This is a genomic window from Streptomyces sp. NPDC088097 (assembly GCF_044741845.1).
GTDB lineage: Bacteria > Actinomycetota > Actinomycetes > Streptomycetales > Streptomycetaceae > Streptomyces.
The window spans coordinates 393,650-506,176 of the sequence record NZ_JBIUTJ010000003.1 but is presented as its reverse complement, the minus strand read 5'-3'; the positions used below and the strand labels follow the sequence as shown (position 1 = coordinate 506,176).

Sequence of the window (112,527 nt, the reverse complement as noted above, 5' to 3'; positions counted from 1 at the left end):
GGCGACGTACGCCGCCCGCTGGCCGCCGTGTGCCTGCCCTTCCTCCTGGTCATGGGCGTCATCGCGGCCCTCCACACCTGGCGGGCCCCCGGGGCGGGCTGGCTGATGGCCTGGTACGCGGCCCTGGCGACGATCACCGTGGCCCTGCTGCTGCGGTCCCGTCACGGGATCGGCGGACCGGCCGCCGCGGCGGCCTGCGCGTTCGCCGTGACGGGCGCGCTCGCGAGCTTCCTCGTCCTGCCCCTGGCCGGCCTCGCCGACTACACCTCGTGGCCGATCGGCGCCGTCACGCCGCTGCTGACCCTGTTGGTGATCGTGCGCCCCTCGTGGGAGGCGCTGACGGCCATGGCACTGGAACAGGCGGGCGTCGTCGTCCTCGTGGCGACCGGCCCGCCGATCGCGCCCACCCTCGGCGAGACGGTCGGCATGACCCTCCCCGCCCTGTCGGCCCCCGCCCTCGGCGTGGTCATGGGCCTGGCGATCGGGCGCACCGTCGCCCGCCTCGGCGGGGTGACCATGCGCGCCAACGCGGTCCGCTCGGCCGCCCTCGCCGCCGAGGCCGTCCGCGAGGCCCGGGAGGCCCTGCGCCGCAGGCGGCTCGCCGACCTCGGCGAGGAGGTCCTCCCCTTCCTCGGCGCCACCGCCACCGGGCGGCGCTCGCCCGAGGACCCCGAGGTGCGCGACACCGCCCGGCTGCTCGGGTACGCCGTCCGCGACGAGATCCACATCCCCGGCGTCCTCGACCGTCCGGCCCGCGACCTGTTGAGCGCGGCGCGCACGGCGGGCTGCGTCGTCACGATCCAGTCGGACTCGGACGACCCGCACCCGCCCGCCCTGCTGCGCCTGTTGCTGACCACGGCCCTGGGCACCGGCCCCACCCCCCGCGAGATGGTCCTCAGCGTGACGGCCTCGGCGGACACCGTGGACGCGGCCCTGGTCGTGCTGCCGGGCGACCGGAGCCGGGCCGGGGCGCTGCGCGAGGCCGTCGCCGGGATCAGCGCGGTGGTGGAGGACGCCGCCGAGTCCACCTGGGTCGAGGCGCGCGTCCGGACGGTCTGAACCGTCCGCTCGCCCCGAACCGGACCCGGTGGGGGCGGGGTTGTCACCACGGATGGGGACAGCCAGGCAGGGGGTCGCGCCGCGAGCATGAAGGGGTGCCGCGAAGGCCGGGGAGGACCCCGGTACTCGCCCTCGGCATGCCCTCACCGGGGAGCCTCCGTGAAGAAGCTCGTCCAGACCTTCCGCAAGGAACTGAAAGCGACGATGGGCCGCAGTGAAGCCCTCAGCCCGGCCGAACAGGAGGCGGTCATGCGGGAGTACGACGCCGCCCTGCACGGCGAGCGGCCTCCCCGCCTGGTCCTCATCGGCGAATGCGGCGTCGGCAAGTCGACGACCGTCAACGCGCTCTTCAACGCCGGCCAGCCGGTCGGCCACACCCGGGCCACCACCGACCACGCCTACGCGATCCCGGTCGAACTGATCGGCAGCCGGGGTCTGTTGGAGGTGGTCGACATGCCGGGCATCGGCGACGACGAGGTCAACTACCACCGCTACCTCGACCTCTACCACCGGGTCCTGCCGACGGCCGACGCGATCGTCTGGGTCCACGCGGCCGAGGACCGCAGTGTCCAACTGGTCCAGCAGGCGCTCCGGGACGTCTTCGGCCAGGCCGAACCGGAACTGGCGGGGCGGCTCGTCCTGGCCCTGAACAAGGCCGACGAGATCGACCCCCACGACTGGAATCCGAGCGCCAACCTGCCGTCCGCGCGCCAGCTGGAGGCCCTGCGCGCGCGGGCCGCGGACTTCACGGAGAAGATCTCCCGGACCCTGCCGCTCTGGCAGGGTGAGGCGATCACCTACTCGGCGCGCCAGCACTACAACCTGACGGCGCTCTTCAAGGAGATGATGCACGCGGTCCCGCAGCAGCGCCGGTGGGTGCTGGAGAAGCGGATGGACCTGGCGGACTTCACCGCCAAGGTGGACCGGAAGCTGTTGCGGGCGGCGTCGGCCCGGATGCTCGCCGAAGTCCGGCCCCTCGCGGCCGTCGAGGCCGCCGCCGCGGTCGTGCAGAGCGCCCCGGTGGTGCAGTGCACGCCGGCCGTGGAGAGGACCCCGGCCGTGGAGAAGCCCCCGGTGGTGGAGGGCGCCCCGGTCGCCCCGCCCGCGCACGTCGCCGGACCCCGCCACGCCGCCGCCGGATCCGGCACGGGCACCCGTCTGTCCGAGGTGTTCGCCGCGCTGCCGCCGGCGACGTTGCGCGAGCTGTGCCAGGACCGCGAGCGGTTCCTGGAGTTCACCCGGCGCGTGGAGCAGGAGAGCGGCCGATGAACACGGAACCCGCGGGCGCGGAGGCGGGCGTCGAGGAAATGCTGGAACGCGTGTGGGCGGCCATGCGCGAGAACGAGGACAACGTGAACGAGATCGTCCGCCTCTCGGAGGTCTCCTTCCGTCTGTGGGTCGACCACCTGGCCCAGCGGGTGTCCGCGGCCCTCGGGATCTCCTTGGCGCACGTTCAGGCGTTCTTCGCCGACGTCGGCTCGATCGCGCGGAGGGCGGGCCGGACCTTCTCCACCTCGTTCCACGACACCTACGAGAGGGCGCGCAAGGTGCCGCCCCCCGACCACCGGCCGCGAGGGGCACGCCGATGACGTGGGTGGAGTTCCCCTTCCCGGCCTGCCCCGCCTGCGCCCGCTCCTGGTCCGCGAGCCGCCACCGGGACTGCCCGGCCGGCCGCCGCGACGGCGGGAGGGGATCGGCGCTGGACGTCGATCCGGACGCGGCGCGGGTGCGGTGCACCGGCTGTCACGGGACCTGGAGCGTGTGGGAGACGCGGTTCTTCTGCGGCTGCGGTCGCCGCTTCGAGGCGGTGGAGGTGGAGGCCGCGCTGAAGGAGATCATCCGGGTGGCGTCCCTGCTGGTCGACATCCTGGTGCAGCAGGGACGGGACCTCGCCGAGATCCGCCGGGCGGGCGAGGCCTCGTTCCGCTCGTGGCTGGGGCACCTCACCGACGCGCTGGCGGGCGCGCTCGGCTCGGCGGCGGGGCACGTCGTCGGGAGCCTGTTGCGCACCCTGTTCTGAGGCTGCGCGCTACGGGGGCGGCGCCGTCCGGAGGGACGGCGCCGCTTCCCATGGGGCCGGTGGGTCAGTAGCCCCACACGCCGAGTTCGGTGATCGAGGCGAACACGTGCCCCCAGAGTTCCTCGGTGGGCCCGTCGGGGCCGAGCGCGGCCGGTTCCAAGGCCTCGACCTCGTCGTGGAAGTGCCCGACGCCGTCCTCGGCCGGGTAGGGGTCCCAGCAGGACCCCATGTGCCGCCGGACCGCTTCCAGCAGCCGTACGAAGGTCTCGGTGTCGCGGGCCAGCGGGAAGGGCTCGCCCCCGTTGCGGACCATGAGCAGTGCGCCGGTGTCCGGGCGGAGCAGGACCAGGCCCGTGTCCGCGTACCCGAGGTCGAAGGTGCCCAGGTGCAGGGAACCCGCGACGCCGGCCGCGCCCCCGCCGGAGTGGACCGGCGGACCGGACCCGTCACCGGCGGCCTCGAAGGAGGTGACCCCGGCCGCCCAGAGGCGCGGCAGGCCCACCGCGCTCAGCAACTCCCGCGTGGGGCGGTGGGTCAGGGTGGCGGGCAGCAGCTCCGGCGGGACCCGCAGTACGCGTGCCGCGCCGAAGACCGCGTCCAGCCGGGCGGCGCTCAGGGGCCGTTCGGCCGGAGCCGGGTCCACGAACCAGGGATCGCCCCCGCCCTCCTCCCAGGAGTCGTACCGGGCGCCGCCGCCGGACCGGGGGCCGTGCGCCACCGCGGGGTTCCGCTCGGCCACCAGTACCCCGCGGGCCTCGGCGATCAGGAAGCGGTCCCCGCCGAGGGCGACGGGCTCCTCCCAGGTGCCGGGGCAGTGCAGCGCCCAGTCCCGCTCCTCGGTCCCGAAGAGGACCGGCCCCTCCGGCCCGTCCTCCTCGTGCCACTCCTCGTACGTTCCGGCGTCGGGCTCCGCGCAGGGCGCGCCGGTGTCCAGGCGGAACCAGCGCTCGCCCTCCCAGAGCGACGACACCTTGAGGAGGGAGCTCCGCTCCGGATCGCCGAGCGGGGCGAAGACCTCGACGTTCCGGTCCCCGCTGAGGTTCGGCTCGCCGCGGTGGGCGCCGACCGGCCGCCACCAGGCCCACACCGTCCGCCACGGCAGGGCGGGTTCGGCGGCCTCGACCCGCTCGGCGTAGGCGTCCCGACCCAGCACCCGTGCGGCGAAGTGCAGCCACGAGGCGAACTCCGCCCGGGACACCTCCTCTTGGCCGAACACGGCCTCGGCCTGTGTGAAGACCTCCCGGCCCACCCCGCCGGCCGCGCCGTGGGCCGTCCGGAGCTCGATCCGGGCGGAGTCCAGCAGGGCGGCGGGGGAGGAGAAGGGAAAGTCGGGAGCCCGCGCCGACTCGTCGACGGAGGCGATTTCAAGATCGTCGTAGGGCATGGGGACATGCTGCCACCGGCCTGCGACGGCCGGGCCGGCGCCCGTTGGGAGGCCATTCGAGGGCTCCCGGCAGGGGTCAACGGCGTGGCGGCTCGACACTCGATCGACTGAACGGCCAATCCGCCGGCCGTCCGGCGCCGAAGACCGGTTGTGAGGATCAACCGAAGCACCTTCGCCCGCTCCGCCCAGGCGGCGCTCGGCGGCCTGCTCGCCGGCTACGCGGCCCTGGCGGTCGCCGAGCTGGTCTCGGCCGCCGTACGCCCCGAGTCGGGGCCCGTGACGGCGGTCGGCGGAGCGGCCATCGACCGTACGCCCCCGGCGCTCAAGGACTGGGCGATCCGCAACTTCGGCACCAACGACAAGCTGGTCCTCCAGCTCGGGATCGTGGTCGTCCTCGGCCTCCTCGCCGTCGTCCTCGGCCTCTTCGCCCTGCGCCACCGGCGCACCGGCGCGGCCGGGGTGCTGCTCTTCGGCGTGGTCGGAGGGGCGGCGGCCGTGACCCGGCCCGACTCCACCGGCCTCACCGACGCTCTGCCCTCGCTGGTGGGGGCCCTGGCCGGGGCCGGGCTGCTCTACCTGCTGATCGGCCGGCTGACCGCCGTACGCGATCCCGAGGCTCCGGCCGCGTCCGGCTGGAGCCGCCGAGGGTTCCTCGTGGCGGCCGGCGCGGCTGCCGTGGCCTCCACCGCGGCGGGCGCCCTCGGGCGGCAGCTCAACTCCACGCGCGGCAGGGGCGCGGCCGCCACCCGGGACGCCGTACGGCTGCCCGCCGCCGCATCACCGGCCGCCTCCGTACCCCGGGGGGCCTCCCTGCGCGTCGCCGGGATCAGCCCCTTCACCACCCCGAACGCGGACTTCTACCGTGTCGACACCGCCTTGGTGGTGCCGAAGGTGTCGGCCGACACCTGGCGGCTGAGGATCCACGGCAAGGGAGTCGACCGGCCCCGCACCTACACCTACGCCGACCTGCTCGGCCGGGACCTGATCGAGCGCGACGTCACCTTGACCTGCGTGTCCAATGAGGTCGGGGGCCCGTACGTGGGCAACGCGCGCTGGCTCGGCGTACGGCTGGCCGACCTGCTCCGCGAGGCCGGCGTGCGCCCGCCGTCCAAGGGCGGTCCGGCCGACCAGCTGGTGGCCCGGTCCGTGGACGGCATGACGCTGGGCAGCCCCGTCGAGGACGTCATGGACGGCCGTGACGCCATGCTCGCCGTCGGCATGAACGGCCAACCGTTGCCGTTCGAGCACGGCTTCCCCGTACGGATGCTCGTACCGGGCCTGTACGGCTACGTCTCCGCCTGCAAGTGGATCCAGGACATCGAGCTGACCACCTTCGCCTCCTACGACCCCTACTGGGTCAAGCGGAAGTGGGCCCGTCGAGCCCCGATCAAGACCCAGGCCAGGATCGACACCCCCAAGCCCTTCGCCCGTCTGGGCGTCGGCGCGACCACGGTCGCCGGAGTGGCCTGGGCCCAGCACCGCGGCATCGACCGGGTCGAGGTGCGGGTCGACGACGGGCCCTGGCGGGACGCCGACCTGGCCGTGGAGGACACCGCCGACACCTGGCGGCAGTGGTCCTTCCCGTGGCAGGCGGCGGCCGGTGGCCACACCCTCACCGTCCGCGCCACGGACCGCACCGGAGCCGTCCAGACCGAGGAACGCACCCGGACCATCCCCGACGGCGCGAGCGGCCGTCACTCGGTGGTGGTCAGCGTCGACTGACGGCCCCGCCCCGGATCCCCGCGGACATCCCGCGGACCTCCGGACCCCAAACCCTTCTCTGATCTTCCCTCGAACACAGCGATCCCAAGGAGAACCCCCGTCATGAACAGCAGCACCTTCCGCCGTACCGCCGTCGCCGTCGCCGCCGCCGCGCTCCTGCCCTTCGCGCTGGCCGCCTGCTCGTCCTCCGACGCCGACAAGGACTCCACCTCGGGGTCCGCCGCCTCCTCCGCGGCCGCCACCCCGAGCAGCGCGAGCTCCTCGGCCGCCCTGGCCGACGGCCCCTTCGGTCCGGCCTGTGCGGGCGTTCCGGCCGAGGGCGCGGGGTCCTTCGACGGCATGGCCAAGGACCCGGTGGCCACGGCCGCCTCGAACAACCCGGCACTGTCCACCCTGGTCACCGCCGTCAAGCAGGCCGGTCTCGTGGACACCCTGAACAACGCCAAGGACATCACCGTCTTCGCGCCCACCAACGAGGCGTTCGCGAAGATCCCGAAGGCCGACCTCGACAAGGTCCTCGCCGACAAGGCCATGCTCACCAAGATCCTCACCTACCACGTCGTCGGTGAGAAGCTCACCCCGAAGCAGCTGGAGAGCGGCTCCTTCGACACCCTGGAGAAGGGCAAGATCACCACGGCCGGATCGGGCGAGGCCTACAAGGTCAACGGCACGTCCAACGTGGTCTGCGGCAACGTCCCGACCGCGAACGCCACCGTCTACATCGTCGACACCGTCCTGATGCCCAAGTAGTCCGAACGCCGCGGGAGCAGGAGCGGTCGAAGCGGCTCCGCGCCGCCGCAGGCCCCACAGCGAACGCCGCGTGGCCCCGGGGAATGGGCCGCGCGGCGTTCTTCGCGGGGGTCCGCCGTCACGCGGTCCGGTCGGCGGACGGCAGGGCGGCGGGCTTCCGTGCCGTCGCGGCGGCGGCGTGCAGGGAGCGCAGGGCGAGCAGCAGGACCCCGATGTCGTCGAGGTAGACCGGGTCCGGGATCAGGTCCACCGGGGAGATCGTGTAGACGACCGCCACCCAGAACAGCGCCTTGTCGCGCAGCGGGATCCCGGCGTCCATCAGCAGCCGCCGTGCGGCGAAGACGCGTACCAGGAGTACGGCCGCGGTCACCGCCGCCGCGAGGGCCAGGACTCCGAGAAGGATCAGCCAGACTTTTCCGTCCATGGGCGCTCTTCTACCCCGTCGGGCGGATCAGGCACCCTGTGCGCGCAGTCGGCGGCTGACCTCGCCCAGTCCGTCGGCGATCGCGTCGAGCTGCTCGGGGGTCAGGACGTCGACGAGGGCCTCGCGGACGGTGGCCACGTGCCCGGGGGCGGCCTCCCGGAGCCGGTCGTGGCCCGCCTCGGTCAGGACGGCGAAGACCCCGCGCACGTCGGAGGGGCAACTGCGGCGCCGGACCAGGCCCGCCTTCTCCATCTGGGTGACCTGGTAGGTCAGTCCGCTCTTGGAGTTGATGAGGCCGTTGGCCAGCTCGGTCATCCGCAGTTCGTGATCGGGTGCGGCGGCGAGGCGCACGAGGATCTCGTACTGGGGGTGGGAGAGTCCCGAATCGTCCTTGAGCTGCTGGTCGAGGCGGCGGTTCACCAGCGCGGAGGCGGCCAGGAAGCCGTCCCAGGCCCGCATCTCACGGTCGTCCAGCCATCGGGTTTCAGCCATGGCGACAGCCTACACGAGTTGTTCCAATTTGAATCAGTGGTTAGGGTCGGGAGCCAGGTTCGAATTTGAACAACTCCTGCCCCTCCCTTCGGACCGTCCCCACCGAAAGGCCCCCCATGCCCAGCACCCCCGCCGACACCTCCGCCACGAAGGGCGCGCCCGCGCGCCCCGCCGACCGCGCGCCCGCCGCGGGCGCCCCGACCGCCCCCACCGCTTACCACGACGCCGGACTCCTGCTCCTGCGCCTCGTCCTCGGCCTCACCGTCGCCGCCCACGGCACCCAGAAGCTCTTCGGCTGGTTCGGCGGTGGCGGCATCAGCGGCACCGGCCGGTTCTTCGACTCCGTCGGCTACCCGGCGGGCGACACCATGGCCGCCATCGCGGGCCTGACCGAAACCCTGGGCGGCCTCGGCCTCGCCCTCGGGCTGCTCACCCCGCTCGCCGGGGCCGCGGTCACCGGCACCATGATCAACGCCATCGTGGTCCACGGCACCGGTTCCTTCTTCGCCCCCGAGGGCTTCGAGTACGAACTGCTGCTCACCGCGGCCGCCGCCGCACTGACCCTCACCGGCCCGGGCCGTCTCGCCCTCGACCGGCTGCTCCCCGTCCCCGCGCGGCTCGCCCACCGACCCGCCCTCGGGGCCCAGGCGCTCGCCCTCGGGGTGGTCTTGGCGGCCGTGACGCTGCTCATTCGGAAGTAGCGACTCCGAACGGGCCGATTGACCCCGGCCGATGGCGGGAACAGCGGATGAATGACACACCCCACACAGGCGATCGAAGACTACGCAATCATCGGCGACCTCATGACGAGCGCACTGGTCGGCCGCGACGGGTCCATCGACTGGCTGTGCTTTCCCCGCTTCGACTCGGCGGCCTGCTTCGCCGCCCTCCTCGGCGACGAGGAGAACGGTCACTGGCGCATCGCCCCGGCGGGCGCCACCGACGGTGAACAGTGCACCCGCCGGGCCTACTCCGACGGCACGCTCGTCCTGGAGTCCTTCTGGGACACGGCGGACGGCACCGTGAAGGTCACCGACTTCATGCCGCAGCGCGACACCGCGCCCGACGTGATGCGCATCGTCGAGGGAGTCTCCGGACGGGTCACCGTCCGCAGCACCCTGCGGCTGCGCTTCGACTACGGCCACGTCGTCCCGTGGGTCCGGCGCAGCGACGCGGACCGCGTCGCCGTCGCCGGACCCGACGCGGCGTGGTTCCGCAGCGAGCCCGCCGTACGGACCTGGGGCGCGGACAACAGCACCCTCTCGGAGTTCACCGTCGGCCCGGGGGAGAAGGTGGCCTTCGTGCTCACCTGGCACCCCTCGCACGAACCGCGCCCCGAGCCCGTCGACCCGTACGAGGCCCTGGAGCAGAGCCTCGTCGACTGGCGGACGTGGAGCGCCCGCTGCCGGTACGAGGGCCCCTACCGGGAGGCCGTCCTGCGCTCCCTGATCACCCTCAAGGCCCTCACCTACGCCCCGACCGGCGGGATCGTCGCCGCCGCCACCACCTCCCTGCCGGAGGAGCTGGGCGGCGTCCGCAACTGGGACTACCGCTACTGCTGGCTGCGCGACTCCACCCTGACCCTCGGGGCCCTGGTGGCCACCGGCTACCTCGACGAGGCCCGCGCCTGGCGCCACTGGCTGCTCCGCGCGGTGGCCGGCGACCCCGCCGACCTCCAGATCATGTACGGGATCGGGGGCGAACGCCGGATCCCGGAGATCGACCTGCCGTGGCTGCGCGGGTACGCCGACTCCGCGCCCGTCCGCGTGGGCAACGCGGCCGTGGACCAACTCCAGCTGGACGTCTACGGCGAGGTGCTGGACTCCCTGTTCCTGGCGCGCTCCTCCGGACTCGCCTCCGAGCGGCACGCCTGGAAGATCCAGCTGGCCCTCCTCGACTTCCTGGAGCACAACTGGCAGCGGCCCGACGAGGGGTTGTGGGAGGTGCGCGGACCGCGTCGGCACTTCGTGCACTCCAAGGTGATGGCCTGGGTGGCCGCCGACCGGGCCGTGCGCACGCTGGAGGCCAGCCCGGAGATGCCCGGGGACGTCGAGCGCTGGCGGACCATAAGGGACGAGGTCCACCGCGACGTCTGCGAGAACGGCTTCGACGCCGAGCGGGGCACCTTCACCCAGTACTACGGCTCGCGCGAACTGGACGCGGCCACCCTCCTCATCCCCCGCGTGGGCTTCCTGCCGCCCGACGACCCCCGCGTCATCGGTACCGTCGACGCCGTCCGCGCCGAACTGGGCCGCAGCGGACTCGTCCGCCGCTACAGCACCGAGGGCCCCTCCGTGGACGGCCTGCCCGGCGACGAAGGGGCCTTCCTGGCCTGCTCGTTCTGGCTCGTGGACGCGCTGCACCTGACCGGCCGGGAGAAGGACGCGCGCGAGCTCTTCGAACGCCTCCTGGACGTCTGCAACGACGTGGGTCTGCTCGCCGAGGAGTACGACCCCATCGCGGACCGCCAGCTCGGCAACTTCCCCCAGGCCTTCAGCCACATCGGGCTGGTGAACACCGCCCTGATCCTGAGTCGCGCCCCCGGACACTCCTGACCGTCCGGTCGGGCGGGTCGCCACCCCGCCCGACCACGCCCTAACGGGTCAGTTCCGTCAGGCGGGTACGGAGGTGGGTGAAGCGGGGGGAGGCGCGGAGGGTCGGGAGGTCCGCGGAGGGGGCCCGGTCCAGGTCGATCGGGAGGTCCGCCACCACCCGACCCGGGCCCGCCGCCATGACCACGACGCGGGAGCCCAGCAGCACCGCCTCCTCGGCGGAGTGCGTCACGAACAGCACCGTGGTGCCGAGCCGACCCGCCAGGCTCCGGACCTCCTCCTGGAGCCGCTCGCGGGTCAGGGCGTCGAGCGCGGCGAACGGCTCGTCCATCAGCAGCAGTTCGGGTTCCGCCGCCAACGCCCGGGCGATGGCCACCCGCTGCTGCTGGCCACCCGACAGCTCCCAGGTGCGCCGCCCGGCCGTCCCGGCCAGGCCGACCCGCTCCAGCAGCTCCGCGACCCGCGCGGGCCGCTCGGCGCGCGGCACCCCGTGCCGGGCCAGCGCGAAGGCGATGTTCCCGCCGACGGTGCGCCACGGGAACAGGCGCGGCTGTTGGAACACCACTCCCGCGCCACGTCCCGGCAGCGGCGCGGAGCCGCGTACCAGGGCGCGCCCGGTCGCCGCCCGCTCGAAGCCCGCCACCACCCGCAGCAGGGTGGTCTTGCCGCAGCCGGAAGGGCCGACCAGCACGACGAACTCGCCGGCCTCGATCCGCAGGTCGACCCCCTCGACCGCGGTGACCTGCCGCTTCGGCGGACCGTAGCGGACGGCCACGCCCGCGAGGTCCACGACGGCGGTGGCGACCTCAGTGCGCGGCACGGGCCAGCTCCTCCACCGCAAGGGCCCGACCGAAGGTCGCCTCGTCCGGCGCGCTCTCCACCGCCTTCTGCCCCTTCAGGAACACCGCCGCGTCGTGCAGGTTCGCCGCCAGCCTGCCGGGGGCGCCCGGTGTGCCGAGGTACTCCGCCCCGGTCTGCTCCTTCGCGTTCAGCAGCACCAGCTCCGACAGCTGCCGCTTCGCCTCCTCGACGGGCAGCCCCAGCTCGGCCGAGAGGGACTTCGCGGCCTGGTCGGGGGCGGTACGGGTCTGGCCGACGGCCTGGTCCTGCGCCTTCAGCCAGGCGGTGACCACGTCCGGGTGCTTGGCCGCGAAGGCGTTCGTGACCACGCCCAGGTCGGCCGTGGGCTTGCCCTGCCGCGCCAGTTCCCGGCTGGTGACCAGCACCTTCCCGTCCTTGGTCAGCTCCCCGAGGGTGGGCGTCCACACGTACGCGGCGTCGATGTCCCCGCGCTTCCACGCCGCGAGGGTGTCCTGCGGCTGGAGGTCGACGATCTGCACGGCGGACGGCTCGATCCCGGCCGCCGTCAGCGCGGCCAGCAGCGAGTAGTGGGAGGTGGAACCGAAGGGCGTGGCCACCTTCTTGCCGACCAGGTCCTTCACCGAACCGATGCCGGACTTCGCGACGAGCGCCTCGTTGTCACCGATCAGGTCGTGGATCCACAGGACCTTGTACGGGATGTTCAGCGGCGCCGACAGGCCCTTGGTGACGGGGCTGGATCCGGCCAGGCCCAGGTCCACCGCGCCGGCGATGACGGCGGTGTTCACATCGCCGCCGGACTCGAACTTCACCCACTTCACGTCGACTTCGGGCAGCGCCTTCTCCAGCAGTCGCTGGTTCTTCACGACCAGGTCGGCGTTGGGTATCGCCTGGTAGGCGATGCGTACGGTGGTCTTCCCCGAACCACCGCCGTCGCCGCCGGCTCCGCACGCCACCGTGGCGGTGGCGGTGAGGAGGGTGGCGGCGGCCAGCAGCAGGGTGCGGCGCGTGAGGTGTCTGGGCATGGCGGAACTCCGGTGGTGGTTCTGGAAGGGTGAAGTGGAACGCGTGAGGTGGGGAGTCGGGGCCGCGGCGGTCAGGCCTTCCCGCGCCAGGGCGCGGCGACCCGCTCGAAGCCCCGCAGCAGGGCGTCCAGGACGATCCCGGACAGTCCGATGGCGAGGATGCCGGCGATGACCAGGGCGGTCTGGTTGTAGCGCTGGGCGTCGCGGATCATCCCGCCGATGCCCGGAACGCCGTTGATGGTCTCCGCCGCGACCACGGAGGTGTACGCGACCCCGACCGCGATCCGGACGCCGGTCAGGATCTCCGGGAGGGCGGCGGGCAACCGCACCGAGAGCAGCAGGGCCACCGGTCCCGAACCCAAGGCCCGCGCGGCCTCGACGAGTTGCTCCGGCACGGTCCGTACGGCTGCCGCGGTGGCCGCGGCGATCGGAGGCAGCGCGGCGATCACCAGCAGCCAGATCTTCGGGGCCTCGTCGATGCCGAACCAGATGACGAGCAGGGACAGGTAGGCGAGCGGCGGCAGGGTGCGCAGGAAGGTGACGGCCGGCTCCAGGACCACGGCCAGCGGCCGGACGGTCCCGATCAGCAGCCCCAGCGGAACCCCGACGAGCACGGCGTACGCGGAACCGGTGCCGATCCGGCCCAGGCTCACGCCCAGGTGCTCGACGAGCAGGTGTCCGCCGTAGCCGCGGACCCCGTCGTGGGTGCCCGAGGTGAGGACGAACTGGTGCCACACGTCCCCGGGGGAGGGGACGAGGATCCGGGGCCACACTTCGAGCGAGACCACGGCCTGCCAGCCGGCCAGCAGCACGACCAGGGCCACCAGTCGCAGCGCCCCCCGGCGCAGGGCCTCCCGCAGTCGTTCCGGGGCGGCGGGTTCCCGCTCGGGGGCCGGAGCCCCGGGGGCGGTCCGCTCGGGTCCCGCCGACAGGACGGCGCTCACGCCGGACCCGCCCCCGTCAGGGCGCGCAGTCGCGGGGCGACCTCTTCGCCGACCCGGTACGCCTCTTCGAGGTGCGGGTACCCGGACAGGACGAACTCGTCGACGCCCAGGGCCCGGTACTCGGCGAGACGGGCGGCCACCTCGTCGTGCGAGCCGACCAGCGCGGTTCCGGCGCCCTCGCGGACCAGGCCGATGCCGGCCCACAGGTTGGGGGACACGGTCAGCCGGGCGGCGTCCGCGACGCCCCCGTGCAGGGCGGCCATGCGGGCCTGTCCGGTGGAATCCATGGCGGCGAACCGCTCCTGGGTCGTGCGCACCGCCTCCGGGTCCAGTCCGGCGAGCATCCGGTCGGCCTCCGCCCAGGCCTCGGCGGCGGTGTCCCGGCTGATGACGTGCAGGCGCAGCCCGAACCGGGGGCTGCGGCCCACCGCCCGGGCCCGTTCGCGCAGTCGGGTGATCCGTTCCGCCACGGCCGCGGGCGGCTCCCCCCACAACAGCTGTACGTCGGCCCGCCGGGCGGCGACCTCCTCGGCCGCGGGGGAGGCGCCACCGAAGTAGAGCGGGACGGGGTGACGGGTGTCGGGGTCGGTGAGTCGGGCGCCCTCGATCCTGAGGTGGGCGCCGTGGTGGTCGACGGACTTCCCGTCGAGCAGGTCGCGCAGCACCGCCATCACCTCGTCGGTGCGTCCGTAGCGGGCGTCGTGCTCCACGTGGTCGCCGTAGGCGCGCTGTTCGGCGGGATCGCCGCCGGTGACGACGTTCAGCGCGAGTCGCCCGCCGGCGAAGCGGCGGAAGGCGTCGGCCTGTTGGGCGATCAGGGTCGCACTGGCGAATCCCGCGCGGAAGGCGACGAGGAATCCGATGCGGGTGGTGTGCTGGGCCAGGGCCGAGGTCAGGATCCACGGGTCCACGCAACCCAAGCCGACCGGGGTCAACAGCGAATGGAATCCCACCTGTTCGGCGGCGCGTGCCACCTGGGTCAGGTAGCCGACATCGGCGGGGCGGCGGGTGGCGCCGCCGCCGCGGCCCTGGACGGCGGTGACCCCGCCGGGGTCACGACCGTCACCGCCCGTGGGCAGGAACCAGTGCAGCAGGAGGGGGTTTTCTGGCATGGCGGACCTCATGACGGACCTTGTCGGGGCAGCGCGGCACGACCACGCCTCGGCGGAGGTGGCACGTGTACACGGGGAGAGGAAGGCGAAGAGGGGAAATGCGCGGGGAAATGCGGCGGCGGCACGCCCGTGAGGGCGCGCGCGGTCATCCGTACGGAGTCAGGAGCGGCGGATCAACAGCCGTGCGTACGGGAGGATTCGGCCCGACAGAGCATGGTCGAGACACGCAGCAGATCTACGTGTCGACGCGAGACGAGTACGGGGGCCATGGACGCATCCTGTCGGTGACGGGCGGTCGGGGACAAGCGGGGTCCGGATGTTGGACGAATCCGTACCGCATGGCGGGACACCGCCGGGCGGCCGGCGGCGGACCCGGGGGCCGGGGACGGGGGGACCGGCGGGGCGCTCCGAGGCCCCTCAGGCGCGGCGGTTGTGCGGCAGCCGGGCCAGCGCGGCGGCCATCCCGCAGGTGTCCGTGAGCGCGGAGAACACCAGACCGGCCGCGATCGCGGCGCTCAGCAACGCGAAGGCGGGGTGCGCCAACAGGCCCAGCAGCAGCCCGAGCAGCACGAGCGAGCCCGCCGCGAGCCGGACCTGCCGCTCCATGGCCCACACGGCCCGGGGGCGGGCGCCGGGCCCCTCGACGCGTTCGAGGGCGTGTCCGTCGGCCGCCCAGGCGGCGGTGCCGCCGACCAGGCTCAGGGCCTCGATCCCGTGCCCGGCCAGGGTACGCACGGCGTGCCCGGAGCGGGTGCCGGAGGCGCACACGAGGAGCAGCCCCTCGCGCTCGGCGGCGCCCGTGCGCAACGCGGCGAGGGACCCGGGGATCCGGTCGAGCGGGATGTTCGCCGCGCCGGGCAGGTGGCCGGAGGCGAACTCACCGGGCGTGCGCACGTCGACGACGGTGAGATCGCCCCGGCGGGCGTGCGCCTGGTCGGCGGTGAGGGTGGCGGGAGTGCTCATGGGGCGGGCTCCTTGTGCTGCGGCGGGTCCCGGGACCACGGCGCGGCCCGCGTCCGATCAAGGGCGGGGCGGGGCGGTGGTCGTGCCGGGGGAGGGGGCGCCGCCCGCCCGGCCCCGTACGGGACGGTGGCGCGGGCGCGGCGTGCGGGCAGGCGTCGGTGGTCGCGCGTCAGCGACGACAACAGGAGCGCGGAAGTATCCGCGACAGGACGGCCATGCCGCGGATCATAGACACCCGAGGCCCGCCGTACCACCACCTGTCCACCATCCGCTCACGGCGCCCGCCCGGCTCGCCCCCCGGCCACGCCTCGGCCCATGCGCGCGTCCCCCGGCCGCGCGCTCAGCCCTCCGTTTCGGTCCGCCGTGCGTGTCGGGCGCGGGCGGCCTCGTGGGCCTCGCGCAGCAGCCGCAGCAGGGTGTCCGTCGTACGCCCGCCCGGATTCACGACGCAGACCCAGCTCAGGGCCCCGTAGACGGGGTGCGGCATCAGGAGGTCGGTGGCCCCGTGGTCGCGCGGCAGGGCGAGCTCGCGCGGATCCTCCCCGGTGAGCCGGCGGAAGGCCGTCCGGTCGACCTGGACGTTGACCCGCGACCGGCCCGGCGGGTCGAGGTCGGAGGCCGTGTCGCCCGGCTGGTCCTTGACGACGACCGTCCCGTACGGCCGGCCGTTGCGGGGCATCCTGCCGTCGGGCGCGTAGTAGAAGAACGCGTCCCCCCACGCGATCTCGGGAGACCCGTCGCCCGGCTCCGGGGTGAGCACGAGGGCCCCGTCGAAGCCGCGCACCGTCGCGATGATCTGTTCCATACTCATGGTTCGAGTGTCGGGTTCACGTGCTGGTGTGGGGTTCGCTCATGATCGATCCGTCGGAGGACGCGCCCGGGGCGGCGCTGCGGACCGTCGACGTCGCCCGGGAGACGGGCTACTCGGTGCAGCAGGTCCGCGACCTGGAACGCCTGGGCGTCCTCCCGCCGGCGGCCAGGGCCACCAACGGCTACCGCTCCTACACGCGCCTCCACGTGCATGCCCTGCGCGCCTACCGGGGGCTCGCGGGGGCCGTCGGACCCGTCGAGGCCCGGCGGCTGCTGACGGAGCTGCGCACCGGGACGATCGAGGAGGCGGCCTGCGCGGTGAGCGCGGTCCACGTCCGCCTCGCGCGGGAACGGGAGGAGGTCCTCCACGCCCAGCGGGCCCTGCGGGCGGTCCGGGCCGAGGCGGACGCGCCCGGGTTCGCACCGCAGGACGACGCGATGACGATCACGGAGCTCGCGGGAGCGCTCCGCGTCCGCCCCTCCACCCTGCGGTTCTGGGAGCAGGAGGGACTGGTCACTCCCGACCGGGTGACGTCCCTGCGGGCCCGGCGCTACGGCCTCGCGGCCATCGGGGCGGCCCGGATCGTCGCGGCCCTGCGCGGCGCCGGCTACGGGGTCCCCGCCGTCCGCGAGGTCATGGACACCCTGCACCGGCCGGAGGGGCTGGAGGAGACCGCCCGCGTGCTGAGCCGGCGCCTGGACGCCATCGCGGCCCGTGGCGTGGCGCTCCTGCGCGCGGGCGCGGACCTGGCGTCGATCGTGACGTCCGCCGGGGAAAGGGTGACGTCCGCCGAGGACGCGGCCGACCGCGCCTGACCCCCGTGGCGCGGGGGCGGGGCCGGTGGGGCGGTTCGATGCGGTGCGCGCGACGCGGCCGGGCAACTCGGCCGTCCCCGGCGGGCGGTGGGGCCGACCACGGCGAACCCCTCGTTGCGGCATTCGAACGTGGCACCCCTTCGAGTGATCGTTTTCTCGCCGGGTCGGCGCGCTTTCGATCATCGGCGCAGGCGGGGGCGTACGCCAGGCGCACAAGAGGGCGCGCAGCGGGGTCGGCAGAGTTGATCAAGGCGTTGCGCAGGCCGTAGAACACCCCGTGCAGAAACGCATCTGCGAGGCGCGCTCGCGACCTCGCCCACCCCCGGCGCCGTACCGAGCGGCGAACAGCCCGGAGGCTTTGCCATGCCCTCTTCTTGGGGCCCCGTCGGCGAAATCCCCCTGATGAACAGCGTGACGGCCTGGGAGGACCGCGTCCGCCACTGGGGGCGGGACCTGTTCCGCGACCGGCCCGCCCCCCGCCCGGGTGACGTGATCCTCTTCAGCAACGACTACCTGGCCCTCTCCCGCCACCCCCGTGTGGTGGGCGCCCAGCAGCAGGCCCTCGCGGAGCACGGCACCGGCATGATGATGTCCGGGGTCTTCGTCCTCGACGGCGACCCGCAGCGCCGCTTCGAGGCGGACATGGCCGACTTCCTCCAGGCACCCGCCGTCATGGCCTGCCAGTCCGGCTGGGACGCGAACGTCAGCCTGCTCCAGGCCCTGCTCGGTCCGCAGCCCGAAGGGCACCCCGTCTACGTCGACCTGCCGGCCCACGCCTCGCTCTGGGCCGGGACCAACGGCACCGGCTCCGTCCTGCGCCCCTTCGTCCACAACGACACGGACCACCTGGAACGGCTGATGGCCCCGGACGGCCCCGGCACCGTCTGCGTCGACACGCTCTACAGCACCACCGGCGACGTCGCCCCCCTCGCCGAGATCGTCGCGCTCTGCCGCCGCCACGGCTGCACCCTGGTGGCCGACGAGTCCCACGTCCTCGGCGTGCACGGCCCCCTCGGCATGGCCTCGCCGTCGAACTCGGACTGCAGGAGCACATCCCCTTCCGCACCGCCAGCCTCGCCAAGGTGTTCGCGGGGCGCGCCGGGATCGTCGCCTGTGACCGGCGGGTGGTCGACTGGCTGCCGTTCCACTCGCTCAACGCCATCTACAGCTCCACCCTGCTGCCCCAGGACATCGCCGGTCTGTACGCCGCCCTGCACGTCATCCGCACCGACGACGTGCGCCGCAAGCGCCTGTGGTCCGTCACCGACCGGCTGCACGCCGCCCTGCGGGAGGTGGGCTGCGACACCCGGCCCGGCGAGAGCCCGATCCTGCCGCTGCACGCGGGCCCGGACGACAACCTCGCCGAGATCCAGCACCACCTGGACGAACGGGGGATCCTGGGCGCGGCCTTCCTGCCGCCCACCACCCCCCCCGCAACCGGGCGATCCACCGGCTCACGGCCCACAGCGAACTCACCGACGAGCAGATCGACCGGGTGGTCGGGGCGTGTGCGGGCATCGCCCACCTGATCCGCCCCCGCCCCCAGGCCCGCCGCACCCACAAGCCCGCCTGACGGCGGCGCGCGGCGCCCGCGCACCGATCACCCGGGCTCCCCGCCGGCCGGGGTCACCCGTTCGGGGCGGCCCGCATGGGCGGGGCTCGTCCGGGGAAGGCGGGGCACATCTGAACGGCGATGTGATGGGTGAAGGCATGCGAAGTGTGGGCGTGGAAGAGGAGCTGCTCCTGGTGGACGCCGCCAGCGGCGTTCCGCTGGCCCTGTCGGGGCACGTCCTGGAGGCGGCGGACCGGTCCGACGGGCGGGGGCCGCGCGACGGCTGGGAGCAAGGCCACAACTTCGAGCGGGAACTCGCCAAGGAGCAGGTCGAGTTCGCCACCAAGCCGGTCACCGACATGGGCGAGCTGGCGCGCGAGATCGGTCGCTGGCGCAGCGAGGCCGCACGGCACGCGGAGAGCGTCGGCGCCGTCGTGGCCGCCCTCGGCACCTCGCCGCTGCCGGTCGAGCCCTCCTTGAACACCGGCCGCCGCTACCAGTGGGTCGCCGAACAGTTCGGTCTGACCGCGCAGGAGCAGCTGACCTGCGGCTGCCACATCCACGTGTCGGTGGAGTCGGACGAGGAAGGGGTCGCGGTCCTCGACCGGATCCGGCCCTGGCTGGCGGTCCTGACCGCCCTCAGCGCGAACTCGCCGTTCTGGCAGGGACAGGACACCGGCTACGGGAGCTACCGGAGCAGGGTGTGGAACAGGCTGCCGTCCGCCGGCCCCGTGGACCTCTTCGGGTCCGCCGAGGGCTACCACCGGCAGGTCCGGGCCATGGTCGACAGCGGCGTACTCCGGGACGAGGGGATGATCTGGTCCGACGCCCGGCTGTCGGCCGCCTACCCCACGGTGGAGGTCAGGGTCGCGGACGTGTGCCTCGACGCCTCGACCCCGGTCCTGCTCGCCGCCCTCGTACGGGGTCTCGTCGAGACGGCCGCGCGCGACTGGCGCGAGGGGCGACCGCCGGCCCCGGTCAGCACGAGCCTGCTGCGGCTGGCGTCCTGGCAGGCCGGCCGCTCGGGACTGGAGGGCTCCCTGCTGCATCCCGCGACCATGCGGGAGGCCTCGCCCGAGGAGGCCGTGGACGCCCTCCACCACCACGTGCGCGACGCGCTCCGCGACCACGGTGACGACACCCTGGTCCGGGAGGGCCTCGACGCCCTCCTCCGGGACGGGAACGGAGCCCGCGTCCAACGGGAGCTGCTGCGTACCGGAGGCGACCTCGCGGGGGTCGTCACCCGCTGCGCGGAGATCACCGTCAGGTCCGCCGCCACCGCCTGAGCAAGCCAAACCAAGATCGAGATCGCCAAGAAGAGGGAGACACCGTGTCGAACCGCCCGGAGAACGACCACCTGGGGGCCCTGCACGAGGAACTCCGCGCGACGGGCCCCCGGCTCTCCCCGGGGGAGCGCGAGCACCTGGAGTCCCTGCTGGGCAAGCTGGAGGCCGACCGCGACGCGGCCGATCGCCATGCGGCCGACTCCCACACGGCCGACCGCCACACGGCCGCCCACCACCCGGCCGACCCCGGCGTGGTGGACTCCCTGAACGAGGCCGCCGAGCGGTTCGAGGTACGCCACCCCTCGCTCTCGGCGGCCCTGCGCACCATCGGTGTCAGCCTGGCCAACGTCGGGATCTGAGGCCCGACCCGGCGCCGCGCTACGCGGCGTCGGGCTCCTCGTCCGTCTCCGGGATGCTCACCAGCCAGCGGGTGTCCTTGCGGGGCCGCAGGTACAGCGCCCAGTACAGGGTGGCCACGGCGGTGATGCCGCCGGTCCACAGCAGGTACTGGGTCTCCTGCTGGGTCAGGATGTAGGCGAAGACGAGGATCAGCGCGATCGGGACCGCCGGCCACAGCGGCATCCGCCAGGCCGAGGCCTCGCGGTGGGCGCCGCGCCGGCTGAACAGGGCGGCCACCGCGACGAGCAGGTACATGCCCGTCACCGAGACGCCGGTGACCCCGTACAGGGTGTCGAGGTTGACGAAGCACATCGCCGCGCCCGGCACGCCGACCAACAGGGTCGCCACCCACGGGGAGCCGAAGCGGCCGAGGCGGGAGAGGGCCTGGTTGACCGGCTCCGGCCAGGCCTTGTCACGGGCCGAGGCGAACAGGACCCGGGAGTTCTGGATGACCATGACGATGCCGGCGTTGACGATGGCCAGGGCCACGCAGAGGCTGACGAAGGTGCCGACGGCCGAGTTCGACCAGCCGGTGACCATCGCGCCGAGGTCGCCGGAGGTCAGCGCCGCCAGGTCGGGGGCGCCCACGGTGATCGCGACGACCGGGACCAGGATGACCGCGGTCGAGATGGCCAGGGTCCACAGCACCGTCCGCGGGACGTTGCGGCGGGGCTTCTCCAGCTCCTCCGAGAGGTAGACGGCGGTGGAGAAGCCCTGGGTGATGAACAGGGCGATGGCCAGACCGGAGACCACCATCATCGCGGTCACCGGGGAGGTGCCGCCGCCGCTCTCGGCGGCCACCGTGCCGTGCACCAGCGCGTCGGCGCCGCGCTCGCTGTGGGCGAAGCCCAGTACGGCCACCAACGCCGCCGCGACCACCTCCAGCACGAGGAAGACGCCGGTGATCCAGGCGTTGGCCCGGAGGTCGAGCAGACCGGCGAGGGTGGCGAGCAGCATCACGGCGCCACCGGCGACCGGGGCGGGTATGTCGATCACCGGGGAGAGGTAGTCGGCGGTGCCCATCGCGATCACGGGCGGCACGATCATCACGACGAGCAGGGAGAGCACGAAGACGAGCCAGCCCGCGAGACGGCCGGCCATCGTGGACACCATGGCGTACTCGCCGCCGGCGCTGGGGATCAGCGTGCCCAGCTCCGAGTAGCAGAACGCCACACCGACGCAGAGGAGGGAGCCGATGGCGATGGTGAGGGCGGCCCAGGTGCCGAGTCCCGCGAACAGGTCGGGGACGACCACGAACAGGGTGGAGGCGGGCGTCACGCACGAGAGCGTGAGGAGCGTCCCGCCGACGACACCGATGGAACGCTTGAGCTTCTGCGGGGTGGGCCCGGTCGCCGGGGCGAGGGCCTGGGGGGCGCTGAGCGTGTCAGTCATCGTGCGGGAATTCCGATCGCGAGATGCGGCGTGGAGAGCGGGAGCGGTATCGCCTCCGAGGCGGTGGTGGGCAAAGACGTCTGCGGTGCTCCCGGGCCGCTATGCAATCTCCGCGAGATCCGCAGGTCAAGAGCTGTTCATGTGCGGATTCCATCGTCGGGGGGCCGGGCGCGACCCCGAATCGAGTGTTAAGGCCGCGTAAATATTGGTCCGTCGGGGGGTGCGGGAACCGCAGCGCGCCCCGGATGAATTTCCTTGCGCTTTGCCCGATGTCGGAAGATTCCCGGGGTGGAGGCGCGTCTCGCCTCCGCGCCGGCCCCGCACACCGAGATCGTCCGGGGGTCCGGACGGGCAACACCGGTCCGGGGAGGATGGAAGGCGACGCGGGCATGACAGGCAGGACCGCCACGGTGGCCCGGGCGCGGGGCGGAACGGCGGGGGCGGAGCACCGGGGGTGCGTGGCCGGGCCGTCGCCCTTCGGATGCCGTTGGGGCAACATCGAGGCGGGGCCACCGGTAGGTCGGTGGCCCCGCCGAGGGCGCGGGAGCGGGGGAGGCCCTCCTCCTGGAGGGCGTCCGGCGGGTTGTCCGTGGTCAGCGCTTGCGGTACTCCCGGGCGTCCTCGGCCGCGGCCAGCACCTCGTCGACCCCGCAGCCCAGGGCGGAGGTCAACGTGATGGCGACGGCGCCCTCCAGGAAGGGCGCGTCCACGATGCGGGTGCCCCCCGGCAGACCCGAGCCGGCGTCGGAGAGCAGGGACTTCAGGGTGAGCACGGCGCTGCCCATGTCGCAGAGCACGGCCACCCCGGCGCCCTCGTCCACCCGGCGGGCGGCGGCGAGGACGAGTTCCGCACTGGTGCCGACGCCGCCGTCGGCGGTGCCGCCCGCGACGGCGAGCGGGCCGGGCTCCTGCGAGCCGAGCAGCGCGGTGCACAGGGACGCCACCGACGAGGCGACCGCCGCGCTGTGCGAGACCAGGACGACGCCGACCCGGCCGGTCCGCACCGCCGGCGCGGCCGGGGTCGGCGCGGTGGAGGCGGGCGCGGCGGGCTCCCGTACGGGGTCGGCCGCATCCCTTTCGCCCCTGCCCGGCTCCGCGACCGGCTCCGGAGCGTCGACCGCCGAGCGCAGGGCCTCCATCAGCAGCGCCACCGAGTTCGCCCCGGCGTCCTGATGGCCCACGCTGCGCTCCCCGAGGTAGCTGGCCCTGCCCTTGCGGGCCTGGAGGGCGGCGGTGGCATCGGCGCCCGCCCGCGCGGCCCGCGCCGCCCCGTCCAGGGTCTCCCGCAGCGGGAGACCCGCATCGGCCGCCTCCGCGAGGGCCGCCACCGCCGGAGCGAGCGCGTCCACCAGGGTGGCGTCGCCGACCTCGGCGCCGCCCAGCTTCTGCACGGAACGCAGACCGGCGCCGAGCGCCGCGCCCAGTTCGGCCGGGGTGGGGACCTCGCTCACCCCCAACACCTTGCCGGTGCGGCGCAGCGCGGTCCCGAAGAGCGGTCCGGAGGCCCCGCCGACGTTGTTGGTCAGGGTGGACCCGGCCAGGGTCAGCAGTTCGCCCGGGGTGGCGGGCGGGGAGGCCGCCGCGGCCGCGCCGACGGCGCCGAAGCCCCGTACGAGGTTGGCGCCGTGGTCCCCGTCGCCGATCACCGCGTCCAACTCGGTCAGGCGCGCGCTGTCGCGGCGTACGAGACGGTCGGTCTCCGCGAGCCAGCGTCGGAAGAGGGCGAGGTCGAGCACCGGGGTCGGTTCGATCTGAATGGTCGTCATGAGACGGCTTCCTAGGGGGAGTCGAGCGGTCGGTTCAGCAGCCCCAGCGCAGGGACGGGGTGTCGACGGGTGCGTCCCACAGGCGCAGCAGCTCGTCGTCGGCGCGGCACAAGGTGAAGGTGCAGCCGGCCATGTCCAGGCTGGTGACGTAGTTGCCGACCAGGGAGCGGGCCACGGGGATCCCGCGGTCGGTCAGCACCCGCTCGGCCTCGGCGCGCATGACGTACAGCTCGATCGGAGGGGTCCCCCCGAGCCCGTTCACCAGCAGGATCACGGGCGAACCGGCGGCTTCCGGCAGGTCGGCGAGGATCGCGTCGAGCATCGCCGCGGCCGTCGTGGCGGCGTCCGTCAGGGGGCGCCGTTCCCGTCCGGGCTCGCCGTGGATGCCGATGCCCAGCTCCATCTCCCCTTCCCCGAGAGTGAAGTTGGGGCTGCCCTTGGCGGGTGTGGTGCAGGAACTCAGGGCGACCCCGTAGCTGCGGGAGTTCGCGTTGACCTTGCGGGCCACCGCCGCCACCTCGGCCAGCGTCGCACCCTCCTCGGCGAGCGCGCCGGCGATCTTCTCGACGAAGAGGGTGGCGCCGGTGCCCCGACGGCCCGGTCCGCCCTCGACCGGGGTCACGGCGACGTCGTCGTCCACGACGACCTGCTCGACCGCGATCCCCTCGTCCTCGCAGTCCTCGGCGGCCATCGTGAAGTTGAGGATGTCCCCGGTGTAGTTCTTCACGACGTGCAGCACGCCCGCCCCCGTGTCCACGGCGGCGGTGGCCCGCGCGATGGCGTCCGGTACGGGAGAGGTGAACACCGGCCCGGCCACCGCCGCCGCGAGCATGCCGCGCCCCACGAACCCGGCGTGCAGCGGCTCGTGCCCGCTGCCGCCGCCCGACAGCAGGGCGACCTTCCCGGCTTCCGGGCCCGCCGCCCGGGTGACGACGCCCGCCTCCGGATCGACGGACAGCGCCGGGTGCGCGGCGGCCATTCCGTACAGGGCGTCGACGACGACGCTTTCCGGGGAATTGATGAGCTTCTTCACGGGGCCTCTTTTCGGATGCGATAACGGCGGCCTGTGAAGGAAACCTACGCCTGGATCAGGTCGGCCCGCGGGGGGCCTTTGGTCCCTGATCCACCGGCGAAAAGGCCTGATCGAAAGGGGACCCCGCATTTCCTCCACACGGTTCGACGGCGTGATAGTCATGAATGCGAGCCGACGGCGGTCGAATTCCCGAACTGCCGCGGAACGCAGGAGGTTTCACCGTGAAGACCATCGGTACGCGCATGCTGATCAGTCCGGCGAAGTACGTGCAGGGCGCCGGGGCGATGCACGAGTTGGGCGAGCACGTCGCCCGCCTCGGCGAGAACGTGGTGGTCCTCGCGGACAAGGGCGTCTGGGAATTCGTCGACGCGTCCGTTTCCGAATCGCTCGCCGCGGCGGGCGTGCGGCTGACCAAGGAGGTCTTCGGCGGTCTGTGCACACAAAGGGAGATCGACCGGGTGGCGGCGGCGGCCGAGGACACAGGCGCGGACGTGATCGTCGGGATCGGCGGCGGCACCGCCATCGACACGGCCAAGGCCGTCGGACACGCCCTCGGGGACATCGCCGTCGTCAGCGCCCCCACGGTGGCCTCCACCGACGCCCCCACCAGCGCCCTCGCGGTGATCTACACCGACGAGGGGGCCTTCGAGCGCTACTCCTTCTTCGGGCGCAATCCGAACCTGGTCCTCGTCGACACCGCGCTCGTGGCCCGGGCGCCCAGCCGCTTCATCGTCTCCGGCATGGGCGACGCGCTCGCCACCTGGTACGAGGCCCGCGTGTGCGTGGCCGCGCACCGCACCGCCATGGCGGGCGGGCTCGCCACCGAGGCCTCGCTGAGCCTGGCCCGGCTCTGCTGGGAGACCCTCATGGAGTACGGCCCCCAAGCCCGCCTCTCCGCCGAGGCACACGTGGTGACCCCGGCCCTGGAGAAGGTCACCGAGGCCAACACCCTTCTGTCCGGGCTCGGTTTCGAATCCTGCGGGCTCGCCGCCGCCCACGGGATCCACAACGGCCTGACCGTCTCCCACCGCACCCACGGCATGATGCACGGCGAGAAGGTCAACATGGGCACCCTCGCCCAACTGGTCCTGGAGGGCGCCCCCACCGACGAACTCGACACCTGGCTGCGCTTCAGCCGGTCCGTCGGCCTGCCCACCACCCTCGCCGAGGTGGGCCTCGCCGACGCGGGCCGCGAGGAACTCCTCGCCGTCGGCCGCGCGGCCACCGCCGAGGGGGAGACCACGCACAACATGCCCTTCACGGTGAGCGCGGACATGGTCGCGGACGCCCTCCTCGCCGGGGACGCCTACGCGCGCGCCACGGCCACGCCGTAGGCCTACAGGGGCTCGGTGCGGGAGGCCAGCAGGAGGGCTATGTCGTCGGGCCGGTCGGCCTCGCTCCCCACCTCGGCGACCAGTCGGTCGGCCGCCTCCGTCAGCGGGTACGGCGGGCAGCCGGCCAACGCCGTGCGCAGCCGTTCCACGCCCACGTCGATGTCGGTCCCGGCGATCTCCACCATCCCGTCGGTGTACAGGGCGAGGACCGCGCCGGGTTCCATCCACAGCTCCGTCACCGGGTACTCGCCCCCCGGGTGGACCCCGAGGACCACCCCGCCGGGCAGGTCCAGCACCTCCGTCCGCCCGTCGGGCCGGCGCAGCAGGGGCTGGGGATGCCCGGCGCGGACGGCCTGGGCGCGGCCCGAGGCCGGATCGAGCAGGACGTAGCAGCAACTCGCGAACTGGCCCGGGTCCAGATCGATGAGCAGCTCGTTCGTCCCTTGCAACACCTCCGCCGGGCTGTTCCCGCTCAGTGCGAAGGCCCGTACGGCGCTGCGGAGTTGGCCCATCGTCGCGGCGGCCGACACCCCGTGGCCCTGGACGTCACCGATCACCAGGGCCAGCAGTCCCGCCCGGGTCACGATCACGTCGTACCAGTCCCCGCCGACGTCCATTCCGGCGGTTCCCGGCAGGTACCGGCCGACGGTGGACACGTCCTCCACCACCGGCAGCCGGTGGGGCAGCAGGGCCGCCTGGAGCCCGCGCGCGAGGGCCGCCTCGCTGTCGTAGCGCCGGGCCCGCTCCAAGGCCTGCGCGATCAGGCCGGCCAGCGCGGTGAGGACCGTACGCTCCTCCGGGCTGAACCCGCGCGGTACGTCGAAGCCGAGGATGCAGGACCCCACGGGCCGTCCGGAGGCGATCAGCGGCAGGAAGGCGCGGGCGCCCACGTCCGCGTCGAGCGGGATCCCCGGATAGGCGGCGGCCAGGTGCTGCATCGACTCGAAGAACAGCGGCCGCCCCGAGGTGAGGGTCTCCACCCCCGGCAGGTGCGTGTCGAGCGAGACGCCGTCGAAGGGGCCCAGGAAGCCCGGCGGGAAGCCGGTCTCCCAGGCCAGGTGCAGGTGGCGCTCGTCCAGGAGGTAGATCGCCAGCTGGCGGCCCCCGAAGGCGGGCAACAGCTCCTCGGTGACCACCGCCGACACCTGGCGGGCGGTGACGGCCTCGGTCAGCGCGATCGCCAGGGCCACCGGCCGGTACAGGGCCGAGGCCCGGTCCGCGGGCGAGCCCAGGCCCGCGCCCGGCCGGGCCACCGACCCGGGCGCGTACGCGGGCGTCTCGGTGGCCCCGATGGTCACCGACACCCCCGAGGGCCCCGGATACAGGCCCACGGACAGCCAGTCCCGCGCCGGCCGCGCGCTGCGCCGGGCCGAGAAGTGCACGGGCACGTCGGACAGGAACACCCCCCGGAAGTGGTCCTCGTAGGCCGGGTGCCCGAGCCAGGGCAGCGCCTCCCAGAGCACGCGGCCGCGCAGCGCCGGTCCGTCGAAGCCGAGGAGGGCCTCGGCGGCCCCGCTGACGTAGCGGATCCTGCCCTGGCGGTCCACGGACAGGAGCGCCTCCTCAAGGCGGTCCACGGCCTCCCGGGCGCCGCCGGCGGAGTCCGGCCAGGGGACGTCCATCGGCGGGCCCGCCCAGACCACCGGGCTCCCGGTGGCCGACAGCGCGGCCAGGTCCTGCGCCAGGGCGCCGGCCTCCGCGCGCAGCCGCTCCCGGTCCACGGCCCCGACGGGCACCCCGGGCGTCGCCGGGCGGAGCACCAGCAGTACCCCGTACCGGTCCTGCCCGAAGGTCACCGGCTCGTAGAGGGAGGCGAAGGGGAAGGGGAGGCCGGCCATCAGCTGGGGGAAGCGGCGCATCGCCTCCTCGCCGTCGGACAGGTGCACCGACTGGCCGGACACGTAGGCCTCCGCGACCGGGTAGGGGCGGTTGGTCTGCATCCGCCACCAGGGGCGGAACAATTGGGTCGGCAGTCCCGCCACGGCGGCCATCAGGAGCGGGCCGCTCGCGCCCGAGCGGAGGTAGACCCCGCCGGCGTACCCGCCCAGGGCGTCCGCGGCCCGCAGTATGGCCCGCGCGAGCACCTGGGCCGTGGCGTCGGGTGAGGGGCCGCCGCTGTCCGGTCTCGCCGTCACCCTGTCAGGATGCGCCCTCGGCGGCGGCCGCCGCATTCCGGCGCCCGCTCCGCCCCCCGCGCCCGGTGCCCGTCCGGTCTCCCGCGCCGCCCGCGCGCCCGTGGTCCCGGTAGCCCGCGACCACCACCGCCGCGGCCACCAGCAGGGCCACGGCCACCGCCCGCAGCGCCACCCCCATCGCGTCGGTGAAGGCGGCGGCCTGCGCGGGGTCGGCCGGGTTCCCGTGGAGGCGGGAGGCCAGCACCGTCCCGACCACCGCCACGCCGAGGGCGGCGCCGATCTCCCGGGCGGCGGTGTTCAGGCCCGAGCCCAGTCCCGCCTGGTGCGCAGGCAGCTCCGCGACCACGGTCAGGGTCAGCGAGGGAGCGCACAGGCCGGTGCCCGCCGACAGCACCAGGAGGTACAGCGCGTACAGGGCGTACGGAGTGCCCGGGTCCACCGTGGACACCAGCAGCAGCCCCGCCCCGATCAGGGACAGCCCGACGCCCACCGGGAGCCGGGGTCCGGTCCGCTCCTGGAGCCGGGCGCCCAGGCGCGGCACCAGGGCCATCCCGACGGTCAGCGGGACGATCGCGAGGCCGGTCAGCGCGGGGGAGTACCCCTTGGCGTACTGGAGGTACTGGGAGTTCACGTAGAACAGGGAGAACAGCCCGAAGAAGGCGGCCCCGATGCCCAGCGTGCCGGCGCGCAGGCCGCGCGAGGCGAAGATCCGCGGGTCGAACAGCGGACGCGCGGTGCGCACCGCGTACGCGGTGAAGACGGCCAGCAGCCCCGCGCCGGCGCCGAAGGAGGCCGCCACCCGGGCCGAGGTCCAGCCGTACGAGGGCCCCTCGATGATCCCGTAGACCACCGCCAGGAGCGCCCCGGCCAGGAACAGGGCCCCGGCGGGGTCCACGGAGGCCTCGGGGCGGGCCGGGGTGCGGGGCACCAGGAGGGCCACCGCGAGGGCGAGCAGGGCGCCGAGGGGGACCACCGCCCAGAAGAGCGCCCGCCAGGTCGCGAACTCGCCGGCGAGGCCGCCTCCGACGTTGCCCGCGAGGCCCCCGAGGCCCGCGGACAGGGTCCAGGTGGCGAGGGCCCGGCCGCGCAGCTCGGGCGGGGACAGGTGGACCAGTACCGACATGGTCGCGGGCATGATCAACGCGGCGCCCGCCCCGCACAGCCCGCGTCCGGCGATCAGCACGGAGGGGTCCCCGGCGAGGGCGCTGAGGGCCCCGCCGGCGGCGAACAGGGCGAGCCCGGCCAGCAGCGCCCCCTTGCGGCCGTAGCGGTCGCCGAGGGCGCCGGCGGGAATCAGCAGCGCGGCGAAGACGATCACGTAGGCGTCGACGGCCCACAGCAGCTGCTCGGAACTCGGGTGCAGGGTGGACGCCGCGAGTTGCGGGACGAGGAGGTTGACGGCGGCGACCATGCCCTGGGCGACGAGCACGCAGGCGCACAGGGCGAGCAGGGCCGGCCGGGACAGGGTCGGGCCGGGGCGGGCGGCGCCGGCGGGGCTGCCGGGGCCGGTCGGGGCGGGTGTGCGGGCACGGCGGAGCACGGCTCCTCCTGGGGAGTGGGTGCGGGGACGGCGGGCAACGCCGTTCGGGCGTGCGGCCGTTGGATGCGGGGGAGGGGCGCCGGGCCGGCGCGCGTCCCCCGACAGCCACCGTAGGGTGGCGATGATCTGCTTTCCAGTGCAACTTGTGCAAGGAATGAATGCGCGTGACGCAATCCGGAACCGGGCTGGACCTGAACCTGCTCGTCGCCCTCGACGTCCTGCTGGAGGAGTCGAGCGTCTCCCGGGCCGCCGCCCGCCTCCACCTCTCCGAGCCAGCGATGAGCCGCACCCTGGGCCGCATCCGCAAGGCCCTCGGTGATCCGGTGCTGGTCAGGGCCGGGCGGACCATGGTGCCCACCCCGCACGCGCTCGCCGTCCAAGGGGAGGTCCGGGCGGTGGTCGAGCGGGCCCGGGCCCTGTTCCTCACGGGCGGGCGGGTCGACCTTTCGACCCTGACCCGCACCTTCACCGTCCTCGGCCACGACGCCTTCGCCGCAGCCTATGGGTCCACCCTCTTCGCCCGCGTCGCGCACGAGGCCCCCGGGGTGCGGCTGCGGTTCCTGTCGGAGAGCCACGTCGACGTCCCGGCGCTGCGCGAGGGGCTCGCGGACCTGGAGATCGGCGTCATCGACAACCGGTCGCCGGAGGTGCGGGTCGAACACCTCCGCGACGAACGGATGGTGGGCGTCGTGCGGGCCGGACACCCCCTGCTGCGCGGTCCGATCACGGCGCGCCGCTTCGCCCGGGGCGAGCACCTCATCGTCTCCCGGCGCGGCCGGCTGAACGGCCCGGTGGACACCGCCCTTGCCCAACAGAGCCTGTCCCGGCGGGTGGTGGGAAGCATCGGCTCCTTCTCGTCCTCCCTGTTCGTGATCCGGGAGACCGATCTGATCGGCCTGATCGCCACCCAGACGGTCGCCCAGGCGGAGGCCTTGGGGCTGGTCGCCTTCGAGATCCCCCTCGAACTGCCCCCGCTGCCCTTCGGGCTCGCCTGGCACCCCCGCCACGACGCCGACCCGGCCCACGCCTGGCTGCGCGACTGCGCCCGCGAACTGGTGACGTCGGCCTGACCACGGGCCCGGCCGGCCCGGCGGCAGCCGGCCGAAGGGAGGAGGCGGGGCGCGGACGGGATGGTCCAAAGTCCCCTCCGATCAGGGACTTCGAGCGCCACCCGGAGGACGCGGGGCTGCTTAGGGTTGCCTAATAAGGCAGGGACCTGAGGTCTGGAGGGCGAGACCTCAGGAGCTTGAGACCTCCAGGGCTTGAGACTTCCAGGGCTTGAGACCTCCAAGGTTCGAGACCTCAAGGACCTGAGACCCGCCCCCGAAGAAGAAGGTGTGTGCGCCGGTGCCGTCACTCAACGACAGCCCTCCCGGGACGACCGTACGGATCACCGGGATCGCCCCCGGCCAGAGCGGCGGCAGCCGCAGACGGCTGCTGGAGTTCGGCTTCGTGCCCGGCGCCCACGTCACCGTCGTCGCCCGGGGCGCCACCGGCGGGGTGCTCGTCGGGCTCGGCGCCGCCCGCGTCGCCCTGGACTCCCGCACCGCGGCACGCCTGAGGTGCGCCTGATGAGCTGCCACACCACCGCCGTCGCCCCTCCGGACCGGGACACCGACGCGCCCTTCGTGGCCCTCACCGGGAACCCCAACGTCGGCAAGTCCACCCTCTTCAACGCCCTCACCGGGTCCCACCAGCGGGTCGGCAACTGGCCCGGCAAGACCGTCGCCGTCGCCCGGGGCACCTGGCGGGGCCCCGACGGGTGCCCGCTGCGCGTCGCCGACCTGCCGGGCTCGTACAGCCTGCTGCCCGACTCCCCGGACGAGGCGCTCGTCCGGGACGTGCTGACGGCCCCGCGCGGGCAACGTCCCGACGCCGTGGTCTTTGCCCTCGACGCGGCCAACCCCGCCCGCAACCTCTTCCTGCTCTCACAGGTCCTCGACACCGGGATCCCCGTCGTCGTCGCGCTCACCATGACCGACATCGCCGCCCGACGGGGCCGCACCCCCGATCCCGCCGCGCTGGCCCGGCGGCTCGCGCTGCCCGTCGTGGCCGTCGAAGGCCGTACGGGGGCCGGGCTGGACCTCCTCGCCGCCGCCGTGGCCGAAGCCCTCACCGCGAACCCCGGCCCCGGCCCCGGCTCAGACCCCGGCCCCGGCTTCGACCCCCGCCCCGCTCCCGACTGGTGTCGGGACTCGCCCGTCGCCGCCGAACTCGCCGCCCTCGTACGGGACGCCGGGGCCGCGCCCCACCCGTACCCGGCGCGCTGGCTCGCCGTGAGCCTGCTCTGCGGGGAGGAGCCCGACGGGACGCCGCCCGACCTGGCCCGTACCGCCCGCGCGAGCGCCGCCCGCCTCGCCGCGGCCGGCGGCGAGGACGCCGACGCCGAACTCCTCGTCGCCGAGGCCCGCTACGCCTGGGCGCACGGCGTGATCGACGGCGTCGCCCCCGGCCCCGCCCGCTCCCGCCCCACCCTCACCGACCGCGTCGACCGGCTGTTGCTGTCCCGCGGCTTCGGCATCCCCTTCTTCCTCGCCGTGATGTGGGCGGTCTTCCAGGCCACGACCACCCTGGCGAAACCCCTCCAGGACGGCCTCGGAGACCTCGTGTCCGGGCCCGTCAGCGGGGGAGCGGAGGGCCTCCTCGACACGGCCCGCGCCCCGGGTTGGCTGACCGGCCTGCTCGTCGACGGCCTGATCGCCGGGGTGGGGCAACTCCTCACCTTCGTCCCCCTCATGGCCATCATGTTCACGCTGCTGGCCCTGCTGGAGGACTCCGGCTACTTCGCCCGCGCCGCCTTCGTCGCCGACCGCCTCATGCGTTCCCTGCGGCTGCCCGGCCGCGCCCTGCTCCCGCTCGTCGTCGGCTTCGGCTGCAATGTCCCCGCCTTCGCGGGCACCCGCATCCTCGGCCGCCCCTCGCACCGGTTGCTCGTCGGCCTGCTGATCCCCTACACCAGCTGCACGGCCCGGCTCGCCGTCTACGTGATGATCGCCGGCGTCTTCTTCGGCGCGCACTCGGGCACCGTCGTCTTCTTCCTCTACGTGGCCTCCGTGCTCCTCGTCATCGGGATGGGCCTGCTCCTGCGGCCCCTCCTCTTCCGCGACATGCGCGAGGAACCCCTCGTTCTGGAACTGCCCCCGTACCGGCTCCCGACCCCGCGGGTCACCGGCGCCCAGGTCCGCCGTCGCCTCGTCGCCTTCCTGCGCACGGCCGGCGGGATCATCGTCGCCACCGCGGCCGGGGTCTGGCTGCTCATCGCGATCCCGGCGGGCACCGGCGCGGGCGGCTTCGGGGACACCCCCGTCGAGGGCAGCGTCTTCGGGACCGTCACCCGCGCCACCGCCCCGGTCTTCGCCCCGGCCGGCTTCGGCGACTGGCACGCCACCGCCGCGCTCGGCACCGGCCTCATCGCGAAGGAGGGCGTGGTCTCCACCCTCGCCCAGACGTACGCCGCCGACGAGGAGGGCGATCCCCGGCTCGCGAGCAGCCTGCACGCCACCTTCGCGGAGTCCTCCGGCGGACACCCGCGGGCCGCCGCCCTCGCCTTCCTCGTGTTCGTCCTCGCCTACACCCCCTGCATGGCCGCCCTGGCCGCCCAGCGGGCCGAGATCGGAACCCGGCTCACCCTGATCGGCCTCGGCATCCAGCTCGCCGCCGCCTGGCTGTTGGCCACCGCCGTCTTCCAGCTCGCGCGGCCGCTGTGGTGAGCGGGCCCGCGAGCCCGCTCCGGGACTTCATGCGGGAGTTCGAGCGGGCCGCCCCCGGCGAGGGCATGGCGGCGATCGCCGAGCGCCTGGGGGTGAGCACCGCCGAGGCCGCCGGCCTCGCCGCCTACTGGGTCCGCAAGGGCCGGCTGCGCCGGGAGGAGATCGGCGGCTCCGACTGCTCGGACTGCCCCGTCGCCGCCGGCCGCGCCTGCGGGGGCTGCCCGTCCTCCGTCCCGGGCGCCGGGCGCGGGCGGGCGACGCTGGTCGCGCTGAGTCCCGTACGCCACGCGGACCGACCTGCCGGGGCCGGGCCCCGGACGCCGTAGGGACTGACCCGAACGCCTCCCCCGTCCGAGGGACCACCGGCGGCCGTTCCGTCCCCCGGGCGCTCGGACGGGGAGGCTTGGCGACATGCGACAGCCGTACGACACGTCCACGCACCCGGCGCCCCGGGCCGCCTTCTCCCTGGCCGACGCCCACACCCTGCACACCGCGCTGGTCGCCCTCGGCGGGGTCCGCGACCTCGACACCCTCGACGTGGCCTGCGGGCACGGCGGCACCGCGGCGCTGCTGGCCGGGGGCGGGGCGCGGCGCACCGTCGGCGTCGACAGCTGCCCCGACCGGGTCCGGCTGGCCCGCGAACGGCAGGGCGGCGACCACCCGACCCCCGTCGAGTACGTGCTCGCCGACGCCGCCGCCATGCCCCAGCTGGGCCCCTTCGACCTGGCCACCGCCGTGTACCTGTTCAGCCACGCGCCCGACCGGGCCACCCTGCACGCCATGTTCCGGGGCATCCGGGCCAACCTGCGGCCGGGCGGCCGGCTGCTGTCCCTGGTCCGCAACCCGGGCGCCTTCCCGAGCGTGGACTGGTCCCCGTACGGGATGCGGATCCTCGACCGGGTCCCCGAGGGCGACGCGCCCCTGCTCAAGGCGCAGTTCCTGACCGAGCCCCCGCAGCACTTCGAGTACCGCGAATGGGCGCACGCCGACTTCGCCGAAGCCGCCGTCGACGCGGGCTTCGCCACCGTCGGCTGGCAGCCCAGCCGCACCCCGCCCGCCGACCCGGCCCGGGACGAGGCCTACTGGACGGCCTACCGCGCCTGGCCGGTCAGCTCCCTGATGACCTGCACGGCCTGAGGCCTTGTCCCACGAGCCCGCCGCCCCGGGACGGGCCTCCCTACCCGAAGCGGGCGACGAACCGGCGCTGCCAGGGGGTCTCGACGGCCCGGGGGGAGTAGCCGCGGCGCACGAAGGCGACCGCTTCCCCCGCCGGAACCCCGTCCAGGACGGCCAGGCACGCCAAGGCCGTCCCGGTACGCCCGTGCCCGCCCTCGCAGGCGATCTCGACGCGCTCGCTCCCGGCCCGCGACAGGGCCTCGCGCAGCGCGTCGGCGCATCCGGTCCGGTCCCGGGGCAGGCGGAAGTCCGGCCAGGGCACCCACCGGCCCTCCCAGGGGACGGCCGACGCCGGCCGCCCCAGCAGGTACAGCCCGAAGTGGGGCTCGGCGCCCGCGGGCAACGGCCGGCGCAACCCCCGCCCGCGCACCGACCGCCCGGACGGCAGGAGCAGCACCCCGGGCGTCGTGTCCTCCCAGGTGCGGGACACGGCCTACGCCCGGTCCGTGGGGTCGTCGGCGGTCTCCCGGATGAGTTCCACGATCCGGTCCCGGGCCGCCCGGCCCTCCGGGACCGGCATCAGCGGGTACACGTGCGGCAGGCCCGGCTCCTCGTGCCACTCCACCTCGGTGCCCGCCTCGCGGGCCCGGTCCAGCAGTCGGCGGGCGTCGGTGCTGAGCACGTCCCTGGTCCCGGTGAACACCGTCAGCGGCGCCAGTCCCTCGAAGGACCCGTGCAGCGGGCTGACCCGGGGATCGTCCACGTTCAGGGTGCCCGCGTACAGCCGTCCGGCCTCCGCCAGCCCCGACCTGGTCAGCATCGGATCGGAGCCCTCGATCGCAGCCTGCCCCGGGTGGCTCATGCTCACGTCCAGCCAGGGGGAGATCAGTACGATCCGGGACGGCTGGGCGCCGGTGCGCTCCCGCAGCCGCTGGGCCGCGGCCAGGGCCAGTCCGGCCCCCGCCGAATCCCCGATCAGCACCGTCCCGCCCGCGCCGCCGCTCTCGATCAGGCCGCTCAACAGGTCGGCGGCGACCGGAACGGTGCGGTCGGCGGTCCCGCGCGGGGCCAGCACGTACGCCGGTACGACCACCCGCGCCCGCGCCCCCGTCACCAGGGTCCGGACCAGCGACCAGTGCGGACGGACCAGCTCGTTGACGTACGCCCCGCCGTGCAGGTACAGCACCCGGGCCACCGGCTCCCCCCGCCGCGGCGCCGCGTCGTACACCGGCCAGGCCCCCACGAAGGTCCGCGAGACGTCGGCCACCCGTCCCAGCGCGCGCGGGGGCAGGTGCGAAGCGGGCCGGCGGGCCGACTCCGCGACCCTGGCCCGGACCGCCTCCACGGTGGAGAACCGTCTTCGCCGCCCCGTCGCGACCAGCGCGGCCGAAAGCGCCCTGCTGCGCAGACTCGGCACGCCCCTCACCTCCCCTTTTCCCCTGGCCCGCGACCGTCCACCCGACGCCGCCGCGGACCCGTACCCCGTCAAACGAGGAGCATAGGCGTGAAGCTGCGCTGTCGACCCGCTTAAGAAAGTCTCGATGGACCGATCACCGCACCGATCGGCAGATTGGTGCACGTCACCGACGCCGCCCGCACTCGCGGTCGACGCCCCTTCGGCATGCCTGGAGCCACCCCCATGAAGGCACTCGTCAAGCACAAGGCCGAGCCCGGTCTGTGGCTCATGGACGTTCCCGAGCCCGAGTACGGCGCGGGCGACGTGCTGATCAGGGTGCTGCGCACCGGCATCTGCGGAACCGACCTGCACATCCGTTCCTGGGACGGTTGGGCGCAGGGCGCCGTCAAGACCCCGCTGATCCTCGGACACGAGTTCGTCGGCGAGGTCGCCGCGCTCGGCGCGGACGTCCGGGACATCGAGGTCGGCGCGCTCGTCAGCGGCGAGGGCCACCTGGTGTGCGGGAAGTGCCGCAACTGCCTGGCCGGCCGCCGTCACCTGTGCCGCAGCACCGTCGGGCTCGGCGTCGGACGCGACGGGGCCTTCGCCGAGTACGTGGTCCTGCCCGCGCAGAACGTCTGGGTGCACCGCACCGCCGTGGACCTGGACGTGGCCGCGATCTTCGACCCCTTCGGCAACGCCGTGCACACCGCGCTGTCCTTCCCGCTGGTCGGCGAGGACGTGCTGATCACCGGAGCGGGCCCGATCGGCATCATGGCAGCGGCCGTCGCCCGGCACGCCGGCGCGCGCAACGTGGTCATCACCGACGTCAGCCCCGAGCGCCTGGACATCGCCCGCAAGGCCGGCGCCACCCTCGCGGTGAACGTGGCCGAGAGCTCCATCGCCGACGCGCAGGCCCAGCTCGGCCTGCGCGAGGGCTTCGACATCGGCCTGGAGATGTCCGGCCGGGGCGAGGCCATGCGCGACATGATCGACAACATGACGCACGGCGGCCGGATCGCGATGCTGGGCCTGCCCGCCCAGGACTTCGCCGTCGACTGGGCGAAGGTCGTCACCTCGATGATCACCATCAAGGGGATCTACGGGCGCGAGATGTTCGAGACCTGGTACGCGATGACCGTGCTCCTGGAGGGCGGGCTCGACCTGTCCCCGGTCATCACCGGCCGCTACTCGCACCGCGACTTCGGGGCCGCCTTCGACGAGGCCGCCACCGCCCGCAGCGGCAAGATCATCCTGGACTGGACCGCGTAACCACGCGCCCGCCCGGGACCGCGTAACCACGCGCCCGCCCGGGGCCGCGTGACCCCGCGTCCGCCCGGGCCGCCCATCCCGGTCGCTCCACCGCTCCCGAAACCCCACGGTTCCCGGGACCCACAGACCATCTCCCTCCGGCCGGGCCCCGCACACCCCCCTTCGCGGGGCCCGGCCCCCCTCGTCCGACCTCGCCGCCTCCGCCGCACAAGGAGAACCCGAAGCCCATGTTCGAGTCCGTACGCGAAGACCTCCGCACCACCCTCGACGAGATCCGCGCCGCGGGCCTGCACAAGCCCGAGCGCGTCATCGGCACCCCGCAGAACGCCGCCGTCGCGGTCACCGCGGGCGGCGCCCCCGGCGAGGTCCTCAACTTCTGCGCGAACAACTACCTCGGGCTCGCCGACCACCCCGAGGTGGTCACCGCCGCCAAGGAGGCCCTGGACCGCTGGGGCTACGGCATGGCGTCCGTCCGCTTCATCTGTGGCACCCAGGAGGTGCACAAGGAGCTGGAGGCACGCCTGTCGTCCTTCCTGGGCCAGGAGGACACGATCCTCTACTCCTCCTGCTTCGACGCCAACGGCGGCGTCTTCGAGACCCTCCTCGGCCCCGAGGACGCGGTGATCTCCGACGCCCTCAACCACGCCTCGATCATCGACGGCATCCGCCTGTCCAAGGCCCGCCGCTTCCGCTACGCCAACCGCGACATGGCCGAGCTGGAGACCCGCCTCAAGGAGGCCGTCGAGGGCGGCGCCCGCCGCAAACTGATCGTCACCGACGGCGTCTTCTCCATGGACGGCTACGTCGCCCCGCTCCGGGACATCTGCGACCTCGCCGAGCGCTACGACGCCATGGTCATGGTCGACGACTCGCACGCTGTCGGCTTCGTCGGCCCCGGCGGCCGCGGCACCCCCGAGCTGCACGGGGTCATGGACCGCGTCGACATCATCACCGGCACCCTCGGCAAGGCCCTCGGCGGCGCCTCCGGCGGCTACGTCGCCGCCCGCACCGAGATCGTCGAGCTGCTGCGCCAGCGCTCGCGCCCGTACCTCTTCTCCAACTCCCTCGCCCCCGTCATCGCCGCCGCCTCCCTCAAGGTCCTCGACCTGCTGGAGTCCGCCGGAGACCTGCGCGAGCACCTCGCGGACAACACCAAGCTGTTCCGTACGAAGATGACCGAGGCCGGCTTCGAGATCCTCCCCGGCGACCACGCCATCGCCCCCGTCATGATCGGCGACGCCGCCGAGGCCGCCCGCATGTCCGAGCTGCTCCTGGAGCGCGGGGTGTACGTGATCGGCTTCTCCTACCCGGTCGTCCCCCTGGGCGCCGCCCGCATCCGCGTCCAGCTCTCGGCGGCCCATTCCACGGCCGACGTGGAGCGCGCGGTGGCCGCCTTCGTCGACGCCCGCACGGCGCTTTCCGCTGCTCAGGGCTGACATCATGGAGGGGTGATCGACCCCCGCCGGCTGCGCATCCTGCGGGCCGTGGCGGACCACCGTACGGTGACCGCCGCGGCCGCAGCCCTGTACCTCACGCCCTCCGCGGTCTCCCAGCAGCTCGCCGCGCTGGAGCAGGAGACCGGCCACGCCCTGCTCACCCGCAGCGGCCGGGGCGTCCGGCTCACCGCCGCCGGGGAGATCCTGCTCGGCCACACCCACGAGGTGATGGCCCAACTGGAGCGGGCCGAGGCCGAACTCGCCGCCTACGCGGGCGGGGTCGCGGGCGAGGTCACGGTGGCGGCCTTCGCCACCGGCATCGCCGAGGTGCTGGCCCCGGCGCTGGCCCGGCTGGCCTCGCAGCGCCCCGGGATCCGGCTGCGCGTGCGCGACGCCGAGGGCGACCAGAGCCTGCCGATGCTGCTCGACGGGGAGGCGGACGTCGCCCTGGCCGTCGAGTACCGGGGCGGACCCGGCGCCGACGACAAGCGGCTCTCCGTCCTTGCCCTGTACGCAGAGCCCTTCGACGCCGTCCTCCCGGCCGCACACCCCCTGGCGGACCTGCCGGCCGTGTCGCTGGCGGACCTGTCCGACGCCGACTGGGTGGGGCAGTACCCGGGCAACCCCTGCCACGACGTGACCCTGCTGGCCTGCGAACTGGCCGGGTTCCAGCCCCGGTTCGCGCACTCCTCCGACGACTTCCGCGCGGTCACCGCCCTCGTCGGCGCCGGCGCGGGGGTGGCCCTCGTCCCGCGCTCGGCGCTGCGCGGGATGGACCTGAAGGAGGCGCGGGTGCTGCCCGTCGCCGGCCCGGCCGCCACCCGCCGCGTCTTCGCGGCCACCCGTCGGGGGGCCGAGACCCACCCGCTGATCGCCCCGGTGCTGGCCGCCCTGGCCCGCGAGGCGGAACGGCTCCCCGCGCACTGAGCCCGGATCCGGGCCGGGCGGGGCTCGACGACAGGGCCCGGGGGCGCCCGCGCCTACCCGAGGCCGGTGGCCCCCATGTACATGTGAGACCCCTTCGTCGCCGTGCTGATGATTTTCGGCCATCGCCGAGGCGCGCCCATTCTCGACCGAGCCCGAGGTATGGCCGCAAGTCCGACATTCCGTCCGTCAGGTGGAATGTGGAATGCCGGGAGAGACCTGGGTCACACCTGGGCGGTCCCCGCACATGGGCCCCGCGCGCTTCGGGCAGGAGGTCACCTCGCCGTCGGCCGGACGCGGGCCGCGCGTCGGTGAACTGCCCTGTTCTGACGGTCCGCTCTCGCTCCGGACCACAGGGTCGCCTAGGGTTTTCGACATCACCGGAACATTCATCGGCAACGGCCCGGAACGGTCGATGTCGATGTCCGATCAAACCGGGAGGACGGCTTGTCGAAAACCGGAGCAACAACGCAGGATGTTTCCGCGGAGGCGATCGCCGAAGAATTCGGCACCCCCGTCTTCGTGTACGACGCCCGGGTGCTCTCCGGCACCCTGCGCGAACTCAGAAGCGTCCTGCCGGCGGGAATCGACATCCTCTACTCGCTCAAGGCGAATCCCAACATCAGCGTGTGCTCGCTGCTGAACAGGGCGGGCGCCGGGGCCGAGGTCTCCTCCGTCACGGAACTCATGACGGCGCTGCGGGCCGGTGTCGACCCGGAGGACATCATCTTCCTCGGGCCCGGTAAGACCCCCGCCGATCTGCACGCCTGCCTCGACGCGGGCATCCACGCCGTCGTCTGCGAGTCCCTGCCCGAACTGCGGCTGCTGGACGAGGCCGCCGCCGCGCGCGACACCGGCCCCGTCCCGGTGCTGCTGAGGATCAACCCGGCCTTCCACAGCAAGGGTTCGGGGCTCGCGATGGGGGGCAAGCCGCGCCAGTTCGGCATCGACGAGGAACAGGCGAGGGCGGCGCGCCCCCTGCTCGACGACCTCTCCCACATCGAAGTCCGCGGATTCCACGCGTACATGGGAACCCGTTTCCTGAACCACCGGGACGTGGTCTCCAACACCGTGCAGATCCTCTCCATGGCGGAAAGCCTCACGACCGACCTCGGGATCGACCTCGCCACCGTCGATTTCGGCGGCGGCCTCGGCGTCGCCTATTTCGACAACGAGACGGACATCGATGTCGCGGCGCTCGGAAAGGAATTGGAGGAGCCGGTCGCCGCGTTCCGCGCACGTCACCCCGACTGCCGACTCGTCATGGAACTCGGCCGGTACCTCACCGCCCGCGCCGGCACCTACATGACGAGGGCGCTGTACGTGAAGGAGTCCATGGGCGAGGAGTTCGTCGTCGTGGACGGCGGTACGAACCACCACATGGCCGCCGTCGGCATCGGCAGCTTCGTCAAGCGGAACTTCCCCGTGCGTCACCTCGGACGGCCGCACGCCCGCGCCGACCGCGTCTACACCGTGACCGGACCGCTCTGCACGCCCAACGACACCGTGGTCAAACGGGCCCCGCTGCCCGAGGTGCGCCCCGGCGACCTCCTCGGGGTCGAACGCTCCGGAGCCTACGGGCCCACGGCGTCGCCCGTGCTGTTCCTCAGCCACGGCTACCCCGCCGAGGTCATGGTCGACGGGGACCGCGCCGTCCTCGTACGGGACCGCGACCGCCCCGAGGACCTGCTGGCCCGCCAGCACCTGGCCGACTTCGACACCGTACGGTGACCGCCCGTCCGCACCTGGCGGGCGTGGGGCTGGACGTGGTGGAACGCACCGAACTCGACCGCCTGCTCCGGCGGCGCTGGTTCCTGCGCTACTGCTACGCGCCCGAGGAACTCGCCCGGTCCCGGAGCCTGACCGGCGGGCGACGGCAGGAGTACCTCTGTGGCCGGTTCGCCGCCAAGGAGGCCGTCCTCAAGGCCCTCGGGCGCGGCCTGTTCCAGGGCATCGCCCCGCACGACATCGTCGTCGACCGCGCCCCCGACGGCGCCCCGCGCGTCGAACTGCGCGCCGCGGCGGCCGAGGCCGCCCCCGCCGTCACGGTCACGGTGTCGATCACGCACAAGGGGGACGTGGTCGCAGCCGTCGCGCTGGCGACCGGCCACCCCGGCAGGAACTCCGACGGAAGCAGGACTCCATGACGCACCCGACCGATCCCGCGACGCACCCGACCGACGTCGTGACACACGCGCCCGATGCCCTGACGCACACCCCCGACACCGAGCCGCTCACGGCCACCCTGCGGGTCCGGATCGGCCAGGAGGACGCCCACTACGGCGGACACCTCGTCGACGGGGCCCGCGTCCTGCGCCTGTTCGGCGACCTCGTCACCGAGATCACCATCCGCAGCGACGGGGACGAGGGGCTGCTCAGCGAGTACGCCGACATCCACTTCCACGCCCCGGTCCACCCCGGCGACTACATCGAGGCCAGCGCCAGCGTCACCCGCCGCACGAAGCTGCGCCGGTTCGTCGAGCTGCGGGCGGTGAAGGTCATCGCCGCCTGCGGCGGGAGCCCCAGCGCCGCGCGGGTCCTGCCCGAACCGGTCACCGTCTGCACCGCCCGCGCGACCACCGTCGTACCCAAGCCCACCGCCGTACCCAAGCGCACCGCGCGATCCACCGCGCGCGTTCCCGTGGAGGAGCGCGCGCCCGCCCCGGCAGGAGGCCGCTGATGTCCCCACCGCACGTACTGCACGCACTGCTCGACGAAGCCGCGGCGGCCCACCCGGACCGGCCCGCCCTGAGTACCGCCACGGGCTCCATGACGTACGGCGAACTGGCCGCCGGCAGTGTCGGCGCCGCCCACCTGCTGAGGGCCGAGGGCGTGCGCGGGGGCGACCGGGTGGTGATCACCACCACCGACGCGTTCGCCGTCGCCGTCGCCCTGCACGCGGCCTCCCGCGCCGGCGCGCTCTTCAGCGTGCTGCACGAGCAGGTCCGGGAGCGCCCGTTGGAGCACGTGCTCACCGACTGCGAGCCGACCGTGATGGTCACCGACGACCCCGGAGCCGCCTCCACCGCGCGCTCCCACGGCGTACGGGTGCTGGACCCGGCGGCCCTGCTCCGCGCCGCCGCGCCCACCGATCCGCCGACCGAGCCGCTGCCCGCACCGCTTCCGGTGGACGGAGCCTGCCTCATCTACACCTCGGGCACCACCTCGTTGCCCAAGGCGGTGGTCAGCACCCACCAACAGATGCTGTTCGCCACCGGCGCCATCCAGAGCATGCTGGACTACCGGGCCGAGGACGTCGTCTACAGCCCCCTGCCCCTGTCCTTCGACTACGGGCTCTACCAGCTGTTCCTCACCTTCACCGCCGGCGCCCGACTGCACGTCGGCAGCGTCGCCGAGGTCGGGCCGCCCCTCCTGCGCAGCCTGGAGAGCACCGGCGCCACCGTCCTCGCGTCGGTGCCGTCCGTCACCGACCGACTGGCCTGGCTGGTGCGCCGCGCCCGCACCGTTCCCCGGCTGCGCCTGCTGACCAACACCGGAGCGGCGCTGGCCGCCGACACGATCGCCACCCTGCGCGCGGCCGTTCCCACCCTCAAGGTCCAGCTCATGTACGGCCTGACCGAGTGCAAGCGCACCACGATCATGCCGCCCGACGGGGACCTGGAGCGCCCCGGCTCCTCCGGGATCGCCCTGCCCGGCACGGAGGTGCTCGTCGTGGACGAGGACGGGGCCCGCCTGCCCCCGGGCGAAGTCGGCCAGTTCGTCGTGCGCGGCCCGCACGTCATGGCCGGCTACTGGCGCCGGCCCGAGCTGACCGCCGAGCGCTTCCCCCGGGCCCGGGGGCTCTTCCCCGAGCTGCGCACCGGGGACTACGGCCGGCTCGACGAGGACGGCTACCTCTACTTCTCGGGACGCCGCGACGACCTCTACAAGGAACGCGGCTTCCGCGTCAGCGCCACCGAGGTCGAGACGGCCGCCCGTCAGGTCGAGGGCGTCACGGCCGCCGCCGTCCTCGCCCCGGGGCCCCGTACCGGTGACAAGGCCGTCCTGGCCGTGGTCACCGACCTCGCTCCCCCCGACGTACTGGACGACATGCGCGGACTCATCGAGGAGTACAAGATCCCGCGCCGTTGCGTCCCCGTCGGGGCGCTCCCCACCAACAACAACGGCAAGGTCGACCGGCGCGCGCTCGCCGACCTGCTCGAACGCCCCGTGACGACGACCCGGAAGGGATGACCGAACCATGAACCGCACCGATGTGACCACCGCCCTGGAGACCGCCCTCAGCAGCGTGCTGGACCGTCCCGTGACCGGACTGGGCGGCGGGACGCGCCTCTTCGACGACCTGCACCTCGACTCCACCACCATGCTCGAAATGCTGATGGAACTGGAGGACTCCCTCGGCCTGGAGGTCGACCCCGAGGAACTCGAAGCCGAGGACTTCGAGACCGTCGACACCTTCACCGCCTTCGCCCTCACCCAGCTCGCCGGCGCCCGGGCCGCCTGAGTCCGCGCCACACCGCCAGAAAGGAGAGACCGACATGATCGTCCGTTCCTTCGAGGACATCGAGAACACCGACCGGCACGTCCGCGCGGCCACCGGCACCTGGGAGAGCAAGCGCATCGTGCTCGCCAAGGAAGGCGTCGGATTCTCGTTGCACGAGACCACCGTGTACGCGGGCACCGAGACCTCCATGTGGTACGCCCACCACATCGAGGCCGTGCTGTGCACGGAGGGCGAGACCGAGCTCACCAACGACGAGACCGGCGAGACCCACCTCATCACCCCCGGCACCATGTACCTCCTGGACGGGCATGAGAAGCACACCCTGCGCCCCCGGCTCGACTCGAAGTTCGTGTGCGTCTTCAACCCTCCCGTCACCGGCCGCGAGGACCACGACGCCGACGGGGTGTACCCCCTGCTCACGGAGGAGGCCACGGTATGACCACCGCGACGACCGGCGACACGACGACCGCCGGCACTACGACTGCCGACACGACGACCGCCGACACCACCACCCGGGTCCGCCCGCACTTCCGCACCCCCCGGGCCGAAGACGCCCGAGCGCTGTGGCGGATGGTCGACGAGAGCGAGGCCCTGGACAACAACAGCCCCTACTACTACGCGCTGTGGTGCCGGGACTTCTCCGCGACCTCCCTCGTGGCCACCGTCGAGGACGAGGTCGTCGGTTTCCTCACCGGCTACTTCCGCCCCGACGAGCCCGACACCTACCTGGTGTGGCAGGAGGCCGTCACACCCCGCCACGGCATCCCGTTCCTCGGCGTACAGCTCTTCGAACGGGCCGCCGACCGCGCCGTGGAGCAGGGCGCCCGGTTCATCGAGGCCACCGTGTCCGCGGACAACAAGGCCATCATCATGGTCCTGAAGAAGGTGGCGAAGCGGTACGGCGCCGAGGTGCACACCCGGGTCCTCTTCCCCGGCGACCTCTTCCCCGACGAGCACCACGACGAAGTGCTCTACCGCATCGGCCCCCTCGCCCCCTGACCGTACGGGGGAGGTCCCGCCCGGGACCGTTCCCGTCAGGCGAGAACACCGCGCGCGTGCCGCTCGACCCGTTCCCCGGAAGGCGTCGAGCGGCCCGTGCGCGGCGACGCCCCAGGGGCACCCGCGAAGGATGGAGCACATGGAAGAAACGACCACCGGACACCTCCGACGAGCCCAGGACCCCGCCCGCCGGTCCCCTCCCGGGCCCCGGTCCCGCGGGCACCGCGCCTGGTGGGTGGCCGCCGCGGCGGCCCTCGCCATCGTGGTGGCCGGCTCCTTCTCCACGATGCCGGGCATCCTCCAGGACCCGCTCCAACAGGAGTTCCACTGGTCGCGCGGCACCATCGGCGTCGCCTCGTCGGTGAACATGGTCCTCTACGGGCTCACCGCCCCGTTCGCCGCCGCGCTCATGGACCGCTTCGGCATCCGGCGCGTGGTGGTCGCCGCCCTGGCCACCGTGGCGACGGGTTCGCTGCTCACCACGGTGATGGTGGCCTCCTGGCAGTTCACCCTCTTCTGGGGGTTCCTCGTCGGCCTCGGCACCGGTTCCATGGCCATGGCGTTCGGGGCCACCGTCACCAACCGTTGGTTCACCACCCGGCGCGGTCTGGTCACCGGCATCCTCTCCTCGGGCAGCGTCTTCGGACAGATGGTGTTCCTGCCCGCCCTGTCGTGGACCATCGACCACTACGACTGGCGCCCGGCCCTGGTCACCCTCGCCCTCGCCGCTCTGGCCGTGGCCCCGATCGTCTGGCTGGTCCTGCGCGACCATCCCGCCGACGTCGGTCAACGCCCCTATGGGAGCGCTGAGTTCGTCACCAAGCCGGACCCCGTCACCGGTGTCGCCCGCCGCACCCTCCTCGTGCTCCGCGACTGCGCCCGTACCAGGCCCTTCTGGCTGCTCGCCGCCATGTTCGCGATCTGCGGCGCCACCACCAACGGCATCATGTGGACGCACTTCACCCCCGCCGCCCACGACCACGGCATGGCCGTCACGACCGCCTCGACCCTGCTCGCCCTGATCGGCGTCTTCAACGTCGCGGGCACCATCGCCTCCGGCTGGCTCACCGACCGCAGGGACTCCCGCCGGCTGCTCGCGGTCTTCTTCACCCTGCGCGGGGCCTTGCTCCTGCTGCTTCCCCTCATGATGGCGGCCACGGTGAATCCGGCGATGATGGTCTTCGTCGTGGCCTTCGGCCTCCTCGACCTCGCCACCGTGCCTCCCGTCATCGCCCTGTGCCGCTCCTTCTACGGCGAGGACAGCGCCATCGTCTTCGGCTGGGTCAACGCGGCCCACCAGGTCGGCGCGGCCCTTGCCGCCCTGCTCGGCGGCGTCGCCCGCGACACCTTCGGCAGCTACGACCCGGTGTGGTCGGTCCTCGGCGCGGCCTGCGCCGGCGCCGCGCTGGTCGCCCTGCTGGTCCGGCCGGCCCCCGCGTCTCCCGTGTCCCTCGGGAAGGCCCACGCCTCCCGGAGCCGTGAGACGGTGCCCACGGGCGCGCCGGGGGAGGGGGACCGGCAGGAGGGATGAGCAGCCGAGGAGTTCAGACGCGTACGACCTCTACGCCCGCCGCCTCGAAGGCCCGGGCCACCTCGGTCGGCAGGCCGGTGTCCGTGACCAGGACGTCCACCGAGGAGGTCGGGCAGATGCGGGCGAAGGCGCGGACCCCGAGCTTGCTGGAGTCGGCCGCGATCACCACCCGGCGGGCCCGCTCGCACAGGAGGCTGTTGACCGCCGCCTCGTCCTCGTGGCGGGTCGCGGCCCCGTCCACCGGGTCGAAGGCGTCCACGCCCAGCACGGCCGTGTCCACCGTGAGCTGCCCGAGGGTCTGCTGGGCCAGCGGGCCGGTGAGTTCGTAGGACTGGGGGCGGGCCACGCCGCCGGACAGGACGATCTTGAACTGGGGGCGGATGACCAACTCGCCCGCGATGTTGAGGGCGTTGGTGACGACGGTGAGCGCGGGGGACCCCGTGGATCCGGCGGCGCCGGTGGAGAGGTCGGCCCGGGAGGCCAAGGCGCGGGCCACCTCCGTGGTCGTGGTGCCGCCGGTCAGCCCGATGACCTCGCCCGGGGCGATCAGGGCGGCGACCGCCCCGCTGATGCGGCCCTTCTCGGCGGCCCGGCGCGAGGTGCGGTAGCGCAGCGGGAGTTCGTAGGAGACCCCGTGCGGGACCGCGCCGCCGCGGGTGCGGACCAGGAGCTGCTGCTCGGCGAGCTGGTCGAGGTCGCGGCGGATCGTGGCGGCGGACACCCCCAGGGCCCGAGCGGCCCATTCCACCTCCAGCCCGTCCCGTTCCACCAGCAGGTCCAGCAGTCTCTGCCAGCGTTCCTTGCGGGTCATGGCGCCCCTCCCGTGCGGTTCCCGGGCCTGACGTGGGCCCCCGTGGTCGAGATTAACCCAGGCCGTCAGGCCGTGGATGCTTGAAGTTGCGCGAAACTCCCCGCTATCTTGCAGAAACACGCACCAGGCACCAGTACACCGCAGGACCACGCATCCACCGCGCAGGGAGCCCGCATGAGTCACGTCGCGTACGAGTTGGCCTCACAGCCCGAGAGCTGGGAACGGGCCGCCGAACTGGCCCCGGTCCACCGGGCGGTGCTGCCGAAGCCGGGGGAGCGTACCGCGATCGTCGGCTGCGGGACCTCGTACTACATGGCCCAGGCCGCCGCCGCCCTGCGCGAGGAGGCCGGACAGGGGGAGACCGACGCCTTCCCCGCGTCGGAGTTCCCGCGCCACCGCACCTACGACCGGGTGGTGGCCCTGACCCGGTCGGGGACCACCACCGAGGTGCTCGACCTCCTGGCCGCGCTGCGGGAGGCCGGAACCGCGACCACCGCCGTCATCGGGGACCCGGACACCCCCGTGACCACCCTCGCCGGCGAGGTGGTGGTGCTCGACTTCGCCGACGAACGGTCCGTGGTCCAGACCCGCTTCGCCACCACCGCCCTCACCCTCCTGCGGGCCCACGTCGGCGCCCACACCCCCGCCGTGGTGGCCGACGCACGCATCGCGCTGGCCGAGCCGCTGCCCGCGGGGCTGGACGGACGGGGCCAGTTCACCTTCCTCGGCCGGGGCTGGAGCGTGGGTCTCGCCCAGGAGGCCGCCCTCAAGATGCGCGAGGCCTCCCTGTCCTGGGCCGAGGCCTACCCGGCGATGGAGTACCGGCACGGACCGGTCAGCGTCACCGGGCCGGGCTCCGTCACCTGGTCCCTCGGCGGCACCCCCGAAGGGATCGCCGAGCGGGTCCTCGCGACCGGCGCGGACTGGGTGGACGGGGAACTCGACCCCCTCGCCGAGCTGGTCCGCGTGCACCGACTGGCCGTCGCCGTCGCCGCGCACCGGGGACTGGACCCCGACGCGCCCCGCAACCTCACCCGCTCGGTGATCCTCAACGCCGAGGGAGCGGTCCGATGACCCTCGCCGCCGCCGGGACCCTCGTCGCCGACGCCGCTCGGGCCGGCCGGGCCGTCGCCGCCTTCAACATCATCACCCTGGAGCACGCCGAGGGCGTGATCGAGGGCGCCGAGCGGGTCGGCCTGCCGGTGATCCTGCAACTCAGCGAGAACGCCGTGAAGTTCCGCGGCGGGGCGCTCCTGCCCATCGCCCGGGCCGCCGTCGCCTGCGCCGAGGCCGCCGGGGTGCCCGTCGGGCTGCACCTGGACCACGTCAAGAGCACCGAGCTGCTCAGACGGACCGCCGACGCCGGATTCGGGTCCGTGATGTACGACGCCGCGCACCTGCCCTACGCGGAGAACCTGGAGGCCACCCGCTCCGCCGCCGATTGGGCCCACGTCAACGGGCTCTGGATCGAAGCCGAGTTGGGGGAGGTCGGAGGGAAGAACGGCGCCGCCCCGCTGGACCCCCACGCGCCGGGGGCCCGGACCGACCCGGACGAGGCCCGCCGGTTCGTCGCCGACTCCGGGGTGGACGCCCTGGCCGTGGCCGTCGGCAGCAGTCACGCCATGACCAGCCGCACCGCCACCCTGGATCACGCCCTGCTGGCCCGGCTGACCAAGGCGGTGGACGTGCCGCTGGTGCTGCACGGCTCCTCCGGCCTGCCCGACGCGGAACTCGCGGCCGCGGTGGCCGGGGGCATTCGCAAGGTCAACATCGGCACCGCCCTGAACGTGGCGATGACCGAGGCGATCCGTACCCAACTCACCCCCGCCGATCCCCGGCCCTACCTCGCGGCCGCCCGGACGGCGATGGCGGCCACGGCGGCAGCCATGATCGAAGCCCTGAACTGACCTTCGACTGACGGGGGACCGACCTGCCACCGACCTGCGACCGACCTTCGGCGGAGCTGATTTCCGGTCATCGGGCGCGGAAAATCCCACTCAGCGGGAGGACGGCGCGGAGGCCATTGAAGGTGCGGCGCGCACGGTGTTTCGTCGGACGCCCGGTGCACGGCCGGTACCCGGCCCCACCCGGCCGCGTACCGGGCGCCGTCCGGCGGCCGTCGGTACGGCTGCCCGTGCGGCCGTCCGCACGGCCGTCCGTGCGGTCGTCGTGCGCCGGTCCGCCCGTCGTCGTTCGAAGGGGCCGCCGCCCATGCCGCAGCCGTACCTCCCGTCCCGCTTCGGAGTGTTCCTCGCTCCCTACCATCATCCCGATCGCGATCCCGCGGTCCAACTCCGCCGCGACCTCGACCTCGTGACGGCGCTCGACCGACTCGGCTACGAGGAGGTGTGGGCCGGGGAACACCACTCCGCCGGCTACGAGATCATCGCCTCTCCGGAGCTGTTCCTCGCGGCGGCCGCCGAGCGAACCACCCGGATCAGGCTCGGCACGGGGGTCAACTCCCTCCCGTACCACCAGCCGTTGATCCTCGCCGACCGGATCTGCCAGCTCGACCAGCAGTCCCGGGGCCGGGCCATGCTGGGAGTGGGGCCCGGACAACTCGCCTCCGACGCGTTCATGATGGGCATCGACCCGCTGGAGTCCCGCGCCATGATGGCCGACTCCCTGGAGGTCATCACCCGGCTGTTGCGCGGGGAGACCGTCACGGCCGCCACCGACTGGTTCACCCTGGAGGAGGCCCGGCTCCAACTCGGCCCCTACCGCGGTCGGGACCTGGAGGTCGCCGTCGCCTCCGCCGTCTCCCCGACCGGCGCCGTCCTCGCCGCCCGCAACGGCGCCGGGATGCTGTCGTTGGCCGCCGCCGACCCGGCCGGGTTCGCCACCCTGGACACCAACTGGGCCGCCTTCGAGCGGACCTGCGCGGAGGTCGGCCGCACCGCGGACCGGGACGGCTGGCGTCTGGTCACCCCCGTCCACCTCGCCGAGACCCGCGAGGAGGCCTTCCGGCAGGCCGAGTTCGGTACGCCCGACCTCGTGGCCTACATCGAGGCGCTCGGCGGGACCCGTCTCGACGGCTGCGGCACACCGGCCGCCGCCGTCCAGCGCTGGGCGGGCGAGGGGCTGCCCACGTTCGGGCGGGCCGTCATCGGCACCCCCGAGGACGCCGTGGAACGGATCGGGCAACTGGCGGAGAAGTCAGGCGGGTTCGGCACCTTCCTGATCCTCCAGACCGACATCGCCGATCCCGCCGCGACCCTGCGCAGCCTGGAGCTGTTCGCCGAACGGGTCGTGCCCCGCCTCACCGGCGCCGCCGAGGGTCGCCGCGCCAGCCTCCAGTGGGCCGGCCGCAACAGCGACCGCTTCGTCGGAGCCCTGCGCCGGTCCACGCTGGAGGCCGTCGCCCGCAAGGGAGAGGTCCGTTGAGGGCCGCCGTCCTGACCGGGGGCCGGTTCGTCGCGCGCGAGCACCCCGAACCCGTACCGGGGCCCGGCCAGGTGCTGCTGGCCACCGAGGCGTGCGGGATCTGCGGCTCCGACCTGAGCGCCGTCGCGCACACCGCCGATTTCCTGAAGGCCTCCCGGGACAGCGGCACCACGAGCTTCCTCTTCGACCCGGACCGCCCCCTGGTCATGGGCCACGAGTTCTCCGGCCGGGTTCTCGGCTACGGGCCCGGCGCGAGCGGGCCCCCGCCGGGCACCGGGGTCGTGGCCCTGCCCTGGGCGCTGGACGGGGCCGGGGTGGTCCGTACCGTCGGCTACAGCAACGCCCACCCCGGCGGCTTCGGCGAGCGGATGGTCGTACAGGCCGCGGCGCTGCTGCCCGTACCGGACTCCCTCGACCTGGCCCTGGCCTCCCTGACCGAGCCGCTGGCCGTGGGCTTCGGCAACGTCGCCCGCAGCGCGGCCGGACCGGGCACCCCGGCGGTGGTCCTCGGCTGCGGACCGGTCGGGCTGGGCGCCCTCGCGGCCCTGCTGGAGCGCGGGGCCGAACCGGTGGTGGCCTCCGACCCCTCGGCTCTGCGGCGCGCGGCGGCGGCCCGACTCGGCGCGCACGCGGTGGTGGACCCCTCGACGGGGGAGGATCCGGTGGCACGCTGCGTCGCCCTGGCCGGGCCCCGGCCGCACCCGATGGTGGTGGTCAACTGCGTCGGGTTGACCGGGGTGTTGAACGCGCTGCTGCACGCCGTCCCGCGCGGTACGGAGATCCTCCAGATCGGCGGGGTGATGACGGAGGACGTGATCCGCCCGGTGGTCGGCATCTACAAGGACGTCACCCTGCGCATGTGCCTGACGTACCCGCCGAGCGAGTTCGGGGCCACCCTGGACCGGCTGGTCGACGGCCGGATCGACCCGGCGGCCCTGGTGACCGGCGAGGCCGGCTTCGGCGGCCTGGAGGCGGCCTTCGCCTCCCTGAGGCGCCCGGAGGAGCACATCAAGGTCCTGATCCGCCCGGGACGGGAGGGGGTGGAGATCATCACTACCCCAGATGCAAGCTGAAATCGAAAATCAGCCCTTACTTGCGGCAAAAGTGGCTGATACATTCCGCAGGTGCACTGCGCACCCCAGTCGGGCGGGGTGGGTCACGACCTGATCCACCCCCGCCCAGCCGGTGCGCCGCCCCGTAGGACCCTTCCGGATTCTTGCAACAGGTTCTAGTCTGACCGCCGCCACCACAGCGACCGGCTGGACCGCGAGACTCCCGGAGGGGCCGTGCACCTCGAATACACGCCTGAGCAGCAGCAGTTGCGCACCGAGCTGCGCGCCTACTTCGCCGAGCTGGTGCCGCAGGACGTCTACGCCCGCTACGAGGACCCCGCCGCGCAGAAGCGCTTCTACCGGGAGACCATCCGCCGACTCGGCGCCGACGGCTGGCTCGGCGTCGGCTGGCCGAAGGAGTACGGCGGGCGCGGAATGTCGCCGATGGACCAGTTCATCTTCTTCGACGAGGCCGCCCAGGCGGTGGTGCCGCTGCCGCTGATGGCCCTCAACACCGTCGGGCCGACCATCATGCAGTTCGGCACTGACGAGCAGAAGGCGTACTTCCTCCCCAAGATCCTCGCCGGGGAGATCGACTTCGCCATCGGCTACAGCGAGCCCGACGCCGGTACCGACCTCGCCGCCCTCAAGTGCAAGGCCGTCCGCGAGGGCGACGAGGAGACCGGCACCTACGTGGTCAACGGCCAGAAGATCTGGACCACCAACGGCGACACCGCCGACTGGGTCTGGCTGGCCGTCCGCACCGACCCCCAGGCTCCCGCGCACAAGGGCATCACCATGCTCCTCGTGCCGACCTCCGACCCCGGCTACTCCTGCACCCTGATCAACACCCTCGCCTCGCACGACACCACCGCCAGTTACTACGAGGACATCCGGGTCCCGGCGAACCGCCGCGTGGGCCAGGAGAACAAGGGCTGGCGCCTGATCACCAACCAGCTCAACCACGAGCGCGTGACCCTCGCCGCCCACGGCACCATGGCGATCCGCGCCCTGCACGACGTCCAGCGCTGGGCCGCCGACACCAAGCTCGCCGACGGCCGCCGGGTGATCGACCTCTCCTGGGTGCGCGGCCGGCTCGCCCGCACCCACGCCCGCCTCGACGCGATGAAGCTGCTCAACTGGCAGATGGTGGGGGCCGTCGAGTCGGGCAACCTCACCCCCCAGGACGCCTCCGCCGTCAAGGTCTACGGCTCCGAGGCGCGCCGGGACGCGTACGCCTGGCTGATGGAAGTGGTCGGCGCCGCAGGCTCCCTCAAGGACGGCTCGGCGGGCGCGGTCCTGCACGGGGAACTGGAACGCGGCTACCGCAGCGCCGTGATCTTCACCTTCGGCGGCGGAAACAACGAGATCCAGCGCGAGATCATCTCCTGGATCGGCCTGGGCATGCCCCGCGTCCGGCGCTGATCCCCGCCCCGGATCACACGGCCACCACGCAGTCGTCGGAGCTGCCGGTGCCGAGGATGCTGACGATGCCGGCGGTGCCGTCGCCGAAGAAGCGGGCGAACAGGCCCGCCGGGCGGCCCCCGAACAGCAACGGGCCGAAGACCGGCGCCACTTCGGCGTCGTGGGAGGCGTCTTCACCGTCGGCGATCATCGCGAGGGGGCAGGTGCGCGGGGCCACGAAATCCTGCACGACGCTCGTGCCGGTGGTGGCGGCCGCCTCGACGGCCGCCGCCCACACGGCCTGCTCGCTCTCCCGGCCGATGACCACCTGTCGGCCGCTCATCCCGATGCTCTCCTTCAGCACCAGCGACTCCCGGTGGTCCACCGCGTAGCGCACGAGGTCCACCTTGCGGTCCCCCCGGGTCGTACGGCGGTGCGTGAGGATCCGGGTCCACGGCAGGTACCGCTCCACCAGGGCCCGCTCGGCCGCGCTCATCCACGGCCGCCCCTCCGACAGCATGCCCATGGTCAGCTTGCTGGACAGGAACGTCGAGGTCTGCGTCCCCACCAACAGGCAGCCGTGGTCGAGCGCGGCCTGTACGGGCGCGGTGTCGATGCCCAGCTCCGCCCAGTCGGGGATGGTGAAGTCCCGCAACCCCACCGGGTAGCGCAGATGCGGGGCGCAGTCCCAGGCCTCGTGCAGGTCCCCGGGCTCGAAGAAGCGCGCCGTCATCCCCCGCGCGTTCAGGTGGTCGGCCTGCACGTCGAAGTAGCGGGTGAAGCCGCCCTGGTCGCGGGCGCTGCCCAGGAAGGCCACCCGGGGGGCCGCACCCGTCTCGGCGCACAGCGACCGGAACATCTCCGTACGGACGGCGAAGGGGTCCGGGCTCTCGAAGGGCAGCCGGCCGCCGTCGTCGGCGTAGAGCTTGCGCCACACCTCCAGCCGGGAGTGGACCTCCACCGCCCCGCCCAGGGCCCCGCTGACGTTGAACTCCAGGAACTGCGGACCCTGCGGACCGATCACCACGTCGGGCCGGGCCACCTGGTCCGCGTACCGCTCCTCCGTGAACGGGTCGGCCATGAACAGCCCGTGTTCGTTCTCCGGCATCCGGTACGCCGCCAGCCGGCCCGCCGTGGTCGGCGCGCTCTCCAGCGCCGTCCGGCGGATCAAGGAGAGCAGCGCAGCGCTCACCCGGAACAGCTCGGCGTAGGAGGAGCGCGGCAGCACGAGCGGCGCCGCGGGCACCAGCGCCTGGTGCGGCCAGCCGCACTCCCGTATCTCCTCGCTCAGCATCTCCCGTACGGTGTCCACCGGCGCGGGGGCGGGCGCCATGCGGTGCCGGCCGAACCACGGGTGTCCCGCGGCCCCCCGAGTGGTGACCTCCTGCAACATGTCCATCCGTCCCTCTCCTTGTCGGCGTCGTCCGTGTGGTCCACTCGGGACCTCTGAAGTTCATGCAGTGCTCGATGGGAACCGAACCGCACACGGGAGAACCAGACATGACGTTGCGTCACATCCAGGGCAACGAGTACGCCGAGGAACACGGCGGCGACTACGAGGACTTCGAACCCGGCATGGTGATCCGGCACTGGCCCGGCCGGACCCTCACCGAGACCGACAACACCTGGCTGACCCTGCTGACGATGAACCAGCACCCTCTGCACTTCGACCGCGCCTACGCCGAGGGCGCCGAGTACGGGCGGGTGCTGGTCAACAGCGGGATCACGCTCTGCCTGGTCGGTGGCATGACCGTGCAGGCGCTCTCCGCGCGCGCCGTGGCCAACCTCGGATGGGACCGGGTCCGCCTCAAGGACCCGGTGTTCGTCGGCGACACCCTCTACGCGACCAGCCGGATACTCGACAAGCGGCTCTCCAAGTCCCGACCGGGGCAGGGCATCGTCACGGTCGAGACCACCGGTACGAAGTCCACCGGCGAGAACGTCATCGTCTTCGAGCGCTCCTTCATGGTCCGCTGCCGCGGAACCGACTGACCCGGCCCCCCCGTCACCCGTCCTCACCCGCGGCGGCCCCGTACAGGGCCGCCGCGGCGGCCGTGTCCTCGATGGCCATGCCCACGCTGCGGAACACCGAGGTCCGGCCGTCGGGCACGACCGCGCCGTCGACGAGCGCGCCCAGCTCGTGCAGGTCCTCCGGGCCGATCAGCGCGCCCGCCAGGGCCGCCCGTACCTCACCGGCCTCCGCGATCGCCGTGGCGCGCTCCTCCACGGTGACGAACGCGTCCGCCAGCAGAGCCGGATCCACTTCGAGGGCCTCCTCGTGGGTGCCGCCGATGACGTTGACGTGCGCTCCCGGAGCCACCCAGTCGGCCTCCACGAGCGGGAGGCGCCCGGCCGTCGAGGTGGCCGTGCACACGACCATCGCCCCGACCACGGCCTCCTTCGCCGACCCGCACACCGTGACCTCCAGCGGACGTCCCGCGTGCTCCCGCGCCCAGCGGGCGAACTCCTCCGTCCGCTCGGGGGTACGGGAGTACACCCGCAGCCGGCGCACCGGACGGACGGCGCACACCGCCCGGACCAGGGCCCGTGCCTGCACCCCGGCCCCGATCAGCGCCAGCTCCTCGGCGTCCTCGGGCGCGCACAGCCGGGTCGCCAGGCCGGCGACGGCCCCCGTACGGACGGCTGTCAGCTCGGCGCCGTCCAGCAGGGCGGTGACCCGGCCGCTCTCCAGGTCGGTCAGCACCACCACCCCGTGGATCAGCGGGAGTCCGCGCCCCGGATTGTCCGGGGTCAGCGTGGTGATCTTCACGCTGCCGACCCCGCGCCCCTCCCAGAGCGCGGTCCCGGCCAGCAACTCCCGCTCCGGGCCGTGCTGGAGCACCGTACGGGGCGGGGACTGGGTCCGGCCCGCCGACAGGTCCGAGAACACCTCGGCGAGGGCGTCCATCACCCGCAGCATCCGCTCCGGGCCCGCCATGGCGCGGGCTTCCACGTACAGGGGTCCGCTCACCGTGCCCCTGCCCCTCCGGCGGCCAGCTCCGCCACCACGTCCGCGATGAGGTCCTCCTGCCCGGCGATGGCCTGGCGTCGGCCCAGCTCGAAGAACACGTCCCGCGGGTCGACACCGGCCCGACCGGACGCCTCCAACACCTGGTGCTTGAAACCGGAGAACACCCCGGCCAACCCGCTGACGATGCTCAGCGATTCGGTGACCGGCGGGGCCGGCATCAACTCCCGCTCGGCGAAGTCGGCCGCGTCCAGCAGCCCGTACAGGTCGATGCCGGTCTTGAAGCCACTGCGCTCCAACACGGGCACGAGCACCTCCAGTTGGGTGTTGCCCGCGCCGGCGCCGAAGCCCCGCGCACAGCCGTCGATGATCCGCGCCCCGGCCGTGGCCGCCGCCACCGAGTTCGCCACCGCCATGCCCAGGTTGTTGTGCCCGTGGAAGATCACCGGCACCTCGACGGCCGCGACGATCGCGCCGATCCGTTCGCCGACGTCCTGCGGCAGGAAGTGCCCGGCGGAGTCCATGATCCCCACCGCCCGGGCCCCGTACGCGACCACCCGCGCGGCCTGCTCGGCCAGCTCGCCGGGGGTGGCCATGTGGCTCATCATCAGCACGCAGTGCGCCTCGGCGCCCTCCTCCCGCAGGAAGCCCAGGTGGCGTTCGGCGAGGGAGGCCTCGGTGCAGTGCACCCCGATGCGGACCACGTCGGCCCCGTGCGCGAGGGCCTTGCGCAGATCGGCGGAGGTGCCCCAACCCGGCAGCATGAAGACGCCCATCCGGCTGCGGGTCAGCGCCTCGCGCACCGTGGACAGCATCAGGTCGTCGCTGAGGGCGGCCCGTCCGACCTGGAGCGAGGAGGCCCCCAGCCCGTTGCCGTGGCCGACCTCCACCACCGGGATCCCGGCGGCGTCGGCGGCCTCGGCGTACCCGCGCAGGGCGGCCACGCCCAACCGGTGCCGTACCGCGTGCTGCCCGTCGCGCAGCGTGGGATCGTGGATCAGCACGGCGCTCATGCGCCCACCCCCGTCCGGGCGGCCCGGAGCAGCCGGGCCGCGTGCTGTTCGGCGACCATGACGGCGGCCGAGTCGATGATGTCGAGGTTCCCGGCGTACGGGGGCAGCACCTCGCTGTGGGCCGTGACCTCCACGGAGACCAGGACCCGGTCGCCGTTCACCGTGCAGCCGAGCACCTCGTAGCCGGGCGCGAAGGCCCGTACCCGCTCGGCCGTCTCGGCCACCACCGCGCGGACCTCCGCCTCGTCGACGCCCGGGATCACGGCGTGGATCGCGGTGCGGAAGGGCGCGGGAGGGACGGCCGGGCTGATGTTGAGGATGGCCTTGGTGTCGGCCACGCCGGACAGGGCGCTGATGGCCTGCCCGGTGGTGGCCACGTACTCGTCGAGGTTGAGCCGGGTGGCCCGGCCCGCGATGCTCGTGGCCACGGTCGAGACCACCTCGATGTACTCGACGGCGAACCGGGCGCCCAGGGCGTGGGCGATCGGGCCGGAGGCCTGGCCGCCGCAGCTGATGAGGCTCACGTTGCGCCCGGTCGGGGGGCTCGCCCCGGTCACGGTCGGGACCACCATCTCGCCCGTCTTGCTGGGCGTGAGGTCGACGAGCAGGGTGTTCAGCGGTCGCAGCAGCCGCCAGTGCTCGGCGTGCGCCATGGCGTTGGTGGCGTCGAAGACCACCGCGAAAGGACGGGGAGCGGCGAGGACGGCCCCGATGCCCCCGGCCGAGGTCGGGTACCCGAGGGAGGCGGCGTACCGCAGGCCCGCGGACTCCGGGTCGCGACCGGCGACCAGGGCGCACTCCAGCACGGGGGAGCGGTGGATCTTGGCGACGAGGTCCTGGCCGATCACCCCGGTGCCGATGACGGCGACCGGTACGCGGCCCTGCGGGCCGGGGTCCGGTCGGGTGGTGTCGTCAGTGGGGGGCACGGTCGGCCCCCTCGTCCCCGTCGCGGCCGAAGCGCGCGGTCCAGGCGTCGCCCCGGTCCACGGTGGCGCGGGCCAGCCGGGCGAAGGGCGGGCCGACCATGTTCCCGTCGAGGACGGCGATCCCGCCGTCCGCCGCGCTCACGGCCCCGGTGACCCGTCGGGCGTGGCGCAGTCCCTCCGGGTGGGGGCGCAGGCCCGCGTTGATGGCGTCGAGCTCGCCGGGGTGCACGGTGGCCTTGCCGTGGAAGCCCAGGTCCCGCACCCGGTCGATCTCCTCGGCCAGCACCGCCGGTTCGGAGAGCCGGTAGTTCGCGGTGTCGACGCAGCCGGCGCCGTACCGGGCGGCGGCCAGCGCCATGGCCTGGCGGGCGGCGAGCATGCCGGGCCAGGTGATCTCCACGCCGAGGGTGGCGGCGAGGTCGGCGGAACCGAGCAGGAGCCCGTCCGACACGGCCGCGATCGCGTCCATGTCGGTGACCGCCTCGACGGTCTCCACGGTCACGTACAGCTCGGGGTGGGCCCCGGCGGCGGCGAGGGTCTCGCGCAGCAGGGTCACCTCGACCGCGGACCTCACCATGGTCATCACCACGAAACCGGGCCGCACCGGGCACTCGGTCAGCATCAGCAGGTCGTGGAGCGCCTCGACGGTGCCCAGCTCGTTGACGCGCACGGCCGTGTTCCGCGGCCGCGGCGCCTTCTCCAGGGCGTCGCGGCACACCAGGCGCGCGGCGGCCTTCGCGGCCCGGGGGACGGAGTCCTCCAGATCGATCAGGTGCACGTCGGCGTCGTAGGACCAGGCCTTCACGACCCGGTCCAGGGAGAGCGCGGGGGTGTAGAGGATGCTGCGCGGGACCGCCCGTACGGGGGTGGTCGAAGCCGGGCCCGATCTCGGGCCGGGTATCGGGCCGGCCGTCATCGGGTCGGCTCCGTCGGCAGCGGGGCGGTCCGCTCGGCACCCACCTCGGCGAGCACCGCGCACAGCCCGCGGACCTGCTCCTCGGTCTGGCCGGCGCGCATCATGACGCGCAGTCCGGCGGTGCCGCGCGCGACGATCGGGAAGAACACGGGGGAGACGTAGAAGCCCGCCTCGAAGACCTTGCGTCCGGCCTCGATCACCGTCGCGTCGCTCATGGGGACGAGCCGGATGGGGAAGGTGCTCCCGGCCTGGTCGGTGTGGATGAGCGAGTCGAAGAGCGCGATGTTGGTGTAGAGCCCGTTCTGCAGGTCGGTCAGTTCGGAGGTCCGGTGGATCTCCGCCGAGGCGAGGCCGGCGCCGACGGCGGGGGTGTTGAGGAGCTGCGAGTAGTTGAGGGCTCCGCCGAAGCGCTCGATGACGCGCAGGGTGTGCTTGTCGTAGCCGTCGAGGACGATGGCCGCGCCGCTGGTGCCGAAGGCCTTGTTGAGGGTCATCACGACGATGGTGCGCTCGTCGAGGACCGGGCTGTGCGAACGGACGTAGCCGACGCCGCGCTCTCCGTAAGCGGACAGCGAGTGGGAGTCGTCGTAGTACACCAACAGGCCGTACTTGTCCTGGAGTTCGGCCAGCTCCTTGACCGGGGCGTAGCCGCCGAGGCTGTCGCTGCCGTCGCAGACGTAGGCGACGCGGGCGTACTTGCGGCAGGCGTCCTCGATGAAGTCGAGGTCGTGGTGCGGGGAGGTGACGACCTCCGTCTCGTCGGCGCAGACCGGCTTGAGGTTGGCCATCGACACGTGGGCGTTCTTGTCGAAGATCATGAGGGGGCGGGTGCCGTTGCCCAGGTGGCCCGAGGCGATCAGCGGGAGCAGGCCGAAGGTCGCGGTGCTCGCGGCGATGGAACAGGTGACCGCCTGGGCGCCGAACAGCTCGGCCAGGGAGTGCTCCAGCTCCAGCATGGCGGGGATCTGTACGCGGCTGCGGGCGATGCAGTGGTCGAGCACGCCGTAGCGGCGCAGGGCCTCGATGCCGCCCTCGATGACCTTGGGGTGGGAGTCGAGGTCGAGGTAGGAACAACAGCTGAAGTTGACGAACTCGTGGCCCTCGGCGAGGAACTCGTGTCCCGCCGCCGTGTGCAGGAGCCGTCCGTCGTAGTCGGCGACGATGCCGGCGAGGCCGTTCTGCTCGGACAGGTCCCAGAACTCGTTGCCGATGCCGATCAGCTTGTCGTTGTTGCGGAACCGGTGGGCGGGGGTGATCGTCTCGCGTTCGGTCATGACGCCGCCTCTGCCGGTTCGTAGTTGTAGACGCCCTTGAGCTTGCGGAAGGCGGCCGTGTAGATGGCCACGCCGAGCACCCAGGGTCTGCGGAAGATCTTCGGGTCGCGCAGCCAGAAGTTCACGTTGATGTTCATCTCGTCCAGTGACTCGGCCTGGTGCCACCAGCCGAGCGGCAGGTACAGCATCTGGCCGGGTTCCAGGATGAGTTCGCGACGCTGGGCGAGCTTGGAGGCGAGTTTGGGGTAGCGGGCCCAGTCCACGTCGTCGAAGTCGAAGGCCTGCGACTTGTCCCCGAAGCCGTCCTTGAGGGAGCGCGGGTAGTACTCCCAGAAGCCGGGGGGAGCCAGCACGAACCGCTTGCGCCCCTCCAGGGCGATGTTGAAGTTCTCCAGCTCGTCGAAGTGGCTCTGGGTGAAGACGCCCTTGTGGCTGATCCACAGGTTGGCGGCGTTCATCGACCGGCGGTAGTCGAAGAGCCGGGCGGCGTCGAAGCCGAGGATCGCGTTGACGTCGTCGGGGCAGTTGCGGATGTTGGAGACGATGCGGTTCCAGGTGCCCGGGTCGTTCTGGTACTCCGCGTTCTCGAAGAACTCGCGCAGGCGGATCTCCCTGGTGGTCCAGCGTTCCGAGTTCTGCTTGTCGCTGGGCTCGGTGAACAGGGTCACCGCCATGTCGCCGAGGCGCTTGGCGACGCCCTCCTTGCCGAGGCCCTCGTTGCCCCGGGGAAGGGTGATGATCACGGGGACGTCGGCCCGGATGAGGGCCTGCGGCCCGAAGGCGGTGAACTCCTCGAAGGAGATGCGGGGGACGGGTAGGCCCCCCAGGCCGTCCCGCGGGGACGGGGAACGCGTATCGCTCACGATCAAGACCTCATTGTCATTGTTCGAGTGCTGCCATTTCAGAGGTCGGCTCGGTGTCCGACCGCTTGCCGCGCAGGGCCGTGGCCCCCGCGAGGCTCAGTACGAGGGCCACGGCGCCGCCCGCGACCCCCGCCCATGCCGCCCAGGAGAAGTTCCCCAGGTCGGCGAGGTGACCGCCGGCGGCGGTGCCCGAGGCGATGCCGAGCGCCCCGGCGCTGGTGAGCCAGGAGAACGCCTCCGACAGGGATTCCTTCGGGGCCAGCGACTCCAGCAGGGTGCTGCCACAGATCAGCGCCGGAGAGATCGCGATGCCGGCGACGACGGCGAACAGGGCCATCAGCAGGGGCGGGCCGCCGAAGACGAGGGGGAGGGCGCCGAGCGTCAACACGAAGGTGGTCACGCTGAGCAGCCGGGCCTGCGAAAGGCGCCAGTTCACCGCCCCGTAGGTGATGCCCGCCACCAGACTGCCCACGGCGATCAGCGAGATCAGCACGCCGGCGAGCCCCGGGGTGGACCGCTCCTCGGCGTAGGCGATCATCGTGACGTCCACCGCGCCGAACTGGAAGCCCATCCCCGCGTAGGCGATCACCAGCACCCACACCCCGGGCACGGACAGCGCCCGGCGGGGCGCCCGGCCGGGCGTCGGCTCGTGCACCGGCTCCGACCGGCGGTGCAGGGCGACGAAGACGGAGCCGACGGTGGTCATCAGCAGGCAGACCACCAGGCCGGCGGCCGGGTGCGCCGCCGAGGCCAGGACGGTGACCAGCAACGGGCCCAGCAGGAAGATGGTGTCGTCCAGCATGGACTCCATCGCGTAGGCCGTGCGCAGCGCCGACTGGTCCACCATCGTCGCCCAGCGGGCCCGCATGAAGGAGGTGAAGGACACGCAGGTGCAGCCCGTGGCCACCGCCGCGAGGACCAACACCCACAGCGGGGCGTCCAGGACGATCGCGACGATCAACAGCCCCATGCCCACCACGTGCGCCAGGCAGGCGGTGAGCAGGACCCGCCGCTGACTGTGCCGGTCGGCGAGCCGCCCGTTCACCGGGCTCGCGAGTCCTTGCGCGATCAGCATGGCCGCGGCCACCGTTCCCGCGTCCGCGAGGGAACCGGTCGTCGCGGAGATCATCATCAGGCAGGCGATGGAACGCATGGCGATCGGGAACCGGCCGATCATCCCCCAGAACGCCAGCGCCCCCGCGCCGGGCCGCCGCAGCAGCCGAACATAGGACCCGAGTCCGGAATCCGACCCCGCTGTACCTTCGGACACGACGCTCCTGTCTGCGTGAAAAGCCAAGGTGGTCTGGCCTGTCCAACCTGGCACAACCGGAAGCTCGTTGACAGTCGTCGAACGGCAACTCCCAGCTAAAGAAGGCTGGTTCGGGTGTAGCTCGGGAGCCGAAGAGCCCGGATCCCCGTGTGCCGTGCAGGTGAACCTAGTTGTGGCGTTCTGGCCAACCCATCGACAGATGGCGCAATCGGCGCGCCGCGTCTCAGACAAACGTCTGATGCGCCCACGTGTGCCCTCTGGTATCAGGGCTGTGACCTGCGGCGCGGAAGGGTCGGCGCCGGACGGGAGCCGCCCTACGATGGCGGGCAACCCCGTGCGATCCACGGGGGACTTGCGACCGATGCCATTCAGGAGGCAGCTGTGACCGAGCCGACGTCCGAGACCCAGGTCGACTCCCCGGAGGTCGACTCCACGGAGTTCGTGGCCGTGGAACCCGAGGCGGTGGAGTCGGAGGCCGGGGGGCCCGAGGCCGTGGAGCCGCGGAAGAACGGTCTGGGCCGGGGGCTCAGCGAGGAACTCGCGGCGAACATGAAGCAGGGCTGGGCCGACACCGAGCGGCACGACATCGAGCCGCTCCCGCAGGCCGCGCACACCGCCCGCAGGCGCGCCGCCCTCTCCCAGCGCTTCCCCGGCGAACGCCTGGTGATCCCCGCCGGGAACCTCAAGGTGCGCGCCAACGACACCCACTACCCCTTCCGGCCCTCCTCCGACTACGTCTACCTGACCGGCGACCTGACCGAGGACGGCGTGCTCGTCCTCGAACCCACCGAGGAGGGCGGCCACCTGGCCACCGCCTACCTGCTGCCCCGCTCCGACCGCGAGACCGGGGAGTTCTGGCTCAGCGACCGGGGCGAACTCTGGGACGGCCGCCGCAACAGCCTCACCGAGAACGAGCGGCTCCTGGGCCTTCCCGGCAAGGACGTCCGCGTCCTGGCCCCCGCGCTCGCCGGGTCCACCGGCCCCACCCGACTGCTGCGCGGCCACGACGCCGGCGTCGAAGCGGCCCTGAAGGACAAGGTCACCGCCGAACGGGACGAGGAGTTCCGCGTCTTCCTCTCCGAGATGCGGCGCATCAAGGACGACTTCGAGATCGGCGAACTGCGCAGCGCCTGCGCGTCCACCGCCCGCGGCTTCGAGGACGTCGTGCGCACCCTCGACCGCGCCGAGTCCACCTCCGAGCGGTACATAGAGGGCACGTTCTTCCTGCGCGCCCGCGTCGAGGGCAACGACGTCGGCTACAGCACCATCGCCGCGGCCGGCCCGCACGCCACCACCATCCACTGGGTCCGCAACGACGGGCCGGTCCGCACCGGCGAACTGCTCCTCCTGGACGCCGGAGTGGAGACCCGCACCCTCTACACCGCCGACATCACCCGGACCCTCCCCATCGGCGGGCGCTTCTCCGACCTCCAGCGCAAGATCTACGACGCCGTGTACGCGGCCCAGGACGCGGGCATCGCCGCCGTGAAGCCCGGAGCGAACTACCGCGACTTCCACGACGCCGCCCAGCAGGTCCTCGCCGAGCACCTCTTCTCCTGGGGCCTCTTCGGCGACCGCACCCTGGAGGAGGTGACCACGCTCGGCCTGCACCGACGGTGGACCATGCACGGCACCGGCCACATGCTCGGCCTCGACGTCCACGACTGCGCCGCCGCCCGCACCGAGATGTACGTGGACGGCACCCTGGAGCCCGGGATCGTGCTCACCGTGGAGCCGGGCCTGTACTTCCAGGTGGACGACCTCACCGTGCCCGAGGAGTACCGGGGCATCGGCGTCCGCATCGAGGACGACATCCTCGTCACCGAGGACGGCAACGAGAACCTCTCCGCCGCCCTCCCGCGCCGCTCCGACGAGGTCGAGGCCTGGATGGCCGACCTCCTGGCCTGACCCCTCGGGCCCCGGGCGCCGAGGGTCTGACCCCTCGGGCCCCGGGCGCCGACCGGGCCCACCACCACCGCGGTACGGCCGAGGCCGCCCGCCCCACCGGAGTGACGACTCCGCGGGGCGGGCGGCCTCCGTCGTTCCCGAAGCACCCTTCTGGGCCGGTATGCCCGCAATCGAGCGCGCTGCGCAAAGATGAATCGCACGCTTATGAAGCCCGCCGGCCCCGGCCAGGGCCGAAAACGGGCCCTTCCGTGGGACAGGATTCAGGTGCAGGAGCTGACGCCCCTCCCACCCCGCCGACCCCGCCTGAACAGGGGATTCGGCGAAATCCGCCCTCCCCGCAGCGAGCTTCGCGCTGCCCGGAAACAGGTCCGGACCCCGGGAGGGCGGGCCCGAATCCGACCCTTCAGGAGACAACGACGTGTCCGTCACCACCCGCCCCGCCCCCGAGGCCTTCCTCGCCGACACCCACACCGGCCTGCCCATTCCGGCCGACCCCGTCTTCTCCTCCGTCGACGACGAACGCCGCCACCGCAAGCAGCGACTCGCCGCCGCCATGCGCCTGTTCGGCAAGGCGGGCTACGCCGAGGGCATCTCCGGCCACATCTCCGTCCGCGACCCCGAGGAACTCGACACCTTCTGGGTCAACCCGTTCGGCGTCTCCTTCAACCGGGTCCGCGTCGCCGACCTGATCCGCGTCGACGCGACCGGACGCGTCGTCGACGGCGCCGGCAAGGTCAACCCCAGCGCCTTCACCATCCACTCCAAGATCCACGAACGCCCCGGGGCCGACGCCATCGCCCACGGCCACACCGTCCACGCCCGCGCCCTCGGCGCCCTGGAACGCCTCCTCGAACCGTACGACCAGGAGTCCGCGGCCTTCTACCAGGACCAGGTCCTCTACGGGGACTACGAAGGCCCCGCCATCAAGGTCGAGCACGGCCAGGACATCGCCGACCGCCTCGGCGCCAAGCGCGCCATGCTGCTGCGCCACCACGGCCTGATCACCGTCGGCGGCTCCCTGGAGGAAGCCGTCCACTGGTTCTTCACCTATGAGGGCTGCGCCCAGGTCCAACTGCTCGCCCTCGCCGCCGGGCGCCCCGTCCCCATGACCCACGAGCAGGCGCTCCTCGCCCGCGACGGCTTCGGCGACGAGCAGCTCGGCCGCTACAGCTTCCAGATCATGTGGGACGAGATCACGGCCGAACAGCCCGATCTGCTCCAGGAGTAGCCCCCGCCACCACGCGGAGCAGACCGGTCGGCCGTACCAGATCCCAGGGAAACGAAATGAGCTCAACCGCCTCACCGCGCGCCGAAGCGCGCACCATCGTCATCATCGTCGCGATCGTCCAGTTCGTCATCGGCGGCTGGTTCTCCTGGTCGGCGTCCCACGCCGCCCCCCGCGACCTCCCCGTCCTCGTGGTCGCGGCCGAAGGCGCGGACCACCTCGCCGACCGGCTGCGCGAGGCCGCCCCCGGCGGGTACGCGATCGACAGCGCCGCCACCGCCGAGGATGCCGACACCGCCCTGCGCGAGCGCAAGGCCTACGGCGCCCTGCTGCCCACCGCCACCGGGCTGGAGCTGCACCTCGCCTCCGCCGCCTCGCCCGCCGTCGCGCAGACCCTGACCTCCCAGGCCCAGCAGTTGGCCGGCGGCCCCGTCCGCATCACCGACGTGGTCCCCGCCGACTCCGACGACCCGCACGGCTCAGGCCTCGCCACCGGCTTCCTGCCGCTGCTCATCACCGCCGTCATCGCGGGCCTGCTCTTCGTCCTCAAGGTCCGCGGCGCCGCCGCCAAGCTCCTCGGCGTCGTCGGCTTCGCCGTGGCCTCCGGCCTGCTCGCCTCCCTGATGTTCACCCACCTCAGCGGGGTGCTGCCGGGCAACTACTTCGTCAACGCGGCCATCGTGGCCCTGCTGGAGCTGGCCATGGTCTCGGTGATCACCGGCCTCGGCTCGCTGATCGGGCCGCCCGGCATCGCGATCGGCGCCGTGCTGATGTTCGTCGTCGGCAATCCGCTCTCCGGCCTGGCCTCCGCCCCCGAGATGCTGCCCCAACCCCTGGGAGTGCTGGGCCAGTTCCTGCCGGCCGGAGCCGCCGCCACCCTGATGCGCACGGCGGGCCCCTTCGACGGCGCGGGCGCCGGCGGCCCCGTCCTCGTCCTCGTCGTCTGGGCGCTCATCGGCCTCGGACTCCTCTGCGCGAGCTCCCGCAAGCGCCCCGCCGCCGCCGGCCCTCAGGACGCCGGCGCGCAGGACGCCCCCGCGCCGTCGCACGCCGCCGCCGCGCACTGACGGGCCGCCCGGCGCGGCCCCTCCCCACCGACTCCTCCCGTGAAGGGTGACCATGAACACGCACACGAGTGACCGCCCGCCCACGCGCATCGCCCTGGTCGGCGGCGGGGCCGCCGCGGTCTGCCTGCTGGACCGGCTGGCCCGCACCCCGGCCCCGGGCGGGGGCTCGATCACCGTCTTCGAGCCCTCCGGCAACCTCTGGCGGGGCCGTGCCTACCAGCACGACACCGACGCCGTCCTCGCCAACATCATCCCGGCCGAGATGAGCGCCCGCGCCGGAGACCCCGACGACTTCCTGCGCTGGCTTCGAGAGAGCGAACTCCCCTACGGACAGGGCGACTACGCGGCGGACGGCCACTTCCCGCCCCGCCGGGTCTTCGGCGGCTACCTGGAGCGCACCGCCGAGAACGCGATCGCCGCACTCTCGCTGGGCGGCCGTCCCGTCGACCTCGTCCGCGACGCGGTCGTGGCCGCCCGCGAGGCGGGCGACGAGGTGGTGCTCACCACCTCCGACGGCCGCAGGCACACCTTCGACTACGTGGTCTGCGCCGTCGGCGCCGGACGCCCCGCCGACCACTACGAACTGGGCGGCAGTCCGGGCTACTTCGGTGACCCCTACCCGCTGCGCGACACCGTCGCCGCCGTCCCGCGGACGGCCGACGTGACCGTCCTGGGCACCGGACTCGCCGCCGTCGACGCCGTGGTCTCCCTCGCGGCCCACGGCCACAGGGGCCGGATCACGATGGCCTCCCGCAACGGCGCGCTGCCGGCCGTCCGACAGCGCCCCGTCTTCCCCGAGGTCCGGCGCTTCACCCCGGCCGCCCTGCACGCCGCGGCGGCCCGCACCGCCGACGGCCGGATCGCCCTGGGCGACGTACTCGACCTGCTGGCCGCCGAGTTGGCAGCACACGGCGCGGACCCCTCGCTGGTCCTCGCCGAACTGTTCTCCCTGGCCGGCGAGGCGCCGATCGACCGGCTGCGCCGCCAGTACGCGGACATCGACGCCGCCGACCCGGGCATGCGGATCATGCAGCACGCGGTGCCCGAGAGCGGGCCCGACGCCTGGACCCTGATGCGCTCTGAGGACCAGGAGTTCATCCGCGAGAACCACTACCGGGCCGTCATGAGCCTGTGCTGCCCGATGCCCCCGGCCAACGCCCGCAAGCTCCTCGCCCTGCACGAGGAGGGCCGGTTGCGCGTCCTGAGCGGCCTGTGGAACGTGAAGCCGCTCGCCCGCGACGGCTTCCACGTGGCCGCCGACGGCGGGGAGTACGAGAGCGACGTCGTGGTCAACGCCGTCAGCGCCCCCTCGCACCGGGTGCCGGCCCAGGCCCGCCCGTTCGTGGACTCCCTCGTCGAGGACGGCATCGGCGAGTACCACCCCCACGGCGGCCTGCACGTCGAACCGTCCACCAGCCGCGCCGTCGGCGCGGGCCGCGCCCACCGACGGATGCACGCCATCGGAGACATGGGTGCGGGAACCCTCTTCTTCACCTCCGGCATGCCCTCCGTCCTCGAACGGGCCGACGACATAGTCCGGGCCCTGGTCGAGGACCTCACCACCGGTCCGCACGCCACGGACCACCCGGACGCCACCGGCCACGCGGCCGTCCCCACCCCCTTCCAGGAGCAGCCCGCATGACCCCCGGACCCACCGACCGTCCCGCCGACAGCCCCGCCACCCGAGCGGGGACCGCTCGCCCGGCCGGCCGTACGATCGCCCCGACCCGCCGGGACATGATGCGGGCCGCCCTCACCACGGCCGTCGTCGTGGGCACCAGCGCGGCCGTCGCGCCCATCGTGCTCGCCGACCCGGTGCCCGCCTCCCGTACCGCGCCCACCGGACCCGAGGGCGCCCCGGGAGCCCCGCGCACCCCGGGCTCCTTCGACGAGGTCTACCGGGGCCGGCGCATCCAGGGCGGGGCCACCCCCGTGACCCACGCCGTCGCCCGCCGCGCCGGGACCGCTCCGACCTCGGGGCCGGGCATCGAGGTCAGCATCGACGGCCGCCCCCTGCACGTCATGCGCCGCGCCGACGGCAGCTACCTGAGCCTCGTCAACCACTACCAGTCGTTCCCCACGCCGCTGGAGGTGGCGCGGGCCGCCGTGGACGAGATCGGCACCGCACAGCTCTCGACGGCCTCGCTCCACCACCACTGACCGCCGTGAAGGCAAGGGACAAGCACACGTGTACACGCGCAAGAACCAGAAGGACCTCACCGCGGACGAGCGCGCGAGGTTCGTCCACGCCGTCCTGGAGGTCAAACGCACGGGAACCTACGACGAGTTCGTCCGGCTGCACGGTCGGTACTTCGTCTCCGACGGCGAGGGCGGACAGCGGGTGGGGCACATGTCCCCCTCCTTCTTCCCCTGGCACCGCCAGTACCTGCTGGAGTTCGAGCGGGCACTCCAGCAGGTGGACCCGCGGGTGACCCTGCCCTACTGGGACTGGACGGCCGAGCAGTCGCCCGTCGCGGCCCCGTGGAGCGACGACTTCCTCGGCGGCAACGGGCGGCCCGGCGACCGGCGGGTCATGACCGGCCCCTTCGCCTTCGACCGCGGCGACTGGCCGATCACCGTCGGGGTCACCGAAGAGCGCCACCTGATGCGGGACTTCGGCCGCCCGGCCGACCCCGTCGCCCTTCCGACCCCCGCCGCGCTGGCGCACGCCCTCGACGACCCGGTCTACGACAGCGCCCCCTGGGACTCCACGGCCACCACCGAGGGCTTCCGCAACAAGATCGAGGGCTGGACGGTCGGCGAGAAGGAGGGCTGGCACCACCACAACCGCGTCCACCTGTGGGTCGGCGGCCAGATGACCGGCGGGACCTCGCCCAACGACCCCGTCTTCTGGCTCCACCACACGTTCATCGATCTCCTCTGGGCCCGCTGGCAGCGCCGCCACCCCGGCTCCGGCTACGAGCCGAGCCGGCCGGTGCCCGCCCCGGACCCCCAGCACGGCCGGGTCGTCAGCCTCGACGAGCCGCTCTCGCCCTGGCAGGTCCGCCCCGCCGAACTGCTCGACCACACCCGCTTCTACCAGTACGCCGAATGACGCGCGGGCCGCTCCGGCCCCACCCGCCGCGCCGGCCCGCACATCGGGCCGTCCACCCCAGCCACCGCCTCCACCCAGAAGGAACCGTCATGCGCATCCGCCACACCTTCCCCGCCCTCGCCGCCGCCCTGATCGCCCTGGCCGGCGCCCCCTCCGCGCAGGCCGCGGCGGCCACCACCGCAGCCCCCGCCCCCGTCGCGGCGAGCATCCGTACGGAAGCCCCCGCCTTCGCGGGCCACACCTACCTCCTGAAGCTCGACAACGGCGCCGTCCTGCGCAACTCCTACTCCGCCGACGGCGCCACCCTCGACTGGACCGCGCTGGAGGGCCCGATGGCCGGCCACAGCGGCAGCGAGCGGCTCTCCGTCCGCGCCGTCGGCGAGGGCCTGTACTTCGTCAACTGGGTCGAGGCCTCGGGCATGACGGTCAGCCACGTGATGGACCTCGGCCGCGGCGCCGTCAGCGTCTACTGGACCTACGCCACCCCCGACGGCGGCCGGACGGGCGAACTCCACACGGCCACGCTCGAACGCGTCGCTTCTTGACCGCACCTTCGGGGGCGGGGCCGGCCGCGAGCGTCGCGGCCGGCCCCGCCCGCACTCGTCACCAGGGGGAGAACACCGCATGCCCGTCCGACCGCCCGCGACACCGCTCCGACCGCCCGCCGCGCCCGCCCCGCCGGGGCCCACCGCCTCCGCGCCCGTACCCGTACCGACCGCGTCCGAGGGATCCGCGCGGCTCGCGGGCACCCTGCGCCCGCGCCACCTGACGATGCTGGCCCTGGGGGGCGTCATCGGCGCCGGGCTGTTCATCGGCTCCGGCACCGGACTGCGCGTCGCCGGACCGGCCATCATCCTCTCGTACGCGCTGGCCGCCGCCCTCGCCCTGCTGGTGATGCGGATGCTCGGCGAGATGGCCGCGGCCATGCCGGCCAGCGGTTCGTTCTCGGTCTACGCCGACCGCGCGCTCGGCCGGTGGGCGGGGTTCACGGCGGGCTGGTTGTACTGGGCCGTGACCGTCATCGCCATCGCCATCGAGCTGATCGCCGCGGCGACGATCCTGCACCAGTGGATGCCGGGCATCCCGCAGTGGACGATCGCCTTCGTCGCCCTGGCCGTCTTCACCCAGGCCAACATGGTCTCGGTCGCCTCCTTCGGCGAGGCCGAGTTCTGGTTCGCGGGCATCAAGGTCGCGGCGATCATCGCCTTCCTCGCCCTCGGCGTGGCCGCCCTCTGCGGGGCGGTACCCGGGGTGGAGGCCCCGGGCCTGGCCAATCTGACCGGCCGCGGCGGGTTCCTTCCCCAGGGCTGGAACAGCGTCGTCGCGGGCCTGTTGACCGTGGTCTTCGCCTTCGGCGGCATGGAGGTCATCACCATGGCCGCGGCCGAGTCCGGCGATCCGGCCCGCTCGGTCACCAAGGCGGTCAACAGCGCGATCTGGCGCATCAGCCTCTTCTACCTGGGCTCCATCGCGGTCATCGTCGCCCTGCTGCCCTGGGACTCGCTCACGCCCGGCCGCAGCCCCTACATCGCGGTCCTGGACTCGCTCGGGATCCCCGGCGCCGGCCGGCTGATCGAGGTGGTCGTGCTGATCGCCCTGCTGTCGGCGATGAACGCCAACCTCTACGGCGCCTCGCGGATGGCCCATTCCCTCGCGGCGCGCGGCGAGGCCCCGCGGGCGCTGCTGCGGACCTCCGGGCGCGGCGCCCCACGGGCGGCCGTGGCGGCCTCCGCCGCGTTCGGGTTCGTCGCCATCGCCCTCGACCACCTGTGGCCGGAGCAGCTCCTGCCCTTCCTGGCCAAGGCGATGGGCGGCTCGATGCTCTACATGTGGCTGACGGTCGCCGCCGCCCACCTGGTGCTGCGGCGCCGGCTGGAAAGGGAGGAGCCGCACCTCCTCGTCGTGCGGATGCGCGGATTCCCCTACCTGTCCTGGTTGGCGGCGGCCGGCATCGTGGCCGTGCTCGTACTGATGGCCCTCGACCCCGAGGCGGGCGCCCAACTGGGCTGGTCGACCCTGCTGGTGCTGGTCCTGCTCGCCGCCTCGGGCGTACGGGCCCTACGGGCGCGCCGCGCGCCCGGCCGCTGACGCGGGGCCCGGCCGGGACGGTTCCCGGCCGGGCCCGGGACCCCGCGATCCCACGGCGTCCGGAGCCCGGCGCCTCAGGCCGACAACGCGCCGCAGACCGCCTCGACGGGCTCGTCCAGGGGCAACAGCCCGGACGTCGCGATCAGGTACCCGAGCTGCGCCCGGCTGCGGCTCTGGAGCAGCGAGGCGATCCGGCTGACGTGGGCGGCCACCGTGCGGCGGCTGGTGCCCAACCGCCGGGCGATCGCCTCGTCGGTGTACCCGGCCACCAGCAGGCGCATCACGGCCCGTTGGATCTCGCCGGCGATGTCGGGCTCCACCGTGCGCGAGACGCCCGGGTCCACGGCCGAGCCGCGCTCCCACGCCTCCTCGAAGACCTGCACCAGGAAGGAGACGATGGCGGGCTGCCTGATCTCCAGGACCGAGGTGCGCGCCTCGCTGTGGCCCGGCACGTAGGCGACGGACCGGTCGACGAGGACCAGCCGGTCGAAGACGTGGTCGAGGGTGCGGACCTCGCAGCCCGCCTCGGTGAGCCGCTCGATGTGGCGCAGGGTGGCCCCGTGGGTCCGTACCGCGTGCGGGTACAGGGTCCGGTGCCGGGCGGCGCCGCGGACGTGGTCGAGTTCGTCCAGGTCGAAGGAGACGCGCGAGCCGCCCGGTTGGACCGTCATCAGTTCCTCGCGGCACTCGCGCACCGCGTGGGCCAGGGTGGAGTGGATGACCTCCTCCCCGTCGATCGCCGTGGCCCAGCCCGTGTGTTCGCGCTTCGCGGCCGTGTAGATCGCGCTGACCGGCACGAAGCTGCCGGCGATGGCCTGGGCGTCCATCCGCTGCCGTTCCAGCGACTGCTCGATCGGCCGGACCAGTTCGGCTTTGGCCACGTCCGGCGACACCGGCACCAGCACGGTCGGGTCATCGGGCGGCGGGACCAACAGCCCCATCCGCAACAGACAGGACGGCGCCCCCGCCCGGGGAGCGCACCCCTTCACCACGGCCTGGCGGTAGACGGTGAGTCCCTCACCGCATACGCCGCCCCCTCGTTCTGCAGATGCGTCATGGTCACAACATTCCCCCGGGTACTGCCTTGCATGATCCTGCATGGCTCAATTATGCACTTCGAAATCTAGCCACTATCGGTTCAATAGCTGCCATCTTGGTGTCTTAATGAGTTGTTGACCATGGAACCGGAGGTAACAGGCGAAATGACAGGCACATTTGGAGCCCTGGCCGACATCCTGGAGAAGTGGCGCGCGGCCTTCGACGCACGCCGCGTGGACGAGATCGTCGCCCTCTTCGCCGAGGACGCCCTCTTCCAGGGACTGTCCCCCCGCCTCCTCGGCGGCCACGCCGAGATCAGGACCTACTACGAGAACGTCCCGCCCGGCACCACCGCCTCCGTCGAGGTCCTGCACTCGCGTCCGCTCGCCGCCGAGGCCCTCGCCGGATTCGCGACCGTGACCTTCACCGACGCCGCCGGGGCCCCGCTGCCCGTGCGCCTCTCGATCGTCGCCCAGCACCTGGGCGACGGCTGGCGGATCCGCCAGTACCACGTCTCGCGTCTGAGCTGAGCCCCGCCGGGTAGCCTCCGGGCGAAGCGGGAACGGCGGTGCGCGAGGCGGGAGGCCGGCGATGGGCACAGCTCCTCACGGCGACGCCGACCCGGGTCTGTACGGGCCCGGGTCGGTGACCTGGCAGTGCCACGGCGACCCCGTCATGTGGATCGCCGGCGTCCGCGCGCTCTACCTCCAGGCCCTGCACCCGCGCGCGGTGCGCGGGGTCATGGAGAACAGCGACTTCCGCAAGGATGCCTGGGGCCGACTGCTGCGGACCGCCGACTTCGTCGGCACCCTCACCTACGGCACCACCGAGTCCGCCGAACGGGCCGGGGCCCGGGTCCGCGCCCTGCACCGCCGACTGTCGGCCACCGACCCGGACACGGGGGAGCGCTTCCCCGTCGACGACCCCGAACTCCTCCTGTGGGTGCACTGCGCCCAGATCGACAGCTTCCTCCACGTCCTGCGCCGCTCCGGCGCGCCCCTCACCCCCGCCCAGGCCGACCGCTACGTCGACGAGAACAGGGTCAACGCCCGCCTCGTCGGCCTCGACCCAGTCGGGGTCCCCGCCGACACCGCCGCGCTGGCCGCGTACTTCGAGGAGGTCCGACCCCGGCTGGCCGCCGGCGCCGACGCACGCGCCGTCGACGACTTCCTGCGCGCCCCGCCCGTCCACCCCCTCCTGGTCCCTGGCCGAAACCTGCTGTGGGGCCCGCTCTCCGCGATCGCTTACGGAACCCTCCCCTCCTGGGCGCACCGGCTCTACGGCCGCCCCGCACCCGACCCACGCGTCGTCACCCGTCGCCTGCGCCTCACCGGCCGCGCCCTGCGCAGCATTCCCGCAGGTCTGCGCTGGCAGCTGCCACCAGGTCACATCTTGAGAGCGATGCGCCGTCTGGGCCCCGGGAGCCGCCCCTCGGCGTACACACTGCGTACATCAGCGGCCATACTGGACCGCCAGGGGAGGGCGCGGGACGACGACGGGGGCGGCTTCAAGACATGGCGGAGTCCAGGCTGATCCAGGGCCGGTACCGGTCACTCGATCTGATCGGGCGCGGCGGCATGGGCGAGGTGTGGCGCGCCCGTGACGAGTCGTTGGGCCGACAGGTCGCGGTGAAGTGCCTCAAGCCCATGGGGCACGAGCAGGACGCTCACTTCACCCAGGTCCTGCGCGAGCGCTTCCGCCGCGAGGCCAGGGTCGCCGCCTCCCTCCAGCACCGGGGCGTCACCGTCGTCCACGACTTCGGCGACGACAGCGCCGCCGGCGGCCCCCTCTACCTGGTCATGGAACTCCTCGAAGGCCGCAACCTCAGCCAGCTGATGGAGGACAACGAGGCCCGCCCGCTGCCCGTGGACATGGTCCTCGACATCGCCGAGCAGATGGCCGCCGCCCTCGGCTACACCCACGACCAGGGCGTCGTCCACCGCGACCTCAAACCGGCCAACATCATGCGCCTCACCGACGGCACCGTGAAGATCTGCGACTTCGGCATCGCCCGGCTCGCCCACGACATCGGATTCACCGCCAAGCTCACCGGCGGCGGCATGGCCATGGGCACCCCGCACTACATGTCGCCCGAACAGATCGCCGGCGGCGAGGTAGACCACCGCAGCGACCTCTACTCCCTCGGCTGCGTCCTCTACGAGATCGCCACCGGCGCCCCGCCCTTCGACCTCGGCGACTCCTGGTCGGTGCTCGTCGGCCACCGGGACAACACGCCCGTACCGCTGCGCGACCACCGTCCCGAACTCCCCGCCCACTTCGACCGGCTCGTCCTGGAACTCCTCGCCAAGCGCCCCGAGGACCGGCCCGGCGACGCCCTCCACCTGCACCGCCGCCTGGTCGAGGCCCGCTTCGGGCCCGCCGGGCCGCCCGCCGAGCCGCTCCCGCTGCCCGACTGGGCCCAAGGCATGACGGCCGGGCGCAAGGCCGGGACCGACGCCCGCCCCGCCAGCGGGGAATGGGCCGTGCTCACCGGATCCTGGACGGCCCCCCGCCCCGCCGCCCCCTCCGTCACCGCGACCGGCACCGCGTACGAGATCCCCCACCCCTCGGTGTCCGGGGAGCAGCGGATCACCCGTCCCGCCCCCACCGAGGACCCCCGGCTCACCACCGCCTACGGGCTCGGGCACCTCACCGGCCCCGCCGGGGCCGCCTCCGCGGACCCCCTCGTCGCCGGCCACACCCGGGCGTACGCCCTCAGCCGGGCCGGCCGCCCCGAGGAGGCCCTCGCCGCGTACGCCGCGGTGGCCCGGGGCCGTACGCGCGCCCTGGGCCCGGACCACGCCGACACCCTCGCCGCGCGCCAGGAGGAGGCGTACGAACTGGGCCGCCTCGGGCGCCACGGCGAGGCCTACGAGATCTACCGCGCGGTCCTCGACGCCCGGATCCGCACCGCCGGTCCGCTCCACCCCGACACCCTGCGCTGCCGGCACAACCTGGCCTGCGCCCTCGGCGCGCTCGGCCGCCACGCCGAGGCCCACGCGGCCGCCGCCGAGGTCGCCGCCGACCGCGCCGCCGTGCTCGGCGGCGAGCACGCGGACACCCTGCTGACCCGCTACGAGGCGGCGTACGCGCTCGGTCGCCTCGGCCGCTGGCAGGAGGCGCTGAGCGCCTTCCGCCAGGTCGCCGCCGTACGCGAACGGGTCCTGGGCCGCGACCACCCCGACTCCCTCGCCGCCCGCTACGAGACCGGCATCGCGCTCGGCCGCACCGGCCGCGCCGCCGAGGCCCTCGACCTGTTCCGCTCCCTGGTCCGCGACCGCACCCGGGCCTACGGCACCGCCGACCCCGAGACCCTGCGCGCCCGGCACGTCCTCGGGGTCAACCTCGGCCGTCTGGAGCGCTGGGAGGAGGCCGTGGCCGAGGCGCGCGAGGTCGGCGCCGCCCGCACCAAGGCCCTGGGCGCCGAGCACGCGGACACCCTGGTCAGCCGCCGGGAACTGGCCGTCGGCCTGGGCCGGCTCGGCCGCTGGGACGAAGCCCTGCCGATCTACCGGGAACTGTCCGGCATCCGCGAACGGTCCCTCGGCGACGAGCACCCCGACACGGTCCTCGCCCACGCCGACGAGGCCCACTGTCTGGAGCGGCTCGCCCAGGTGTGCTACCAAGAGCCATGACAGCCGGCACGGGTCTTCGGGGATTCACACAGGACGTCTACGACGCGGTGATCGTGGGAGGCGGCCACAACGGCCTCGTCGCCGCCGCCTACCTGGCCCGCGCGGGCCGCTCGGTCCTGGTGCTGGAGCGCCTGGGCCACACCGGCGGGGCCGCCGTCTCCACCCGCCCCTTCGCCGGGGTCGACGCCCGCCTCTCGCGTTACTCCTACCTCGTCTCCCTGCTCCCCGCGAAGATGGTCCGGGACCTGGGCCTGAGGTTCCGGGTCCGCCGGCGCACGGTGTCCTCGTACACCCCGCACGCCCGTCCGGGGGCCGACGGCCGCGCCGGCGCCGGCGGGCTGCTCGTCGGGGGCGGCGAGGACCGCACCCGGGAATCCTTCGCCCGCCTCACCGGCTCCGACCGCGAGTACGAGAACTGGCGCGCCTTCCAGGGCGCCACCCGCCGGGTCGCCGAACGCGTCTTCCCCACCCTCACAGAACCGCTGCCCACCCGCGACGCCCTGCGCGCCCGGATCGACGACGAGGCCACCTGGCGGATGCTCTTCGAGGAACCCCTCGGCCGCGCCGTCGAAGCGCACTTCGCCGACGACCTCGTGCGCGGGGTGGTCCTCACCGACGGGCTCATCGGCACCTTCGCCGACGCCCACGACCCCTCGCTCGCCCAGAACCGCTGCTTCCTCTACCACGTCATCGGCGGCGGCACCGGCGACTGGGACGTCCCCGTCGGCGGCATGGGCGCGCTGACCGACGCCCTGGCCGACTGCGCGCGGACGGCCGGAGCGGAGATCGTCACCGGCCACGAGGTGCTGCGGATCGACACGGACGGCGCCGGCCCGGCCGAGGTCGCCTTCCGCACGTCGGCCGGGGAGGGCACCGTCACCGGGCACACCGTCCTCGTCAACGCCTCGCCCCGGGCCCTCGCCGGCTTCCTCGGCGAGGACCCGGACGCGGCCGGACCGCCGCCCGAGGGGGCCCAGCTCAAGGTCAACATGCTGCTCAGCCGGCTGCCGAGGCTCCGCGACACCTCCGTCGCCCCGCACGAGGCCTTCGGCGGCACCTTCCACGTCGCCGAGGGGTACGAGCAGCTGCGGCGCGCCCACGCCGAGGCCGCCGCCGGGGAACTGCCCTCCGTACCGCCCTCGGAGATCTACTGCCACAGCCTGACCGACCCCTCGATCCTGGGTCCGGAACTGACCGCGGAGGGCTACCAGACCCTCACCCTGTTCGGACTGCACACCCCCGCCCGGCTGTTCGAGAAGGACGACCGGCAGACCCGTGAGGTGCTGCTGGCCGCCACCCTCGCCCAACTGGACGAACACCTCGCGGAGCCGCTCACCGACTGTCTGGCCTTCGACGAGGACGGCCGCCCCTGCATCGAGGCGAAGACCCCCCTCGACCTGGAACGCGAACTGCGCCTGCCCGGCGGGCACATCTTCCACCGCGACCTGTCCTGGCCCTACGCGCCCCCGGGAGCCGACGGGGCGGGCCGTTGGGGCGTGGAGACCGCCCACCGCAACGTCCTGCTGTGCGGTGCGGGGGCGGTGCGCGGCGGTGGGGTCAGCGGGATCCCGGGCCACAACGCCGCGATGGCGGCGCTGGGCCACTGACCGGCGGACCCGTCAGGCGGACTCGATGACGACGATCGGGATCTCCCGGTCGGTCTTGGCCTGGTACTCGTCGTACGCGGGCCAGTGCTTGGTCATCAGCGGCCAGAGCACGGAGCGCTCCTCGGAGGTCGCGGTGCGCGCGGTGCCCTGGACCACCTTCGGGCCGACCTGGACGCGGACCCGCGGGTCGGCCGAGAGGTTCCGGTACCAGAGCGGGGCCTCGTCGGCGCCGCCCTTCGAGGCGACGACGAGATAGCGGCCGCCCTCCTCCCCGTAGATGAGCGGGGTGCGCACGGCCTGTCCGGAGACCCGGCCCACGGTGGTCAGCAGCAGGGTCTGGGTGCCCTGCCAGTACTGGCCCTCGGCGCCGTTCGAGGAGACGTACAGCTTGACGTGGTCCAGCTGCCAGCCGGCCTTGGGATCCTTGGGGTGGTCCCAGTCGATGTCGGTCACGATGCGTACCCACCTTCGTGTTGAACGGTCAACAGCCTCGACAACGAGTGTCAACGCCCCCGGATACGCCCCGCATTCCGGCCGTCCGGGTGAACCCCGCGCGGCAGCGTCCCCGGGGCCGCGGGGGTCGGTCGTAGGCTCCCGGCATGATCGCCGAACTCCAGTGCGTGGTGCTCGACTGCCCGGAGCCGCTGCGGCTCGCCGCGTTCTACGCGGACCTGTTGGGCGGGGAGGTCGACCGGCCGGACCCGCGCTGGTCGGTGGACGAGGAGTGGGTCACCCTCCACCTGCCGAGCGGGCAGGTGCTCGCCTTCCAGGCGGCTCCCGGGCACCTCGCGCCGACCTGGCCCGACCCGCGGCGCCCGCAGCAGTTCCACCTGGACCTCGCCGTCCCGGACCTCGACCGGGGCCAGGAGGAGGTCCTGGCCCGGGGCGCCGTCCTCCTCGAACAGGGGCCGCCCGGCCGCGACTGGCGGGTCTTCGCCGACCCGGCGGGCCACCCCTTCTGCCTGGTCCGGGGCTGACCGACCGGGCCGCGCCTGCCGGTCGCCCGCGTCCGCGCCCGCCGGGCGCCGTCAGTCCGTCGAGCGGGACCAGCCCGTCGACTCGATGCGGGCGGCGTCCCGCGGCCGGTCCTCGGCGAACAGGAGGCGGGCCGGTTCGGCCACCCGCAGGACGTCCACGTAGACGCCCCGCCCCACGTAACGTCCCGTCGCGGAGTGCCGGAAGCGGAGTCTGACCTCGCGCCCCGCCCAGGTGGTGAGCGGGGCCTCCAGGCGGTGCCAGACCCGGCCCGACCAGCCGCCCGCGCTGCCCTGCGGCCAGGACTCCGGGGTCCCGCCGGTGGTGCGGACGGTGGTGAAGGGGAGGGGCTCCCAGGTCAGCCCGTCGGCGGAGGCCTCCAGGTGGAAGGCGCCCGCCCCGGGAACGGTGTCCCACCACACGGCGCACCGCAGTCCGGCCCGCGCCGTGGTCGGGGTGAGCGGCGGGAGGGTCAGGGTGCCGGAGCCGCCCGTCTCCATCCCGGAGTACCAGGCCGGGCCGCCGTGCCGGGTGCGGACGGGCACGGCCCGCGCGAAGCGGTTGCCGGTCGCCACCCGGGGCGCACTGCCGGCCCGCCAGGTCCGCACGGGGTGGACGGAGTTGCCGAGGAGGACGAGGAAGGAGTCGGTGGAGGGGTCCAGGACCAGGGAGGTGCCGGTGAAGCCGGTGTGCCCGGCGGAGTGCGGGGTGGCCATGGCGCCCATGTACCAGTGCTGGTAGAGCTCGAAGCCCAGGCCGTGGTCGTCACCCGGGAAGGCGGTGTTGTAGTCGGTGAAGAGCAGCTCGACGGAGGCGGGGCGCAGGATGCGCCGGCCCGCGTAGGCCCCGCCGTCGAGCAGGGCGCGGGAGAGGACGGCCAGGTCCCAGGCGGTGCCGAAGACCCCGGCGTGGCCCGCGATCCCGCCGAGGGCGTACGCGTTCTCGTCGTGGACCTCCCCCCAGACGAGCCCCCGGTCCAGGCCCGACCAGGGCGGGCGCTGCACCTCGGTGGCGGCCGTGACCCGCCGCCAGGACAGCGGGGGGTTGTAGCGCGTGCGGTGCATCCCGAGCGGAGCGGTGATCTCGTCGTGGAGCAGCACGTCCAGCGTGCGGCCGGTGATCCGTTCCAGGAGCAGTTGGAGCGCGATGAGGTTGAGGTCCGAGTACCGGTACACCGTCCCCGGCGTGTCCTGTGGCCGCACCGACCACAGGAGCCTCAGCTGCCCCTCCCGGGTGGACTCCTGGTAGAAGGGGGCCCAGGAGCGCAGCCCCGAGGTGTGCGTGAGCAACTGCCGTACGGTGACGACCTCCTTGCCCCCTCCGGTGAACTCCGGCAGGTACCGGCGGACCGGCGCCTCCAGCTCCAGGCGGCCCCGCTCCATCTGCTGCACGGCCAGGATGGAGGTGAACAACTTGCTCAGGGAGGCCAGGTCGAAGACGGTGTCCTCGGCCATCGCGATCCGCTCCGCCGCCGGGTACTCGCTGGGCCGCCCGGTGTGCCCGTCGAAGTCCGAGTACCGCACCGCGTCGCCCATCGCCCGGTGCAGGGCGACCGTGCGGCCCCGGCCGGCGAGGACCACGGCCCCCGCGTAGTAGGGGTGTTCGGGGGAGGGGCCCAGGAAGCGCCGGGCCTCGTCCGCGACCCCCTCCAGGTGCCGCTCCAGCAACCCCGCCTGCCGTGCGGAGCCGTACCGCAGGCGCAGCCCCTGCAGGGCCCGCCGTTCGGCCGCGCCGCCGGGCGCCGCCCCCGCGCCCTGCCCGGGCAGCGCGGCGTGCAGGACGAGCACCCCGCCCAACGCCAGCAGGCGCGCCCCGAGCCGTCTGCGGCTCGGCCCGCCACCGCTCGCGACCGCCCGTGTTCCCGTACCCGAACCGCCCATGTCCGGCCCTCCTGTTCTGCCCGCGCACGCTACTGGCTATCTGCCCGCCCGCCGCACACCCTTCGCACCGACCGGCCGTCAAAGAATCTGACACAGCATCAGAAAATCTCTTCCCTCGGCCGCCGCCCTGCGGCATCCTCACCGCCATGGAGACGGAGCTGAGCAAGAAACTGGGAGTCGAGCACGCCATCTTCGGCTTCACGCCCTTCCCGGCGGTCGCCGCGGCCATCACCCGCGCGGGTGGATTCGGTGTCCTCGGAGCCGTCCGCTACACCGCTCCGGACGACCTCAGGCGCGATCTGGACTGGATGCAGGCCCACACCGACGGCAAGCCCTACGGCCTCGACGTGGTCATGCCCGCCAAGAAGGCCGTGGACGGGGTCAGTGAGGCCGACATCGAGGCGATGATCCCGGCGGCACACCGCGCCTTCGTCCGCGACACCCTGGCCAAGCACCACGTACCCGAACTGGCCGAGGGCGAGGCCTCGGGCTGGCGGATCACCGGGTGGATGGAACAGGTGGCCCGCAACCAGCTCGACGTCGCCTTCGACTACCCCGTCAAACTCCTGGCGAACGCGCTGGGTTCCCCGCCCGCCGACGTCATCGCCCGCGCCCACGACCACGGCGTGCTCGTCGCCGCCCTCGCCGGCAGCGCCAAGCACGCCCGCCGGCACGCCGAGGCCGGCATCGACGTCGTCGTCGCCCAGGGCTACGAGGCGGGCGGCCACACCGGGGACATCGCCACCATGGTCCTGGTCCCCGAGATCGTCGAGGCCGTCGCCCCGCTCCCGGTCCTCGCCGCCGGCGGCATCGGCAGCGGCGAGCAGATCGCCGCGGGCCTCGCCCTCGGCGCCCAGGGGGCCTGGCTCGGCTCCCTCTGGCTCACCACCACTGAGGCCGACCTGCACTCCCGGGCCCTCACCGAGAAGCTCCTCGCGGCCGGCTCCGGCGACACCGTCCGCTCCCGTGCGCTGACCGGCAAGCCCGCCCGCCAACTGCGCACCGAGTGGACCGACGCCTGGGACGACCCGGAGGGCCCCGGCGCGCTCCCCATGCCGCTCCAGGGGCTCCTCGTCGCCGAGGCGGTCTCCCGGATCCAGAAGTACGAGGTCCAGCCGCTGCTGGGCACCCCCGTCGGGCAGATCGTCGGCCGGATGAACTCCGAACGCGGCGTCCAGGCCGTCTTCGACGAACTGACCGCCGGCTTCGAGCGCGCCATCGACCGCGTCAACCGCATCGCCGGCCGGGCCTGAGACGTCCACGGCCGGAGGCGGACCGCCCGAGGCGTCCACCGCCTGAGGGTGTCCACGCCCCGAGGCGTCCCCCACACCCCGCCACCGAGAGGAGCCCGACCGCCATGACAGACCCGCAGGCCCAGCCCCCCAACGGCTTCTGGGCGCAGGCCACCGCCGAACCCGACCGGATCGTCCTGGTGGCCCCCGACGGCGAGGAGTGGTCCGCCGGACGCCTGCACGCCGACGTCAACCGCCTCGTCCACGGGCTGCGCGCCGCCGGGCTGGAGCGCGGCGACGTCTTCGCCGTGGTCCTCCCCAACGGCGTCGAGTTCCTCACGGCCTACCTCGCCGCCTCCCAGGCCGGCTTCTACCTCGTCCCCGTCAACCACCACCTGGTCGGCCCCGAGATCGCCTGGATCGTCGCCGACTCCGGGGCCAAGGTGCTCATCGCGCACGAGCGGTTCGGCGCCGCCGCGACCTCCGCCGCCGACGAGGCGGACCTGCCCGCCGACCGTCGCTACGCCGTCGGGGCCGTGCCCGGCTTCCGCCCGTACGCCGACCTCCTGGAGGGCCGGCCGGACGCGCCCCCGCGGGACCGCACCCTCGGCTGGGTCATGAACTACACCTCCGGCACCACCGGCCGCCCGCGCGGGATCCGCCGCCCGCTGCCCGGCAGGCTCCCCGAGGAGACGTACCTCGGCGGCTTCCTCGGGATCTTCGGCATCCGTGCCTTCGACGGCAACGTGCACCTGGTCTGCTCGCCGCTGTACCACACGGCCGTGCTCCAGTTCGCCGGCGCGTCCCTGCACATCGGGCACCCGTTGGTGCTGATGGACAAGTGGGACCCCGAGGACATGCTCCGGCTCATCGACCGGCACTCCTGCACCCACACCCACATGGTCCCCACCCAGTTCCACCGCCTCCTCGCCCTCCCGCAACAGGTCAAGGACGCCTACGACGTCTCCTCCATGCGGCACGCCATCCACGGCGCCGCCCCCTGCCCCGACCACGTCAAGCGGGCGATGATCGACTGGTGGGGTCGCTGCGTGGAGGAGTACTACGCGGCCAGCGAGGGCGGCGGGGCCTTCGCCACGGCCGAGGACTGGCTCAAGAAGCCCGGCACCGTCGGCAAGGCCTGGCCGATCAGCGAACTGGCCGTCTTCGACGACGACGGCGAGCGGCTGGCCCCCGGCGAACTCGGCACCGTCTACATCAAGATGAACACCGGTGGCTTCAGCTACCACAAGGACGAGGGCAAGACGAGGAAGAACCGCATCGGTGACTTCTTCACCGTCGGCGACCTCGGGATCCTCGACGAGGAGGGCTACCTCTTCCTCCGCGACCGCAAGATCGACATGATCATCTCCGGCGGGGTGAACATCTACCCGGCCGAGATCGAGTCCGCCCTGCTCACCCACCCGGCGGTCGCCGACGCCGCGGCCTTCGGCATCCCGCACGACTCCTGGGGCGAGGAGGTCAAGGCCGTCATCGAGCCCGCCGAGGGCTTCGAGGCGGGGGAGGCGCTGGCCGCCGAGATCCTCCACCACTGCGAACGGCAGCTCGCGGGCTACAAGCGCCCCAAGTCCGTCGACTTCATCGAGACGATGCCGCGCGACCCGAACGGCAAGCTGTACAAGCGCCGCCTGCGCGACCCCTACTGGGAGGGCCGCGCCCGCGCGGTGTGACGCCGTCAGGGGTACCGGCCCGCCCGCACGGGGGCCGGTACCCGTACGACCGGTCAGGCCGTGACGGCCCAACCCGGCGGGCCGCCGACGATCCGGACCTCGCAGTCGGCCGTGTTCGACTCGAAGAACTCCCGGCCGCCGTTCACCAGGCACCGGTACACGGGCACGCTGCCCACCCCGGCCGGCGGGTAGGCGTGGATCCAGCCCAGCCGGGTGACGTAGGCCTGGCCCTCGCAACCGACCTCCGTCGAGATGAAGTTGTCCCCGCGCACCACGCACAGGTAGAGCGGGTGCGTGCCCTCGGTCGGCGCCGTGTACAGCAGGCCGAGGCCGCCCTCGCGCGCGCAGCCGTCCGGGACGTGCCACACGCTGCTCAGGCGGTCACGGGTGCCCTTGAGGTAGCGGTCGAGGGAGAGCCTGGGAGCCGCCACGACGGGCTCGCCCACACAGGTCACCTCGCGCGTCGAGGTCCAGGAGCCGCCGGTCCCCGGGAAGTCCGTGCCGTTGGTGACCGGTACCCCGGGCCCGTGGGCGATGGAATGCCCCTGGTACCGCCGAGCGGGCGGTATGCGCTGTCGCCACGGCCCCGCGGCCGTCCACCGACGCCGCGGCCGACGACCAGGAGTTCCGCCTCGGCAGCTCTTCGGCCGATCCGGGGTCCACACGCGGCCGCCGCCGACCGCGCGGCACCCCGCGGAGCCCCGCCACGCCCGGGGCCGGCGTGAGAAGTGCCACGTCGGCGACCCGGAGGCGTGCCGTGCACCGCACCGGGGGGACACTTCTGGCAAGTTGGCTGATATGAGTACGGCAACGCGCAGATCACCCCTGACCGACTGGACCATCGTGGTCCCCGTGGTGGCGCTCGTCGCGCTCGCCCTCAGCTGGGGACGCGACCTGCCCGCACTCGCGGTGGTCCTCGTCTCCCTCTGTCTCGCGGGGGCGGTGCTCGCCGCCGTCCACCACGCCGAGGTGGTCGCCCACCGGGTCGGCGAACCCTTCGGCTCGCTCGTCCTCGCCGTCGCGGTCACCGTCATCGAAGTCGCCCTCATCATCACCCTGATGGCCGACGGCGGGGACAAGACCGCCTCCCTGGCCCGCGACACCGTCTTCGCGGCGGTCATGATCACCTGCAACGGGATCGTCGGCATCTCGCTGCTCGTGGGCGCCCTGCGCAACCGGGTCGCCGTCTTCAACGCCGAGGGCTCCGGCGCGGCCCTCGCCACGGTCGCCACCCTCGCCGTCCTCAGCCTGGTGCTCCCGACCTTCACCACCAGCAAGCCCGGACCGGAGTTCTCCAGCGCGCAGCTCACCTTCGCCGCCTGCGCCTCGCTCGCCATCTACGGGCTGTTCATCGCGGTCCAGACCGTCCGCCACCGGGACTACTTCCTGCCCGTGGACACGAGCCCCGCCGCCGGGACCGCCCGACCCGCCGGGACCACCGGACCCGCCGAAGTCGCCCGCCCCGCCGAGGCCGCCCGCCCCGCCGGCGAGGACGACTCCCACGCGGATCCGCCCACCTCCCGGGCCGCCCTCGTCAGCCTCGGGCTGCTCATGGTCGCCCTCGTGGCGGTGGTCGGCGACGCCAAGGCCGTCTCCCCGACCATCGAGAAGGGCGTGGCCGAGGCCGGACTGCCCAACGCCGTCGTCGGTGTGATCATCGCCCTGCTCGTCCTGGCGCCCGAGACCCTCGCCGCGGTCCGCGCCGCCCGCCGCGACCGCGTCCAGACCAGCCTCAACCTGGCCTACGGCTCCGCCATCGCCAGCATCGGCCTGACCATCCCCGCCATCGCGCTGGCCTCCATCTGGCTCACCGGGCCGCTGCTCCTCGGCCTCGGGGCGATCCACATGGTGCTGCTCGCGCTCACCGTGGTGGTCAGCGCCCTCACCCTCGCACCCGGCCGCGCCACCCTCCTCCAGGGCGGGGTGCACATCGTGCTGCTGGCCGCGTACCTGTTCCTGGCCGTCAGCCCGTAGCCCCGTAGCCGCGTGGCCCCGTGGCGCCGAGACCCCGCGCACCGGGCGAGCCGACCGGCCCCCTCCCGTACGCGGGAGGGGGCCGGTCCGTCGTCAGCGCCTCTCGCGCGGCCACACCACCTTCAGCCGGGGCGAGGTCAGGATGTCCCGCTCGCAGAACCGCGAGGTCACCCACCGCTCCTGGGAGAACAGCCGGGTCTGGTCGGCGTGGAAGGGCGAGTCCGGGTTCGAGGACTGCCCGTACGTCAACACCGTGCGCGCCACCGGGCAGCGGCCCCCGTCCCAGCCGACGGCCTGCATGTGGCTGGAGCCGTGCACGACCTCCGGGTAGCCGCCGGCCGCCGCGTCCCAGGGAGCCTCGATCTTGTTCCAGACGCCGAGCGCCTCCGTGCCGCCGCCCACCGGCAGCCTCTCCCCGCCGCGTACCACGAACTGGTGCTCGCCCAACGGGGCGTCCAACGCGATCCCCGCCGTCCGCAGCTCGGCCACCGCGTCCGCCAGCGCCCGCTCGATCCCGGGCGCCGCCCGGTTGAGCGTACGAGGGGTGTGGACCGGGTCCGTCGGCGAGAACGGCACCAGCCACAGGTCCTTGGCCGGGGTCGAGGCGGTCAACCTGCGCCAGAACCGGTCGAACAACAGCGCGCCACGGCTGGCGGAATCGGCCGTGCGGTCCCAGTCCGCCAGGACCGCGCAGGCCGCCGACACGTCCACCGGGGCGCCCCCGCCGCCGGTCGCCGAACCGCCGGGCAGCTCCGCACAGGCCTTCGCGGAATCGGCCGCCGCCAGGTCACCGACCGGAACCCGGTTCGCGTACTGCTGGCGTTCCAGGTCGCGTACGGTCAGGCCGCCGCGCGCGGCCATCGCCGACACGTCCTCCAGCGCCCCGCGGGTGCGCGCCGAACGCGGGGTGTCCACCGTGCCCCAGATCCGCTCGTAGCCGGTCAGGGGCCGGTCCCCGTTGGCCAGCCAGGCGCTGTCGTTGGAGTTCTCGGCGTACGCGGCGTCCCGCAGCGTCGGCGCCTTCCCCGGGCCGAACACCCCGGGCTGCACCGCGTCCGGGTCCGAGCCGAGCGCGCAGTCCCCCCGCGCCCCGTCCAGCACGGCCAGACCGGAGGTCGGGTACGTGGCCCGGCCGAGCGGCGTGGAACACCGCGCGACCAGCTCGTCGGTGATCCGGGGCAGGACCTGGGACTGGGTGAAGAGGGTGCCGCCCGCCGCGTCGGCGGCCACCGTGTTGACCCAGGGCAGGCCCTGCGTCCGCTTCAGGGCGTCCTGGACCCCGGCGACCGAGCGGGCCCTGCCCATCGCGAGGGCCGAGTCCGAGGCGCGCAGGTTGGCCGCGTTGGGGTCGTTGAGGGCGTAGGCGGTGGCGGCGGTCCACGGCAGCGGAAGCCCCGCTCCGAGGTTCGAGACCACCGGCCCGTACCGGGTCCACCACTGGCTCCGCACGACCGTGCCCCCGCCGGACACCGGGACGGAGACCTTCCGCTCCGTCATCCGTTCCGGCCTGCCGTCGACCAGGTAGGCGGTGGGATCGGCCGGTTCCAGCGCCAGTTGGTGCAGGTTGATCGGGGTGCCGGTGGCCACCGTGTGGCTCCAGGCCACCTTCTCGTTGAAGCCGATGTTCACCGCGACGGTGCCCAGGAGCGAGCCGCCCGAGACGTTCAGCTCGCCCGGGATGGACTGCTGCGACTGCCAGAACCGGCGCCCGCCCTGCCAGGGGTAGTGCGGATTGCCCAGGAGGAGGCCCTTGCCGTTCGCCGTGGCCGACCCCGCGAAGGCCACCGCGTTGGAGCCCATGTCGTAGCGGCCGGTGTCGAACAACTGCCGCGCCGCCTCGGCGGCCTTCCCCGGATCGGGATCGGGATCGGCGGAGCCGGCTCCGGGGGTGGCACCGGCTCCGGCGGTGGGGCGGCCCGGCGGCGCGGCCGCCGTGATGCCGTCGACCCCGCGGCCCTCACCGCCGAGCACCGAGACCGCGTACCCCCGCGCGGCCACGTCGGTCGCGGTCACCGGACGCACCCAGCCGGCGCCCGCGCAGGTGGGGTCGGTGACCCGGTTCTGGGCGATCCAGGCGTTGTACCCGGCCGCCCAGCCCCGCATCAGCTCCCGGACGTCCTTCGAGGGGCCGGCCGGGGCGGGCGCGGCGAGCAGTTTCTCCACCGTCCCGGCCTCCCGTACGCCCTTGAAGTACAGGTCGCTGGACAGGTTGGTGGCCGCCGAGGAGAGCGAGAGGTCGGTCACGGCCTGCGGCCCGAACCAGCGCGAGCGCTCCCCGGAGACCGTCAGGAACCCGTCGGCCAGCACACAGACCTGGTCGGCGGCCTGGGCCCAGCCGGTGCCGAACCCGAGGTTCGCGTAGTCCCGGGCCAGGATGTGCGGAACGCCGTACTCGGTGTAGCGGATGACGGCGGACAGACCGCCGCCGGACGGGGCGACGCCCGGATCGGGGGCCGCGGCGGCGTCGGCCCCCGGCGTCGCGGCGGTCGCGGCGAGCAGGGCGGCGCCGGTGAGCGCGAACCTGCGCAGGAGCGCGCGGGTGCGGCGGCGGCCATCGGATAAGAGCAACGTACCTCCCAAGTAGCCCGATCCACGGGCCCCTTCGCCCGGGAAACGGCCGGTTGCTGCGTGCCCCCACACTCACGCAGCCACCCGGCGCCCTGTCAACAGCCCCTCGGACACGGTCGACGGCCCCGAAGCGCACCCGGTCGGCGCACCGATCTTGACCCCGGCGGCGCGCCGGGGCGAGGATCGCGCCATGACGGCAGTGCGGCACCAGACGGTCGACGGACTCCTGCGCGGCAGCGCCCGACGGGTGCCCGACCGGCCCGCCGTCCGGTACCGCGACCGGACCTGGACGTACGCCGAACTCGACGCGGCGGTCTCCGCCGGTGCCTCCGTGCTCCGCGAGGGCCACGGACTGCTCGCCGGGGACCGGGTCGCGACCTTCGCGCACAACAGCGACGCCTACCTGATCGCCTTCCTGGCCTGCGCCCGGGCCGGACTCGTCCACGTCCCCGTCAACCAGAACCTCACCGGCGAGGACCTCGCGCACATCCTCGGCGACTGTGACAGCGCCCTCGTCCTCGCCGATCCCGACCTGGCGCCCCGGGTCCCGGACGGGCACGTCGTACGACCGCTGCGCGACGCGCCCGATGCCTTCCTGACGGAGCTGACGGAACTGACGGAACCGACGGGGTCGACGCGGCCGGCGGGAGCGGCGGGGTCCGTCCCGTACGAGCCGTCCGAGGACCCGGACGCCCTCGTCCAACTGCTCTACACCTCCGGCACCACCGCCCTGCCGAAGGGCGCGATGATGACCCACCGGGCCCTGGCGCACGAGTACGAGAGCGCGATCGACGCCCTGGACCTGGCCGAGGAGGACCTGCCCGTCCACTCGCTGCCGCTCTACCACTCGGCGCAGACCCACGTGTTCCTGCTGCCCTACCTGGCGGTGGGCGCGCGCAACACCATCCTGGACGGGCCGGTCGCCCGGGACGTCTTCGACCTGGTGGAAGCCGGCCTCGCCGACAGCCTGTTCGCGCCGCCGACCGTCTGGATCGCCCTCGCCAACCACCCCGAGTTCGACACGCGGGACCTGAGGGCGCTGCGCAAGGCGTACTACGGCGCGTCGATCATGCCGGTCCCGGTACTGGAGCGGCTGCGCGCCCGGCTGCCCGGGATCCGCTTCCACAACTGCTTCGGGCAGAGCGAGATCGGCCCCCTGGCCACGGTCCTGGGACCGGACGAACACGAGGGCCGGATGGACTCCTGCGGTCGGCCGGTGCGCCACGTGGAGGCCAAGGTCGTCGACGCCGACGGCGCGGACGTTCCCGACGGCACCGCGGGCGAGGTCGTCTACCGCTCCCCGCAGCTGTGCCTGGGCTACTGGAACGACGCGGAGGCCACGAAGAAGGCCTTCCGCGACGGATGGTTCCGCTCCGGGGACCTCGCGGTACGCGACCCCGAGGGGTACTTCACCGTCGTCGACCGGGTGAAGGACGTCATCAACTCGGGCGGGGTCCTCGTCGCCTCCCGGCAGGTCGAGGACGTGCTCTACGCCCACCCCGGGGTCGCGGAGGCGGCCGTGGTCGGACTGCCCGACGCGCGGTGGATCGAGGCCGTCACGGCGGTGGTGGTGCCGCGCGGGGAGGTGACGGAGGCGGAGCTGATGACGTACGCCCGGGAGAGGCTCGCCCACTTCAAGGCGCCCAAGCGGGTGCTCTTCGTGGAATCGCTGCCCCGCAACGCGAGCGGCAAGATCCTCAAGCGCGAACTGCGGGACCGCTTCACCGCCGGCTGACGCTCCGACCGACCCGCCCGCCGACACTTCTGCCGCCGTGGGCGCCCGGCGGCGGGCCGTACGCATCCCTCGGGCGTACGGTCCGCCGGGCATCGGGCCGGACCCGGTCCGGCCGGCGTGCGCGTCGGGGTGGGAGCGGTCGGGCCCCACCCCGGCGTCCGGCCGCCACCCCGGCGTCCGGCCGCCACCGAGAAGTCGGAGCCCGGCGGGTCGCCGGGATCCGAGCCGCCGGCCGGCGCGATCCCCGGTTCGGGGCCGGTGCGCGCCGTGCCGACCGCTCGACCGGAACACTGCCGGCCCCCGCGAACGGCCCCCTAACGAACGCCTAACGCCCCTGCGCGGGCACGCCGGCGGCGTCGGCCACTGCTTGATCCGAATGGCCGGGTCACGCGCCGGGCGGGTCACGCGCCGGGCGGGTCACGCGCCGGGCGGGTCACGCGCCGGGCGGGTCCGCGCTGGGCGGTTCCGCGCCGCCCGGGTCCGCGCCGGGCGGGTCCTCCACGGGCACCAAGCCGCAGCGTTGGAGCCTGCGCAGGGTGAGGTGTTCGTGGAGCATGCGGCCCACCAGCGCCCCGCCGTAGACCACGAAGCCGACGCCGACCAGCCAGGACTGGACGACCAGCAGGGTGCCGAAGGGGCCGTAGGTGACGGCGTTCGACGCGATCAGCGGGGAGAAGACCAACTGGGAGAAGAGGCGCAGGCCGAGCAGGCCCACGCTGGTGGCCACCGCCCCGGGCAGCAGGGCCCGCCAGCGGACCCGCCCGCCCAGCAGCAGCCGCCCCGAGGTCCAGAAGAATCCGCAGGTGCCGACCACATCGCCGAGGGTGCCCGCCATCGTGCCGATGGCGTCGTCGGACGGGGCGGGGATCACGACGAGCAGGGCGAGGTAGCAGACCAGCATGGCCAGCCAGACGACGTGCCGCCACATGGTGTGCCAGCGGGCCGTCGGCAGGTCCCACACCTTCTCGTAGCCGGTCTGCACGGCGGAGCCGAAGGTCAGGCCGAACACGGCGAGGGCGGCGAGCCCGAACGCCGTCGTCCGCTCCAGTGCCAGGTCGGCGGCCCCGAACAGCATCTCGACCCGGGCCCGGGAGGAGGCCGTGACCCCGAGGGCCTGGCCCAGCCAGCGGCCGAAGCCCGAACCGCTGCCCGGGGCCGCGGCCGCCACGACCACCAGGAGCGGCACGAGGGTGAGGAAGCCGAGGGCCGCGAAGCCCATCGCCCGGTGCATCAGCTCGATCTCCCGGCCGCGGCTCCACGCCAGTCCGGCCGGGGAGCCCTGGAGCCGGTCGTGGAGCCGCCGCAGGGTCGAGGTCACGCCCCCACCCCTACCCGGCCCGACCCGTCACCTCCCGGAAGCCCGCCGGAAGTGAGCCCGAAGGGGTGGTTTCAACCGGCCGTCAGCACGCCGCACCGTCCTGCGGCGCCTGACGGAGGTCCTTGACCCGCTTGATCTTGCCGAGCGAGCGCTCCAGGCTCTCCGGCTCCACCACCTCGACCCCGACCGACACCCCGACGGAGTCCTTCACGGCCCGCACCACCTCGGCTGCGGCGGCCTCCCGACGGGCGGGGCCGGTCTCGCGGCGCGCCTCCACCCGCACGGTGAGGGCGTCCAGCCTGCCTTCCCGGGTCAGCCGCAGTTGGAAGTGCGGGGCCAGCCCCGGGGTGCGGAGCAGCACCTCCTCGATCTGCGTCGGATAGAGGTTCACCCCCCGCAGGATGATCATGTCGTCGCTGCGGCCCGTCACCTTCTCCATCCGACGGAACGCGGGCCGGGCGGTCCCGGGCAGCAGCCGCGTCAGGTCGCGGGTGCGGTAGCGGACGACGGGCATGGCCTCCTTGGTGAGGGAGGTGAACACCAACTCGCCGGGCTCCCCGTCGGCCAGCACCGCTCCGGTCAGCGGATCGATCACCTCGGGGTAGAAGTGGTCCTCCCAGACGTGCAGCCCGTCCTTGTGGGAGGCGAACTCCTGCGCCACGCCGGGGCCCATCACCTCCGAGAGCCCGTAGATGTCCACCGCGTCGATCCCGAGGCGGTCCTCGATCTCCCGCCGCATCGCCTCGGTCCACGGCTCCGCCCCGAAGATCCCGGTCCGCAGGGAGGTCGACCGCGGATCGATGCCCTGGCGCTCCATCTCGTCCAGCAGGGTGAGCATGTAGGAGGGGGTCACCATGATGACCTCGGGCCGGAAGTCCTGGATCAGCCGGACCTGGCGGTCCGTCATGCCCCCGGAGGCGGGCACGACCGTGCAGCCGAGCCGTTCCGCGCCGTAGTGGGCCCCGAGGCCGCCGGTGAAGAGGCCGTACCCGTAGGCGATGTGGACGATCTGGCCCGGCCGGCCGCCCGCCGCGCGTATCGACCGGGCCACGACGTCCGCCCAGGTGGACAGGTCCCCCTCGGTGTAGCCCACCACCGTCGGCCGGCCGGTGGTGCCGCTGGAGGCGTGGAGGCGGCGCACCTCCTCGCGGGGCACGGCGAACATCCCGAAGGGGTACTGCTCGCGCAGGTCCGCCTTGGTGGTGAAGGGGAAGAGGGCGAGATCGGCCAGGGAGCGGCAGTCGTCCGGATGGACACCCGCCTTGTCGAAGGCCTGCCGGTGGAAGGGGACGTGCTCGTAGACGCGCCGCAGCGTCGCCCGCAGCCGACGCAGCTGGAGCGCCGCCAGCTCGTCGGGGCCGAGCCGCTCGCCCTCGTCGTGGACATCCGCGTACGCCGCCATCGCCGTCACCCCATCGGGAACCGAAATCGAACCGATCCAACGCGTCCAAACCCAACCGAACGTTCATTCGGTACATTGCCGGACCCCGCCCGGTAAATCAATGACTCGAACGAGTGATCGTCTGATGGGATGGCCCGCATGCCTGTCTTCACCACGTACGACGGAACCCGCCTCGCCTACCACGAGGAGGGGCAGGGCGAACCGCTCGTCTGCCTGCCGGGCGGCGCCATGCGGTCCTCTGCCTACCTCGGCGACCTCGGCGGACTGTCCGCCGGACGCCGGTTGATCCTGCTCGACCCGCGCGGCACCGGCGACTCCGAGGTCCCGGCCGACCCGGCCACCTACCGGGTCGACCACCAGGTCGCCGATGTCGAGGCGCTCCGCCTCCACCTGGGGCTGGAGCGCCTGGACCTCCTCGCGCACTCCGCCGGGGCCGCCCTCGCCCAGCTCTACGCCGCCGCCCACCCCGAGCGGGTGCGCCGGCTCGCCCTGATCACCCCGACCTCCTGGGCCGTCGACCTCCAGCCGACCACGGCGGACAAGCTGGTGGCCGCCGCCCGGCGGGCGGGCGAGCCGCCCTACGACAAGGCCGTCCGGGCCTACGAGGAGATCCTCGCCGGAGTCGACACGGACGAGGTGTGGGACCTGGCGGCGCCCCTGTTCCACGGCCGCTGGGACGAGCGGGCCCGGGCCTGCCACGTCGCCAACGCGCACGAGCAGAACGAAGCCGCGGCCGCCGCCTACGCGACCCCCGGGGCCTCCGACCCGCCCGCCACCCGCGCCGCCCTGCGCGAACTGCGGGCGCGGGTGCTGGTCCTGGTCGGCGGCGTGGACTGCAACCCGCCGGCCGCCCACGCGCCCCGGATCGCGGCGCTCTTCCCGTACGCGACCCCCGCCGTCCAGCCGGACGCCGGGCACTTCCCGTGGCTCGACGACCCGGCCCGCTTCGCGCGGCGCGTCGAGGCCTTCCTCGCCACGGGAACCTGAGCGGCGGCGCGGTCGCCGGGGGCGTACGGTCGAAGGTGGAGCCCCCGCGCGGGAGGCCCGAAGGGAGGCGACGGCCATGTCCGTCATCGACCCGGCCGTGTCCGTACGGCTCAGCGCGACCGACGCGCGCCGGCTGGCCCGGCTGCTCGCGGAAGCCGCGCACCTGCTGGAGGACTCCGGCCCACAGCAACTGACGGACGTCCAGGCCGACACCCTGGGCCACGGCGTCGACCGCGCCGAACTGGCCGGCTGGTCCCGCAACCTGGGCGCCGAACTCCGCTCCCAGCTCTAGGCCGATGCCGGCGCCCCTGCCTCCTCGGCCACCCGCCGAACGGCGACTCGCCGCGGCCGGCGCTCCCCCCTCCACGCGCACGCCGTGTCCAGCGGCCCCGGCAGGCCGCGGCCGAGCGGCGTGCGGGCGTACCCGCCGGGCTCCTCCCGCAGCACGAACCCGTCGCGCTCCAGCCCGCGCAGGGGGACGACGCCCAGGCGGCGCCCGGGGAGTTCTTCCCGGGCGCCGCCCGGGCGCCGCCCCCGCCGCACGCGGGGGTGCGGCGGCTGGTGTCCGTCGGGCTGGCCTCCGTGCTGCCCCCACCGGACGGGACCCCGCTCCGCCGTTCGGCGCCGCCCGGCACCCGCTCGCGGTCAGGCCGCCGACAGTTCCCGAGCGGGCAGCCGGCCCGACCGGACCGCCTCGACCAAGGCCTGGTAGTCGCGTTCGTTCTGGTCGGCATAGGCCTCCGCGAAGCTGACCAGCGCCCGGTCGAAGGTTTCACCACGGCCCAGGTAGGAGGCGATCGCGATCCGGTCGCCCGACCGCGCGTGGGCGCGGGCAAGGGTGATGCCGCACACCTCTCCGAAGGCCGTCAACTGCCCCGGCGGCATCGTCTCCGGCATGGCGATCCCCTTCCAGTCGCGCAACTGGCGGATGTAGAAGTCGCGTTGCTTGCCGTCCATGCCCTCCAGCTTCTCCCAGCCCAGGAAGGTGTCACTGGTCGCCTGCATCAGCCGCTGTCCCGCCACCACCCGCTCGCCCTGGTTGCGGTACCGGCTCGCCCCGACGTGCTCGGCGAGGACGGACACATCGGCCTCCTTGGCCTGGAGGAAGAGCGGATCGCGTCCGTCGCGGCCGAGCAGCAGCAGGATCCAGCAGCGGGTACCGACACTGCCCACACCGACCACTTTGCGGGCCGTGTCCGCCAGCCGGTAGTCCTCCAGGAGAGCCCGCCGGTCGCTCGACATCGTCTGCCCGTAGCGGGCCAGCAGTCGGCGCAGGTGCTCCTCCACCGTGCTGCGCTCGACATCGGGCAGGAGGTCCGCGATCGGCACCAGCAGCGGGGGGTCCGCCTTTATCCTCGGCTGTCCGCCGACCAGTTCCGTGAGTTTCCCGAAGGCCTGCAAGGTGTCACGCGTGCGCGCCTTCGCCATCGCGCCGGCCAGCTTCTGCCGTCCGCGCTCATTGAGCTGACTGGAAGTGAGGTCCTGTAGGCCCTCCGCGTCGATCCTCGCGTACCAGACGTCGAGGTTGCCCATGCCGGCGAAGCCGCGCATCGCCTCGCGGTACGCGCGCACGCCGGAACCCACGATGCGTGCCCGTTCGGAGTCGTCGAAGCCGTTCGCCCGTGCGGCGATGACCAGGCTTGCCGCGAGCCGTTTGACATCCCACTCCCAGGGACCGGGAAGGGTCTCGTCGAAGTCGTTGATGTCGAACATGAGCCGCCGCTCGGGAGAGGCCAGCAGACGGAAGTTCAGCAGGTGCGCGTCCCCGCACAGCTGGACCGTGATCCCCGAGTCGGGGGTGCCGGCCAGGTCGGACGCCATGATCGCGGCGGCTCCCCGGTAGAACCGGAAGGGAGATTCCGACATCCTGCTGTAGCGGATCGGCACCAGCTCGGCCACCCGCGCCGAGGACTGCGCCTCAAGGATCGTCAGGGGGTCCGGCCTGTCCGGGGGCGGCCGGTACGCGGCGTGCTGCGACCGAGGCGCATGGCGCCGGGCCTGCCTGCCCTGGGCCGCGCGCTCCTCGGGCGTGCTGTCGGGTACCGCGCGCATCGCAGTGGTGGAGACGTAGGACATCGGTGCACTCCTGCCTGGCCGCACGGTCCCGAGACGAGAACGGCGCCCTGCTCTGCGGGCCGGGAGCGGTACGGGGCCGGGGGACGAACCGCCGCGGCGGTCGAGCTGTGCCCGTGCCCGGCGGAAGGGCGGCCCTCGCGAGCACCGGAGAGCGGAGCACCGGAAGCCCGGGCCCGTGCATGCCGGCGCCGGTATGCCCTCGCTCCCACCCTAGAACCGCATCGGGCGCCGCGCACGGGGGGTTGCCGCGCACACCGCCGCCGCCCACCGGGACGGCGGGACGAACGGCTGGGGCAACGCCCTGTGGACCTTCTTCGTCATCGTGTTGTCCTACCTGGCCGTCTGCGTCTACCAGATCGTGAGGGACGGGCCACGCCGTGAAGATGTCCCATCCCGTGTTTGGCCTCAGAATTGATCGTGATGCGCTCTTTATGCCAGATCGGAGACCCGCATGAAGGACCTCAAGTTCGAGCAGAAGCGGTCGCTGTCACGCCTTGAAGCGGCCGACCAGCTCACGGCGATCGCCAACGCGCTGAGGGAAGGCGGAGACGCCGAACTGAAACTCGGCGCCGGGACGCTGAGCCTGCGGATCCCCGACAGCCTCCGCAGCGAGGTGGAGATCGAGATCGGTGACGGGCAGATCGAGCTGGAAATCGAGTTCAAGTGGCCGACCACCTCAAGCCGGAAAGCACCCTCGCGGGCGGTCACGGGCACAGCGACCGCCGCGAGGCGAAAGAGCGTGGCGTCCAAACCCAGCCGGAAGACGGCTGCCAAGAAGACGGCCGCCCCCGGGAGCTGAGCGACCCGCCGCACCAGGGCCGTGAGCCGGCCTGCAGAAGAATTCCGGGCCGACCACCACGTCTCCTCCGGCGCGCAGCCGGGCCCGTGGCCGCCCCCCGATCCCAGGGTCCGGGGGACGCCGTCCGAGTCGGAGGCCGCGGTTGACGTGCCGTGCGGGAGCCGCGTCCGTAGCCTGAAGGAGTGCCCGACTCCTGTCCGGCACCCGGCGTACGCGGCGGAGGTGGTCCCATGAGACGGCGTTGGGCCGCACGGCTGTCACTGGCTTCGGGCCTGGCGGCGCTCGTGGTGCTGGTGGTCTTCGGAGGGCTCGCGAACCTCCTGCTCATGGGGGTGGCATGGGCGGGACTGGCGCTCATGGCGGCGGGCGGCTGGTGGATGCTCACCCATACCGGCCGCACCAGAGCACTGGCCGTGCTGCTGATGGTCGCCGCGCCGCTCGCCGTCCTGGTCCTGTACACGGTCGCCGGGCTGCTGTGGGTCGTGCTGCTCTCGCTCGGTCTGTGGGCCCTGGCCGTCTCCGCCGGCAGGGCCGCCCTCACGGAGGACACCGTGCCGGGCAGCCCGGTACCGGAGGGCTCCGGGATCAGGGCCGAACGCCCCTTTCTGATCATGAATCCGCGCTCGGGCGGCGGAAGGGTCGAGAAGTTCCGCCTGGCGGAGCGGGCCAGGGAGCTGGGCGCCGAAGTCGTCGTGCTGGACCCGGCCCACCGTCAGGACGTGGCCGAACTGGCGCGGCAGGCCGTCGAAGACGGGGCCGACCTGCTGGGCGTCGCCGGGGGCGACGGCACCCACGCCCTGGTCGCCGCCGTGGCCGTGGAGCACAATATTCCGTTCATGGTGATCAGCGCCGGCACGCGCAACCACTTCGCCATGGACCTGGGCCTGGACTGCCAGGACCCCTCCCGATGCCTTCAGGCACTGACCGACGGCGTCGAACTGCGCGTCGACCTCGGCGTCATCCGCGGGGGCGGGGCGGCGGACCCGGGCCGGGAACGCGTCTTCGTCAACAGCGCCTCGTTCGGCGTGTACGCGGAGGTCGTGCAGAGTCCCGCCTACCGCGACGACAAGATCCGCACCATCCTGGAGATGCTGCCGGCGCTGCTGACCGAGGACAGCGGCTCTCGCCTGAACGTCCGTGCCGATTCCCTGACCCTGGACGGCCCCCAGGCCCTCCTGGTGAGCAACAACCCCTATCAGAGGGGAGACTCGGCCGGGCTGGGGCGCCGGGAACGCCTGGACTCCGGAGAGCTGGGCGTACTGAGCATCGACGTCGCGAACGCCGCCGAAGCGGCGGAGCTCCTGCTGCGCGGCGGGCAGGGCCGCGGCCTGACCGCCGTCACCGCCCGCGAGGTCGTCGTCGCGGCCGACGCCCCCGCCATCCCGGTCGGCGTCGACGGCGAGGCCCTGACGCTGTCCGTCCCGGTGCACTGCCGCATCGCGGCCGGCGCCCTGCGTGTGCGCGTGCCCCGGCACCGTCCCGGAGTGCCGCGCGACGTGGCCCCGGTTGATTGGCGCCGGGTACGGCAGCTGGCACTGAGCATGGGCAAGACCGCGGCAGGACACGAGGCAGCCTGAGCAGCAGCAACACAGAGGGTCACTGACCGGACATCCTCGACACCGCCTTCGACCGGCGGGCCACGAGCTTGCCCAGTTCCCACACGAGCAGGAGCGCGACGGCGGCCGGCAGCGCCCAGCCGAACTGCCGCGCATCGATCTCGGTCGTCCCCAGGATGCGCTGGAAGCCGTCCAGCTGGGTCACCAGCACGGAGAGCACGACCTGGGCCAAGGCGACCCAGTTCATCTGCTTGCTGTCGAACGTCGACGTCGTCAGCACGGATTCCGTCTCGCTGCGGCATTCGAAGGCGGCCACGACCAGACAGAGCGAGAAGGCCGTGAACGCGATCGACTGGCCGACCGCGACGCTGTCGTAGTGGGCCTCGCCGAGCTTGATCAGCCCGAGCAGGAGGACGGTGACCGCCAGCCCGCCCAGCCCGACCGTGATCAGCACGGACCGGGTGAGCACCGATTCACCCCGCGGACGCGGCCGGCGCCGCATGAGCCCGGCGCTCTCCCGGTCGAAGCCGAGCGCGAAGCCGAACGAGGCATTGACGACGAAGTGGATCCACAGCACCTGCGGCGGGGTGAACGGCTCACCGGCGGCGATGTTGAAGACGGTCGCCCCCAGGAACGTCAGCACGAACGTGACCAGCAGGAGCAGAACGAACCGGATGTACTTCGTGAGGTTGTCGTAGATCGTCCGGCCCTGCTCCACGGCGTAGACGATGGTGGAAAAGTTGTCGTCGGACAGGATCATGCGCCCGGCGTTCTTCGCCACGTCCGTGCCGCTGCCCATCGCGATGCCGATGTCGGCGGCCTTGATGGCCGGCGCGTCGTTGACGCCGTCCCCGGTCATCGCCACGACCTCGCCCTTCTTCTTGAGGGTGTTCGCGAGCAGCACCTTGTGCTCCGGGGCGACCCGCCCCACCACACCGATCGCCTCGATGCGGGCGAGCTGCTCCTCCTCGCTCATGGCGGCGAAATCGGCGCCCAGCACGGCCTCGCCCGGGATGCCGATCTGCCGGGCGATCGCCGCCCCGGTGGTGACGTCGTCCCCGGTCACCAGACGGACCCGGATGTGCGCCGCCTGCGCGTCGGCCACCGCGGTCCTGGCCTCCTCGCGGGGCGGATCGACCATGCCGACCAGGCTGGTCATCCGCAGATCCGTGACGTACGCGAGCAGGTCGCCGTCCGGGTCGAACCCGGCCGGGTCCAGGTCACGGGTGGCCGCGGCCATCACCCGGCGCCCCTCGCCGCCCATCCGCTCGTTCTGCGCCTCGGCACGGCCGAGCAGATCGGCGTCCCACGGGATCGTCTCGCCCGCCGCCAGCGCGGTGGTCGCCCGCGCCATCACCGCCGGGGCCGCACCTTTGACGAAGCAGCGCACGACCTGCCGCCCGGAGGCATCGGCCGCCGCGTGGAAGGTCGCCATCAGCTTGTATTCGGGGTCGAACGGAAGGGTGGCGAGCCGGGGAAGGGCGTCCCTGGTGTCATCCGTGTCCAAGCCCGCCTTGTGCGCGAGCACCAGCAGCGCACCCTCGGTGGGATCGCCCACCACCGCGCCGCCCACCAGCTTCGCGTCACTGGCAACCACGTATGGCAGGATCGCGTCCTCGACCCCCGCGGCGGACCCCGCGGCATGATGGACCTTCCCTTCGAGCCCGTAGCCCGTCCCCGACACGGTGTACCGGTCCGTCGGGCTCAGCACCTCGACGACGGTCATCTGGTTCATCGTCAGGGTGCCGGTCTTGTCCGAGTTGATCGCCGACGTGAACGCCAGCGTCTCGACCGACGGCAGTTCCTTCACGATGGCGTTCCGCTTCGCCAGATTGAGGCTGCCGACGGAGAGGATCGCCTGGGTCACGGTCGGCAGCGCCTCGGGGATGGCGGCGATGGCAAGCGAGACCGCACTGACGAACAGGACGTCCCAGGCCTGGTCCCGCTGGCGTCCCAGGGCGAACATCACGATCATGGTGAGGCCCGCCGCCCCCGTGATCCACAGGGTCAGCCGGTCCAGCTCCCTGGTGAGCGGCGGCACCTCCTTCTCGGTGGCCGACAGCATCCCGGAGATCTTTCCGAGCTCGGTCTGCGGGCCGGTCGCGGTGACGACCATGAGGCCGCTTCCGTGGGTGACCGGGGTGTTCATGAACGCCGTGTTGGTCTGTTCGCCGGGCGACAGTCGGCTGCCCCGCAGCGGCCCGGTGTCCTTCGCGGCGGGAACGCTCTCACCGGTGAGCGCCGACTCGTCGATCTGCAGGGCGCTCGCCCGGATGAGACGTCCGTCCGCCGGCACCTGGTCCCCGGCGGAGACGAGCACGACATCGCCGACGACGAGCTGTTCGGCGGGGATCTCGGCCTCCCTGCCGTCCCTGCGCACCCGCGCCGTCGCCTTCAGCATCGACTTCAGCGCGTTCATCGCGCTCTCGGCCTTGCCCTCCTGCCGCAGGCCCACGACGGCGTTCAGCAGCGTCAGGGCGATCAGCAGGATCGCGGTGGTCCACTCCTGGATGACCAGCGAGACGACCGCCGCGGCCACGAGGACGATCTGCATGTAACTGCGGTACTGCACCAGGAACCGCCGCCAGGCCGGGGTCCGCCGCTCCTCGGGCAGCGCGTTCGGGCCGTGCGCGGTCAGGAGCTCCGCGGCCCGATCCGCGGACAGACCGGCCTCGGGATCGACGCCGAACGCCGCCACGACCTCCTCGGGAGAGCGTGTGTACCAACCGTCCCCGGCAGCCCCAGGCCGTTCTCCCACGGAATCCGACCGTACCGTCATGGTGGTGCCTCCTGTCCGGGGCCGCGGACGCATCCGGGCCGGTCGCACGCCATCCGAGGGCTGCTAGCCGCGCTTCTTCCTGGACTTGCCGTGACGCTTGCCGGTCCGGCCCGCCGACGGATGCCGCTCGGCGTACGGATCGGCCGCGACCCCTTCAGGGGCCTCCAGCTCCAGCGCCCGCCTGGTGACGAGGAGATCCTGCTGCGCTTGATCCCCCACGTCGGGGAACTGCGGATCGATCTCGTCGAGGGTGTGCGCCAGCACCGCCGCCGCGCAGATCCGTGCGAACCACTTCCGGTCCGCCGGCACGACGTACCACGGCGCCCACTTCGTGCTCGTGGCCGACAGCATCTCGGAGAACGCGAACTGGTAGTCGTCCCACCGGCGCCGCTCCCGGACGTCGGCCGCGGAGAACTTCCAGTTCTTCTCCGGCAGGTCGATGCGCTTCAGGAAGCGGGTGCGCTGCTCCTCCTTGGACAGGTTCAGGAAGATCTTCACCACCTTGAACCCGTTGTCCGTGAGATACCGCTCCCAGCGGTTGATCTCCCGGTAGCGCCGGTCCCAGACGCCCGGCCCGAGGGAGCCCTCCGGCAGCTTCTGCCGCACGAGGTTCTCCGGGTGGACCCGCACGACGAGGACCTCTTCGTAGTGCGAGCGGTTGAAGATGGCGATCTCGCCGCGGGTGGGCAGCCGCTGGTTGTAACGCCACAGGTAGTCGTGGTCGAGTTCCTCGGAGGAGGGCACCTTGAAGCTACTGACCCGTACGCCCTGGGGATTGACGCCGCTCATCACGTGGCGGATCGTCCCGTCCTTGCCTCCGGCGTCCAGCGCCTGGAGGCAGAGCACCACGCCGTACGTGTCCTGGGCGGCCAGCCGCTCCTGGTACTCGGCGAGCAGCGACACCCCGGTCCGCAGCAGCTCGGCCCCGTCCCGCTTCTTCAGACCGCCCTTGTAGCGGGGATCGAAGTCCCGCTCCAGGTCCACCTTCGACCCCGGTCGTACCCGTAGCGGCGCGATGAGATCCGCGATGCGTTCCGCTGTCTCGTCCGACATCACCCGTCACCCCTTCTCCGGTCCTGGTGGGCACGGCGCCTCCGAGCGGGCTCCGCCGGTCACGTCCGGTTCCCCACCCGCTCCTGTAACGCTCCCGGCCGACCCGTACGCGGTCACCGGGCAAGGCCCCCGGCCGGCGCCCCTGCCGCCCGCGGCACCGAGAGCCTGCCGGGACCGGCGTTCGACCAGAATCGGGATGTAGGCCCTGACCCTGGCCCGGTCGAACGAGGCGTAGGCGGTCCGGACCACCGCCTCGACGGTGGCCGCATCGACCAGCGGATAGGCGGCCTTCAGCCGCGCCACCAGGTTCCGGACGGACACGAGTTCGCGTTCGTCCCGACCACCGGGGGACGGCTCGTCCGGCCGGCCGTCTGCGCCCGCGGCCTGCGCGACGCGCGGCACGGGCCGCGACAGCCCATCGGACGGCAGAGGGGCGAGGGGCAGCCCGTCCGTTCCGTATTCCAGATCTTGCGGCCCGCCGACGCTCTCGCGCGGCTCTGCGCTCAGGAAGGCTTCGGACTCCACGCCCCACGACCTCCAGACCGTGGCGTCACACCACACGGCATCGCGTAAGGATGGCCCTCGCGCTCATTGTCTGCTCGCCCTGGCAAGATCGCTTCCTGAAGCCGGAGCGGAGCCGGCACGGGGCTGACGGTGACCTCTCCGGGGCTGCGGGAGCTGGGGCGCAGAGCAGCGGCTCGCAACGATGTCCCGTGTCGCGTGCCCCGGCACCGGCGGCGAGCCGGCTTCGTTCAGTCCCTCCGGAGAGGCGGGGGGAGCCGCGGTCTCGGACACTGGCAGGAAGAATTCCCGCCATGTCGCAGTGACCGGTCTGCCGGCGCACGAGCAGAGCCGGCGGAAGGGCTGCCGGTTGGATGCGGTGGAGTTTGAAGACCGGGCATTGGACTGGGTGCTGGCAGCCCGGCGCCTTCCGCTGGGCGCGGTGGTGGCCGGTCTGCTCTGGGACCTCGCGACCGGTCCGCGATGGAGCGACCCGGCGTGCGCCGTCCGATTCCCGCTCCACCCCGCTGCCCGGGCCCTCGGGGCCGCCCCGGTCATCGTCCGCACCGCCCTGCAGCGGCTCTCCGAAGCCGGAATGCTGCGGCTGACCATCGAGGGCCCCCTGACCCGCGAGCCGTGGGTGACGGCGACCCTGCTCCTCCTCCCACCGACCGGACCGGGTGCGGCCGGTGCAGGGCACGGTGGCTGATCCTCGGGGCGTCCTCAGGGCGACCGCGCCTGGCGCGGCGTGGGTGTCCGGTCGCGATGAGGTCAGATCTTGTGGCGGCTCTCGGATTCCGCGGTGGCCATGGCTTCGGCTTCGGTTTCGGCCAGTGCTATGGCGACGCCGAACGCCTGGGCGATGTGGCCCGCGGCCGACATGACGCGTGCTGTGCCCACGACGGGGGCGATCGCGACGAGCACGTCCTGGAGCTGCTCGACGGTGAACTCGGCCTTGACGGCGGGGCTGATGTGCGCCAGGTAGGAGATCGCCGGTGCGTCCATGGCGACGAGCGCGGCGATGCGGGTGGTGATGAGTGTCTTCTCGTCCATGCCGCAGTGTTCGATGGAGTCGATGGTCATCGCGGCGAGCGTGTCGAGAACGGGGGCGTCGGACTTTGTGGCCATGGCGGAACCGCCTTTCGGTGCTGGACCGGGCCGGGTGTGCTGCCCGCTGTCCGCGGGGCGTGTCGGCGAGTTGCTGTTTCAGCGTAGGCGTCCCCTCGGGCATGTGCCCGTTGGGCTGTGCGGGTGAACGGCAGCTGGCGTGGGCCCCGACAACGGCTGATCAGAGGGGCCGTCGGCGGCGTTCTCGCCGAGCCGGGTCGCCCTGGCGAAAGGCAGCCTCCCCACGCGCGGGCACGGAGCGAGGACGCCCTTCCCGCGTTCCCGGGTACTCCGTCAGCCTTCTGACGACTGCGTTTGGCGCCCGTGACAGGGTGGGCGAATGACGACGAACCGCGAGTACTCATCCGATCTCCACCCCGAACCGTGGTCGGACACCGCCCCGGCCCACGGAGATCTCATGGTGGCGAGGACGCTCGTCTACGACCCCTGCGGGTTCACGTGCTCGCGGCCGGTGCCCGAAGCCGAGGGTGCCGCTTACGCCGCCCATGAATTCACCCTTGACGGCCTCTCCATCCGGTTCCGCGCAGCCAAGACGACCCCCACCAAGGTCGGCCAGTTCGTCACCGTCTGGAAGAGGTCCCCGGCAGGGCCCATCCAGCCCTTCGACGCCGCGGACCCCGTCGACCTCTTTGTCATCGGCACCCGCGACCGTCACCACCTCGGCCAGTTCGTCATTCCCCTGGACGCGCTCCGCCGGCACGGTGTCGTGTCGGCGAACGGTTCCGGTGGGAAACGAGCCTTCCGGGTCTACCCGCCCTGGGTGACCACCACCAACCGTCAGGCCGGCAGTGCGCAGGCGTGGCAGCTGGACTTCTTCCTGCACCTGCACCAGGACGGGCCCATCGACCTGGCCCGCGCCCAAGAGCTTTACCACCCGCGGGACGGCGCCGGCGCCACCACACGACCGGCCGGCCCCGCACACGATCGCTGATCACCTACGACCGCTGATCACATCGGAACGACTCGTCCGAGGGCCGTCCCGCGCGGGACGCCTGCCGCGAGGGTCGCCTCCGGGGCTCAAGCGGTGGTGGTGCCTGTGGCTGTGGCTGTGGTCGTGGCCGCGTCCGCCTCCGTGGCCACCGACTTCGCCCAGCGGTAGTCCGCCTTCCCGCTCGGGGAGCGTTGGACAGTCGGCGTGATCACCAGCTGGCGCGGGATCTTGTACCCCGCCAGCCGGGTGCGACAGTGCAGTTGGATCTCCTCCAGCGTCGGCTCCGGAGCCCCCGTGCGGACCTGGACCACGGCCGCCACGTGGCTGCCCCACTTCTGGTCGGCGACCCCCGCCACCAGCGCGTCGTACACGTCCGGGTGCGACTTAAGGGCCTGCTCCACCTCCTCCGGGTACACCTTCTCGCCGCCGGTGTTGATGCACTGCGAGCCGCGTCCCAGCACCGTGACGATGCCCTCCTCGTCCACGGTCGCCATGTCCCCGAGGAGCACCCAACGCTCGGAGCCCTTCTGGAAGAAGGTCTCGGCCGTCTTCGCCGGGTCGTTGTAGTAGCCCAGCGGGACGTACCCGCGCTGGGCGAGGCGTCCGGGCTCGCCGATGCCCACGGGCTCGTGCGTCACCGGGTCCACCACCTGCGTGCGCTCGTTGACCTGGAGCCGGAAGCCCTTCTCCGGACCGGAGTCCTCCGTGGCCTTGCCGTTGGAACCGGACTCCGAGGAACCGAAGTTGTTGAGCAGCACCACGTTGGGAACCAGTCGCTGGAACTCCGCACGCACCGTCTCCGACATGATCGCGCCGGACGAGGAGACGCTGAACAGCGAGGACAGGTCGGTCCCCTTCAACGGCCCGTTCAGGGCGTCGATGAGGGGGCGGAGCATGGCGTCCCCGACCAGCGAGACGCTGGACACCTTCTCCTTCTCGATGGTCCGCAGCAGCTCCTCGGGCGCGTACTTGCGGTGGATGACCACGCGCTGCCCGTAGTTGAACGCGATGAACGAGGTGAGGGTGGAGGTGCCGTGCATCAGCGGGGGAGCGGGGAAGAAGGTGAGGCCCGCGCCGCGCGCCGCGACCCGCTCGGCCAGTTCCTCGGGCCGATTCACCGGCTCGCCGGAGGGCTCCCCGCCGAACAGCCCGGCGAAGAAGAGGTCTTCGGCCCGCCACATGACGCCCTTGGGCATTCCGGTCGTGCCGCCGGTGTAGATGATGAAGAGGTCGTCCGGGCTGCGGGGCGGGAACCCGCGCCCGGGGGAGCCGGCCGCCTCCGCGTCCTCGTACGGCACGGGCACCACCGAGGGCTCCGGCGCGCCCTCGGGCACGGATCCGACGCGGATCAGGTGGCGCAGCCGCGTCGTCTGCGGCAGCGCCGCCGCCACCCGGGCGGTGAACTCGCCCTCGAAGACGAGGGCGGCCAGATCGGCGTCGTTGTAGAGGTAGACCAACTCCTCTTCCACGTAGCGATAGTTGACGTTCACGGGGACCAGGCGCGCCTTCAGGCAGGCCAGCACGGTCTGGAGGTATTCGACACCGTTGTACAGGTGCAGCCCCAGGTGCTCGCCGGGCCGGAGTCCGCTGTCGATCAGGTGGTGCGCGAGCCGGTTCGCCGCGGCGTCCAGCTCCGCGTACGTCAGCCGGCGCTCGGCTCCCGTCCCGGGGTGGTCCACGTACACGAGGGCCTCGCGGTCCGGGACCACGTCCACGACCGACTCGAACAGGTCGGCAAGGTTGTACTCCACCGTTCCTCCTGACCCCGAAAAACTCCATGGCTGGGCTGCTCGGCGGTCATTACAGCCGCGTGCGACCCAATGGGGAAGGGCGTGCGCCAAGAAATCTGACTGAGTGTCAGAAAACTATTGAACTGCACCCGCCCCTACTGCAACCTGTTCTAGGTCTTGAGACGGGAGGACGGCAATGGGTGGGACCGAACACCTGACCGCGGAACGCCACGGCGCCACGCTGGTGCTCACCATGAACAGGCCGGAGGCGAAGAACGCGCTCTCGCTTCCCCTGCTGGTGGGGCTGTACGACGGCTGGCTGGAGGCGGACGCGGACGACACGATCCGCTCGGTGGTGCTGACCGGGGCGGGCGGCGACTTCTGCGCCGGCATGGACCTCAAGGCGCTCGCGGGCAACGGAATGGACGGCGAGCGGTACCGCGACCGCCTCAAGGCCGACCCCGACCTGCACTGGAAGGCGATGTTGCGCCACCACCGGCCGCGCAAGCCGGTGATCGCCGCGGTGGAGGGCTACTGCGTGGCGGGCGGGACGGAGATCCTCCAGGGCACGGACATCCGCATCGCGGGAGCCGGTGCCACCTTCGGCCTCTTCGAGGTCAAGCGCGGCCTGTTCCCGATCGGCGGCTCCACGGTGCGCCTGCCGCGCCAGATCCCGCGCACGCACGCGCTGGAGATGCTGCTGACCGGACGGCCGTACGCCGCCGAGGAGGCCGCGCGGATCGGGCTGGTCGGGAGGGTGGTCCCCGAGGGGACGGCGCTGGACGCCGCGCTGGAGACGGCCGAGTTGATCAACGCGTGCGGCCCACTGGCCGTGGAGGCGGTCAAGGCCTCCGTGTACGAGGGGGCCGAACTCACCGAGAGCGAGGGGCTGGCCGCCGAACTGGTGCGGGGGTGGCCGGTCTTCGACACCGCGGACGCGAAGGAAGGGGCGCGGGCCTTCGCCGAGAAGCGTCCGCCGGTGTACCGCCGGGCCTGAGCACGGCCCGTCCGCGCTCCGCTCCCCCCGCCCCGGCCGGAGCGTCCGCCGTGAGCCGGAGCGTCCGCCCCCGGTCGGGGGGCGCAGCCGTACGTCCTCGTCGTTTCCCCACAGCATCGGAGAGCATCCATGACAGCCGCGCCCCCACCCGAGGTGCTCCGCGCGCCCCTCGTCGTCGAGTTCCCCTTCACCCGGTCCCTCGGGCCCGTCCAGAGCGCCTTCCTCACCGGGCTCCGCGAAGGCGTCGTCCTCGGGGTGCGGACCTCCGACGGCAAGGTGATGGTGCCGCCCGCCGAGTACGACCCCGTCACCGCCGAGGAGATCCGCGAGCTGGTCGAGGTCGCTCCGACGGGAACGGTCACCACCTGGGCCTGGAACGGAGAGCCCCGCCCCCAGCAGCCCCTCGACACCCCCTTCGCCTGGGTCCTCGTACGCCTCGACGGCGCCGACACCGCGCTCCTGCACGCCCTGGACGCCACCGGTCCCGACGCCGTCCGCACCGGCATGCGGGTACGGATCCGCTGGGCCGCCGACCGCGCCGGGGCCATCACCGACATCGCCTGCTTCGAGCCCCACGGGGGGGAGGCCCCGGCGCACGGGGCCCCGCACGACGGGACGTTCGCCGACGCCGTCACCGGGATCGTCGCCGAAGCCCGCCTCGACTACACCTACAGCCCCGGCCGCGCCCAGACCGCCTACATCAACGGCCTCTCCGAGCGCCGCACCGTCGGCGAGCGCTGCCCCTCCTGCCACAAGGTGTACGTCCCCCCGCGCGGGGCCTGCCCCACCTGCGGGGTCGCCACCACCGACCGGGTCGAGGTCGGGCCGGCCGGCACCGTCACCACCTACTGCATCGTCAACATCAAGGCCAAGAACCTCGACATCGAAGTCCCCTACGTCTACGCCCACATCGCCCTCGACGGCGCCGACCTCGCCCTGCACGCGCGGATCGGCGGGATCCCGTACGACGAGGTCCGGATGGGCCTGCGCGTCGAACCGGTCTGGACCGAGGGCGCGAGCCACCCCGATCACTACCGGCCCACCGGCGAGCCGGACGCCGACTACGACGCGTACAAGGAGCTCATCTGATGGCCACCACCAGCAGGTACGCGCGAGACGTGGCCGTCGTCGCCTTCGCGCAGAGCGACCACCTGCGCCGCACCGACGAACTCAGCGAGGTCGAGATCGTCATGCCGGTCCTGCACCGGGTGCTGGCCGCCACCGGACTGAAGGCCGGCGAGATCGGCTTCACCTGCTCCGGCTCCAGCGACTACCTCGCCGGCCGGGCCTTCTCCTTCACCATGACCCTCGACGGGGTCGGAGCCTGGCCGCCCATCTCCGAATCACACGTGGAGATGGACGGCGCCTGGGCCCTCTACGAGGCCTGGGTCAAGATCCAGACCGGCGAGGCCGACACCGCCCTCGTCTACGCGTACGGGAAGTCCTCCCCGGGGTCCGTGCGCGACGTCCTCACCCGCCAGCTCGACCCGTACTACCTCGCCCCCCTGTGGCCCGACTCGGTGGCCCTGGCGGCGCTCCAGGCGCGGGCGCTGATCGACGCGGGCGAGACCGACGAGGACGCCCTCGCCGCCATCGGCGCCCGCAGCCGGTCCGACGCCGAGGCCAACCCGCACGCCCAACTGCGCGGCGCGTTCCCGCAGGGCGACTACCAGGTGGCGCCGCTGCGCACCGGGGACTGCCCGCCGATCGGGGACGGCGCCGCCGCCGTGATCCTGGCGGCGGGGGACGTGGCGCGCGGGCTCTGCGAACGGCCCGCCTGGATCACCGGGATCGACCACCGCATCGAGGCGCACTCCCTCGGCCTGCGGGACCTGACCGACTCCCCGTCCACCCGCCTCGCCGCCGAGCGCGCCGGGGTCTTCGAGGCACCCGTCGACACGGCGGAACTGCACGCGCCGTTCTCCTCCCAGGAGGTCGTCCTGCGCAAGGCCCTGGGGCTCCGAGCGGACGTGGCCGTCAACCCCTCCGGCGGGGCCCTCGCCGCCAATCCCGTGATGGCTGCGGGCCTGATCCGCATCGGCGAGGCCGCCGCCCGCATCCACCGCGGCGAGTCCGACCGGGCCGTCGCCCACGCCACCTCCGGCCCCTGCCTCCAGCAGAACCTGGTCGCCGTCCTGGAAGGGGACCGAGCATGAGCACATCGGGCAAGGAGCCCGTCGCCGTCGTCGGCATCGGCCAGACCAAGCACGTCGCCGCCCGCCACGACGTGTCCATCGCCGGACTCGTCCGCGAGGCCGCCACCCGCGCCCTCGCCGACGCCGAACTGACCTGGGCGGACATCGACGCCGTCGTCATCGGCAAGGCCCCCGACTTCTTCGAGGGGGTGATGATGCCGGAGCTGTACCTGGCGGACGCCCTCGGCGCCGTCGGCAAGCCCATGCTCCGCGTCCACACGGCCGGTTCGGTCGGCGGCTCCACCGCGCTGGTCGCCTCCAACCTGGTCGCGGCCCGCGTGCACCGCACCGTGCTGACCCTCGCCTTCGAGAAGCAGTCCGAGTCCAACGCCATGTGGGGGCTCTCGTTGCCGGTGCCCTTCCAACAGCCGCTGCTGGCGGGCGCGGGCGGCTTCTTCGCGCCGCACGTGCGCGCGTACATGCGGCGCACCGGCGCCCCCGACACCGTGGGGTCGCTCGTCGCGTACAAGGACCGCCGCAACGCGCTCAAGAACCCGTACGCGCACCTGCACGAGCACGACATCACCCTGGAGAAGGTGCAGGCGTCCCCGATGCTCTGGGACCCGATCCGCTACTCGGAGACCTGTCCCTCCTCTGACGGGGCCTGCGCGATGGTCCTCACCGACCGGGCCGGCGCCGCCCGTTCGCCCCGGCCGCCGGCGTGGGTGCACGGCGGGGCGATGCGCAGCGAGCCGACCCTCTTCGCGGGCAAGGACTTCGTGTCCCCGCAGGCCGGCAAGGACTGCGCGGCCGATGTCTACCGGCAGGCCGGGATCACCGATCCGCGCCGTGAGATCGACGCGGTGGAGATGTACGTGCCGTTCTCCTGGTACGAGCCCATGTGGCTGGAGAACCTCGGCTTCGCGGACGAGGGCGAGGGCTGGAAGCTCACCGAGGCCGGGGTCACCGAACTCGACGGCGACCTCCCGGTGAACCCCTCGGGCGGGGTGCTGTCCACCAACCCGATCGGCGCCTCCGGCATGATCCGCTTCGCGGAGGCCGCGCTCCAGGTCCGCGGTCAGGCGGGGGAACACCAAGTGCCGTACGCGCGGCGGGCGATGGGACACGCGTACGGGGGCGGGGCCCAGTTCTTCGCGATGTGGCTGGTGGGGGACACGCCGCCGGGTTCCTGACCGCGGCCGTCGTCGCGGCGGGCCGCCGGCCACGGTGCGCGTGACACACGGTGGCCTGTCGGGTACCCGCCACGATGGCTACCCTGACCCCCGGGACGACGACCGGGAGGAGCACGCACGTGGCCGAGAGCATGGTCTGGGGCAAGCCGAAGCTGGATCTCAGCGGGGCGGACTGGCAGTCGGGCAGTCGAGGGGTGGGTGAGGTCCAGATCGCCTTCGTGGAGGGGTTCATCGCGATGCGCAACAGCGCGCGTCCCGACAGCACCTCCCTCGTCTTCGCCCCGGACGAGTGGCGCAAGTTCGTGGTGGAGGCCGGGGGAGACGACTTCGACCTGTCGTAGCCGGCGCACCCGCTCCCCGGCCGGACCCGTGCGGCGCCCGCGCCGCCGCCGCGGCCGGGGACCGCACGGTGCCCGGCGCCGAAACCGTTGCCCGGCGCGGGTCGATCGGGCAGGGTGGGGTCATGACGACCGACTGCCGAAAGGCCGATGCCGCGTAGACGGCCCGGCGCGCTGCGCGCCGAACGGGGAACGTACGACGGGCGCCGCCCGCCCGCCTGGGCGAGGGACCTGCCGCCCGTGGACCGGCTGCCGCCCGAGGCGAGCGCGTACGTCCACTGGGTGGGCCGCGACGAGGCGCGGCGGACCGTGGACCTGCTGTACCGCTACCGCGCCTTCCTGGGCACCCCCGGGGGTCGGCTCCTGCTCACCCCCTCCGAGTGCCCGGCGTGCCCGGGGTGCGCCCTCGACGACGTCGCCGTGGTCCGGGACGAACTGGGCGGCCTCCACCACTCCCTCCCGCCCCGGGCCGCCACCGCGCTGGGTCGCGTACTGCGCCCCCTGGACGCGGAGTTCCGACGCAGGACCCTGCCCGATCCCGCTCCGCCACCGGACGACCGGCCCGAACGTCAGGGCCTTCGCGACCGGCGGCCCTGGTGGCGCCGCAGGGCCTACGACGACATGTGATCCGGGGCGGCCGGAGCCGCCGGGCGGTCGAAGCGCAGGCGCAGCAGGACCGGCCACCACGCCGCGAGGACCAACAGCCACACCAGCGGCCCGGGCCGCACCTCACGGGCGAGCCCGCCCACCGCCACCACCAGGGCCACGGGCGGGCCCGCCCACAGCAGGGCCCGCCCCGCACCGCGCCCGGAGCACACCAGCGCCACCCCCGCGACCAGCAGGAACACCGCCAGCCCCGCGCAGAGCAGCCACCGCACCCGCTCCGGCACCGCCTCGTCGGCGTGGGCCACGCAGTCCCCGAGGGCCGCCGCCATCGCCGCCACCGAGCCCGCCACGAAGCTGTGCAGGGGGAGCGAGAGCCGGGTCGGCAGGGTGTTCTCGCGCAGCAGCGGCACCCCGCCCGACCCGTGCCGCAGGGACAGTTCCCACAGCAGGATCAGCAGGACGAAGGAGCCCGCGCCCGCCCCGTACAGCGCGCGGTCCCAGGGGATGTCGGAGGCCGCGGACACCACCTGCGCGATCCCCTCGCCCAGCACGATCAGCACGAACAGGCCGAGGCGCTCGCCGAGATGGGCGGGGTCCGTGTAGGCCGCCCGCAGGCGGACCGCGCGGCCGGCCCCGCGACCCCGCGCGGCCGTCTGCGCGTACTCCTCGTCGACCCGCGCCGTCAGCCTCTTCGAGGACACCGAGAACATCACCGCGAGGTCGACGGCCAGCCCCAGCGCCCACAGGGCGTAACGGGCCGCGCCGTCGAACCACATCGACACGATCCACGGGGTCAGCCCGAATCCCATCTGCGTGATCGGCAGGTCGGCCACGTACTCCCGGCGCCGCCCCCACGCCTTCCCGGCCACCGAGCGCACCAGGACGTAGGCGAGGGCGAACGCGCCCGCCTGGGTCCCCTCCCGTACGCCGTGCACCGCGGCCGCCATCACCGCCAGCCCGAACATCCCGGCCAGCAGGGTCCACACGCGGGCCTCGTCACCGCTGACGTTCCCGTAGACCGTGAAGAGCATCCAGCCCGTCCAGAACGCCACGAACATCACGACGTACAGACCGAGATCGGGCCACGAAGGACCACCGTGCAACAGGTGTGCCAGCTGCGCGACCCCGGCCACCGCCGTCAGGTCGAAGAACAGCTCCAGCCAGGAGGCGTGCCGCTCGCCCGGCTCGGCGTCCGCCGGGGCCACCGCCGGATCCGTGGAATCGGTCATATCGGGATGATAGGTAGGGTGTGGGCATGAGCGGA

The 112,527-nt window shown here is 73.3% G+C and carries 104 protein-coding genes and 2 pseudogenes (2 of these 106 only partly in view); 66 read left to right on the top strand and 40 right to left on the bottom strand.

Annotation, left to right across the window (positions count from 1 at the left end; genetic code table 11):
• The 4 genes from ACIOD1_RS12305 to ACIOD1_RS12290 all read left to right on the top strand — a co-directional run.
• Positions 1-1,059: the 3' end of an ATP-binding protein gene (locus tag ACIOD1_RS12305; RefSeq protein WP_401901832.1), read on the top strand. Its footprint begins 1,251 nt before the window's first position; 1,059 of the gene's 2,310 nt are visible here — the last part of the coding sequence; the start codon falls outside the window, past its left edge; the stop codon is at positions 1,057-1,059.
• Positions 1,060-1,218: 159 nt separating this feature from the next.
• Entirely contained in the window at positions 1,219-2,328 is a 1,110-nt protein-coding gene (locus tag ACIOD1_RS12300; protein WP_401901830.1) for a GTPase family protein, read from the top strand.
• Positions 2,325-2,648, top strand: coding sequence for a hypothetical protein (locus ACIOD1_RS12295; RefSeq protein WP_365623560.1), 324 nt, complete (start codon positions 2,325-2,327; stop codon positions 2,646-2,648). The genes ACIOD1_RS12300 and ACIOD1_RS12295 overlap by 4 nt, the downstream gene beginning before the upstream one ends.
• A complete protein-coding gene (locus ACIOD1_RS12290; protein ID WP_365623558.1) occupies positions 2,645-3,079 on the top strand; it encodes a hypothetical protein in 435 nt (144 codons plus the stop codon). Before ACIOD1_RS12295 ends, ACIOD1_RS12290 begins: the two co-directional genes overlap by 4 nt.
• Before the next feature lie 64 nt (positions 3,080-3,143).
• On the opposite strand, the gene ACIOD1_RS12285 is transcribed toward ACIOD1_RS12290, so the two are convergent.
• Positions 3,144-4,463 (bottom strand): SUKH-4 family immunity protein, encoded by a 1,320-nt coding sequence (locus ACIOD1_RS12285; RefSeq protein ID WP_401901828.1) that lies wholly within the window; start codon positions 4,461-4,463, stop codon positions 3,144-3,146.
• Positions 4,464-4,613: 150 nt separating this feature from the next.
• Here ACIOD1_RS12285 and ACIOD1_RS12280 point away from each other — a divergent pair, with 150 nt between their 5' ends.
• The gene (locus tag ACIOD1_RS12280; protein WP_401901826.1) at positions 4,614-6,185 is read left to right on the top strand and encodes a molybdopterin-dependent oxidoreductase; all 1,572 of its coding nucleotides are present in this window, start codon (positions 4,614-4,616) and stop codon (positions 6,183-6,185) included.
• Positions 6,186-6,287: 102 nt separating this feature from the next.
• Positions 6,288-6,935 (top strand): fasciclin domain-containing protein, encoded by a 648-nt coding sequence (locus tag ACIOD1_RS12275; RefSeq protein ID WP_401901824.1) that lies wholly within the window; start codon positions 6,288-6,290, stop codon positions 6,933-6,935.
• Positions 6,936-7,053: 118 nt separating this feature from the next.
• Here ACIOD1_RS12275 and ACIOD1_RS12270 read toward each other — a convergent pair whose 3' ends face one another.
• Together ACIOD1_RS12270 and ACIOD1_RS12265 are read right to left on the bottom strand one after the other, a co-directional pair.
• Entirely contained in the window at positions 7,054-7,359 is a 306-nt protein-coding gene (locus tag ACIOD1_RS12270; RefSeq protein WP_365611675.1) for a YkvA family protein, read from the bottom strand.
• Between the two features lie 27 nt (positions 7,360-7,386).
• Positions 7,387-7,851 (bottom strand): MarR family transcriptional regulator, encoded by a 465-nt coding sequence (locus tag ACIOD1_RS12265; protein WP_365611678.1) that lies wholly within the window; start codon positions 7,849-7,851, stop codon positions 7,387-7,389.
• Positions 7,852-7,967: 116 nt separating this feature from the next.
• Between ACIOD1_RS12265 and ACIOD1_RS12260 the strand changes: the two genes are divergently transcribed.
• Positions 7,968-8,552 (top strand): DoxX family membrane protein, encoded by a 585-nt coding sequence (locus tag ACIOD1_RS12260; RefSeq protein WP_365611680.1) that lies wholly within the window; start codon positions 7,968-7,970, stop codon positions 8,550-8,552.
• A 51-nt stretch (positions 8,553-8,603) separates the two neighbouring features.
• Positions 8,604-10,406, top strand: a complete 1,803-nt coding sequence (locus ACIOD1_RS12255) for a glycoside hydrolase family 15 protein (protein WP_365611683.1) — start codon at positions 8,604-8,606, stop codon at positions 10,404-10,406.
• Positions 10,407-10,446: 40 nt separating this feature from the next.
• On the opposite strand, the gene ACIOD1_RS12250 is transcribed toward ACIOD1_RS12255, so the two are convergent.
• The 6 genes from ACIOD1_RS12250 to ACIOD1_RS12225 all read right to left on the bottom strand — a co-directional run bounded on the left by ACIOD1_RS12250 (position 10,447) and on the right by ACIOD1_RS12225 (position 16,071).
• Positions 10,447-11,223, bottom strand: a complete 777-nt coding sequence (locus ACIOD1_RS12250; RefSeq protein ID WP_401901822.1) for an ABC transporter ATP-binding protein — start codon at positions 11,221-11,223, stop codon at positions 10,447-10,449.
• A complete protein-coding gene (locus ACIOD1_RS12245) occupies positions 11,210-12,247 on the bottom strand; it encodes an ABC transporter substrate-binding protein (RefSeq protein ID WP_365611689.1) in 1,038 nt (345 codons plus the stop codon). Before ACIOD1_RS12245 ends, ACIOD1_RS12250 begins: the two co-directional genes overlap by 14 nt.
• 71 nt (positions 12,248-12,318) lie before the next feature.
• Entirely contained in the window at positions 12,319-13,191 is an 873-nt protein-coding gene (locus tag ACIOD1_RS12240; protein WP_401901820.1) for an ABC transporter permease, read from the bottom strand.
• Positions 13,188-14,303 (bottom strand): LLM class flavin-dependent oxidoreductase, encoded by a 1,116-nt coding sequence (locus ACIOD1_RS12235; RefSeq protein ID WP_365611691.1) that lies wholly within the window; start codon positions 14,301-14,303, stop codon positions 13,188-13,190. Before ACIOD1_RS12235 ends, ACIOD1_RS12240 begins: the two co-directional genes overlap by 4 nt.
• A 417-nt stretch (positions 14,304-14,720) precedes the next feature.
• A complete protein-coding gene (locus ACIOD1_RS12230; protein WP_365611693.1) occupies positions 14,721-15,266 on the bottom strand; it encodes a rhodanese-like domain-containing protein in 546 nt (181 codons plus the stop codon).
• Positions 15,267-15,606: 340 nt separating this feature from the next.
• Positions 15,607-16,071: a DUF6194 family protein gene (locus tag ACIOD1_RS12225; RefSeq protein ID WP_365613324.1), complete on the bottom strand. Its 465-nt coding sequence runs from the start codon at positions 16,069-16,071 to the stop codon at positions 15,607-15,609.
• A 47-nt stretch (positions 16,072-16,118) separates the two neighbouring features.
• Between ACIOD1_RS12225 and ACIOD1_RS12220 the strand changes: the two genes are divergently transcribed.
• The 5 genes and pseudogenes from ACIOD1_RS12220 (at position 16,119) to ACIOD1_RS12200 (ending at position 20,089) form a co-directional block, all read left to right on the top strand.
• Positions 16,119-16,892, top strand: coding sequence for a MerR family transcriptional regulator (locus tag ACIOD1_RS12220; RefSeq protein ID WP_401901817.1), 774 nt, complete (start codon positions 16,119-16,121; stop codon positions 16,890-16,892).
• Between the two features lie 363 nt (positions 16,893-17,255).
• Positions 17,256-17,894, top strand: a pseudogene (locus tag ACIOD1_RS12215) (aminotransferase class I/II-fold pyridoxal phosphate-dependent enzyme); the annotation flags it as partial.
• Positions 17,777-18,421 carry an aminotransferase class I/II-fold pyridoxal phosphate-dependent enzyme gene (locus ACIOD1_RS12210; protein ID WP_401902344.1) on the top strand — a complete coding sequence of 215 codons (645 nt, stop codon included), beginning with the start codon at positions 17,777-17,779 and terminating at the stop codon, positions 18,419-18,421. The pseudogene ACIOD1_RS12215 and the gene ACIOD1_RS12210, both read left to right, overlap by 118 nt.
• A gap of 181 nt (positions 18,422-18,602) precedes the next feature.
• Positions 18,603-19,730: a glutamate--cysteine ligase gene (locus ACIOD1_RS12205; protein ID WP_365611705.1), complete on the top strand. Its 1,128-nt coding sequence runs from the start codon at positions 18,603-18,605 to the stop codon at positions 19,728-19,730.
• Between the two features lie 44 nt (positions 19,731-19,774).
• Positions 19,775-20,089 (top strand): DUF4404 family protein, encoded by a 315-nt coding sequence (locus ACIOD1_RS12200; RefSeq protein ID WP_365611708.1) that lies wholly within the window; start codon positions 19,775-19,777, stop codon positions 20,087-20,089.
• 19 nt (positions 20,090-20,108) lie between these two features.
• Here the strand turns inward: ACIOD1_RS12200 and ACIOD1_RS12195 are convergent, their stop codons facing one another.
• The 4 genes and pseudogenes from ACIOD1_RS12195 to dhaK all read right to left on the bottom strand — a co-directional run bounded on the left by ACIOD1_RS12195 (position 20,109) and on the right by dhaK (position 24,320).
• Positions 20,109-21,521: an APC family permease gene (locus tag ACIOD1_RS12195; protein WP_401901816.1), complete on the bottom strand. Its 1,413-nt coding sequence runs from the start codon at positions 21,519-21,521 to the stop codon at positions 20,109-20,111.
• 593 nt (positions 21,522-22,114) lie between these two features.
• Complete coding sequence (locus ACIOD1_RS12190; RefSeq protein ID WP_365613327.1) at positions 22,115-22,660, bottom strand: PTS fructose transporter subunit IIA; 546 nt, start codon at positions 22,658-22,660, stop codon at positions 22,115-22,117.
• Positions 22,640-23,257 (bottom strand): annotated as a pseudogene (gene dhaL / locus ACIOD1_RS12185) (dihydroxyacetone kinase subunit DhaL); the annotation flags it as partial. The gene ACIOD1_RS12190 and the pseudogene dhaL, both read right to left, overlap by 21 nt.
• A gap of 64 nt (positions 23,258-23,321) precedes the next feature.
• Positions 23,322-24,320 (bottom strand): dihydroxyacetone kinase subunit DhaK, encoded by a 999-nt coding sequence (dhaK, locus tag ACIOD1_RS12180; protein ID WP_365611714.1) that lies wholly within the window; start codon positions 24,318-24,320, stop codon positions 23,322-23,324.
• Between the two features lie 221 nt (positions 24,321-24,541).
• On the opposite strand from dhaK, the gene ACIOD1_RS12175 reads away from it, so the two are divergent.
• The gene (locus tag ACIOD1_RS12175) at positions 24,542-25,654 is read left to right on the top strand and encodes a glycerol dehydrogenase (RefSeq protein ID WP_401901814.1); all 1,113 of its coding nucleotides are present in this window, start codon (positions 24,542-24,544) and stop codon (positions 25,652-25,654) included.
• Positions 25,655-25,656: 2 nt separating this feature from the next.
• Here ACIOD1_RS12175 and ACIOD1_RS12170 read toward each other — a convergent pair whose 3' ends face one another.
• Together ACIOD1_RS12170 and ACIOD1_RS12165 are read right to left on the bottom strand one after the other, a co-directional pair.
• Complete coding sequence (locus ACIOD1_RS12170) at positions 25,657-27,825, bottom strand: SpoIIE family protein phosphatase (RefSeq protein ID WP_365611720.1); 2,169 nt, start codon at positions 27,823-27,825, stop codon at positions 25,657-25,659.
• A complete protein-coding gene (locus ACIOD1_RS12165; RefSeq protein ID WP_401901812.1) occupies positions 27,794-29,329 on the bottom strand; it encodes an MFS transporter in 1,536 nt (511 codons plus the stop codon). Before ACIOD1_RS12165 ends, ACIOD1_RS12170 begins: the two co-directional genes overlap by 32 nt.
• Before the next feature lie 158 nt (positions 29,330-29,487).
• On the opposite strand from ACIOD1_RS12165, the gene ACIOD1_RS12160 reads away from it, so the two are divergent.
• From ACIOD1_RS12160 to ACIOD1_RS12140, 5 genes are all read left to right on the top strand, one after another.
• On the top strand, positions 29,488-30,399 hold the full coding sequence (locus ACIOD1_RS12160) for a LysR family transcriptional regulator (RefSeq protein ID WP_365611723.1): 912 nt from the start codon (positions 29,488-29,490) through the stop codon (positions 30,397-30,399).
• Between the two features lie 277 nt (positions 30,400-30,676).
• Complete coding sequence (locus tag ACIOD1_RS12155) at positions 30,677-30,901, top strand: FeoA family protein (protein ID WP_365611726.1); 225 nt, start codon at positions 30,677-30,679, stop codon at positions 30,899-30,901.
• Complete coding sequence (gene feoB, locus ACIOD1_RS12150; protein WP_401901810.1) at positions 30,901-33,039, top strand: ferrous iron transport protein B; 2,139 nt, start codon at positions 30,901-30,903, stop codon at positions 33,037-33,039. Before ACIOD1_RS12155 ends, feoB begins: the two co-directional genes overlap by 1 nt.
• Positions 33,036-33,365 (top strand): FeoC-like transcriptional regulator, encoded by a 330-nt coding sequence (locus tag ACIOD1_RS12145; RefSeq protein ID WP_365611732.1) that lies wholly within the window; start codon positions 33,036-33,038, stop codon positions 33,363-33,365. Before feoB ends, ACIOD1_RS12145 begins: the two co-directional genes overlap by 4 nt.
• Before the next feature lie 85 nt (positions 33,366-33,450).
• Positions 33,451-34,176 (top strand): class I SAM-dependent methyltransferase, encoded by a 726-nt coding sequence (locus ACIOD1_RS12140; RefSeq protein WP_365611735.1) that lies wholly within the window; start codon positions 33,451-33,453, stop codon positions 34,174-34,176.
• A gap of 40 nt (positions 34,177-34,216) precedes the next feature.
• On the opposite strand, the gene ACIOD1_RS12135 is transcribed toward ACIOD1_RS12140, so the two are convergent.
• Together ACIOD1_RS12135 and ACIOD1_RS12130 are read right to left on the bottom strand one after the other, a co-directional pair.
• Positions 34,217-34,645 carry a protein-tyrosine phosphatase family protein gene (locus tag ACIOD1_RS12135; protein WP_365611738.1) on the bottom strand — a complete coding sequence of 143 codons (429 nt, stop codon included), beginning with the start codon at positions 34,643-34,645 and terminating at the stop codon, positions 34,217-34,219.
• A gap of 3 nt (positions 34,646-34,648) precedes the next feature.
• Positions 34,649-35,572, bottom strand: a complete 924-nt coding sequence (locus ACIOD1_RS12130; protein ID WP_365611741.1) for an alpha/beta hydrolase fold domain-containing protein — start codon at positions 35,570-35,572, stop codon at positions 34,649-34,651.
• 222 nt (positions 35,573-35,794) lie between these two features.
• Here ACIOD1_RS12130 and tdh point away from each other — a divergent pair, with 222 nt between their 5' ends.
• The 11 genes from tdh to ACIOD1_RS12075 all read left to right on the top strand — a co-directional run bounded on the left by tdh (position 35,795) and on the right by ACIOD1_RS12075 (position 46,178).
• Positions 35,795-36,823 (top strand): L-threonine 3-dehydrogenase, encoded by a 1,029-nt coding sequence (gene tdh, locus ACIOD1_RS12125; RefSeq protein ID WP_365611744.1) that lies wholly within the window; start codon positions 35,795-35,797, stop codon positions 36,821-36,823.
• Positions 36,824-37,050: 227 nt separating this feature from the next.
• Positions 37,051-38,259 (top strand): glycine C-acetyltransferase, encoded by a 1,209-nt coding sequence (locus tag ACIOD1_RS12120; protein WP_365611747.1) that lies wholly within the window; start codon positions 37,051-37,053, stop codon positions 38,257-38,259.
• A 12-nt stretch (positions 38,260-38,271) separates the two neighbouring features.
• Entirely contained in the window at positions 38,272-39,186 is a 915-nt protein-coding gene (locus tag ACIOD1_RS12115; RefSeq protein ID WP_365611750.1) for a LysR substrate-binding domain-containing protein, read from the top strand.
• A 444-nt stretch (positions 39,187-39,630) separates the two neighbouring features.
• A complete protein-coding gene (locus ACIOD1_RS12110; RefSeq protein ID WP_401901807.1) occupies positions 39,631-40,914 on the top strand; it encodes a type III PLP-dependent enzyme in 1,284 nt (427 codons plus the stop codon).
• Positions 40,911-41,330 (top strand): 4'-phosphopantetheinyl transferase superfamily protein, encoded by a 420-nt coding sequence (locus ACIOD1_RS12105; RefSeq protein ID WP_365611756.1) that lies wholly within the window; start codon positions 40,911-40,913, stop codon positions 41,328-41,330. Before ACIOD1_RS12110 ends, ACIOD1_RS12105 begins: the two co-directional genes overlap by 4 nt.
• The gene (locus tag ACIOD1_RS12100; protein WP_365611759.1) at positions 41,327-41,863 is read left to right on the top strand and encodes a hotdog fold domain-containing protein; all 537 of its coding nucleotides are present in this window, start codon (positions 41,327-41,329) and stop codon (positions 41,861-41,863) included. Before ACIOD1_RS12105 ends, ACIOD1_RS12100 begins: the two co-directional genes overlap by 4 nt.
• Positions 41,863-43,377 carry a class I adenylate-forming enzyme family protein gene (locus tag ACIOD1_RS12095; RefSeq protein ID WP_401901805.1) on the top strand — a complete coding sequence of 505 codons (1,515 nt, stop codon included), beginning with the start codon at positions 41,863-41,865 and terminating at the stop codon, positions 43,375-43,377. Before ACIOD1_RS12100 ends, ACIOD1_RS12095 begins: the two co-directional genes overlap by 1 nt.
• A 7-nt stretch (positions 43,378-43,384) precedes the next feature.
• The gene (locus ACIOD1_RS12090) at positions 43,385-43,648 is read left to right on the top strand and encodes a phosphopantetheine-binding protein (protein ID WP_365611765.1); all 264 of its coding nucleotides are present in this window, start codon (positions 43,385-43,387) and stop codon (positions 43,646-43,648) included.
• Positions 43,649-43,682: 34 nt separating this feature from the next.
• Complete coding sequence (locus ACIOD1_RS12085; RefSeq protein ID WP_365611768.1) at positions 43,683-44,087, top strand: ectoine synthase; 405 nt, start codon at positions 43,683-43,685, stop codon at positions 44,085-44,087.
• Positions 44,084-44,647: a diaminobutyrate acetyltransferase gene (gene ectA, locus ACIOD1_RS12080; RefSeq protein ID WP_401901804.1), complete on the top strand. Its 564-nt coding sequence runs from the start codon at positions 44,084-44,086 to the stop codon at positions 44,645-44,647. Before ACIOD1_RS12085 ends, ectA begins: the two co-directional genes overlap by 4 nt.
• A gap of 139 nt (positions 44,648-44,786) precedes the next feature.
• Complete coding sequence (locus ACIOD1_RS12075) at positions 44,787-46,178, top strand: MFS transporter (RefSeq protein ID WP_401901803.1); 1,392 nt, start codon at positions 44,787-44,789, stop codon at positions 46,176-46,178.
• 13 nt (positions 46,179-46,191) lie between these two features.
• Here ACIOD1_RS12075 and ACIOD1_RS12070 read toward each other — a convergent pair whose 3' ends face one another.
• A complete protein-coding gene (locus ACIOD1_RS12070; protein WP_365611777.1) occupies positions 46,192-46,989 on the bottom strand; it encodes a DeoR/GlpR family DNA-binding transcription regulator in 798 nt (265 codons plus the stop codon).
• 174 nt (positions 46,990-47,163) lie between these two features.
• Here ACIOD1_RS12070 and ACIOD1_RS12065 point away from each other — a divergent pair, with 174 nt between their 5' ends.
• From ACIOD1_RS12065 to ACIOD1_RS12045, 5 genes are all read left to right on the top strand, one after another.
• Positions 47,164-48,063 carry an SIS domain-containing protein gene (locus ACIOD1_RS12065; RefSeq protein ID WP_401901801.1) on the top strand — a complete coding sequence of 300 codons (900 nt, stop codon included), beginning with the start codon at positions 47,164-47,166 and terminating at the stop codon, positions 48,061-48,063.
• Positions 48,060-48,896, top strand: a complete 837-nt coding sequence (locus ACIOD1_RS12060) for a ketose-bisphosphate aldolase (protein ID WP_401901800.1) — start codon at positions 48,060-48,062, stop codon at positions 48,894-48,896. The genes ACIOD1_RS12065 and ACIOD1_RS12060 overlap by 4 nt, the downstream gene beginning before the upstream one ends.
• A 304-nt stretch (positions 48,897-49,200) precedes the next feature.
• Positions 49,201-50,373 carry an LLM class flavin-dependent oxidoreductase gene (locus ACIOD1_RS12055; protein ID WP_365611785.1) on the top strand — a complete coding sequence of 391 codons (1,173 nt, stop codon included), beginning with the start codon at positions 49,201-49,203 and terminating at the stop codon, positions 50,371-50,373.
• Positions 50,370-51,446, top strand: a complete 1,077-nt coding sequence (locus ACIOD1_RS12050) for a zinc-binding dehydrogenase (protein ID WP_401901798.1) — start codon at positions 50,370-50,372, stop codon at positions 51,444-51,446. Before ACIOD1_RS12055 ends, ACIOD1_RS12050 begins: the two co-directional genes overlap by 4 nt.
• A gap of 213 nt (positions 51,447-51,659) precedes the next feature.
• The gene (locus tag ACIOD1_RS12045; protein ID WP_401901796.1) at positions 51,660-52,850 is read left to right on the top strand and encodes an acyl-CoA dehydrogenase family protein; all 1,191 of its coding nucleotides are present in this window, start codon (positions 51,660-51,662) and stop codon (positions 52,848-52,850) included.
• Between the two features lie 13 nt (positions 52,851-52,863).
• Here ACIOD1_RS12045 and ACIOD1_RS12040 read toward each other — a convergent pair whose 3' ends face one another.
• A complete protein-coding gene (locus tag ACIOD1_RS12040) occupies positions 52,864-54,228 on the bottom strand; it encodes a hypothetical protein (protein WP_365611794.1) in 1,365 nt (454 codons plus the stop codon).
• 101 nt (positions 54,229-54,329) lie between these two features.
• Here ACIOD1_RS12040 and ACIOD1_RS12035 point away from each other — a divergent pair, with 101 nt between their 5' ends.
• A complete protein-coding gene (locus tag ACIOD1_RS12035) occupies positions 54,330-54,821 on the top strand; it encodes a MaoC family dehydratase (RefSeq protein ID WP_365611797.1) in 492 nt (163 codons plus the stop codon).
• A gap of 13 nt (positions 54,822-54,834) precedes the next feature.
• Here the strand turns inward: ACIOD1_RS12035 and ACIOD1_RS12030 are convergent, their stop codons facing one another.
• From ACIOD1_RS12030 to ACIOD1_RS12000, 7 genes are read right to left on the bottom strand one after another with little or no spacing between them, the layout of a single operon-like run.
• Positions 54,835-55,800 carry an ornithine cyclodeaminase family protein gene (locus ACIOD1_RS12030; RefSeq protein ID WP_401901794.1) on the bottom strand — a complete coding sequence of 322 codons (966 nt, stop codon included), beginning with the start codon at positions 55,798-55,800 and terminating at the stop codon, positions 54,835-54,837.
• Positions 55,797-56,810, bottom strand: coding sequence for a 4-hydroxy-2-oxovalerate aldolase (gene dmpG, locus ACIOD1_RS12025; RefSeq protein ID WP_365611803.1), 1,014 nt, complete (start codon positions 56,808-56,810; stop codon positions 55,797-55,799). Before dmpG ends, ACIOD1_RS12030 begins: the two co-directional genes overlap by 4 nt.
• Positions 56,807-57,736 carry an acetaldehyde dehydrogenase (acetylating) gene (locus tag ACIOD1_RS12020; RefSeq protein WP_365611806.1) on the bottom strand — a complete coding sequence of 310 codons (930 nt, stop codon included), beginning with the start codon at positions 57,734-57,736 and terminating at the stop codon, positions 56,807-56,809. Before ACIOD1_RS12020 ends, dmpG begins: the two co-directional genes overlap by 4 nt.
• The gene (locus ACIOD1_RS12015; protein WP_401901791.1) at positions 57,723-58,652 is read right to left on the bottom strand and encodes an HpcH/HpaI aldolase/citrate lyase family protein; all 930 of its coding nucleotides are present in this window, start codon (positions 58,650-58,652) and stop codon (positions 57,723-57,725) included. Before ACIOD1_RS12015 ends, ACIOD1_RS12020 begins: the two co-directional genes overlap by 14 nt.
• On the bottom strand, positions 58,649-59,926 hold the full coding sequence (locus ACIOD1_RS12010) for an aminotransferase class I/II-fold pyridoxal phosphate-dependent enzyme (protein WP_401901790.1): 1,278 nt from the start codon (positions 59,924-59,926) through the stop codon (positions 58,649-58,651). The genes ACIOD1_RS12015 and ACIOD1_RS12010 overlap by 4 nt, the downstream gene beginning before the upstream one ends.
• On the bottom strand, positions 59,923-60,789 hold the full coding sequence (locus ACIOD1_RS12005; protein ID WP_401901788.1) for a cupin-like domain-containing protein: 867 nt from the start codon (positions 60,787-60,789) through the stop codon (positions 59,923-59,925). Before ACIOD1_RS12005 ends, ACIOD1_RS12010 begins: the two co-directional genes overlap by 4 nt.
• Positions 60,790-60,805: 16 nt before the next feature.
• Complete coding sequence (locus tag ACIOD1_RS12000; RefSeq protein WP_401901786.1) at positions 60,806-61,942, bottom strand: MFS transporter; 1,137 nt, start codon at positions 61,940-61,942, stop codon at positions 60,806-60,808.
• 558 nt (positions 61,943-62,500) lie between these two features.
• On the opposite strand from ACIOD1_RS12000, the gene ACIOD1_RS11995 reads away from it, so the two are divergent.
• The 8 genes from ACIOD1_RS11995 to ACIOD1_RS11960 all read left to right on the top strand — a co-directional run bounded on the left by ACIOD1_RS11995 (position 62,501) and on the right by ACIOD1_RS11960 (position 71,402).
• Positions 62,501-63,967, top strand: a complete 1,467-nt coding sequence (locus ACIOD1_RS11995; RefSeq protein ID WP_365613333.1) for an aminopeptidase P family protein — start codon at positions 62,501-62,503, stop codon at positions 63,965-63,967.
• Between the two features lie 418 nt (positions 63,968-64,385).
• On the top strand, positions 64,386-65,195 hold the full coding sequence (locus ACIOD1_RS11990) for a class II aldolase/adducin family protein (RefSeq protein WP_365611821.1): 810 nt from the start codon (positions 64,386-64,388) through the stop codon (positions 65,193-65,195).
• Between the two features lie 56 nt (positions 65,196-65,251).
• Positions 65,252-66,259: an ABC transporter permease gene (locus ACIOD1_RS11985; RefSeq protein WP_401901784.1), complete on the top strand. Its 1,008-nt coding sequence runs from the start codon at positions 65,252-65,254 to the stop codon at positions 66,257-66,259.
• 52 nt (positions 66,260-66,311) lie between these two features.
• Positions 66,312-67,901 (top strand): FAD/NAD(P)-binding protein, encoded by a 1,590-nt coding sequence (locus ACIOD1_RS11980; RefSeq protein WP_401901783.1) that lies wholly within the window; start codon positions 66,312-66,314, stop codon positions 67,899-67,901.
• Positions 67,898-68,419: a tyrosinase family oxidase copper chaperone gene (locus ACIOD1_RS11975; protein ID WP_401901782.1), complete on the top strand. Its 522-nt coding sequence runs from the start codon at positions 67,898-67,900 to the stop codon at positions 68,417-68,419. Before ACIOD1_RS11980 ends, ACIOD1_RS11975 begins: the two co-directional genes overlap by 4 nt.
• 28 nt (positions 68,420-68,447) lie before the next feature.
• On the top strand, positions 68,448-69,314 hold the full coding sequence (locus ACIOD1_RS11970; protein ID WP_401901780.1) for a tyrosinase family protein: 867 nt from the start codon (positions 68,448-68,450) through the stop codon (positions 69,312-69,314).
• Positions 69,315-69,403: 89 nt separating this feature from the next.
• Positions 69,404-69,859 (top strand): MoaF-related domain-containing protein, encoded by a 456-nt coding sequence (locus ACIOD1_RS11965; protein WP_401901778.1) that lies wholly within the window; start codon positions 69,404-69,406, stop codon positions 69,857-69,859.
• Between the two features lie 79 nt (positions 69,860-69,938).
• On the top strand, positions 69,939-71,402 hold the full coding sequence (locus tag ACIOD1_RS11960; protein WP_401901776.1) for an amino acid permease: 1,464 nt from the start codon (positions 69,939-69,941) through the stop codon (positions 71,400-71,402).
• Between the two features lie 74 nt (positions 71,403-71,476).
• On the opposite strand, the gene ACIOD1_RS11955 is transcribed toward ACIOD1_RS11960, so the two are convergent.
• Complete coding sequence (locus tag ACIOD1_RS11955; protein ID WP_365611840.1) at positions 71,477-72,343, bottom strand: LuxR C-terminal-related transcriptional regulator; 867 nt, start codon at positions 72,341-72,343, stop codon at positions 71,477-71,479.
• A 261-nt stretch (positions 72,344-72,604) separates the two neighbouring features.
• Here ACIOD1_RS11955 and ACIOD1_RS11950 point away from each other — a divergent pair, with 261 nt between their 5' ends.
• The 4 genes from ACIOD1_RS11950 (at position 72,605) to ACIOD1_RS11935 (ending at position 77,682) form a co-directional block, all read left to right on the top strand.
• Positions 72,605-72,970, top strand: coding sequence for a nuclear transport factor 2 family protein (locus ACIOD1_RS11950; RefSeq protein ID WP_365611843.1), 366 nt, complete (start codon positions 72,605-72,607; stop codon positions 72,968-72,970).
• 61 nt (positions 72,971-73,031) lie between these two features.
• Positions 73,032-73,973, top strand: a complete 942-nt coding sequence (locus ACIOD1_RS11945; RefSeq protein ID WP_365611846.1) for an oxygenase MpaB family protein — start codon at positions 73,032-73,034, stop codon at positions 73,971-73,973.
• Positions 73,955-76,075 carry a serine/threonine-protein kinase gene (locus ACIOD1_RS11940; RefSeq protein ID WP_365611849.1) on the top strand — a complete coding sequence of 707 codons (2,121 nt, stop codon included), beginning with the start codon at positions 73,955-73,957 and terminating at the stop codon, positions 76,073-76,075. The genes ACIOD1_RS11945 and ACIOD1_RS11940 overlap by 19 nt, the downstream gene beginning before the upstream one ends.
• Positions 76,072-77,682: a phytoene desaturase family protein gene (locus ACIOD1_RS11935; RefSeq protein ID WP_401901774.1), complete on the top strand. Its 1,611-nt coding sequence runs from the start codon at positions 76,072-76,074 to the stop codon at positions 77,680-77,682. Before ACIOD1_RS11940 ends, ACIOD1_RS11935 begins: the two co-directional genes overlap by 4 nt.
• Before the next feature lie 12 nt (positions 77,683-77,694).
• On the opposite strand, the gene ACIOD1_RS11930 is transcribed toward ACIOD1_RS11935, so the two are convergent.
• Positions 77,695-78,135, bottom strand: coding sequence for a nitroreductase family deazaflavin-dependent oxidoreductase (locus tag ACIOD1_RS11930; protein WP_365611855.1), 441 nt, complete (start codon positions 78,133-78,135; stop codon positions 77,695-77,697).
• 146 nt (positions 78,136-78,281) lie between these two features.
• Between ACIOD1_RS11930 and ACIOD1_RS11925 the strand changes: the two genes are divergently transcribed.
• On the top strand, positions 78,282-78,659 hold the full coding sequence (locus ACIOD1_RS11925; protein WP_365611858.1) for a VOC family protein: 378 nt from the start codon (positions 78,282-78,284) through the stop codon (positions 78,657-78,659).
• 51 nt (positions 78,660-78,710) lie between these two features.
• On the opposite strand, the gene ACIOD1_RS11920 is transcribed toward ACIOD1_RS11925, so the two are convergent.
• A complete protein-coding gene (locus ACIOD1_RS11920; protein ID WP_401901773.1) occupies positions 78,711-80,537 on the bottom strand; it encodes a serine hydrolase in 1,827 nt (608 codons plus the stop codon).
• A 146-nt stretch (positions 80,538-80,683) separates the two neighbouring features.
• Here ACIOD1_RS11920 and ACIOD1_RS11915 point away from each other — a divergent pair, with 146 nt between their 5' ends.
• Together ACIOD1_RS11915 and ACIOD1_RS11910 are read left to right on the top strand one after the other, a co-directional pair.
• Positions 80,684-81,790 (top strand): nitronate monooxygenase family protein, encoded by a 1,107-nt coding sequence (locus tag ACIOD1_RS11915; protein WP_365611864.1) that lies wholly within the window; start codon positions 80,684-80,686, stop codon positions 81,788-81,790.
• A 104-nt stretch (positions 81,791-81,894) separates the two neighbouring features.
• Positions 81,895-83,457, top strand: a complete 1,563-nt coding sequence (locus ACIOD1_RS11910) for an acyl-CoA synthetase (RefSeq protein ID WP_365611867.1) — start codon at positions 81,895-81,897, stop codon at positions 83,455-83,457.
• A 53-nt stretch (positions 83,458-83,510) separates the two neighbouring features.
• On the opposite strand, the gene ACIOD1_RS11905 is transcribed toward ACIOD1_RS11910, so the two are convergent.
• Positions 83,511-83,903 (bottom strand): hypothetical protein, encoded by a 393-nt coding sequence (locus ACIOD1_RS11905; protein WP_401901772.1) that lies wholly within the window; start codon positions 83,901-83,903, stop codon positions 83,511-83,513.
• A 352-nt stretch (positions 83,904-84,255) separates the two neighbouring features.
• On the opposite strand from ACIOD1_RS11905, the gene ACIOD1_RS11900 reads away from it, so the two are divergent.
• A complete protein-coding gene (locus ACIOD1_RS11900; RefSeq protein WP_365611872.1) occupies positions 84,256-85,431 on the top strand; it encodes an ionic transporter y4hA in 1,176 nt (391 codons plus the stop codon).
• Positions 85,432-85,524: 93 nt separating this feature from the next.
• Here ACIOD1_RS11900 and ACIOD1_RS11895 read toward each other — a convergent pair whose 3' ends face one another.
• Positions 85,525-87,999 (bottom strand): penicillin acylase family protein, encoded by a 2,475-nt coding sequence (locus tag ACIOD1_RS11895; protein WP_401901771.1) that lies wholly within the window; start codon positions 87,997-87,999, stop codon positions 85,525-85,527.
• A 190-nt stretch (positions 88,000-88,189) separates the two neighbouring features.
• Between ACIOD1_RS11895 and ACIOD1_RS11890 the strand changes: the two genes are divergently transcribed.
• The gene (locus tag ACIOD1_RS11890; RefSeq protein WP_401901769.1) at positions 88,190-89,734 is read left to right on the top strand and encodes a fatty acyl-CoA synthetase; all 1,545 of its coding nucleotides are present in this window, start codon (positions 88,190-88,192) and stop codon (positions 89,732-89,734) included.
• A 433-nt stretch (positions 89,735-90,167) separates the two neighbouring features.
• On the opposite strand, the gene ACIOD1_RS11885 is transcribed toward ACIOD1_RS11890, so the two are convergent.
• Both ACIOD1_RS11885 and paaK read right to left on the bottom strand, forming a co-directional pair.
• Positions 90,168-91,052 carry a YhjD/YihY/BrkB family envelope integrity protein gene (locus tag ACIOD1_RS11885; protein ID WP_365611878.1) on the bottom strand — a complete coding sequence of 295 codons (885 nt, stop codon included), beginning with the start codon at positions 91,050-91,052 and terminating at the stop codon, positions 90,168-90,170.
• Between the two features lie 82 nt (positions 91,053-91,134).
• Positions 91,135-92,454 carry a phenylacetate--CoA ligase PaaK gene (gene paaK / locus ACIOD1_RS11880; RefSeq protein WP_365611881.1) on the bottom strand — a complete coding sequence of 440 codons (1,320 nt, stop codon included), beginning with the start codon at positions 92,452-92,454 and terminating at the stop codon, positions 91,135-91,137.
• A gap of 138 nt (positions 92,455-92,592) precedes the next feature.
• On the opposite strand from paaK, the gene ACIOD1_RS11875 reads away from it, so the two are divergent.
• Together ACIOD1_RS11875 and ACIOD1_RS11870 are read left to right on the top strand one after the other, a co-directional pair.
• Complete coding sequence (locus ACIOD1_RS11875; RefSeq protein WP_401901767.1) at positions 92,593-93,441, top strand: alpha/beta fold hydrolase; 849 nt, start codon at positions 92,593-92,595, stop codon at positions 93,439-93,441.
• Positions 93,442-93,517: 76 nt separating this feature from the next.
• Positions 93,518-93,733 (top strand): hypothetical protein, encoded by a 216-nt coding sequence (locus ACIOD1_RS11870; protein ID WP_365611887.1) that lies wholly within the window; start codon positions 93,518-93,520, stop codon positions 93,731-93,733.
• A 353-nt stretch (positions 93,734-94,086) separates the two neighbouring features.
• Here ACIOD1_RS11870 and ACIOD1_RS11865 read toward each other — a convergent pair whose 3' ends face one another.
• The gene (locus ACIOD1_RS11865) at positions 94,087-95,517 is read right to left on the bottom strand and encodes a DUF2252 domain-containing protein (protein ID WP_401901765.1); all 1,431 of its coding nucleotides are present in this window, start codon (positions 95,515-95,517) and stop codon (positions 94,087-94,089) included.
• Positions 95,518-95,968: 451 nt separating this feature from the next.
• On the opposite strand from ACIOD1_RS11865, the gene ACIOD1_RS11860 reads away from it, so the two are divergent.
• Entirely contained in the window at positions 95,969-96,316 is a 348-nt protein-coding gene (locus ACIOD1_RS11860; RefSeq protein ID WP_401901764.1) for an amphi-Trp domain-containing protein, read from the top strand.
• 230 nt (positions 96,317-96,546) lie between these two features.
• Positions 96,547-97,893 (top strand): diacylglycerol kinase family protein, encoded by a 1,347-nt coding sequence (locus ACIOD1_RS11855; RefSeq protein WP_401901762.1) that lies wholly within the window; start codon positions 96,547-96,549, stop codon positions 97,891-97,893.
• A 19-nt stretch (positions 97,894-97,912) separates the two neighbouring features.
• Here ACIOD1_RS11855 and ACIOD1_RS11850 read toward each other — a convergent pair whose 3' ends face one another.
• The 3 genes from ACIOD1_RS11850 to ACIOD1_RS11840 all read right to left on the bottom strand — a co-directional run bounded on the left by ACIOD1_RS11850 (position 97,913) and on the right by ACIOD1_RS11840 (position 102,229).
• Positions 97,913-100,651: an HAD-IC family P-type ATPase gene (locus ACIOD1_RS11850; RefSeq protein ID WP_365611898.1), complete on the bottom strand. Its 2,739-nt coding sequence runs from the start codon at positions 100,649-100,651 to the stop codon at positions 97,913-97,915.
• A gap of 63 nt (positions 100,652-100,714) precedes the next feature.
• Positions 100,715-101,704: a polyphosphate kinase 2 family protein gene (locus tag ACIOD1_RS11845; protein ID WP_401901760.1), complete on the bottom strand. Its 990-nt coding sequence runs from the start codon at positions 101,702-101,704 to the stop codon at positions 100,715-100,717.
• A 6-nt stretch (positions 101,705-101,710) separates the two neighbouring features.
• On the bottom strand, positions 101,711-102,229 hold the full coding sequence (locus ACIOD1_RS11840; protein WP_401901758.1) for a three-helix bundle dimerization domain-containing protein: 519 nt from the start codon (positions 102,227-102,229) through the stop codon (positions 101,711-101,713).
• Positions 102,230-102,584: 355 nt separating this feature from the next.
• Here ACIOD1_RS11840 and ACIOD1_RS11835 point away from each other — a divergent pair, with 355 nt between their 5' ends.
• Positions 102,585-102,914 (top strand): hypothetical protein, encoded by a 330-nt coding sequence (locus ACIOD1_RS11835; RefSeq protein WP_401901757.1) that lies wholly within the window; start codon positions 102,585-102,587, stop codon positions 102,912-102,914.
• Between the two features lie 62 nt (positions 102,915-102,976).
• Here ACIOD1_RS11835 and ACIOD1_RS11830 read toward each other — a convergent pair whose 3' ends face one another.
• Positions 102,977-103,333: a carboxymuconolactone decarboxylase gene (locus ACIOD1_RS11830; RefSeq protein ID WP_365611908.1), complete on the bottom strand. Its 357-nt coding sequence runs from the start codon at positions 103,331-103,333 to the stop codon at positions 102,977-102,979.
• Between the two features lie 397 nt (positions 103,334-103,730).
• Here ACIOD1_RS11830 and ACIOD1_RS11825 point away from each other — a divergent pair, with 397 nt between their 5' ends.
• Positions 103,731-104,264: a MepB family protein gene (locus ACIOD1_RS11825; protein ID WP_365613339.1), complete on the top strand. Its 534-nt coding sequence runs from the start codon at positions 103,731-103,733 to the stop codon at positions 104,262-104,264.
• A gap of 86 nt (positions 104,265-104,350) precedes the next feature.
• On the opposite strand, the gene ACIOD1_RS11820 is transcribed toward ACIOD1_RS11825, so the two are convergent.
• Entirely contained in the window at positions 104,351-106,015 is a 1,665-nt protein-coding gene (locus tag ACIOD1_RS11820) for an acyl-CoA synthetase (RefSeq protein ID WP_401901755.1), read from the bottom strand.
• Positions 106,016-106,190: 175 nt separating this feature from the next.
• On the opposite strand from ACIOD1_RS11820, the gene ACIOD1_RS11815 reads away from it, so the two are divergent.
• The 6 genes from ACIOD1_RS11815 to ACIOD1_RS11790 all read left to right on the top strand — a co-directional run bounded on the left by ACIOD1_RS11815 (position 106,191) and on the right by ACIOD1_RS11790 (position 111,284).
• Positions 106,191-106,991, top strand: a complete 801-nt coding sequence (locus tag ACIOD1_RS11815) for a crotonase/enoyl-CoA hydratase family protein (RefSeq protein WP_365611914.1) — start codon at positions 106,191-106,193, stop codon at positions 106,989-106,991.
• Between the two features lie 129 nt (positions 106,992-107,120).
• Positions 107,121-108,080 carry an OB-fold domain-containing protein gene (locus ACIOD1_RS11810; protein ID WP_365611917.1) on the top strand — a complete coding sequence of 320 codons (960 nt, stop codon included), beginning with the start codon at positions 107,121-107,123 and terminating at the stop codon, positions 108,078-108,080.
• On the top strand, positions 108,080-109,147 hold the full coding sequence (locus ACIOD1_RS11805; protein WP_401901753.1) for a thiolase domain-containing protein: 1,068 nt from the start codon (positions 108,080-108,082) through the stop codon (positions 109,145-109,147). Before ACIOD1_RS11810 ends, ACIOD1_RS11805 begins: the two co-directional genes overlap by 1 nt.
• On the top strand, positions 109,144-110,319 hold the full coding sequence (locus tag ACIOD1_RS11800; protein WP_401901751.1) for a thiolase domain-containing protein: 1,176 nt from the start codon (positions 109,144-109,146) through the stop codon (positions 110,317-110,319). The genes ACIOD1_RS11805 and ACIOD1_RS11800 overlap by 4 nt, the downstream gene beginning before the upstream one ends.
• Before the next feature lie 131 nt (positions 110,320-110,450).
• Entirely contained in the window at positions 110,451-110,660 is a 210-nt protein-coding gene (locus tag ACIOD1_RS11795) for a DUF397 domain-containing protein (RefSeq protein WP_401902341.1), read from the top strand.
• A gap of 147 nt (positions 110,661-110,807) precedes the next feature.
• Positions 110,808-111,284: a hypothetical protein gene (locus tag ACIOD1_RS11790; protein ID WP_401901749.1), complete on the top strand. Its 477-nt coding sequence runs from the start codon at positions 110,808-110,810 to the stop codon at positions 111,282-111,284.
• On the opposite strand, the gene ACIOD1_RS11785 is transcribed toward ACIOD1_RS11790, so the two are convergent.
• Entirely contained in the window at positions 111,269-112,492 is a 1,224-nt protein-coding gene (locus ACIOD1_RS11785) for a low temperature requirement protein A (RefSeq protein WP_401901747.1), read from the bottom strand. The genes ACIOD1_RS11790 and ACIOD1_RS11785 overlap by 16 nt on opposite strands.
• Before the next feature lie 26 nt (positions 112,493-112,518).
• Between ACIOD1_RS11785 and ACIOD1_RS11780 the strand changes: the two genes are divergently transcribed.
• Positions 112,519-112,527, top strand: the 5' end (the start) of a protein-coding gene (locus ACIOD1_RS11780) for an ACT domain-containing protein (RefSeq protein WP_401901746.1). Its footprint extends 399 nt past the window's final position; 9 of the gene's 408 nt are visible here — the first part of the coding sequence; the start codon lies at positions 112,519-112,521; the stop codon falls past the right edge of the window.

Excerpts from the sequence above, each read along its gene's own strand:
- ACIOD1_RS12295 (WP_365623560.1), top strand. The coding sequence starts at position 2,325 with ATGAACACGGAACCCGCGGGCGCGGAGGCGGGCGTCGAGGAAATGCTG.
- ACIOD1_RS12290 (WP_365623558.1), top strand. The coding sequence starts at position 2,645 with ATGACGTGGGTGGAGTTCCCCTTCCCGGCCTGCCCCGCCTGCGCCCGC.
- ACIOD1_RS12285 (WP_401901828.1), bottom strand. The coding sequence starts at position 4,463 with ATGCCCTACGACGATCTTGAAATCGCCTCCGTCGACGAGTCGGCGCGG.
- ACIOD1_RS12275 (WP_401901824.1), top strand. The coding sequence starts at position 6,288 with ATGAACAGCAGCACCTTCCGCCGTACCGCCGTCGCCGTCGCCGCCGCC.
- ACIOD1_RS12270 (WP_365611675.1), bottom strand. The coding sequence starts at position 7,359 with ATGGACGGAAAAGTCTGGCTGATCCTTCTCGGAGTCCTGGCCCTCGCG.
- ACIOD1_RS12265 (WP_365611678.1), bottom strand. The coding sequence starts at position 7,851 with ATGGCTGAAACCCGATGGCTGGACGACCGTGAGATGCGGGCCTGGGAC.
- ACIOD1_RS12260 (WP_365611680.1), top strand. The coding sequence starts at position 7,968 with ATGCCCAGCACCCCCGCCGACACCTCCGCCACGAAGGGCGCGCCCGCG.
- ACIOD1_RS12255 (WP_365611683.1), top strand. The coding sequence starts at position 8,604 with ATGACACACCCCACACAGGCGATCGAAGACTACGCAATCATCGGCGAC.
- ACIOD1_RS12245 (WP_365611689.1), bottom strand. The coding sequence starts at position 12,247 with ATGCCCAGACACCTCACGCGCCGCACCCTGCTGCTGGCCGCCGCCACC.
- ACIOD1_RS12235 (WP_365611691.1), bottom strand. The coding sequence starts at position 14,303 with ATGCCAGAAAACCCCCTCCTGCTGCACTGGTTCCTGCCCACGGGCGGT.
- ACIOD1_RS12230 (WP_365611693.1), bottom strand. The coding sequence starts at position 15,266 with ATGAGCACTCCCGCCACCCTCACCGCCGACCAGGCGCACGCCCGCCGG.
- ACIOD1_RS12225 (WP_365613324.1), bottom strand. The coding sequence starts at position 16,071 with ATGGAACAGATCATCGCGACGGTGCGCGGCTTCGACGGGGCCCTCGTG.
- ACIOD1_RS12220 (WP_401901817.1), top strand. The coding sequence starts at position 16,119 with ATGATCGATCCGTCGGAGGACGCGCCCGGGGCGGCGCTGCGGACCGTC.
- ACIOD1_RS12205 (WP_365611705.1), top strand. The coding sequence starts at position 18,603 with ATGCGAAGTGTGGGCGTGGAAGAGGAGCTGCTCCTGGTGGACGCCGCC.
- ACIOD1_RS12195 (WP_401901816.1), bottom strand. The coding sequence starts at position 21,521 with ATGACTGACACGCTCAGCGCCCCCCAGGCCCTCGCCCCGGCGACCGGG.
- ACIOD1_RS12190 (WP_365613327.1), bottom strand. The coding sequence starts at position 22,660 with ATGGAGGCCCTGCGCTCGGCGGTCGACGCTCCGGAGCCGGTCGCGGAG.
- ACIOD1_RS12170 (WP_365611720.1), bottom strand. The coding sequence starts at position 27,825 with ATGCGGCGGCCGCCGCCGAGGGCGCATCCTGACAGGGTGACGGCGAGA.
- ACIOD1_RS12160 (WP_365611723.1), top strand. The coding sequence starts at position 29,488 with ATGCGCGTGACGCAATCCGGAACCGGGCTGGACCTGAACCTGCTCGTC.
- feoB (WP_401901810.1), top strand. The coding sequence starts at position 30,901 with ATGAGCTGCCACACCACCGCCGTCGCCCCTCCGGACCGGGACACCGAC.
- ACIOD1_RS12140 (WP_365611735.1), top strand. The coding sequence starts at position 33,451 with ATGCGACAGCCGTACGACACGTCCACGCACCCGGCGCCCCGGGCCGCC.
- tdh (WP_365611744.1), top strand. The coding sequence starts at position 35,795 with ATGAAGGCACTCGTCAAGCACAAGGCCGAGCCCGGTCTGTGGCTCATG.
- ACIOD1_RS12120 (WP_365611747.1), top strand. The coding sequence starts at position 37,051 with ATGTTCGAGTCCGTACGCGAAGACCTCCGCACCACCCTCGACGAGATC.
- ACIOD1_RS12100 (WP_365611759.1), top strand. The coding sequence starts at position 41,327 with ATGACGCACCCGACCGATCCCGCGACGCACCCGACCGACGTCGTGACA.
- ACIOD1_RS12095 (WP_401901805.1), top strand. The coding sequence starts at position 41,863 with ATGTCCCCACCGCACGTACTGCACGCACTGCTCGACGAAGCCGCGGCG.
- ACIOD1_RS12090 (WP_365611765.1), top strand. The coding sequence starts at position 43,385 with ATGAACCGCACCGATGTGACCACCGCCCTGGAGACCGCCCTCAGCAGC.
- ACIOD1_RS12085 (WP_365611768.1), top strand. The coding sequence starts at position 43,683 with ATGATCGTCCGTTCCTTCGAGGACATCGAGAACACCGACCGGCACGTC.
- ectA (WP_401901804.1), top strand. The coding sequence starts at position 44,084 with ATGACCACCGCGACGACCGGCGACACGACGACCGCCGGCACTACGACT.
- ACIOD1_RS12075 (WP_401901803.1), top strand. The coding sequence starts at position 44,787 with ATGGAAGAAACGACCACCGGACACCTCCGACGAGCCCAGGACCCCGCC.
- ACIOD1_RS12070 (WP_365611777.1), bottom strand. The coding sequence starts at position 46,989 with ATGACCCGCAAGGAACGCTGGCAGAGACTGCTGGACCTGCTGGTGGAA.
- ACIOD1_RS12065 (WP_401901801.1), top strand. The coding sequence starts at position 47,164 with ATGAGTCACGTCGCGTACGAGTTGGCCTCACAGCCCGAGAGCTGGGAA.
- ACIOD1_RS12060 (WP_401901800.1), top strand. The coding sequence starts at position 48,060 with ATGACCCTCGCCGCCGCCGGGACCCTCGTCGCCGACGCCGCTCGGGCC.
- ACIOD1_RS12055 (WP_365611785.1), top strand. The coding sequence starts at position 49,201 with ATGCCGCAGCCGTACCTCCCGTCCCGCTTCGGAGTGTTCCTCGCTCCC.
- ACIOD1_RS12040 (WP_365611794.1), bottom strand. The coding sequence starts at position 54,228 with ATGGACATGTTGCAGGAGGTCACCACTCGGGGGGCCGCGGGACACCCG.
- ACIOD1_RS12035 (WP_365611797.1), top strand. The coding sequence starts at position 54,330 with ATGACGTTGCGTCACATCCAGGGCAACGAGTACGCCGAGGAACACGGC.
- dmpG (WP_365611803.1), bottom strand. The coding sequence starts at position 56,810 with ATGAGCGCCGTGCTGATCCACGATCCCACGCTGCGCGACGGGCAGCAC.
- ACIOD1_RS12015 (WP_401901791.1), bottom strand. The coding sequence starts at position 58,652 with ATGACGGCCGGCCCGATACCCGGCCCGAGATCGGGCCCGGCTTCGACC.
- ACIOD1_RS12010 (WP_401901790.1), bottom strand. The coding sequence starts at position 59,926 with ATGACCGAACGCGAGACGATCACCCCCGCCCACCGGTTCCGCAACAAC.
- ACIOD1_RS12000 (WP_401901786.1), bottom strand. The coding sequence starts at position 61,942 with ATGCGTTCCATCGCCTGCCTGATGATGATCTCCGCGACGACCGGTTCC.
- ACIOD1_RS11985 (WP_401901784.1), top strand. The coding sequence starts at position 65,252 with ATGAGCTCAACCGCCTCACCGCGCGCCGAAGCGCGCACCATCGTCATC.
- ACIOD1_RS11980 (WP_401901783.1), top strand. The coding sequence starts at position 66,312 with ATGAACACGCACACGAGTGACCGCCCGCCCACGCGCATCGCCCTGGTC.
- ACIOD1_RS11975 (WP_401901782.1), top strand. The coding sequence starts at position 67,898 with ATGACCCCCGGACCCACCGACCGTCCCGCCGACAGCCCCGCCACCCGA.
- ACIOD1_RS11965 (WP_401901778.1), top strand. The coding sequence starts at position 69,404 with ATGCGCATCCGCCACACCTTCCCCGCCCTCGCCGCCGCCCTGATCGCC.
- ACIOD1_RS11960 (WP_401901776.1), top strand. The coding sequence starts at position 69,939 with ATGCCCGTCCGACCGCCCGCGACACCGCTCCGACCGCCCGCCGCGCCC.
- ACIOD1_RS11955 (WP_365611840.1), bottom strand. The coding sequence starts at position 72,343 with ATGGGGCTGTTGGTCCCGCCGCCCGATGACCCGACCGTGCTGGTGCCG.
- ACIOD1_RS11950 (WP_365611843.1), top strand. The coding sequence starts at position 72,605 with ATGACAGGCACATTTGGAGCCCTGGCCGACATCCTGGAGAAGTGGCGC.
- ACIOD1_RS11945 (WP_365611846.1), top strand. The coding sequence starts at position 73,032 with ATGGGCACAGCTCCTCACGGCGACGCCGACCCGGGTCTGTACGGGCCC.
- ACIOD1_RS11940 (WP_365611849.1), top strand. The coding sequence starts at position 73,955 with ATGGCGGAGTCCAGGCTGATCCAGGGCCGGTACCGGTCACTCGATCTG.
- ACIOD1_RS11935 (WP_401901774.1), top strand. The coding sequence starts at position 76,072 with ATGACAGCCGGCACGGGTCTTCGGGGATTCACACAGGACGTCTACGAC.
- ACIOD1_RS11925 (WP_365611858.1), top strand. The coding sequence starts at position 78,282 with ATGATCGCCGAACTCCAGTGCGTGGTGCTCGACTGCCCGGAGCCGCTG.
- ACIOD1_RS11920 (WP_401901773.1), bottom strand. The coding sequence starts at position 80,537 with ATGGGCGGTTCGGGTACGGGAACACGGGCGGTCGCGAGCGGTGGCGGG.
- ACIOD1_RS11915 (WP_365611864.1), top strand. The coding sequence starts at position 80,684 with ATGGAGACGGAGCTGAGCAAGAAACTGGGAGTCGAGCACGCCATCTTC.
- ACIOD1_RS11910 (WP_365611867.1), top strand. The coding sequence starts at position 81,895 with ATGACAGACCCGCAGGCCCAGCCCCCCAACGGCTTCTGGGCGCAGGCC.
- ACIOD1_RS11900 (WP_365611872.1), top strand. The coding sequence starts at position 84,256 with ATGAGTACGGCAACGCGCAGATCACCCCTGACCGACTGGACCATCGTG.
- ACIOD1_RS11890 (WP_401901769.1), top strand. The coding sequence starts at position 88,190 with ATGACGGCAGTGCGGCACCAGACGGTCGACGGACTCCTGCGCGGCAGC.
- paaK (WP_365611881.1), bottom strand. The coding sequence starts at position 92,454 with ATGGCGGCGTACGCGGATGTCCACGACGAGGGCGAGCGGCTCGGCCCC.
- ACIOD1_RS11875 (WP_401901767.1), top strand. The coding sequence starts at position 92,593 with ATGCCTGTCTTCACCACGTACGACGGAACCCGCCTCGCCTACCACGAG.
- ACIOD1_RS11870 (WP_365611887.1), top strand. The coding sequence starts at position 93,518 with ATGTCCGTCATCGACCCGGCCGTGTCCGTACGGCTCAGCGCGACCGAC.
- ACIOD1_RS11865 (WP_401901765.1), bottom strand. The coding sequence starts at position 95,517 with ATGTCCTACGTCTCCACCACTGCGATGCGCGCGGTACCCGACAGCACG.
- ACIOD1_RS11860 (WP_401901764.1), top strand. The coding sequence starts at position 95,969 with ATGAAGGACCTCAAGTTCGAGCAGAAGCGGTCGCTGTCACGCCTTGAA.
- ACIOD1_RS11855 (WP_401901762.1), top strand. The coding sequence starts at position 96,547 with ATGAGACGGCGTTGGGCCGCACGGCTGTCACTGGCTTCGGGCCTGGCG.
- ACIOD1_RS11850 (WP_365611898.1), bottom strand. The coding sequence starts at position 100,651 with ATGACGGTACGGTCGGATTCCGTGGGAGAACGGCCTGGGGCTGCCGGG.
- ACIOD1_RS11845 (WP_401901760.1), bottom strand. The coding sequence starts at position 101,704 with ATGTCGGACGAGACAGCGGAACGCATCGCGGATCTCATCGCGCCGCTA.
- ACIOD1_RS11830 (WP_365611908.1), bottom strand. The coding sequence starts at position 103,333 with ATGGCCACAAAGTCCGACGCCCCCGTTCTCGACACGCTCGCCGCGATG.
- ACIOD1_RS11825 (WP_365613339.1), top strand. The coding sequence starts at position 103,731 with ATGGTGGCGAGGACGCTCGTCTACGACCCCTGCGGGTTCACGTGCTCG.
- ACIOD1_RS11815 (WP_365611914.1), top strand. The coding sequence starts at position 106,191 with ATGGGTGGGACCGAACACCTGACCGCGGAACGCCACGGCGCCACGCTG.
- ACIOD1_RS11810 (WP_365611917.1), top strand. The coding sequence starts at position 107,121 with ATGACAGCCGCGCCCCCACCCGAGGTGCTCCGCGCGCCCCTCGTCGTC.
- ACIOD1_RS11805 (WP_401901753.1), top strand. The coding sequence starts at position 108,080 with ATGGCCACCACCAGCAGGTACGCGCGAGACGTGGCCGTCGTCGCCTTC.
- ACIOD1_RS11800 (WP_401901751.1), top strand. The coding sequence starts at position 109,144 with ATGAGCACATCGGGCAAGGAGCCCGTCGCCGTCGTCGGCATCGGCCAG.
- ACIOD1_RS11795 (WP_401902341.1), top strand. The coding sequence starts at position 110,451 with ATGGTCTGGGGCAAGCCGAAGCTGGATCTCAGCGGGGCGGACTGGCAG.
- ACIOD1_RS11790 (WP_401901749.1), top strand. The coding sequence starts at position 110,808 with ATGCCGCGTAGACGGCCCGGCGCGCTGCGCGCCGAACGGGGAACGTAC.
- ACIOD1_RS11785 (WP_401901747.1), bottom strand. The coding sequence starts at position 112,492 with ATGACCGATTCCACGGATCCGGCGGTGGCCCCGGCGGACGCCGAGCCG.